Source organism: Deefgea sp. CFH1-16 (assembly GCF_016881365.1).
Classification (GTDB): Bacteria; Pseudomonadota; Gammaproteobacteria; order Burkholderiales; family Chitinibacteraceae; genus Deefgea.
Window position 1 is genome coordinate 287,758 of record NZ_WLYT01000001.1, and the last position, 115,343, is coordinate 403,100.

At 48.0% G+C, this 115,343-nt stretch carries 110 protein-coding genes, 1 tRNA gene and 16 pseudogenes (2 of these 127 only partly in view); 76 read left to right on the top strand and 51 right to left on the bottom strand.

The window, feature by feature from the left end:
• The 3 genes in view from GKO28_RS20875 to mutY are tightly spaced (each overlapping or abutting the next) and all read left to right on the top strand, a layout consistent with a single transcriptional unit that may run on beyond the window.
• Window positions 1-301, top strand: partial view of an AsmA family protein gene (locus tag GKO28_RS20875; RefSeq protein ID WP_182075126.1) — the 3' end only. 1,100 nt of this gene lie to the left of the window's left edge; 301 of the gene's 1,401 nt are visible here — the last part of the coding sequence; its start codon lies beyond the left edge, outside the window; its stop codon occupies window positions 299-301.
• Window positions 279-746: an AsmA-like C-terminal region-containing protein gene (locus tag GKO28_RS20880; RefSeq protein ID WP_182075127.1), complete on the top strand. Its 468-nt coding sequence runs from the start codon at window positions 279-281 to the stop codon at window positions 744-746. Before GKO28_RS20875 ends, GKO28_RS20880 begins: the two co-directional genes overlap by 23 nt.
• The gene (gene mutY, locus GKO28_RS01555) at window positions 746-1,804 is read left to right on the top strand and encodes an A/G-specific adenine glycosylase (protein ID WP_182075128.1); all 1,059 of its coding nucleotides are present in this window, start codon (window positions 746-748) and stop codon (window positions 1,802-1,804) included. The genes GKO28_RS20880 and mutY overlap by 1 nt, the downstream gene beginning before the upstream one ends.
• Before the next feature lie 50 nt (window positions 1,805-1,854).
• On the opposite strand, the gene GKO28_RS01560 is transcribed toward mutY, so the two are convergent.
• The gene (locus GKO28_RS01560; RefSeq protein WP_173533718.1) at window positions 1,855-2,181 is read right to left on the bottom strand and encodes a DUF2325 domain-containing protein; all 327 of its coding nucleotides are present in this window, start codon (window positions 2,179-2,181) and stop codon (window positions 1,855-1,857) included.
• Window positions 2,182-2,680: 499 nt separating this feature from the next.
• Here GKO28_RS01560 and GKO28_RS01565 point away from each other — a divergent pair, with 499 nt between their 5' ends.
• The 6 genes and pseudogenes from GKO28_RS01565 (at window position 2,681) to GKO28_RS01590 (ending at window position 7,882) form a co-directional block, all read left to right on the top strand.
• The gene (locus GKO28_RS01565) at window positions 2,681-3,907 is read left to right on the top strand and encodes a Re/Si-specific NAD(P)(+) transhydrogenase subunit alpha (RefSeq protein WP_182075129.1); all 1,227 of its coding nucleotides are present in this window, start codon (window positions 2,681-2,683) and stop codon (window positions 3,905-3,907) included.
• Window positions 3,908-3,991: 84 nt separating this feature from the next.
• Window positions 3,992-4,265, top strand: a pseudogene (locus tag GKO28_RS01570) (proton-translocating transhydrogenase family protein); the annotation flags it as partial.
• Window positions 4,266-4,280: 15 nt separating this feature from the next.
• A pseudogene (locus GKO28_RS01575) lies at window positions 4,281-5,649 on the top strand (NAD(P)(+) transhydrogenase (Re/Si-specific) subunit beta).
• Between the two features lie 243 nt (window positions 5,650-5,892).
• Window positions 5,893-6,102: a Lar family restriction alleviation protein gene (locus GKO28_RS01580; protein WP_173533715.1), complete on the top strand. Its 210-nt coding sequence runs from the start codon at window positions 5,893-5,895 to the stop codon at window positions 6,100-6,102.
• Window positions 6,103-6,407: 305 nt separating this feature from the next.
• Window positions 6,408-7,346, top strand: a complete 939-nt coding sequence (locus tag GKO28_RS01585) for a GNAT family N-acetyltransferase (protein WP_182075130.1) — start codon at window positions 6,408-6,410, stop codon at window positions 7,344-7,346.
• A 56-nt stretch (window positions 7,347-7,402) separates the two neighbouring features.
• Window positions 7,403-7,882 (top strand): pentapeptide repeat-containing protein, encoded by a 480-nt coding sequence (locus GKO28_RS01590; RefSeq protein WP_182075131.1) that lies wholly within the window; start codon window positions 7,403-7,405, stop codon window positions 7,880-7,882.
• A 342-nt stretch (window positions 7,883-8,224) separates the two neighbouring features.
• Here the strand turns inward: GKO28_RS01590 and GKO28_RS01595 are convergent, their stop codons facing one another.
• The 8 genes from GKO28_RS01595 to GKO28_RS01620 form a co-directional block, all read right to left on the bottom strand.
• Window positions 8,225-8,692, bottom strand: coding sequence for a DinB family protein (locus GKO28_RS01595; RefSeq protein WP_307839070.1), 468 nt, complete (start codon window positions 8,690-8,692; stop codon window positions 8,225-8,227).
• 47 nt (window positions 8,693-8,739) lie between these two features.
• Entirely contained in the window at window positions 8,740-9,708 is a 969-nt protein-coding gene (locus GKO28_RS01600) for an NAD(P)H-quinone oxidoreductase (RefSeq protein WP_182075133.1), read from the bottom strand.
• Window positions 9,709-9,960: 252 nt separating this feature from the next.
• Window positions 9,961-10,479 (bottom strand): GNAT family N-acetyltransferase, encoded by a 519-nt coding sequence (locus GKO28_RS01605; protein ID WP_182075134.1) that lies wholly within the window; start codon window positions 10,477-10,479, stop codon window positions 9,961-9,963.
• 28 nt (window positions 10,480-10,507) lie between these two features.
• Window positions 10,508-10,828 carry a DUF1330 domain-containing protein gene (locus GKO28_RS01610; RefSeq protein WP_182075135.1) on the bottom strand — a complete coding sequence of 107 codons (321 nt, stop codon included), beginning with the start codon at window positions 10,826-10,828 and terminating at the stop codon, window positions 10,508-10,510.
• Between the two features lie 55 nt (window positions 10,829-10,883).
• Window positions 10,884-11,720: a cell division protein ZapE gene (gene zapE, locus GKO28_RS01615; protein WP_247646262.1), complete on the bottom strand. Its 837-nt coding sequence runs from the start codon at window positions 11,718-11,720 to the stop codon at window positions 10,884-10,886.
• Entirely contained in the window at window positions 11,704-11,898 is a 195-nt protein-coding gene (gene zapE, locus GKO28_RS18975) for an AFG1/ZapE family ATPase (RefSeq protein WP_247646263.1), read from the bottom strand. Before zapE (GKO28_RS18975) ends, zapE (GKO28_RS01615) begins: the two co-directional genes overlap by 17 nt.
• Entirely contained in the window at window positions 11,888-12,043 is a 156-nt protein-coding gene (locus tag GKO28_RS18980; RefSeq protein WP_247646264.1) for a hypothetical protein, read from the bottom strand. Before GKO28_RS18980 ends, zapE (GKO28_RS18975) begins: the two co-directional genes overlap by 11 nt.
• A 96-nt stretch (window positions 12,044-12,139) precedes the next feature.
• A complete protein-coding gene (locus tag GKO28_RS01620) occupies window positions 12,140-12,745 on the bottom strand; it encodes a peroxiredoxin (protein WP_173533710.1) in 606 nt (201 codons plus the stop codon).
• Window positions 12,746-12,953: 208 nt separating this feature from the next.
• On the opposite strand from GKO28_RS01620, the gene GKO28_RS01625 reads away from it, so the two are divergent.
• The gene (locus tag GKO28_RS01625) at window positions 12,954-13,835 is read left to right on the top strand and encodes a hypothetical protein (RefSeq protein ID WP_182075136.1); all 882 of its coding nucleotides are present in this window, start codon (window positions 12,954-12,956) and stop codon (window positions 13,833-13,835) included.
• A gap of 181 nt (window positions 13,836-14,016) precedes the next feature.
• On the opposite strand, the gene GKO28_RS01630 is transcribed toward GKO28_RS01625, so the two are convergent.
• The 5 genes from GKO28_RS01630 to GKO28_RS01650 all read right to left on the bottom strand — a co-directional run bounded on the left by GKO28_RS01630 (window position 14,017) and on the right by GKO28_RS01650 (window position 16,665).
• A complete protein-coding gene (locus GKO28_RS01630) occupies window positions 14,017-15,165 on the bottom strand; it encodes a bifunctional diguanylate cyclase/phosphodiesterase (protein WP_182075137.1) in 1,149 nt (382 codons plus the stop codon).
• Window positions 15,152-15,496 carry a PAS domain S-box protein gene (locus GKO28_RS01635; protein WP_182075138.1) on the bottom strand — a complete coding sequence of 115 codons (345 nt, stop codon included), beginning with the start codon at window positions 15,494-15,496 and terminating at the stop codon, window positions 15,152-15,154. Before GKO28_RS01635 ends, GKO28_RS01630 begins: the two co-directional genes overlap by 14 nt.
• Window positions 15,453-15,740 carry a hypothetical protein gene (locus GKO28_RS01640; protein ID WP_182075139.1) on the bottom strand — a complete coding sequence of 96 codons (288 nt, stop codon included), beginning with the start codon at window positions 15,738-15,740 and terminating at the stop codon, window positions 15,453-15,455. Before GKO28_RS01640 ends, GKO28_RS01635 begins: the two co-directional genes overlap by 44 nt.
• Before the next feature lie 34 nt (window positions 15,741-15,774).
• Complete coding sequence (locus GKO28_RS01645) at window positions 15,775-16,437, bottom strand: hypothetical protein (protein ID WP_182075140.1); 663 nt, start codon at window positions 16,435-16,437, stop codon at window positions 15,775-15,777.
• Window positions 16,438-16,588: 151 nt separating this feature from the next.
• Window positions 16,589-16,665, bottom strand: a tRNA-Arg gene (locus GKO28_RS01650).
• Between the two features lie 132 nt (window positions 16,666-16,797).
• Between GKO28_RS01650 and GKO28_RS01655 the strand changes: the two genes are divergently transcribed.
• The 4 genes and pseudogenes from GKO28_RS01655 to GKO28_RS01670 all read left to right on the top strand — a co-directional run bounded on the left by GKO28_RS01655 (window position 16,798) and on the right by GKO28_RS01670 (window position 19,500).
• A complete protein-coding gene (locus GKO28_RS01655) occupies window positions 16,798-17,268 on the top strand; it encodes an SRPBCC family protein (protein WP_182075141.1) in 471 nt (156 codons plus the stop codon).
• Window positions 17,269-17,434: 166 nt separating this feature from the next.
• Window positions 17,435-18,211 carry an EamA family transporter RarD gene (gene rarD / locus GKO28_RS01660; RefSeq protein ID WP_307838930.1) on the top strand — a complete coding sequence of 259 codons (777 nt, stop codon included), beginning with the start codon at window positions 17,435-17,437 and terminating at the stop codon, window positions 18,209-18,211.
• A 172-nt stretch (window positions 18,212-18,383) separates the two neighbouring features.
• A pseudogene (locus GKO28_RS01665) lies at window positions 18,384-18,900 on the top strand (acetate uptake transporter).
• Window positions 18,901-19,101: 201 nt separating this feature from the next.
• Complete coding sequence (locus GKO28_RS01670; RefSeq protein WP_182075142.1) at window positions 19,102-19,500, top strand: carbohydrate-binding protein; 399 nt, start codon at window positions 19,102-19,104, stop codon at window positions 19,498-19,500.
• A gap of 86 nt (window positions 19,501-19,586) precedes the next feature.
• Here GKO28_RS01670 and GKO28_RS01675 read toward each other — a convergent pair whose 3' ends face one another.
• From GKO28_RS01675 to GKO28_RS01685, 3 genes are all read right to left on the bottom strand, one after another.
• The gene (locus GKO28_RS01675) at window positions 19,587-20,891 is read right to left on the bottom strand and encodes an NAD(P)/FAD-dependent oxidoreductase (RefSeq protein ID WP_182075143.1); all 1,305 of its coding nucleotides are present in this window, start codon (window positions 20,889-20,891) and stop codon (window positions 19,587-19,589) included.
• Window positions 20,892-21,103: 212 nt separating this feature from the next.
• Window positions 21,104-21,931, bottom strand: a complete 828-nt coding sequence (locus GKO28_RS01680) for a response regulator (protein WP_182075144.1) — start codon at window positions 21,929-21,931, stop codon at window positions 21,104-21,106.
• Window positions 21,932-22,005: 74 nt separating this feature from the next.
• Window positions 22,006-23,061: a hypothetical protein gene (locus GKO28_RS01685; protein WP_203563824.1), complete on the bottom strand. Its 1,056-nt coding sequence runs from the start codon at window positions 23,059-23,061 to the stop codon at window positions 22,006-22,008.
• A gap of 235 nt (window positions 23,062-23,296) precedes the next feature.
• Between GKO28_RS01685 and GKO28_RS01690 the strand changes: the two genes are divergently transcribed.
• Both GKO28_RS01690 and GKO28_RS20885 read left to right on the top strand, forming a co-directional pair.
• Window positions 23,297-23,710, top strand: a complete 414-nt coding sequence (locus GKO28_RS01690; protein WP_247646265.1) for an NAD(P)H-dependent oxidoreductase — start codon at window positions 23,297-23,299, stop codon at window positions 23,708-23,710.
• 10 nt (window positions 23,711-23,720) lie between these two features.
• Window positions 23,721-23,846 (top strand): hypothetical protein, encoded by a 126-nt coding sequence (locus tag GKO28_RS20885; protein WP_282099198.1) that lies wholly within the window; start codon window positions 23,721-23,723, stop codon window positions 23,844-23,846.
• 116 nt (window positions 23,847-23,962) lie between these two features.
• Here the strand turns inward: GKO28_RS20885 and pgk are convergent, their stop codons facing one another.
• On the bottom strand, window positions 23,963-25,195 hold the full coding sequence (pgk, locus tag GKO28_RS01695; protein WP_182075145.1) for a phosphoglycerate kinase: 1,233 nt from the start codon (window positions 25,193-25,195) through the stop codon (window positions 23,963-23,965).
• 263 nt (window positions 25,196-25,458) lie between these two features.
• Between pgk and GKO28_RS01700 the strand changes: the two genes are divergently transcribed.
• Together GKO28_RS01700 and GKO28_RS01705 are read left to right on the top strand one after the other, a co-directional pair.
• Entirely contained in the window at window positions 25,459-25,734 is a 276-nt protein-coding gene (locus GKO28_RS01700) for a hypothetical protein (RefSeq protein ID WP_173533696.1), read from the top strand.
• Window positions 25,734-26,237, top strand: a complete 504-nt coding sequence (locus GKO28_RS01705; RefSeq protein ID WP_247646267.1) for a 1-acyl-sn-glycerol-3-phosphate acyltransferase — start codon at window positions 25,734-25,736, stop codon at window positions 26,235-26,237. The genes GKO28_RS01700 and GKO28_RS01705 overlap by 1 nt, the downstream gene beginning before the upstream one ends.
• 133 nt (window positions 26,238-26,370) lie before the next feature.
• Here GKO28_RS01705 and GKO28_RS01710 read toward each other — a convergent pair whose 3' ends face one another.
• Window positions 26,371-26,574: a cold-shock protein gene (locus tag GKO28_RS01710; protein ID WP_173533694.1), complete on the bottom strand. Its 204-nt coding sequence runs from the start codon at window positions 26,572-26,574 to the stop codon at window positions 26,371-26,373.
• A gap of 216 nt (window positions 26,575-26,790) precedes the next feature.
• On the bottom strand, window positions 26,791-27,417 hold the full coding sequence (locus GKO28_RS01715) for a YceH family protein (RefSeq protein WP_182075146.1): 627 nt from the start codon (window positions 27,415-27,417) through the stop codon (window positions 26,791-26,793).
• Window positions 27,418-27,652: 235 nt separating this feature from the next.
• Between GKO28_RS01715 and GKO28_RS01720 the strand changes: the two genes are divergently transcribed.
• Both GKO28_RS01720 and GKO28_RS01725 read left to right on the top strand, forming a co-directional pair.
• Entirely contained in the window at window positions 27,653-27,916 is a 264-nt protein-coding gene (locus GKO28_RS01720) for an Hpt domain-containing protein (protein ID WP_203563825.1), read from the top strand.
• Window positions 27,882-28,754, top strand: a complete 873-nt coding sequence (locus GKO28_RS01725) for an HD-GYP domain-containing protein (RefSeq protein WP_203563826.1) — start codon at window positions 27,882-27,884, stop codon at window positions 28,752-28,754. The genes GKO28_RS01720 and GKO28_RS01725 overlap by 35 nt, the downstream gene beginning before the upstream one ends.
• A 65-nt stretch (window positions 28,755-28,819) precedes the next feature.
• Here GKO28_RS01725 and GKO28_RS01730 read toward each other — a convergent pair whose 3' ends face one another.
• From GKO28_RS01730 to GKO28_RS01740, 3 genes are all read right to left on the bottom strand, one after another.
• On the bottom strand, window positions 28,820-29,551 hold the full coding sequence (locus tag GKO28_RS01730; RefSeq protein ID WP_182075147.1) for a pseudouridine synthase: 732 nt from the start codon (window positions 29,549-29,551) through the stop codon (window positions 28,820-28,822).
• A gap of 126 nt (window positions 29,552-29,677) precedes the next feature.
• Window positions 29,678-31,117 (bottom strand): pyruvate kinase, encoded by a 1,440-nt coding sequence (pyk, locus tag GKO28_RS01735; RefSeq protein WP_182075148.1) that lies wholly within the window; start codon window positions 31,115-31,117, stop codon window positions 29,678-29,680.
• A gap of 233 nt (window positions 31,118-31,350) precedes the next feature.
• Window positions 31,351-32,790: a transglycosylase SLT domain-containing protein gene (locus tag GKO28_RS01740; RefSeq protein WP_182075149.1), complete on the bottom strand. Its 1,440-nt coding sequence runs from the start codon at window positions 32,788-32,790 to the stop codon at window positions 31,351-31,353.
• Window positions 32,791-32,895: 105 nt separating this feature from the next.
• Between GKO28_RS01740 and GKO28_RS01745 the strand changes: the two genes are divergently transcribed.
• The 13 genes and pseudogenes from GKO28_RS01745 to GKO28_RS01800 all read left to right on the top strand — a co-directional run bounded on the left by GKO28_RS01745 (window position 32,896) and on the right by GKO28_RS01800 (window position 49,890).
• Entirely contained in the window at window positions 32,896-34,785 is a 1,890-nt protein-coding gene (locus GKO28_RS01745; RefSeq protein ID WP_182075150.1) for an ATP-binding cassette domain-containing protein, read from the top strand.
• A gap of 4 nt (window positions 34,786-34,789) precedes the next feature.
• Complete coding sequence (locus GKO28_RS01750) at window positions 34,790-37,678, top strand: PAS domain S-box protein (RefSeq protein WP_182075151.1); 2,889 nt, start codon at window positions 34,790-34,792, stop codon at window positions 37,676-37,678.
• A 61-nt stretch (window positions 37,679-37,739) separates the two neighbouring features.
• Window positions 37,740-39,330: pseudogene (locus GKO28_RS01755) on the top strand (peptide chain release factor 3).
• Between the two features lie 674 nt (window positions 39,331-40,004).
• On the top strand, window positions 40,005-40,382 hold the full coding sequence (locus GKO28_RS01760) for a DUF4396 domain-containing protein (protein WP_247646269.1): 378 nt from the start codon (window positions 40,005-40,007) through the stop codon (window positions 40,380-40,382).
• Between the two features lie 155 nt (window positions 40,383-40,537).
• Complete coding sequence (locus tag GKO28_RS01765; protein ID WP_182075152.1) at window positions 40,538-40,831, top strand: hypothetical protein; 294 nt, start codon at window positions 40,538-40,540, stop codon at window positions 40,829-40,831.
• Window positions 40,818-42,803, top strand: coding sequence for a mechanosensitive ion channel domain-containing protein (locus GKO28_RS01770; protein WP_182075153.1), 1,986 nt, complete (start codon window positions 40,818-40,820; stop codon window positions 42,801-42,803). The genes GKO28_RS01765 and GKO28_RS01770 overlap by 14 nt, the downstream gene beginning before the upstream one ends.
• An 8-nt stretch (window positions 42,804-42,811) precedes the next feature.
• Window positions 42,812-43,105: a hypothetical protein gene (locus GKO28_RS01775; protein ID WP_182075154.1), complete on the top strand. Its 294-nt coding sequence runs from the start codon at window positions 42,812-42,814 to the stop codon at window positions 43,103-43,105.
• Between the two features lie 358 nt (window positions 43,106-43,463).
• The gene (trpS, locus tag GKO28_RS01780; protein WP_182075155.1) at window positions 43,464-44,495 is read left to right on the top strand and encodes a tryptophan--tRNA ligase; all 1,032 of its coding nucleotides are present in this window, start codon (window positions 43,464-43,466) and stop codon (window positions 44,493-44,495) included.
• 243 nt (window positions 44,496-44,738) lie between these two features.
• Entirely contained in the window at window positions 44,739-45,920 is a 1,182-nt protein-coding gene (locus GKO28_RS01785; RefSeq protein WP_182075156.1) for a response regulator transcription factor, read from the top strand.
• Window positions 45,921-46,131: 211 nt separating this feature from the next.
• Window positions 46,132-48,418 (top strand): annotated as a pseudogene (locus GKO28_RS01790) (NADP-dependent malic enzyme).
• The gene (locus GKO28_RS01795) at window positions 48,411-48,662 is read left to right on the top strand and encodes a PhaM family polyhydroxyalkanoate granule multifunctional regulatory protein (protein WP_182075157.1); all 252 of its coding nucleotides are present in this window, start codon (window positions 48,411-48,413) and stop codon (window positions 48,660-48,662) included. Before GKO28_RS01790 ends, GKO28_RS01795 begins: the two are co-directional and overlap by 8 nt.
• 12 nt (window positions 48,663-48,674) lie before the next feature.
• On the top strand, window positions 48,675-48,800 hold the full coding sequence (locus GKO28_RS20890) for a hypothetical protein (protein WP_282099199.1): 126 nt from the start codon (window positions 48,675-48,677) through the stop codon (window positions 48,798-48,800).
• Window positions 48,801-49,089: 289 nt separating this feature from the next.
• The gene (locus GKO28_RS01800; protein ID WP_374220753.1) at window positions 49,090-49,890 is read left to right on the top strand and encodes a murein transglycosylase A; all 801 of its coding nucleotides are present in this window, start codon (window positions 49,090-49,092) and stop codon (window positions 49,888-49,890) included.
• A 99-nt stretch (window positions 49,891-49,989) separates the two neighbouring features.
• On the opposite strand, the gene GKO28_RS01805 is transcribed toward GKO28_RS01800, so the two are convergent.
• From GKO28_RS01805 to GKO28_RS01840, 8 genes are all read right to left on the bottom strand, one after another.
• Window positions 49,990-51,261, bottom strand: a complete 1,272-nt coding sequence (locus GKO28_RS01805; protein WP_182075158.1) for a dihydroorotase — start codon at window positions 51,259-51,261, stop codon at window positions 49,990-49,992.
• Window positions 51,262-51,412: 151 nt separating this feature from the next.
• Entirely contained in the window at window positions 51,413-52,375 is a 963-nt protein-coding gene (locus tag GKO28_RS01810; RefSeq protein ID WP_173533677.1) for an aspartate carbamoyltransferase catalytic subunit, read from the bottom strand.
• Window positions 52,376-52,520: 145 nt separating this feature from the next.
• Window positions 52,521-52,937, bottom strand: coding sequence for a Holliday junction resolvase RuvX (gene ruvX, locus GKO28_RS01815; RefSeq protein ID WP_173533676.1), 417 nt, complete (start codon window positions 52,935-52,937; stop codon window positions 52,521-52,523).
• A complete protein-coding gene (locus GKO28_RS01820) occupies window positions 52,934-53,563 on the bottom strand; it encodes a YqgE/AlgH family protein (protein WP_374220705.1) in 630 nt (209 codons plus the stop codon). The genes ruvX and GKO28_RS01820 overlap by 4 nt, the downstream gene beginning before the upstream one ends.
• Window positions 53,564-53,647: 84 nt before the next feature.
• Complete coding sequence (locus GKO28_RS01825) at window positions 53,648-55,009, bottom strand: hypothetical protein (protein ID WP_182075159.1); 1,362 nt, start codon at window positions 55,007-55,009, stop codon at window positions 53,648-53,650.
• Window positions 55,006-55,371: a hypothetical protein gene (locus GKO28_RS01830; protein ID WP_203563828.1), complete on the bottom strand. Its 366-nt coding sequence runs from the start codon at window positions 55,369-55,371 to the stop codon at window positions 55,006-55,008. The genes GKO28_RS01825 and GKO28_RS01830 overlap by 4 nt, the downstream gene beginning before the upstream one ends.
• An 8-nt stretch (window positions 55,372-55,379) precedes the next feature.
• Window positions 55,380-55,904, bottom strand: coding sequence for an ATP-binding cassette domain-containing protein (locus GKO28_RS01835; RefSeq protein WP_182075161.1), 525 nt, complete (start codon window positions 55,902-55,904; stop codon window positions 55,380-55,382).
• The gene (locus GKO28_RS01840; RefSeq protein WP_173533672.1) at window positions 55,897-56,274 is read right to left on the bottom strand and encodes a GntR family transcriptional regulator; all 378 of its coding nucleotides are present in this window, start codon (window positions 56,272-56,274) and stop codon (window positions 55,897-55,899) included. The genes GKO28_RS01835 and GKO28_RS01840 overlap by 8 nt, the downstream gene beginning before the upstream one ends.
• 212 nt (window positions 56,275-56,486) lie before the next feature.
• Between GKO28_RS01840 and GKO28_RS01845 the strand changes: the two genes are divergently transcribed.
• The 9 genes from GKO28_RS01845 (at window position 56,487) to GKO28_RS01885 (ending at window position 64,910) form a co-directional block, all read left to right on the top strand.
• A complete protein-coding gene (locus tag GKO28_RS01845; protein ID WP_182075162.1) occupies window positions 56,487-57,905 on the top strand; it encodes a deoxyribodipyrimidine photo-lyase in 1,419 nt (472 codons plus the stop codon).
• Window positions 57,906-58,152: 247 nt separating this feature from the next.
• Window positions 58,153-58,764, top strand: a complete 612-nt coding sequence (locus GKO28_RS01850; RefSeq protein ID WP_203563829.1) for a protoglobin domain-containing protein — start codon at window positions 58,153-58,155, stop codon at window positions 58,762-58,764.
• The gene (locus GKO28_RS01855) at window positions 58,761-58,946 is read left to right on the top strand and encodes a hypothetical protein (protein ID WP_203563830.1); all 186 of its coding nucleotides are present in this window, start codon (window positions 58,761-58,763) and stop codon (window positions 58,944-58,946) included. Before GKO28_RS01850 ends, GKO28_RS01855 begins: the two co-directional genes overlap by 4 nt.
• Window positions 58,947-59,040: 94 nt before the next feature.
• Window positions 59,041-59,409 (top strand): hypothetical protein, encoded by a 369-nt coding sequence (locus GKO28_RS01860; protein ID WP_182075163.1) that lies wholly within the window; start codon window positions 59,041-59,043, stop codon window positions 59,407-59,409.
• Window positions 59,399-59,812 carry an anti-sigma regulatory factor gene (locus GKO28_RS01865; RefSeq protein WP_203563831.1) on the top strand — a complete coding sequence of 138 codons (414 nt, stop codon included), beginning with the start codon at window positions 59,399-59,401 and terminating at the stop codon, window positions 59,810-59,812. Before GKO28_RS01860 ends, GKO28_RS01865 begins: the two co-directional genes overlap by 11 nt.
• Window positions 59,813-59,941: 129 nt before the next feature.
• On the top strand, window positions 59,942-60,151 hold the full coding sequence (locus tag GKO28_RS01870; RefSeq protein ID WP_182075164.1) for a hypothetical protein: 210 nt from the start codon (window positions 59,942-59,944) through the stop codon (window positions 60,149-60,151).
• 16 nt (window positions 60,152-60,167) lie between these two features.
• Window positions 60,168-60,476 (top strand): hypothetical protein, encoded by a 309-nt coding sequence (locus GKO28_RS01875; protein WP_203563832.1) that lies wholly within the window; start codon window positions 60,168-60,170, stop codon window positions 60,474-60,476.
• A gap of 63 nt (window positions 60,477-60,539) precedes the next feature.
• Window positions 60,540-63,746, top strand: a complete 3,207-nt coding sequence (locus GKO28_RS01880) for a response regulator (RefSeq protein ID WP_182075166.1) — start codon at window positions 60,540-60,542, stop codon at window positions 63,744-63,746.
• 63 nt (window positions 63,747-63,809) lie between these two features.
• Window positions 63,810-64,910, top strand: a complete 1,101-nt coding sequence (locus tag GKO28_RS01885; protein WP_182075167.1) for a two-component system response regulator — start codon at window positions 63,810-63,812, stop codon at window positions 64,908-64,910.
• Window positions 64,911-65,061: 151 nt separating this feature from the next.
• Here the strand turns inward: GKO28_RS01885 and fba are convergent, their stop codons facing one another.
• On the bottom strand, window positions 65,062-66,096 hold the full coding sequence (gene fba / locus GKO28_RS01890; RefSeq protein WP_182075168.1) for a class II fructose-bisphosphate aldolase: 1,035 nt from the start codon (window positions 66,094-66,096) through the stop codon (window positions 65,062-65,064).
• Window positions 66,097-66,520: 424 nt separating this feature from the next.
• On the opposite strand from fba, the pseudogene GKO28_RS01895 reads away from it, so the two are divergent.
• From GKO28_RS01895 to GKO28_RS01915, 5 genes and pseudogenes are all read left to right on the top strand, one after another.
• Window positions 66,521-67,132, top strand: a pseudogene (locus tag GKO28_RS01895) (MFS transporter); the annotation flags it as partial.
• Window positions 67,080-67,736 carry an MFS transporter gene (locus tag GKO28_RS01900; RefSeq protein ID WP_247646272.1) on the top strand — a complete coding sequence of 219 codons (657 nt, stop codon included), beginning with the start codon at window positions 67,080-67,082 and terminating at the stop codon, window positions 67,734-67,736. The pseudogene GKO28_RS01895 and the gene GKO28_RS01900, both read left to right, overlap by 53 nt.
• Before the next feature lie 167 nt (window positions 67,737-67,903).
• Window positions 67,904-68,404 (top strand): hypothetical protein, encoded by a 501-nt coding sequence (locus GKO28_RS01905; protein ID WP_203563833.1) that lies wholly within the window; start codon window positions 67,904-67,906, stop codon window positions 68,402-68,404.
• A 114-nt stretch (window positions 68,405-68,518) separates the two neighbouring features.
• A complete protein-coding gene (locus tag GKO28_RS01910) occupies window positions 68,519-68,947 on the top strand; it encodes a YkgJ family cysteine cluster protein (protein WP_247646274.1) in 429 nt (142 codons plus the stop codon).
• A 174-nt stretch (window positions 68,948-69,121) separates the two neighbouring features.
• Complete coding sequence (locus GKO28_RS01915; protein WP_203563834.1) at window positions 69,122-69,610, top strand: hypothetical protein; 489 nt, start codon at window positions 69,122-69,124, stop codon at window positions 69,608-69,610.
• Between the two features lie 100 nt (window positions 69,611-69,710).
• On the opposite strand, the gene arfB is transcribed toward GKO28_RS01915, so the two are convergent.
• Together arfB and GKO28_RS01925 are read right to left on the bottom strand one after the other, a co-directional pair.
• Complete coding sequence (gene arfB / locus GKO28_RS01920; RefSeq protein WP_182075173.1) at window positions 69,711-70,112, bottom strand: alternative ribosome rescue aminoacyl-tRNA hydrolase ArfB; 402 nt, start codon at window positions 70,110-70,112, stop codon at window positions 69,711-69,713.
• A gap of 22 nt (window positions 70,113-70,134) precedes the next feature.
• Window positions 70,135-70,437, bottom strand: coding sequence for an energy transducer TonB (locus tag GKO28_RS01925; protein WP_182075174.1), 303 nt, complete (start codon window positions 70,435-70,437; stop codon window positions 70,135-70,137).
• A 170-nt stretch (window positions 70,438-70,607) separates the two neighbouring features.
• On the opposite strand from GKO28_RS01925, the gene GKO28_RS01930 reads away from it, so the two are divergent.
• The 5 genes from GKO28_RS01930 to GKO28_RS01950 all read left to right on the top strand — a co-directional run bounded on the left by GKO28_RS01930 (window position 70,608) and on the right by GKO28_RS01950 (window position 73,419).
• Window positions 70,608-70,811: a hypothetical protein gene (locus tag GKO28_RS01930; RefSeq protein WP_182075175.1), complete on the top strand. Its 204-nt coding sequence runs from the start codon at window positions 70,608-70,610 to the stop codon at window positions 70,809-70,811.
• A gap of 66 nt (window positions 70,812-70,877) precedes the next feature.
• A complete protein-coding gene (locus tag GKO28_RS01935) occupies window positions 70,878-71,240 on the top strand; it encodes a response regulator transcription factor (protein ID WP_182075176.1) in 363 nt (120 codons plus the stop codon).
• A gap of 2 nt (window positions 71,241-71,242) precedes the next feature.
• The gene (locus GKO28_RS01940; protein ID WP_182075177.1) at window positions 71,243-71,854 is read left to right on the top strand and encodes a chemotaxis protein CheX; all 612 of its coding nucleotides are present in this window, start codon (window positions 71,243-71,245) and stop codon (window positions 71,852-71,854) included.
• Window positions 71,855-71,859: 5 nt separating this feature from the next.
• Complete coding sequence (locus tag GKO28_RS01945; protein WP_203563835.1) at window positions 71,860-72,813, top strand: GGDEF domain-containing protein; 954 nt, start codon at window positions 71,860-71,862, stop codon at window positions 72,811-72,813.
• A 234-nt stretch (window positions 72,814-73,047) separates the two neighbouring features.
• Window positions 73,048-73,419 carry a copper chaperone PCu(A)C gene (locus tag GKO28_RS01950; protein ID WP_282099200.1) on the top strand — a complete coding sequence of 124 codons (372 nt, stop codon included), beginning with the start codon at window positions 73,048-73,050 and terminating at the stop codon, window positions 73,417-73,419.
• 177 nt (window positions 73,420-73,596) lie between these two features.
• Here GKO28_RS01950 and tkt read toward each other — a convergent pair.
• The 6 genes and pseudogenes from tkt to GKO28_RS01975 form a co-directional block, all read right to left on the bottom strand.
• Window positions 73,597-75,599: pseudogene (gene tkt, locus GKO28_RS01955) on the bottom strand (transketolase).
• Window positions 75,600-75,845: 246 nt separating this feature from the next.
• A complete protein-coding gene (locus GKO28_RS01960; protein ID WP_247646275.1) occupies window positions 75,846-77,015 on the bottom strand; it encodes an alpha/beta hydrolase in 1,170 nt (389 codons plus the stop codon).
• On the bottom strand, window positions 77,012-77,578 hold the full coding sequence (locus tag GKO28_RS18990) for a hypothetical protein (RefSeq protein WP_247646276.1): 567 nt from the start codon (window positions 77,576-77,578) through the stop codon (window positions 77,012-77,014). The genes GKO28_RS01960 and GKO28_RS18990 overlap by 4 nt, the downstream gene beginning before the upstream one ends.
• Before the next feature lie 196 nt (window positions 77,579-77,774).
• Window positions 77,775-78,468, bottom strand: a pseudogene (murU, locus tag GKO28_RS01965) (N-acetylmuramate alpha-1-phosphate uridylyltransferase MurU).
• 150 nt (window positions 78,469-78,618) lie between these two features.
• Complete coding sequence (locus tag GKO28_RS01970) at window positions 78,619-78,795, bottom strand: hypothetical protein (RefSeq protein WP_182075180.1); 177 nt, start codon at window positions 78,793-78,795, stop codon at window positions 78,619-78,621.
• 62 nt (window positions 78,796-78,857) lie between these two features.
• The gene (locus GKO28_RS01975; RefSeq protein ID WP_182075181.1) at window positions 78,858-79,613 is read right to left on the bottom strand and encodes an aminoglycoside phosphotransferase family protein; all 756 of its coding nucleotides are present in this window, start codon (window positions 79,611-79,613) and stop codon (window positions 78,858-78,860) included.
• 534 nt (window positions 79,614-80,147) lie between these two features.
• Between GKO28_RS01975 and GKO28_RS01980 the strand changes: the two are divergent.
• From GKO28_RS01980 to GKO28_RS02025, 10 genes and pseudogenes are all read left to right on the top strand, one after another.
• Window positions 80,148-81,113: pseudogene (locus tag GKO28_RS01980) on the top strand (LPS-assembly protein LptD); the annotation flags it as partial.
• A 23-nt stretch (window positions 81,114-81,136) separates the two neighbouring features.
• The gene (locus tag GKO28_RS20895) at window positions 81,137-81,889 is read left to right on the top strand and encodes an LPS assembly protein LptD (RefSeq protein WP_307838931.1); all 753 of its coding nucleotides are present in this window, start codon (window positions 81,137-81,139) and stop codon (window positions 81,887-81,889) included.
• A 15-nt stretch (window positions 81,890-81,904) separates the two neighbouring features.
• Window positions 81,905-83,194 (top strand): peptidylprolyl isomerase, encoded by a 1,290-nt coding sequence (locus GKO28_RS01990; protein WP_247646277.1) that lies wholly within the window; start codon window positions 81,905-81,907, stop codon window positions 83,192-83,194.
• Window positions 83,194-84,192: a 4-hydroxythreonine-4-phosphate dehydrogenase PdxA gene (gene pdxA, locus GKO28_RS01995; protein ID WP_182075184.1), complete on the top strand. Its 999-nt coding sequence runs from the start codon at window positions 83,194-83,196 to the stop codon at window positions 84,190-84,192. The genes GKO28_RS01990 and pdxA overlap by 1 nt, the downstream gene beginning before the upstream one ends.
• Before the next feature lie 149 nt (window positions 84,193-84,341).
• Window positions 84,342-85,129: pseudogene (gene rsmA / locus GKO28_RS02000) on the top strand (16S rRNA (adenine(1518)-N(6)/adenine(1519)-N(6))-dimethyltransferase RsmA).
• Between the two features lie 72 nt (window positions 85,130-85,201).
• Complete coding sequence (locus GKO28_RS02005) at window positions 85,202-85,942, top strand: amino acid ABC transporter ATP-binding protein (RefSeq protein ID WP_182077372.1); 741 nt, start codon at window positions 85,202-85,204, stop codon at window positions 85,940-85,942.
• Window positions 85,943-86,251: 309 nt separating this feature from the next.
• On the top strand, window positions 86,252-87,151 hold the full coding sequence (locus GKO28_RS02010) for a glutamate/aspartate ABC transporter substrate-binding protein (RefSeq protein WP_182075185.1): 900 nt from the start codon (window positions 86,252-86,254) through the stop codon (window positions 87,149-87,151).
• A 67-nt stretch (window positions 87,152-87,218) separates the two neighbouring features.
• The gene (locus tag GKO28_RS02015; protein ID WP_182075186.1) at window positions 87,219-87,965 is read left to right on the top strand and encodes an amino acid ABC transporter permease; all 747 of its coding nucleotides are present in this window, start codon (window positions 87,219-87,221) and stop codon (window positions 87,963-87,965) included.
• Window positions 87,966-88,631, top strand: a complete 666-nt coding sequence (locus GKO28_RS02020; protein WP_173533643.1) for an amino acid ABC transporter permease — start codon at window positions 87,966-87,968, stop codon at window positions 88,629-88,631.
• Window positions 88,628-89,357 (top strand): annotated as a pseudogene (locus GKO28_RS02025) (amino acid ABC transporter ATP-binding protein). Before GKO28_RS02020 ends, GKO28_RS02025 begins: the two are co-directional and overlap by 4 nt.
• An 82-nt stretch (window positions 89,358-89,439) precedes the next feature.
• Here GKO28_RS02025 and GKO28_RS02030 read toward each other — a convergent pair.
• From GKO28_RS02030 to GKO28_RS02055, 6 genes and pseudogenes are all read right to left on the bottom strand, one after another.
• The gene (locus GKO28_RS02030; protein ID WP_182075187.1) at window positions 89,440-91,134 is read right to left on the bottom strand and encodes a bifunctional diguanylate cyclase/phosphodiesterase; all 1,695 of its coding nucleotides are present in this window, start codon (window positions 91,132-91,134) and stop codon (window positions 89,440-89,442) included.
• Window positions 91,073-91,945: a GAF domain-containing protein gene (locus GKO28_RS02035; protein ID WP_203563836.1), complete on the bottom strand. Its 873-nt coding sequence runs from the start codon at window positions 91,943-91,945 to the stop codon at window positions 91,073-91,075. The genes GKO28_RS02030 and GKO28_RS02035 overlap by 62 nt, the downstream gene beginning before the upstream one ends.
• 189 nt (window positions 91,946-92,134) lie before the next feature.
• A pseudogene (gene topA / locus GKO28_RS02040) lies at window positions 92,135-94,429 on the bottom strand (type I DNA topoisomerase).
• 53 nt (window positions 94,430-94,482) lie between these two features.
• Window positions 94,483-94,941, bottom strand: coding sequence for a DUF494 domain-containing protein (locus GKO28_RS02045; RefSeq protein ID WP_182075189.1), 459 nt, complete (start codon window positions 94,939-94,941; stop codon window positions 94,483-94,485).
• Window positions 94,942-94,949: 8 nt separating this feature from the next.
• Entirely contained in the window at window positions 94,950-96,059 is a 1,110-nt protein-coding gene (gene dprA / locus GKO28_RS02050; protein WP_203563837.1) for a DNA-processing protein DprA, read from the bottom strand.
• Window positions 96,060-96,061: 2 nt separating this feature from the next.
• Window positions 96,062-97,129 (bottom strand): LysM peptidoglycan-binding domain-containing protein, encoded by a 1,068-nt coding sequence (locus tag GKO28_RS02055; protein ID WP_182075190.1) that lies wholly within the window; start codon window positions 97,127-97,129, stop codon window positions 96,062-96,064.
• 170 nt (window positions 97,130-97,299) lie between these two features.
• Here GKO28_RS02055 and def point away from each other — a divergent pair, with 170 nt between their 5' ends.
• From def to GKO28_RS02110, 13 genes and pseudogenes are all read left to right on the top strand, one after another.
• Window positions 97,300-97,845, top strand: a complete 546-nt coding sequence (def, locus tag GKO28_RS02060) for a peptide deformylase (RefSeq protein ID WP_182075191.1) — start codon at window positions 97,300-97,302, stop codon at window positions 97,843-97,845.
• Window positions 97,846-97,891: 46 nt separating this feature from the next.
• Window positions 97,892-98,761, top strand: a pseudogene (fmt, locus tag GKO28_RS02065) (methionyl-tRNA formyltransferase); the annotation flags it as partial.
• An 87-nt stretch (window positions 98,762-98,848) separates the two neighbouring features.
• A pseudogene (gene htpX, locus GKO28_RS02070) lies at window positions 98,849-99,700 on the top strand (zinc metalloprotease HtpX); the annotation flags it as partial.
• 90 nt (window positions 99,701-99,790) lie between these two features.
• Complete coding sequence (gene rsmB, locus GKO28_RS02075; RefSeq protein ID WP_173533634.1) at window positions 99,791-101,077, top strand: 16S rRNA (cytosine(967)-C(5))-methyltransferase RsmB; 1,287 nt, start codon at window positions 99,791-99,793, stop codon at window positions 101,075-101,077.
• Window positions 101,078-101,090: 13 nt separating this feature from the next.
• A complete protein-coding gene (locus GKO28_RS02080; protein ID WP_182075192.1) occupies window positions 101,091-101,651 on the top strand; it encodes a DUF4390 domain-containing protein in 561 nt (186 codons plus the stop codon).
• Window positions 101,652-101,777: 126 nt separating this feature from the next.
• Window positions 101,778-102,947: a HAMP domain-containing protein gene (locus tag GKO28_RS18995; protein WP_247646280.1), complete on the top strand. Its 1,170-nt coding sequence runs from the start codon at window positions 101,778-101,780 to the stop codon at window positions 102,945-102,947.
• A complete protein-coding gene (locus GKO28_RS19000; RefSeq protein ID WP_247646282.1) occupies window positions 102,931-103,776 on the top strand; it encodes an ATP-binding protein in 846 nt (281 codons plus the stop codon). Before GKO28_RS18995 ends, GKO28_RS19000 begins: the two co-directional genes overlap by 17 nt.
• Complete coding sequence (locus GKO28_RS20900) at window positions 103,769-105,070, top strand: sigma-54 dependent transcriptional regulator (protein WP_173533631.1); 1,302 nt, start codon at window positions 103,769-103,771, stop codon at window positions 105,068-105,070. The genes GKO28_RS19000 and GKO28_RS20900 overlap by 8 nt, the downstream gene beginning before the upstream one ends.
• Window positions 105,071-105,153: 83 nt before the next feature.
• On the top strand, window positions 105,154-105,804 hold the full coding sequence (locus GKO28_RS19020) for an NAD-binding protein (RefSeq protein WP_247646284.1): 651 nt from the start codon (window positions 105,154-105,156) through the stop codon (window positions 105,802-105,804).
• Between the two features lie 13 nt (window positions 105,805-105,817).
• Complete coding sequence (trkA, locus tag GKO28_RS19025) at window positions 105,818-106,531, top strand: Trk system potassium transporter TrkA (RefSeq protein WP_247646286.1); 714 nt, start codon at window positions 105,818-105,820, stop codon at window positions 106,529-106,531.
• A pseudogene (locus GKO28_RS02100) lies at window positions 106,532-108,002 on the top strand (TrkH family potassium uptake protein). It begins immediately after the preceding gene.
• Between the two features lie 60 nt (window positions 108,003-108,062).
• Window positions 108,063-108,305, top strand: coding sequence for a LysE family transporter (locus tag GKO28_RS20905; RefSeq protein WP_203563838.1), 243 nt, complete (start codon window positions 108,063-108,065; stop codon window positions 108,303-108,305).
• Window positions 108,306-108,322: 17 nt separating this feature from the next.
• Window positions 108,323-108,679, top strand: a complete 357-nt coding sequence (locus tag GKO28_RS02110; protein WP_203563839.1) for a LysE family transporter — start codon at window positions 108,323-108,325, stop codon at window positions 108,677-108,679.
• 178 nt (window positions 108,680-108,857) lie between these two features.
• Here GKO28_RS02110 and GKO28_RS02115 read toward each other — a convergent pair whose 3' ends face one another.
• Both GKO28_RS02115 and GKO28_RS02120 read right to left on the bottom strand, forming a co-directional pair.
• A complete protein-coding gene (locus GKO28_RS02115) occupies window positions 108,858-109,568 on the bottom strand; it encodes a GGDEF domain-containing protein (RefSeq protein WP_182075193.1) in 711 nt (236 codons plus the stop codon).
• Complete coding sequence (locus GKO28_RS02120) at window positions 109,549-109,830, bottom strand: hypothetical protein (protein ID WP_182075194.1); 282 nt, start codon at window positions 109,828-109,830, stop codon at window positions 109,549-109,551. The genes GKO28_RS02115 and GKO28_RS02120 overlap by 20 nt, the downstream gene beginning before the upstream one ends.
• A 140-nt stretch (window positions 109,831-109,970) precedes the next feature.
• On the opposite strand from GKO28_RS02120, the pseudogene mpl reads away from it, so the two are divergent.
• Window positions 109,971-111,348 (top strand): annotated as a pseudogene (gene mpl / locus GKO28_RS02125) (UDP-N-acetylmuramate:L-alanyl-gamma-D-glutamyl-meso-diaminopimelate ligase).
• Between the two features lie 96 nt (window positions 111,349-111,444).
• On the opposite strand, the gene murB reads toward mpl, so the two are convergent.
• From murB to ppc, 3 genes are all read right to left on the bottom strand, one after another.
• Complete coding sequence (murB, locus tag GKO28_RS02130; RefSeq protein ID WP_182077375.1) at window positions 111,445-112,461, bottom strand: UDP-N-acetylmuramate dehydrogenase; 1,017 nt, start codon at window positions 112,459-112,461, stop codon at window positions 111,445-111,447.
• A gap of 753 nt (window positions 112,462-113,214) precedes the next feature.
• A complete protein-coding gene (locus GKO28_RS02135) occupies window positions 113,215-113,691 on the bottom strand; it encodes a hypothetical protein (RefSeq protein WP_182075195.1) in 477 nt (158 codons plus the stop codon).
• Window positions 113,692-113,719: 28 nt separating this feature from the next.
• A protein-coding gene (ppc, locus tag GKO28_RS02140) for a phosphoenolpyruvate carboxylase (RefSeq protein WP_182075196.1) crosses the window boundary here: on the bottom strand, window positions 113,720-115,343 show its 3' portion. The gene runs 1,139 nt beyond the window's last position; the window shows 1,624 of its 2,763 coding nt (coding positions 1,140-2,763); its start codon lies off the right edge, out of view; its stop codon occupies window positions 113,720-113,722.

Genomic DNA, 115,343 nt, shown 5'->3' on the forward strand with positions numbered 1-115,343 from the left:
GTTTTTCCGCGTTGAGCAAACCTTATCCAATATGAATATCAACACCTTGCTCACCGATACCTTAGACACCAGTCGTTTTGAAGGTCGTAGCAATTTAACTATTGATGTAACCGCCAAAGGGCAAAACTTGGCGGACTTACGAAAATCAGCCAATGGCAAAATCAAAGCCAGTCTCAAAGAAGGCGCGATTCGCGGCATCGACATTAGCGGCTTACTGAGCTCGGCCAGCCAGCAAATTAAATTAATGAATGGCGAAGTCAGCAAGACCGACCATAGCAATGGCAAAAACCAATTTTTCTGAGCTCAATGCCACTTTGCATCTTAAAAATGGCATCGCCGAAAACCATGATCTGAGTGTGAGCGCCGATGTATTAAAACTCAGTGGCGGCGGGATGCTCAATTTGGCCGCTGGCACGCTTGACTATAAAATGCAGGCCAGCGCCAATCCTAAAGTGCCAGAATTAGCGGGATTAATTGGCTTAACCCTACCTATTACCTTAAGCGGCCCGATTCAAAATCCGGTGTATAAAGCCGACACGGCTAACTTAAAAGAACAAATCATTGCGCGGCAAAAAGCCGAGGCACAGGCAAAAATAGATCGCGCCGCGGCAGCACAAAAAGCCCGCGAAGAAAAAATTGCCGCACAAAAAGCCGCCGCCTTAGCGGAAAAGAAAAAAGCCGAGCTCGCCGCCAAAAAGAAAGCGCGTAGCGCGCCGCGCAAAACCACTAAAGTAAGCAAACCTTAATGTCTGATTTCTCTTTACGTTTGCGCCAATGGCAGCAGCATTCTGGCCGCCATCATTTGCCATGGCAAGTGAACGATGCTTACTGCGTTTGGCTGTCTGAAATCATGCTGCAACAAACGCAAGTGAGCACCGTTCTCGACTACTACCCGCGATTTTTACAGCGTTTCCCAACGCTGGCTGATTTAGCTGCTGCACCGCTCGATGATGTGTTGGCGCTGTGGAGTGGACTGGGTTACTACACCCGAGCCAGAAACTTGCATGCTTGCGCTCAAGCGGTGGTGCGTGATTTTGCCGGGCAATTTCCTAACGACCCCGCATTGATTACCACCTTGCCCGGTATCGGGCGCAGTACCGCAGCAGCCATTGCCGCTTTTTCCTACGGCTATCGCGCCGCGATTTTAGACGGCAATGTGAAACGCGTGTTAACGCGTTGGGCGGGGATTGAAGGCTATCCGGGGGTGAAAGCCATCGAAAACCAGCTGTGGCAATTGGCTGAATCCTTACTCCCCGCTCGTTGCTCCGATAGCCAGCAAGCGGCCAGCGAAATCAAAGCCCATACGCAAGGTCTGATGGATTTGGGTGCTACCATTTGCACACCAAAAAATCCAAGCTGCTTGCTGTGCCCCATCGCTAGTGATTGCCAAGCTCGGCAGAGCGATCGGCAAGCGGTCTTGCCAACGAGAAAGCCGAAAAAAACCATCCCAGAAAAAGCCACCGTAATGATCTTTTTGCGCAATGCGCAGGGTGATCTATTGCTCGAAAAACGCCCGCCAACCGGCATTTGGGGTGGTTTATGGAGCCTACCTGAAGTCGCGTTACATACCGATCCAGTCGCCCACATTGCCGATCATTTGGGTTTAAACATTGCGCTGAGCAAGACTCTGCCTGAGTTTGTTCATGTATTTACCCATTACCGTCTCACCATTACCCCGCAATTGGCGCAGCTGGTGGGCAGTGATTGCGCCAAAGAAAGCGCCAATACCGCGTGGTTTAGCCCAGCCGCTGCGCTGGCGGCTGGCATTCCAACGCCATTGCGCAAAATCATTCATTCGATCTAATCTGGCTGACTAACTCGAAATAAAACGTGCAGCGGGCATTGATGCCCGCTTTAACGTTGGCTTTTGCGATTCGGGCATTGACTGCAATCTTTCACTTCGCCAATTTTTTCTAAGGATTGGCTCAAAGCACACACCGAGCGGCGGCAAGCAACAAACCGCACTTGCTCATCATTGGCCAATTCTCGATACGCCTTCATCACGTTGTGACTTAAAAAATCAGTAAACAAAATCAATAAATCGGCCCCGTTTAAACTCGCCGGCTTGCGCTGATGCGATACATTGCGCCCGCTCACATGCTTTTGCACACTAATACCGTGCTCAGCCAATAGCTGCGGGATATTGCCCAAGGCATCGGCGCCAACCAGATAGGCCTTCATTGCTGTTCCTTCGTTCGAGTAGTCGGTGAAGCGATTATTGTACAAATGAGAATAATTATCAATAGCGATTAATCTGTTTTTTTCATTAGATGAAATTATCGCGTCAACAACACCTTGCCTAGGTGTCTGTTGACGTTTGGTTTGCCAACCGCGTTTGTGCGAATTTTGGCCTGAGGCAAGGCACGAAGCGCGTAGCGTAGTCATTCTACGCCAGCGCTTGGTAACGCAGCATCAGGCTGACTTTATTTAAAAAAGCTGCCGCCAAACCCTGCGGGCTGGGCGCTTTTCGCGGCGACCCTGCGTTGTAGCAAGCTCACATAGAATGACTATGCGTCGCTTACTACGCCTTGATTCGCCGCGAAAAACGCTCCAGCACGGCGGGAAACAAAACGCCAACAGACCCTAGGGTTTTTACCTAAGTTGCTTTGCATCAAACTGTAACAAGCGCAGATCAGGCTAAATACCTCATCATTCACCGCGCACAGGGAATAAAGCCAAGATGTTGATTGTGATCCCAAAAGAAAACCAACACGGCGAGACCCGTGTCGCCGCCTCGCCTGAAACGGTTAAAAAACTCGTCAAACAAGGGCATCAAGTACGCGTTCAAGCGAATGCCGGCCTAGCGGCAACATGGCAAGATAGCGATTACTTAGCGGCTGGCGCGAGCATTAACGAAGACATAACCAGCCTGTATAGCGGTGCAGCCCTTATTTTAAAAGTGCAAGCGCCCAATACCCAAGAAATTGCCCTTTATCCCGAGCACGCAGCGCTGGTGAGTCTGTTTGATATCCATCGCTATCCGCATCTTAGCTTACTCGCCGCCAAACAAATCGATGCTTACGCGCTGGAATTAATTCCACGGATTACCCGTGGCCAAAGCATGGACGTATTGTCGAGCCAAGCCAATATTGCTGGCTATCGTGCAGTGCTGTTGGCAACGCATTACTTCCCGCGCTTTATGCCGATGTTGATGACCGCCGCCGGCTCAGTGAAACCCGCGCGCGTGTTAATTTTGGGGGCTGGCGTGGCCGGCTTACAAGCGATTGCCACCGCCAAGCGTTTAGGCGCCGTCGTTGAAGTATTTGATGTACGCCCAGCCACGCGCGAACAAGTTGAATCACTTGGCGCAAAATTTGTCGAAGTTGAACTCTCCAGCGAAGAGCAAGCGGCATTGGCCCACACCGGCGGCTATGCCAAAGAAATGTCCGACGATTATCGGCAACGACAAAGCGAGCTGATCGCGCAACAAGCAGCGCAAGCTGACATCATTATTAGTACCGCGCTGATTCCGGGCAAAGCCGCGCCGGTTTTGCTGACGGCAGCCACCGTGGCGCGGATGAAAGCCGGTAGCGTGATCATTGATATGGCCGTCAGCCACGGCGGCAATTGTCCGCTGTCGCAAGCCGATCAAGTGGTGGTTAGCGACAACGGCGTCAGCATTGTGGGGCAAAGTAATTTAGCCGCCTTAATGCCAACCGATGCCTCGAGTATGTTTGCGCGCAATGTACTGACGTTTTTAGCACTGTTGAGCGATAAAGACGCCCATTACGCACCGCAGCAAGACGATGAAATCATCCAAGCCACTCGAGTTTGCCACGCCGGTAGCATTTATTTTGCCAGCGCCTCGGCCACCCCAGCGACTCAAGCCAGCGCCATACAGTTAAGCCAAGCGAGCGCGGTGCCGGCCACTGCTGACGCCATCACTGCAGACGTCATCACAGTTTAAGGAAAACCCATGTCTACTCTTGCCCTAGCCGCTTCTACAACGGCTGCCGCCCCCATCGCCCATGCCGCAACGAGCGATCCATTGATGGCCAGTTTAACGATTTTTGTGTTGGCGATTTTTTGTCGGCTACCACGTGGTGTGGAATGTCACACCTGCGCTACATACGCCGCTGATGGCGGTCACCAATGCCATTTCGGGGATTATCGTCGTTGGCGCCATGCTGCAAGTGGTGGATATCAACGCCCAGCAAATTACGCTCACGAGCGTTCTTGGCGCGGTAGCGATTTTCCTCGCCAGTATCAATATTTTTGGTGGCTTTTTGGTCACTCAGCGCATGCTCGATATGTTCAAATCGAAAAAAAGGAGCGAAATAATGGCGAACTTAACGGCCCTGCTCTATCTGGTTGCTGCGGTACTGTTTATTTTATCGCTACGCGGTCTTTCCTCACCACACACCGCTTTGCGCGGCAATTTATACGGCATGGTTGGCATGACTATCGCCGTAGCAACGACATTTTTTGTCGCTGTGAGCCCAGTGGTATGGCTGATTGTCGCCGCAATGGCCGCTGGTGCCTTGGTTGGCGCATATAAAGCACGCACCGTAGCCATGACAGCGATGCCGGAACTGGTGGCCGCGATGCATTCTTTGGTCGGTTTATCTGCGGTATTAATCGCCATCGCCGCCGTGTTCCATACCGGAATGAGCCACACTGGCGCGCAGCAAATTGAGCTCTTTTTAGGCGCATTCATCGGCGCGATTACCTTTACCGCCTCGGTCGTCGCCTACGGCAAATTGTCGGGCAAGTTTGGCGCGCGCGCGATCAACTTTAAAGGCCAGCATTTAGTCAATCTGCTACTGGCACTCAGCATGGTCGGCCTTGGGATCGCGTTTTACGCCACCGGCAGCCAAGCGGCATTTTTGGCGATGGTCGCGATTGCCTTGGCGCTTGGGGTGTTGCTGATTATCCCAATTGGTGGCGCGGATATGCCGGTGGTGGTATCGATGCTCAATTCGTATTCGGGCTGGGCGGCGGCCGGCATTGGCTTTACGCTGGATAATCCGGTACTGATTATCGCTGGCGCTTGCGTTGGCGCATCCGGTGCGATTTTGTCGTACATCATGTGTAAAGCGATGAACCGCTCGATTGTATCGGTGCTGCTCGGTGGTTTTGGTGCCGAAGTGGCTGCGGCGGGCCCCGCAGGCAGCGCGCAGAAAAACTATCGTTCGGGCTCGGCGGATGATGCGGCATTTTTTAATGGAAAACGCCGAACGCGTGATTATCATCCCCGGCTACGGCTTAGCCGTGTCGCGCGCGCAGCATGCGCTGCAAGAGCTGACGGATTTACTCACTGAGCGCGGCGTCGATGTGCGCTATGCCATTCACCCAGTGGCCGGACGTATGCCAGGCCACATGAATGTGCTATTGGCCGAGGCCGAAGTACCCTATGAGCGCGTGATCGAAATGGATGAAATCAATAGCGACTTTGCCAGCACCGACGTGGTACTGGTCATCGGCGCCAATGACGTGGTTAATCCTGCCGCCAAGAACGACCCGAGCAGCAGCATTTATGGCATGCCGATTTTAGACGCGTATAAGGCACGCACGGTGATGGTGGTCAAACGCTCGATGAGCGCCGGTTATGCCGGGCTAGACAATGAATTGTTTTATATGGACAAAACCATGATGGTATTTGGTGACGCGAAAAAAGTCGTTGAAGGCATGCTGCAAGCGGTGCATTAATCGCCCTGCTCGCCACGAATGTTTCCCCGTTCGTGGCGGCAGCACCGCGAAGCAAAAGCCTGCAGCCATTCCAAAAATATTGAACTGTGCGCCATTGATTGACGTTCACTAAGCGAGCGCAGCAAGGATTGACGACAGAAATCACCGCCGCTACTGCGGCCTTTGGTCATCGTCTTTTGCAATTTCTACGAGTCAAAAAACCAAGAACAAGGTAAGCTTACGTTTTACTGCAGAAAGACCGCCATGATCACCACCTCCAGCACCGACCAAACCGGTCGCCCAACGCCAAAACCCTGTCCAAAATGCGGCGCCATCGCCGAGCAACACAAAGCCGGATCAAATCGCTTTTGGGTGCAATGCAGCAAGCTAGGCAAAAACGGCAACTGCAGCGCCATCGGCCAGCAAGGCAGCAATAAAAAAGAAGCCATCGCCAACTGGAATTCGCTGCGCTAAAACGGCAAGGGTATTTACCTCTAGCGCTGTTGCAGCATCGCCAATGAAGCTATACCCTGTGTTAGGTTTCGGCAACAACTTCGATTGCACTAAGCGATGCTTTTGACGCGCCTGATTACATCGGCATATGCTGTTTGCTTATGCCATCCTTTACTTGATATTCCCGTGCCTAATTAATTAGCCCCCACCGCCGATCAACCACTTGCAAGCCAAGTTGGGGTTTTGATCGTCCGCTACTTTCTGACTATCCGCTAGCCGCCTTACGCAAGGCGCGGATGGTCACGGCTAATTTTAGGAATATCAGTATGCAAACCTCGCTCTCTACTGCGCGCCTCGTGCTGCGCACTTTCACCGGCAACGACTTTACCGCGCTACGCGCCCTCACCCAGCAAGCTGAAATTATCGACATCCTGCCCGACTGGGCGATGAGCGACGCACAATTGCGCGACTATCTAGCGGCATGGCAACAATTCTATTTGACCGAGCATGAACCGATCAGCGAATGGCTCTACGCCATTACGCTCGCCAAAAGCAATGAACTCATCGGCTGGGTTGGCATTTGGCCCAAAGATGGGCTGCAATCGAGCTTCCCCGAAGTGGCATATGCCATCGGCCGCGAGCACCGTCAATGCGGATTGACCACGGAAGCCGTAGCCGCAGCAACGCAGGCGTTTTTTGCCAGCAGCAACACCGCCGCCTTGGTGGCGATTGTTAAAGACTGGAATATCGGCTCGCGCCGCGTGGTCGAAAAAGTGGGGTTTTTGCCACGAGGCAAAACCACCGTGCCACGAGGTAACACAATCGTGCCGCACGACAAAACCACCGTACCGGACGAGGGCGAGTTTGATTTTTTCATCCTACCGCGCCCAAATCTAGCCAGCACTGCCGCTGTTCAACTACGCGCCGCGACCACAGACGATGCCGAGCAATTGGCCGCCATACAGCGGGCAGCGTATTTAGCCCATGCCCGCCGTTGTGGGCCGTGGAGCTCGGACAGTGATAGCGCAGGATCTGGCGGCTATGATTGCCCGCACAAAATGGCGTATGCGATTGCAACATCGCACTATTTTGCCATTGAAGTCGCTGGTGTGTGCGTTGGCGGCATTGCTTATTTGGGCCCCATCGCTGGGCAAGCGTATGTTGAATATCTGCACGTTGATCCTGCATTTGGCCGCCAAGGCATTGCCACTCAAGCTTTGGCGCAACTCGAAAAATTAGTCCCCAAGCCAATAGTTGGTCGCTAAGCACCAGCGCGCACAGCAAGGATAATGAGCGCTTTTATGTCCAATGCGGCTACCAAGTGGCTGATCGCGACGACAACTGCGTCACCTTTATTCGCCATTTACGCCACAACCCAAGCAAGCCGCAGCACCATATCGGCCTGAATTTAAACGCCAACGATTGGCATGACTGCGCCATCGCCGATGCCACATTTTTTAGTAGCAATTTAAATGGCAGTCGTTTTATTGATACCTGCATGCAAGACGCGCAACTGCACAATGTGAACCTGACGCGGCTTTCCATTGGCGACGCGAGATTAGGCGGCGTTAAAATCGCCCACGCCTCGTGGGGCGGCGCGCATTTACACGATTTAGCGCGCGGCTGGCATGGCGATAATGAGCCAGTAACAATAGAGCGCTGCGATTTAGCGGGCGCGCAAATTCGCGATTGTGACCTAAGCCAAGCGCAAATTAACAGCGAGCAACTCGAAGGCCTACAGATCAACGGCGTAGCCTACGCCGAGCTACTTGCGGCGTGGCAGATGAGTCAACAAACTTAAATAAACAGGTATTTGCCACCAAGCTTTGCAATGTATAGTTTGGTGATCAATACCCACTAATCATTGGCAATGTTCAGATTTTGTGTTGATGCCGTGCCGCGCTCGTCGGTCTGGGGCTTAAAATCCCGTCCAAGCGCACCGAGTGAGGAGAGAGACAAACAGCTTTATCGTTTGGCTCACGATCGATCGAGGGAACAGCGGAGCTGGGCGCGCTCGGGTCGCCTTTCTTTTCCCCCATTTTCTTTGGCGAGTCAAAGAAAAATGGGTCCCCGTCGCGGACTGCGACTGTAAACAGCCGTGCCGCAGTCACTTAAAACCATCAACACGCAATCTGAACATTGTCTAATCATTGAGCATCGGCAATAGCGGCAAATCGGTCACACCGACATCAATCCCCTGTTGCATCAGCAAGGTACTCACTTGGCCGCGATGATGCGTTTGGTGATTGAAAAAATGCTGTACCTGCACCCAGCGTGGAATGGTTTGGGTAAAACCATACACCTTGCTGGTCCACGTCACTGGCTCGTTCAGCCAAGCAGCATCTAAGCCATTGGCCCACGCCATGATCCGCGCATCCAGCGCCATCCGCGCGGCGTGTAACTCGGCAAAATCAGCATAAACATCCTCGCCCGGCGGCGAGCTAATCAGCGTTTCGCCAGTAAAGCGCGACAGCCACATCAAATCCCCCCAAACAATATGATTGAGCGTGCTATGAATCGACTTAAAATACGCCCCACGATCCGCCTTGCGCTCAGCGTCACTTAAGGTGGCAGCGGCAGCGTACATTTGCTGGTTTTGCCATTGGTTTATACGCTGCCATCAGTTGCGGCATATTGCCTTGAAACATAAACCCTCTCTTATGCAATTGATTCGGTAAGCAGCACCACTTTGCCGCAATTGCGACTGGCTGCGACATATTCATGCGCGGCTTGCGCGTCTTTGAGCGCAAACGTGCGATCGAGCGTAATGCGATATTCGCCACTGGCGAGGCGCGGCAACACTGTATCGCGTAGCGCCATCGCCAACCTGGCCTTGACGGCGAGCGCTTGACTACGCAGTGCTGAGCCTTGAATTTTTTGTCGCTTGACCAGCAGCAAGCCCAAATTAATCTCGCAGCTCAGGCCTTTGAGTAAGCCAATCACAATGATGCTGCCATCGCTATTGAGGCAAAGCTGATTGGCTGCGACATAATCGCCGCCCACCGTATCCAAAATTAAATCCACGCCGCCCGCGGCTTTAAGCGTAGTTGCAAAATCTTGGCTGCGATAATCAATGACTAAATCAGCGCCCATATCGCGGCAAAACGCCTGCTTTTCCGTCGAGCTGGTCGTCACCGCCACCCAAGCGCCGAGCGACTTGGCCAACTGAATCGCCGCCGCGCCAACACCGCTGGCACCGGCGTGAATCAACACCCGCTGCCCCGCTTTAAGCTGACCAACGTCAATTAAATTCAACCACGCCGTCATCCACACCTCGGGCAAACTTGCCGCCGCGGCAAAATCGAGGGTATCGGGCTTTAAGCAGCAAAGCGATTGATCGAGCAAGCAATACTCGGCATAAGCACCACCACCGACCAAACCCAACACCGCATCGCCGACCGCAAAATCGCTCACCCCCTCGCCCAACGCCACCACCACGCCCGCCACCTCTAAACCGATGGTCAGCGACTCACCAGCGGGCGGCGGATATTTGCCCTGCGCCTGCATCAAATCCGCCCGATTCACCCCCGCCGCCATCACCTTAATCAATAACTGCCCCGCAGCTGGCTCAGGGGTCGGATGATCAGTCAAAACCAATTGTTGATTCAGCGTCGTAATCGCCAACATAAGCCACCTCGATAAAAGGGAAAGAAACAGGTTAAGGCACCGGCAAACAGCGTTAATTTTGTTTTAATAGTAGGGTATCTTGCACTAGCCTTTTAAGAAAAAGACCTAGCAGCAGATACACCCAATAAATTTGTGCGTTGTGCATTCGACATTCGGCGCACTACGCTGCGCTTTGAGTGCGCCCTACACCGCTTAGAATTTGTAAGTTGGGCTATCGAGCCCAAGCCTACTGGACTGATATTACGAACATGCTTAATTACATCGTTTTTCCATTCCAACTACATGCAAGCCATTTACTTTTGGCTGTCCTACTCCTGCTGCGACAGGATAATCCTCAACGTGGCCAGATAATAAATACCCTCTTCGCTCATAAAAAGCTTGAAGTTCTGGCCTAGATGAAAGCACTGAAATTTTTAAAACATCAGACTTAAAATTAGCTACGGCATACTGCTCTGCACTCGTAAGCATCTGCTTACCTATGCCTTGTGCTTGGCACAAGGGATCAGTGGATAGCATGCCAATATAAGCCGCCTCATCACGTCGTTCTACGTGAACGCAAGCCACAATTTCAGTGTCCTCGCAAAGCAGTAAAATTGCGGATTGAGGCTGAAATAGCTTCTTAATTTGCTCGCAGTTGGTTCTATCTCCCGAAATCAACGCCGCTTCGTGAGTCCAGCCTTTTGCTATAGATCTAGGCCGGTAAGCTCTGTTCACTAATTGTGCGATTGCTTCAGCATCCAATTCAACGGCGATACGAAATAGTGTTTGCATGTTTAATAGCTACAATTCAAATGTTGGACTAGATAAAATCGACGGGTTTCGGTACAGCAATTTCACACCCTTCAACAATCACCAAGTCAATCTCACACGAGCCTTCGCGTAACGCTTTAGCGGCTTGATACGGGGCGCAGTGCCAACAGTCGAGTGCGGCCTGATAGCTAGGGAATTCAACGATGGTATTACGTGAACGGGTATTCCCCTCTGGAACAATAAATTTACCTGCTTGAGTCAGATACATCGCTCCATATTGCGCCAACGCGGCACCATTAGCTGCGATATAAGCTTGAAATGACTCGATATGCGTGATATCAAGGCGGACTATCCAATACCCCTTAGCCATGACTTTGCTCCGAATTCAAACGAAAGCAAAACAATAGCATGGAGTCAGAAAAAATTCAGGTCTCCACCACCCCCGCCGTCTGTTGTTCCAACGTTTGATGCGCGAGGGCGAGGTATTCTTTGGACTGCATTTCCGAGAGGCGGCTGGCGGTGCGGAAGAATTCGGATGCTTGCAAGCCAGCGACGTAGACCTCTTCTACCGGCACATCGGCGGCGCGATGATGAGTTTGACGCGGTTGTCGTAAAACACGTCGACCAGCCAAGTAAAGCGGCGCGCTAGATTGCTTTGCTCGGCACTCAGTTTTGGCAAGCCAGATAAAAAACACCGTGTGATATTCCTGCGCCAAGGCCAAGTAATCGGCTTGTCCACGGCCATCACCACACAGTACGGCAAAATCAAACCAGATTGCGCCACCGGCGCGGCGCCGTGCTTTTAGTTGGCGGCCTTCGATTTCAATCTGGGTGCTTTCATCGTGCGCGGTGGCCATTTTGATAAAAAGCTCGGTCAGTTCCTGCTCATTCTCGGCGTTATTGGGGTACAAATAAGTGCGCGCTGCAGTGAGCGTGCGCAGGCGGAAATCTTGGCCACCATCAACATTCAGTACATCGAGTTTGGCTTTGAGAAGTTCAATGGTCGGCAAAAAGCTCGCCCGATGCAGCCCATTGGGGTACAAGCCATCCGGTGGATAGTTCGAGGTCGTGACCAAGATCACGCCGCGACTAAATAATTGCTCCATTAAGCGCCCCAATATCATTGCGTCGGCAATGTCGGACACATGAAATTCGTCAAAAACACACAGCACGCGGCAAGATTTGGCCCATTGCTCGGCAACCTTACCCAGCGGATCATTTTGCCCTTGCTGGGCACGTAAATCTTTATGGATTTGCTGCATAAAATGATGAAAATGCAGCCGCTTTTTTGCGCTTAAATGGCAAGCCAGCGTAAAACGCATCCATCAAAAAGCTTTTACCACGCCCCACGCCGCCCCAAAAATACAGGCCACGCGGTAGCTCTGGCATCGGCAATAAACTTTTGCCAAACAGGCGATTGCGCTTTTGCTTAAACACCATCAAAGGCTTGCCAAAGCGTTTCGAGGCGATCAATCGCGGCGGCTTGCGATTGGTCGCTAATAAAGCCCTCTTGGCTCGCCAGTGATTGATACCAAGTGAGTGGACTAATGCCAACGGCGGGCGGCGCAATAACATGTTGTGACATACAAAAATCTCGTGGTGAAGCCAAGCAATTCAAAAACCAACAGCAAAAAAAACCCTGCAACAATGGCAGGGTTTTTATCGTTTAGCGAAAAATCAATTACAACGCTGCTGCGTTATTCGCAAGGTAATCGGCAACGCCATCGGCTGAAGCGGTCATGCCTTTTTTGCCTTTGTTCCAACCTGCTGGGCAAACTTCGCCGTGTTCTTCAGTAAATTGCAAGGCATCCACCACGCGCAACATTTCGTCGATGTCACGACCCAATGGCAGGTTATTGATCACTTGGTGCTGAACCACACCGGCTTTGTCGATCAAGAATGAACCGCGCAAGGCCACGCCCGCGTCAGCCAATTCAACGTCGTAGGCTTTGCAAATTTCGTGTTTTACGTCAGCCACCAAGGTGTAGCCAACTGGGCCAATACCGCCTTTATTGACTGGGGTATTGCGCCACGCAGAATGCGAGAATTGGCTGTCGATCGAAATACCAATCACTTCTACATTGCGTGCTTTAAATTCAGCCAAACGATGGTCAAAAGCGATTAATTCTGACGGGCATACGAAGGTGAAATCCAGTGGATAAAAGAAAATCACTGCATACTTGCCAGCAGTGGCTGCTTTCAAATTGTAGTTTTCAACGATTTCACCCGAGCCCAACACAGCGGCGGCGGTAAAATCAGGGGCTTGCTTCGCAACGAGTACAGACATGTAATGCTCCTAGCGGGATTAAATCGTAAGGGTTGAACAGCTAGCTTAAATATCGGGGCGTGCCGAGTCAATTCAAGGCTAGTCATGTGATTTTTACTGATTATTTCGTATTCCTGCCCAATACCAAGCAAGGCGCAGGCTTTGCTTGCCAATTTTCTTACAGCTTGCCATCATAGGCAAACTGACACATTCATCATAAAGGCTTGCAATGATCGGCTTAAAACTCACTCATATTGCGACTGGTTTTTTACTCTTTGCCGCAAGTTTATCAGGGTTTGCCAATGAGAAAACCATTACGATTCTGACACAACAAGATGTATTTAATGACTACCAGCAATTTATTGCCGGCCGTGACCCCATCACACTCACCCAGTATGGCGGCCCGGGCTCGCGCCGTGATGTCGTCGAGCTAGTCTTAGTGCAGCAGGCGCTGAAAGCCGGGGGCAATACTTATCCGGTTAAAATCGTAAAGGTCGACAATACCAGCGATTCATATAGCCGCTTTATTAAAGAAATCACCACGGGCACGGCCACCTTGGGTGGCAATAGCGCTTGGTTTATCGACTTAAAACAAATTAACGACAAAGTGTTTATTAGCGAGCCCAGCATTCGCCAAGGCGAATTTGAGGCCGGGCTTTATACCACTGCCGACAATGCCGATGCGCGTCTATCTAAAACACTACCGCAAATTCAAGCACTCACTGCGGTTGTCGCCGAAAGCTGGCTGCCCGATGTGGCAACGCTGGAGGGCATTAAATTTAAGCACGTGTTAAAGACCCAAAGCTGGGATTCAATGGTAGGGATGCTGGGGAAAAAACGCGCCGATGTGTTGCTTGCGCCGTTTCAACCGACGGCCGATTTATCGATGCAAGCCGGCGGGCGTAAACTCGTGCCGATTGCCAATGTGAAAGTAGGACTACAAGGCAGCCGGCATTTCTTTGTGAGCAAAGCTTCACCGATCGGCAGCGAGGTGGCTCAGTCGCTTAATTTAGGCTTAGCTAAACTCAGAGAGCAAGGCACGATCGAAAAAGTGTATCGAGACTCTGGCTTTTTCAACCAAGCCACTCGCAATTGGAATCGCCTCAATTAAAAACATACTCTGACGCCCACAGATCTCGCGCCATCATCGTTCGTGCCAAACACGAGCGATGATGTGCAAGTTTGGGCGCAATGATTGAGGCTTTGCTGCAATACATCATCAGCATATTTATATACAGGTATTGCCTTGCGCCCTTTTAAATAAATAGCGCAGTGAGCAATACCCATCTTCGTTAAACCAAGGGTGCAGGTTCACCAAAGTAATAGCCTTGGGCAAAGTCGACACCGATCGTTGCCAATTGCGCCAAAATTTCTTCGGTCTCGACAAATTCGGCAATGGTTTTACAACCCAAACTATGCGCAATGTCATTAACGGCGATCACCATTTGCCGGCACACCCGATCATTCACAATATCGGTCACTAAACTGCCATCGATTTTTAAATAATCAACCGGCAGGGTTTTGAGGTAATTAAACGATGAAAAACCACTACCAAAATCATCCAAGGCAAACATACAGCCACGTGCACGCAAGGTTTCAATAAACTGTGTTGATTCTTTTAAATTAGAAATCGCCGCCGTTTCGGTGATTTCAAAACACACAAACGTTGGCGATACGCCGGTTAAATCCAGCTGCTGCAAAATAAATGCCAAGGTTTTTTTATTTAATGATTTACCGGATAAATTAATCGCCAATTGTGGTAATGCACGCTGCTCCTGTTTGCATTGCGCTAGGTATTTCAAGCTGTGCTCTACCACCCAGCAATCAATTAAAGCCATCATATCGTAGCGCTCGGCAGCTGGAATAAAAGCCCCCGGTGGGATAATTCGGCCATTGGCATCGACTAAGCGCAATAAAATTTCATAATGCGGCAGTTGATGCAGCTCTCGATCAAATGGCTCAATTTTTTGGTAATACAATTGAAAACGATTTTGCTCAATGGCTTCTTTTAGGGTAGCGAGTAATTGCAATTCGTTATGCCGCTCTTGCAATTCAGTATCATCCTGACTGTACCAACTCAGGCGATTGCGACCAGCGTCTTTGGCGGCAAAACACGCGATATCCGCTTGGCTCATGGCTTCTTGCGCGCTAACGCAATGCGCGTCAATCATCACCAAACCAATACTCACCGTCACGCCGTGGGGCCGTCCTTGCCAAACAAAACGAAACTGCGCCAAAGCGTGCAAAATACGCTCAGCCAATATTTGCGCCTGCGGAATTTGATCGCCAGAAATCAAAATTCCAAATTCATCCCCACCTAAGCGCCCTAGCATGCTGTTTTCTGCACTCATTAAGCTTTGCAATAAATTAGTCACTAAGCGCAGCAATTCATCGCCAGCCAAATGCCCGCAGGTGTCGTTGACTAATTTAAATTGATCCAAAATCGAGCAACATTAAAATGTGTTGCTGATTCGACTCGGTGGCCAGCTGATGCGCTGCAATCAATGCACGCTCAAAACCACGCCGATTGGTAAGGCCCGTGAGGTAATCATGGTCAGCTTGGTAAGCGAGCTTGGCGGTGAGCGCTTGCGATTCAGTCACGTCGTGCAGCACCAGCACCATGCCTTCAACCTGACCATCGGGATCATTAATCGGCGCGACTGCATATTCAACAATAAATCGCTCGCCGCGACGATTGGCCAAGGCCACCGTTTGCCGTGCAATGGCTTTATTGCGCTCGCGGGCATGCAGCAAGACGGCAAAAAAAATCATCCGCGTTTAAATCCCCGCCCTGACAAACGATTTGGCTCACACACCGATCTCGCGCCTCGATTTGCGTCCAAGCGAGCAGGCGCTCTGCGGCAGGATTGAGTAATTTAACTTTAAAATCTGGCGTGGTGGTTAAAATGGCATCGGTAATAGAAATCAACGTCACATCGGCCAATTCTTTTTCTACATATAAAGCCCGCTGCGCCTCTTCTCTTTGCTTGACGCCATGCTGCAGATTGATCCGCATTTGATTAAACGCGTGCACTAATGATTGCAGCTCATCATTTTCTGCGCGCGCGCGCCAACTGGAGCGGCGCAGCCAATAAATTGTAATTTAACTGACCAGTATATTGCGCAATGTGGCTTAAGTGGCGGGCGATTAAGCGATGATACAACACCAAAAAGCATAGGCCAGCAGCGCCCATGCCAAAACCTTCGAGCAACAGTAAACGCAAAAATTGATCGAGCAACTGGGTTTTAAACCCTTTCAGCGAGACGGTTAGGCTCAATTGCCCCAGATTGACGTGCTGATTGGTCAGCGGATGCAAATAGGCAATGGGAAAGGTTTCGGTCAGCGTGTTTTCTGCGCCTTGAATATCAACGCCAGAAGCGTAAATTTGCCCGTCATTTTCAAGCAATTGCACATAGTCAATCACCCGCGTTTGCCGCAGTGAATTGAGCTGACTATGCACCGCTTCGGTATTGACCAGCCATAAATTGCTCGCCAATTGCGATACAGCACTATGCCCTAAAGTTCGCAAATCGGCCCGGGCTTTTAATAGCCCACGGTTGTATTCAACCTGCAGCAAAACCAAGGTGAGGGAAACGGTCACGACCAAACCGGCAGCAAAAACCGACCATGCCAAACGACATGCCAAACGATTGGCAGCATACCAAGTGGTTAAACGGGAAAACAAAAAGGGCTTCACACCGAGGATTTCCAAATTACAAGCGTTTGAGGATAAACGCCAAGTCGTTTAGAAACAACAAAAACCGTAAGGAATATTAGGAAAAGCTACGATTGATTAAAAAACAAGAAGCCACAAGGCTAAATGTAGAAATCATGTAATAAAAATGGGAGAAATGAAGTAGAAATGGTGCGCCCGGAGCGATTCGAACGCCCGACCCTCTGGTTCGTAGCCAGATACTCTATCCAACTGAGCTACGGGCGCACTGGCATGAATCAAAGGCTGACTCATACAAAGAGGCGTGATAATACAGGCCTTATTTACTATCGTCAAGCCCATTTCGCCAATTAATCGGCCTATAATGCGCCAATCCAATCCACTACAGAGACGGCCAGCATGCAATTTGAACATCTCATCCAAATTAATGACCTAACACAAATGCTCACGCCACTACTCACTCGGCAACAACTGTGGCAAGGCTTAGTCTATCGTGCTGAATCACCAATGGCGTTTATGGATCATGTTGATGAAGTCGCGCTGCTTGAGCGCGGTCCAGACTGGGTGCAACGCAAAATGGTGATGGGTAAACTGACTGTCATCGATAAAATCCAATACGAGCACCAAACTCGGGTGCATTATCACACCGAAGCCAGTAGTGAACATGGCGGCGGACAAATGATCATGAAAATTGAAGAACCTAGCCCAGAAGCGCTATTTGTTCGCTTTACCTATATCACGCCACACCCAGATTCTCCCGATCCGGAAACGGCGCATTATCTTGAGTTTCTTAAATCGGCATGGCGTGAAACCGATATTGATACCGTTCGCAAAATCCGTGAGCTCGCAGCATCAGGACAATTGGGCTAAATCACCTGACACCGAGCAGCCAAAAAGATTACACTCAAAGGCTTTCTTCGCTTTTTGGCTCTCGGCATGCAACTCGGCATTATTTACACCCTGCTGGCCTTTTTGATCTGGGGCTTATTTCCGCTTTATTTTTAAAGCGCTGCATGGCATCGCCCCTGAAGAGATTGTGCTGCACCGTTTTATTTGGTCGCTGGTCTTTTTAAGCGCAGTGCTACTCATTAAGCAACGCTGGGCATGGCTCAAACCGGCACTAAAACAACCCAAGCTGATTGGCGTTTTTATCTTGAGCGCCGTCTTACTCGCCAGCAACTGGTATACCTATATATGGGCCGTCAATGCTGGGCGCGTGGTTGATGCCAGCCTAGGGTATTTTATTAATCCTTTGATTAATGTATTGCTGGGCGTTATTTTTTTGCACGAGCGCCTTCGCCCAGCCCAATGGCTGGCCATTGCCATTGCCGCAACAGGCGTTGCTTGGCTTACCTGGCAAGCGGGCCATTTGCCTTGGATTGCGCTGATCTTAGCCTGTACTTTCGCGCTATATGGTTTACTGCGCAAAACAGCCCAACTTGGCGCGCTGGAAGGGCTGTCGCTAGAAACCTTGGTGTTATTTCCCATCGCTCTGGCCGCCATGGTGTATTTACTCGCCACAGGACAAAGTGATTTTGTACGCGCGCCAATTTCCACACAAGCACTGGTGTTGTTGGCGGGCCCGATTACCGCCATTCCACTGCTGCTATTTGCCGCTGGCGCTAGAAAAATCCCACTGTCTTTGGTTGGTATTTTGCAATACACCGGCCCAACGCTGCAGCTCTTGATCGGTGTATTTGTTTTTCATGAAGCGTTTGGTGCGGCTCAAATCATCGGCTTTGGCTTAATTTGGCTGGCCTTAGCGGTGTATGCCATCGATGGCTGGCGCAGTTATCGCGCAAATAGTAAATAATTATACCAATCAGCTATTTCTTGATACGTTACAAATCCTATATCATTGCGCCCCTGTATAAAGCAGCTCTAATTGACAATTTATAGGAATACGCAAGATGACGGCCCCAACTCTATTTGCCGAGAAAGACCTTACTGCCAACCCTGCGCCATTGGGCCTAATGGGTTTTGGCATGACGACTGTGCTATTGAACCTGCACAATCTGGGCTTGTTTGGTAATAGCGCCATGATCTTAGCCATGGGCATTTTTTTATGGCGGCCTAGCTCAAGTGATTGCCGGCGTCTTAGAATGGAAAAAAGGCAATACCTTCGGCACCACGGCATTTACTTCATACGGCTGTTTCTGGCTGTCTTTAGTTGGTTTGTTGGTACTGCCTAAAATGGGCCTAGCCGAAGCGGCGACCAGCTCAGCCATGGGTGCATATTTATTAATGTGGGGTATTTTCACTGCATTCTTGTTTATCGGTACGCTCAAAATGGACAAAGCGTCACAGTTCATTTTTGGCTCTTTGACTATTTTGTTTGTTTTGCTCGCAATCAGCGATTTCAGCGAATCAGCAACGATTAAACAAATCGCCGGTTTTGTTGGTTTACTGTGCGGCGCATCGGCCATTTACACCGCCATGGCGCAAGTCCTCAACGAAGTGTATGGCAAAACGATTTTCTGCCTCGGTGGAAAAAGCCATTAATCGGATTTCAATCAATCCCGAACAGACAAAAAGCCATTCAATCTATTTGAATGGCTTTTTTTACAGCAGCGCAGCAACAAGCGTATGCGCGCCAAGACGTAGATCAAGGCCGGCAACTTTGTACAAAAGTAATCTAGTACATTGTCGTTCAATGCAGAAGCATGAAACACTCACGCATACTGATCACTTGGAGTTGACGATATGTCTTTCAAAACCAAAGCCCTATTCCCCTTATTGTTGCTTGTAGCGACTTCAGCATGGGCATCCAGCCCATGGCGCGAAGGTCGCCATTACAGCCAAGGTGAGATTGTTCGTTACCAAGGCCAAACTTATGAAGCACGTCAAGGGCATAAAGCCGAGCGCGGCGCGAATTGGAACCCAGAAGCAGCGGCCTCACTTTGGGCACCGGTTGAACGGCGCAACAATGGTCGTTTTGGCTGGCAAGAAGGTAAGTACTACAGCAAAGGCCAGATCGTTAATTATCAAGGTCGCAGCTATCGCGTGCGCCAAGGACATCAATCTGAACGGGGTGCGAACTGGAATCCCACTGCGGCTCCATCGCTTTGGGAAGCACTCGATGGCAATCCTAACTGGCGCTAATTGAATTGGCACCAATTGACTTCCGCCCCGCAATAAAAAAAAGCGCATCAATCGATGCGCTTTTTTTTTATTGGACAATATGCAGCTTAATGCAGTTTTAACGACGGGCGCGCGACTCGGCGCAACTTATCCCCCACCCACAATAAGCCGGTCAACACCCAACCATGCACCGCCGCTTGATGCATCCGGTAGAGCGAAGCGTAAATCAATTTTGCGCCACGGCCTTCAACATAATAATTGCGCTTCGGTCCAACAATCGACGCTAAACTCCCCACTGCCGTATGCTTACCCAAAGACACCATCATGCCTTGCGGCTTAAATACAAACGGCAAAACTTCACGTCCCGTCAATTGCTGCCAAATCGCCTCAGCCAACCATTCTGCCTGTTGATGCGCCACCTGCGCCGTCGCCGGCAAAATCACACCATCATCATTGGGTGAGCATGACGCGCAATCCCCAATGGCATAGATGTGCTTGTCGGTTAAGGTTTGCAAGGTTGCGGTGACTTCAATCTGATTTAAACGATTGGTTTTTAATCCCAAAGTCGTCAACCAATCCGCGCCTTTCACGCCAGCAACCCAAACTCGTATATCGCTGTCAATTTTACGGCCATCGGCCAAGACAAAACCTTGCTCGGTCACTTCAACAACGCGGCTATTATTGGCCACTAAAATGCCACGCTCAGCCAAAGATTCGGTCGCGTATTCTGAAAGAGACTCCGGCGCGCCGGCCAAAATCCGATTCATGCCCTCGATAATAGTGATTTCTAGCTGTGCCGGGCTCAATTCAGCGCCGTAGATATGCATTTCACGGATGGTATGATCGATTTCAGCCGCCAACTCAACACCTGTAGGCCCGCCACCCACAATCCCGATATTGAGTTTACGTACCGAATTACCTGAAATGCCGACGGCAAAAGAGAGATCGAGAATTTTTTTACGCAGCTGCTCAGCTTCAACAGGGTTATTCAAAAACATGCAGTGTTCTTTCGCGCCCGGCGTGGCAAAATCATTGGCAATCGCCCCCAATGCAAGCACCAAGGTATCGTAGGCAATTTCACGCGGTGCAGCGATTTCATTCCCATCTTGATCCAAGACTGCGGCTACTTGAATCACTTTACGCTCACGATCCACACCGGCCATCCAGCCAAATTCAAATTGATAATGATTACGCCAAGCATGACCAAAATAGTTTACTTCGTCTTCACCGGTATTGAGCGCGCCGGTCGCCACTTCGTGCAATAACGGTTTCCAGATATGCGTCGCTGAGCCATCGACCAACACCACTTTAGCGCGTTTGGCCGAACCCAAAGTACGCCCTAATTTAGTGGCTAACTCTAAACCACCAGCTCCGCCGCCAACAACGACGATACGATGCAACTTTGTGCTCATAAAAGGCTCTCCAAATGACGTGCCGCAAGGCGAATTAATTTGTCTTGAGTATACCTTGAGCTTGAAATTGATTGTAATTTTAATACGTAATAATAGCCGATTTTAACAATATAAAATTACATCGTCATTTTGATGAAAAATACAAACAATTGGGTATAGTCCGTCAGCCCATCCTGACAAAAGCGCCGCAATCAATACTCATTAAAATGCCTCTAAAGCGAATCGACACGTGGGGCCAATACCCGCTCTAACAATGATTTTACCATCGCCGGCTCAAAAGGCTTATCACAAATCCCCGACACCCCCGCCTGCTCGATCGCCGCGAGCCGACCATAATCGGTCTCAGAAGAAACCATCAAAATCGGCAACTGACTTTGCCAGCTTTGAGTTCGCACATACTCAATTAATGCCTGACCATCCATCTCGGGCATATTGTAATCAGTGATTAATAGATCAAAAGCACTGTCTTCCAACAAGGCTTTGCCCTCCTTGCCGTTCTCTGCCTCGGTAATATTACGCATCCCTAGGTTTTCTAATACTTTTCGCATGTAGTTTCGCGCTGCGCGTGAATCATCCACCAATAACACGCGAATATATTCCAGCTCGATTTCATGCTCTTCGAGCGAATGATCAACCGTTAAGTAATCTAACGTCATCATTAATGCATTATTTAAATGTTCGTTATTAAATGGCTTAGGCAATATCGCACAGGCACCCAATTGCCGCACCGGCTCCAATATCTGCGGCCGCATTTCACTTGAAATTAAAATAAACGCAAGATCTTGCGTTTCAGCCTGCTCGCGCAAATGCGTCAGCAATTGAACACCGGTCATATCCGATAAATACAACGCACTTAAAATCAAATTAGGTGATTGTGCGGTCAACGGTTCGAGTAATTCGAGCGCAGCGCTGGCGGTTGCAACCCAACGCACATTAACGATACCCAACTCGAGTAAGCGCACCTCCATCAGCTTGCCTTGAACCGCCGACGGCTCAATGACTAAAGCACGCAAATCACTAGGTACATAAAAAGAACTCATTTGGGCCACCCAATTAAGATATTCTTTCTTTATAGCGAATTTTTGACAATCTCAGCAAGAAATACAACGGAAATTCAAAGTAGTTTATGTAAGCGCAACTCTATTTTGAGATAGGCATACAACACCGCAGCCATCACCAAGCCCGCCACACCAAACATCGCCTCCAACAGCAGCATCGCCAATAATAATTCCCATGCCTTGGCACGAATTTGAGTGCCAATAATTTGTGCATTTAAAAAGTATTCACTTTTATGAATCAAAACCAAAAAAACCAGCGATGCTATCGCGATCGACAACGATTGCGAAAAACTAACCGTTACAATAATGGCATTAGAGAATAAATTTCCCACAATAGGCAGCAAACCTAATACAAAGGTCAACACCAACATCGTTTTAACAAATGGCAAATGGGCACCAACGACAGGCAAAATCAGCAGCAAATACACACTCGCCAACGCTGTATTAATTAACGAAATTTTTAATTGCGCCAACATCACCGCACGAAATGCGGCGGTAAACCCTTGTACTCGAATTAGCAGTGCTTGGCTCAACACGCCTAATCGATCACGCCGATTGACCTCGCTCAACGCCACAATACCGCCAATCACCGCTCCCACGATAAGATGCGCCAACAACAAACCCAGCTCTTTGCCCGTTGCTTGCAGTTGCGCAATGTGATGCTGCAATAAACTCACTACAGCAGCCTGAATACCAGTTGGACTACTTGGCCAGTCATAGCTCAACCATAAAGGTAAAACACCTTTTGCCTCGCCAATGATTTGCGCCATTTTATCGAGTAAAGCAAGCAAGCCATGCTCAGACTTCATAATGGACAACATCGCCAATACTAAAATAAATAACGCCAAAATCACCAAACTCGACATCAACACCAAAGCCAGCCAACGACTCCATTCCTTTGATAGCACGCCAAAAGTCAGCCGACTTAAAGATTGGACGAGTAAAAAAACCAGCCAGCATGCCTGCCAACAATACTGGCACAAGGTGCAATAAAAAAAAACCAACAGCAGTAAACTTGCCACAATCCCCAGCGACGCCAAATTGACACCAGAACGAGGATGAGGCCGCTGGGTCGGTACTGTCGGAGACGGTTTTACGCGAAACAAAGACATCAGAAGCACCTTAAAATAAAGCGGGGTATTGCTATCCAAACGATATATTCATTGAGCCAAATAGCAATACCTAATTAAGCTAAGCAAAGTGCTCAGCCATTTCAGCCAACTTAATCCAGCCAAGCCATGTATGCCGTTCAATTTAACTGAATAACTTACTCAAGTCTTTTTGCTTTTCAATAAAACTTCACTCGGCTACGATGCGTCACGATGAACTCAGCAGGAATACCGCAAAATGCCAACAACCAAAGTACTCGCTCTCAGTGGTAGCTTACGCGCCAAATCGAGCAATAAAGGCTTACTCCGCTACGCACAAGCTAATGCGCCAGAAGGCATGCAAATTGAAATCGCCGATTTATCGGATGTGCCTTTTTATAATACCGATATCACCGAGCAACCTGCTGCGGTTAAAACACTACTCGCGCAATTTGCCACAGCAGATGCTTTTTTGTTTGCCGGTCCTGAATATAATTATTCAATTTCTCCGGCACTAAAAAACGCCATCGACTGGGCTTCACGCGCGCCAGACAACGCATTACTTGGCGGCAAAGCAGCCGCCGTCATGGGCTCTGGTGGCGGCATGGGCACTTCGCGCGCGCCAATATCATTTACGCCAAGTCTTTGTCTTTACCGACATCCATCCTATTAACAAACCCGAAGTGTTTGCCAACGCGTTTGCTGGGCAATTTGACGCCGATGGCAATCTAACCGACGAACGAATTCAAGACGGCGTCAAGCAATTATTAGCTGCACTCGCTACTTGGTCGCTGCAACTGCGCAAATAAAATTGCGCGCAAAACTGACCAAGACCTAAGCGATATTAGCAATAAAATAGTCGGCATAAAAAAAACACCCTCGATTTCTCGAGGGTGTTTGCTTTTATACGGACCACCAATCAATCTTATTTATCGGTTAAAGCATCAACGCCTGGTAGCGCCTTGCCTTCCAAGAATTCAAGTGATGCGCCACCGCCAGTTGAAACATGGCTAACTTGATCTTCCAGACCAGCTTTTTCAACCGCTGCCACTGAATCACCACCGCCGACAATGGTAATTGCGCCATTGGCTGTGGCTTCAACTAAAGCATGTGCAATCGCGAATGTACCGACAGCCGAAGCATCGATCTCAAACACCCCCATCGGGCCATTCCACAATACGGTTTTAGCTGATTTAATAATTTCAGCATATTGTGCGCAAGAAGCCGAACCGATATCCACGCCTTCTTGATCAGCAGGAATCGCAGTCGATGCCACTTCAACCAAACCATCTAAAGTACGTGCATCAAAATTTAACGCGCGTGTCACCATGGTGTCGCTTGGCAATACCAACTTATCACCCGCTTGGGCAATCAATTCACGCGCCAAATCCACTTTGTCGTTCTCACACAATGATTTACCAATCTCGTAGCCTTGCGCTTTCAAGAAGGTAAATGCCATACCGCCGCCAATGATCAATTTATCTACTTTTGGCAACAAGGCTTGAATCACGTCGATTTTGCCGGAGATTTTCGAACCACCAATAATCGCCACCAAAGGACGAACTGGCTTGTTTACCGCTTCACCCAAGAAATCGAGTTCTTTTTTCAGCAAGTAGCCTGCAGCACGAGGCAGATCGACACCCACCATTGAAGAGTGCGCGCGGTGAGCGGTACCAAATGCGTCATTCACAAACACATCGCCCAATTTAGTCAAGCGAGCGCGAAATGCCGCCACTTGCGCAGGATCAGCTTTAACTGAATTGCCATCAGCGTCTTTAGCCTTGCCTTCCTCTTCAATATGGAAACGTACATTTTCCAGCAAGATCACTTGGCCTGGCTGAACCGCAGCACAAGCTGCTTCCACTTCTGCGCCTACACAATCGTTCAAAAATTGTACTGGGCTACCGAGCAATTCAGTTAAACGCGCAGCAACGGGTGCCAAGCTGTATTTTTCTACTTTCTGTCCATTTGGGCGACCCAAATGCGACATCAAAATCACTGAAGCACCTTGCGCTAAGGCATAACGAATCGTTGGCAATGCGGCACGAATGCGTTTGTCACTTTCAACCACACCATTTTTAACTGGCACGTTAAAGTCAACACGGATCAGAACACGTTTACCTGCAAGATCGAGGTCTTCAATAAATAACTTAGCCATACACAGTTCTCCAATTAAGAGCGGGTGAATTATATCAAGTGCCGATTGTAGCAAGAACCAGCGCCAAAAACGTTGTCGATTCTCAGTTTATCTCGATACAACATGGGAAATACTACGTATTAATACTAGATTTTCTCTACCAGCAAAAGCAAACCGACCCCATTAACTTACTTTTTAGCGCCATCGAACTGCCATTCGAGCAAATTGTAAGCGACGAGCTGCGCCCAAAGCCTTAGAATAGCGTCGCTTACAAAGGAACTATCATGACAATGAAGAAATTTGAACTAGAAAAACGCAAAGCTGAAAAGCTACACAATGATCTCGGTGCAGCCAATGCACCGGCTCGTTTTGGCCAAGCTGCAGCAACAGTGCTCGACAAGAAAGAGCAGCGCAAACAAGATCAAGCTAAAGGTTTGGTACCGTTCGCCTGCAAACTCAATAAAGATCTCGTACAAGAGCTACACACCCGTTGCTCAGAACGTGAAATGACGCTTAATGATTTGGTGGCTGAGTTGATTCAAACCGGCCTCGCCAAATAATGCAACGCACCATTTTTGATACGCCCATCATTCGTGATGTTATGCCAAGGCTATCAAAATGGTTGCTCAATCGATTAGGGTGGCGCCTAAAAGGTGACTTTCCTGCGCTGGATAAATACGTACTGATCGCGGCACCTCACACCAGCAACTGGGATTTCCCCATCGGGCTGGCGCTATGCTTTATTGCAAGGCAAAAAGTCTACTGGATGGGCAAACACACTTTGTTTGTCGGTCCACTTGGGCCTTTAGCGCGTTGGTTAGGCGGTATTTCAGTAGATAGACGTAAATCCAATTCTTTAGTTGAACAAATTGCCGATGTATACCAACGCAGTGAACGACTTATTATTGCGATTCCGCCGGAAGGCACACGGCAAAAGGTAAATCGCTGGAAAACTGGATTTTACTATATCGCACTGAAAGCCAATGTGCCCATCGTGCTGGGATATATTGACTTCAAAGAAAAAAACCGGTGGATGTGGCATGGTTTTTTATCCAACCGGTGATATTGATGCCGATATGCAGGTAATTCAGCATTTTTATCAAGGCATCAGTGGAAAAAACCCGCAATACCAATAAGATGTAGACGTAAAAAAACCCAGCAAGCTGGGTTTTTTTCTACATCAACAAACCAAGTAATTAAACTGGTTGAATGTTAGATGCTTGCTTGCCTTTAGGACCAGTAGTAACGTCAAACGAAACTTTTTGGCCTTCAGCTAAAGTTTTGAAACCTTTAGAGTTGATTTGTGAGAAGTGAGCAAACAAATCTTCGCCGCCTTCATCAGGAGTGATGAAACCGAAGCCTTTAGAATCGTTGAACCACTTAACTGTACCTTGAGCCATTTTGTATTTCCCTAAAAATAAAATAAATATAAAGCACGAAAATCAAGGGAAATGAAGCACTGCGGTACGGCAAGGCCACTACATCACACACATCCACTACTTGAAGATCCTGCAGCTCGTATCTTCGCTGAGCGCGCCGCTGCTGGCAAGCATTATTTGAAGTTTTCCGATAAAAAGGGTGGTTTAAGTCAATATTTACTGAAAAAACTGATGCATTTAAGTACGAACAGCTAGCTTTTGCTGCATATCGACTAGCGCTACCTTTAATTTCTCAACCTCCAGCTCCAAATCAGTCACTCGCGCTAGAAGATCTAATTTGGACTCATCCGACAACACCAACGGTGACTCCCCCGCCAATAAATGACACCAACGGCACTCCCTCGCCCCGGCTTGTTTCGGCATTTGCAACACCAAAGCAGCAGATGGCCGCGAAGCCAACTCTTCCAAAAAGCCTTCAACCGCCGAAATATCAGCAAACCGATGCAAGCGCTCACAATTCAGACGCAATTCACCCGCTGTTTGCGGCCCGCGTAGCATGAGCACCGCCAACAGCGCGACCGATTGACTCGGAATACGCAACACCTTAGCCAAGGACTGCTCATAGCGCAGGACACGCCCCCCATTCACTTCTGCAACCCAACCTTGTTCGCGTAACTGATCAAGCGCTACAAGCAACTCAACCTCAGTCGCCTCAATCACCGGATCGCGACTCGACTTTTGATTGCACGCTGCAAGCAAGGCATTCAAAGTTAAAGGATATGAATCCGGTACTGTATGTTGTTTTTCAATTAAAGCGCCGAGTATCCGTATTTCCAACTGATTTAATTCATTGACTGCAGCCATCAAACGAGCCCCTTGCTAAATAAGCACATTATCTTCGTATCATGTTCAAATAAAAACTATAAATACAGCATGATTTATAAAATAAGCACAGAATCGGAACGCAATTCCCAATCTATTTACATACTTATCGTTCATAAACTAGAGATAGTGCGTGAATAAGTTATGTCAGCACCGCAATTTTTGAAAAACCACCTCAATTTCAATGGGCAGGCTTCAACAAAGGCTAGGTCACGCAATGGAAATCCAAGGGCTACAAAATCCACAAGTTATCGATTGGAATGCATTTATCGACTTTCGTGACGGGCTCATCGACTCCGCACCACAAATCGAAAGCTTACTCGCCGAGCTCAAGCAAACCCCGAACGATCTGAGTCGTATTACGCAGTTATTTCGTTTATTTCACAATATCAAAGGCGATGCGGGGCTCTGTCGCCTGCCGTTTGTTATTCCATTGATTCATGGTGTTGAAAACCATTTTGTCGCGAATGCGCAGCAATGAATTAGCTTTTAGCGACCTACTAGCCGAGGTCATCTTGCTTACTTTGGATCGGCTAGAACAAACTATTGAACTGCTTGGAGACAATGAATCCGCCACCGCATTAGCGCTACCGACACTAGCACTAGGTCTAGAGGGTTTATCTTTGCAAGGCGCAGACAGCATCGATGCCAGCGCTATACGTCTGATTGAAACCGTTACGGGCTTTCGACCGGGATTAAGCAAGCTACCACAAAGAGACGCCAGCAATGCGGCACGTAATAATGCAGAGCGCCATGAAGACCTGAACTTCTTTCACCAGCTCGCTTTGCAACTTGAAGCGCGCTCACCTTTGTTTGCAGGGCGTACGGCAAGAAATCTTGAATTGGCGCTTGAAACCAACCGTGCGGCAGGAGGCCGAGTTAATCCCATACAATTAGAAGCCGCCATTTATTTACACGACATTGGCATGATGTTTTTACCAGAAAACTACTGGTTAAAAATTGAATCGCTGGATGAGTCTGCACGCCAAAAAATCAATTTACATCCAGCCTGGGGGGCTGGGCTAACCGCCAGAATGGTCGGCTGGCAAGACGCTGCACAAATGATTATTCAACACCATGAAAAACCCAATGGCAGCGGCTACCCTAACCAATTGATGCATTCTGAAATATGTGACGGCGCTAAAATCTTAGCCATTGTTGATGCTTTTGACTCGATTTTATTACGCCACAGCCATCGTGGGCAGCAACGCTCTATATTGCGAGCGATTGCTGAAATTAACGCCTCTGATCGACAATTCTCTGCCGAATGGATTGCGCCCTTTAATCAGGTCATACGTCAAATGCTGGAAAATAAATAATATTTGGCGTCAGCGCAGCCTGCAAAAAAACTAGCGCATTTCATCCGCCAGACAAAATCGACAGCTTAAAATCGCTCATTACTTTGCAAAAAGCGCCACTGCCCTTCTGGCAAGCTGGCCAAACCAATGCGGCCAATCCGAATCCGCTTGTATGAGCGCACCTGAATGCCGACCGACTCACATAAGGCGGGTAAGAAATCCGGTATCGCGGCCCGTAAAACAATACGCAATTGCTGATCGCTTTGTCGCGTGATTTTATAAGGTTTCAAAACAGCGCCATCAAACTTAGTTCGACTATTCATTAGTTTTAATGATTCAGCGCTGAGTTCACCATCAAACCACAATAGATATTCTTGCTCTAACTCCGTCGCCAAAGAGCGGAGCAGCCGCGTATCTTGCGTCAGCACCAGCAATCCTTGCGCGGCAGAATCTAAGCCGCACGGCACTTGTAAATGAGGCAACGCCTTCTTTAACAACACAAACCCAGTTCGATCGCTCACATCACGACGTTCAGTGTGCAATAGTGTTTGCCACGCCTCACCTTCCGCTTCTGGCCAAGCGGCATAAGCCACCGGCTTATTTACCAACAGCGTCACGCGATCGGGTTGTTTATGCAACTGCATTTTAACCGCCTGCACGGCCACTTTTTGCGCCAGCGTCACACGACTACCCAGCTGATCAACAACCTGACCATCGACTGTCACGCGTCCCAGTTCAATCAACTCATCGGCTTCACGACGCGAGCACAAGCCAAGTTCGACCATGCGTTTGGAAAGACGAATCAGTTCTTGCGTCATGGAGGGTTCCTCATTCAAAAAATCATTATTGGGCACATTGCGCGGGACTTCATCATCGCAAACCATCTGCCGCTTAAACAAACAAAAAACCGGCCATAAGGCCGGTTTGTGTCAGCAAAGCACGAATTAACGCGCGCCGCTACCCACTTGTACGATACGCATGGTGTTCGCACCAGAACCAACGCCTGATTTATGCACACCCAAGGTAACAACTAATTTATCACCAGGAATCACCACACCCGCACGCAACAATTCAAGCTGAGCGTATGCCAATTGTTCTTCACGATCCGCACCCACTTTAGCATCCATCATGATAGGACGCACGTGGCGGAACAAGGCCAATTTGCGGTAGGTATTCAATTCTTGTGTAAACACATAAATAGGCACGCCGGTATTGTAACGTGATAACCACAATGCAGATGCACCTGAATGTGAAATACATACAATCGCTTTGATTGGCAATTTACTAGCGGCATACAAAGCCGACATCGCAACCGCTTCATCAATGCGAGAGAAGTCACTCACATTATCAAATTCAGCTTCAACCTTGCACTCGCCAGAACGTTCCGCTTCAAAGCAAGTACGCGCCATAGCTTGTACCGCTTCAAGTGGGTATTTACCGGCAGCGGATTCAGCCGACAACATCACCGCATCAGTACCATCCAAGACCGCATTGGCGCAATCGGAAACTTCAGCGCGTGTTGGCACTGGGCTTTCGATCATTGATTCCATCATTTGCGTCGCAGTAATGCTCAATTTGTGCATCTTACGCGCCATCTTGATCATGCGCTTTTGCAGTGCAGGCACAGTAGCATCACCCACTTCAACCGCCAAATCACCACGCGCTACCATAATACCGTCAGATGCCGCGAGGATTTCTTCCAGATTGGTAATCGCTTCGGTCCGTTCGATTTTTGCAATCAAACCACCGTGGCCACCCGCTGCACGCAATAAAGTGCGCGCCATATACATATCGGCGGCCGATTTCGGGAATGAAACCGCAATATAATCTGCCTGCAAAGCTGCGGCAGTTTTGATGTCTTCCATGTCTTTGGCAGTCAATGCTGGCGCAGTTAAACCACCGCCTTTGCGGTTAATTCCTTTATTGTTCGAGAGCAAACCACCCACTGTTACCGTGGTAAATACTTTAGCGCCAACCACAGAATCAACGATCAATTGAATTTTGCCATCATCAAGCAACAACTCAACGCCCGCTTCCACGTCATTTGGCAGTTCTTTGTAATCCAAACCTACGGTGTCTTGGTTACCCAATTCACATTCCGCATCCAAAATAAATTTGGCGCCTTTTTTTAGCTCAATTTTATTTTTTTCAAACTTACCAACACGGATTTTTGGGCCTTGCAAGTCAGCCAAAACAGCAACCGACTTACCCAATTTAGCCGCAATCGAGCGAACCATTGCCGCGCGATCAGTATGGTCTTGCGCTGTACCATGAGAGAAATTCAAACGTACGGTATTTACACCCGCAACGATGAGGCTTTCCAGCACTGCTGGATCATTCGACGCAGGGCCGAGGGTGGCAACAATCTTAGTACCGCATTGCATACTTTTAAATCTCCAATGAATAGCCGAAAAACACGTGCCAACAATACGCGACTTCAGCGCGTAAAAATATGATAAAAAACAGGAAAACTGTAGATGACGATTTTAAATAAAGCCGCTCAGACATTGATGCTCGAGCGAATATCCGTCAAAAGAAAACACATATCGAATGTATTAACACGGGCGCATTACAACATTTAGTCTGTAATGATATACCCCAATAGGGTTTCAAACCACTATTGGGTATTTTTGCCAACAACATGGCTGGCTTTTTTAGCCTTGGTCTTTTCTGCCGACTGATAAGCAAGATAATAGCGATTGACGGCAGATACATAATCCACCATCCCTTTACTGACTTGACTCATCGCCGTTTTTTCTACATTCCCCAACCAAACATTCGGATCTAATCCTTGCGCTTTCGTGCGGTTTCTAATTTGCGCCAAACGTCCCTCACCGGCGTTATAGGCTGCAATCATAAAATACAGCTGATTGTCTTCTGAGATACCTTGCTGACTAAACATTTTACGCAAGTAAGCTAAATATTTTGCTGCCGCGGTAATATTGCCCTCATTGCCATGCGGGTCACTCACGCCCATCGCTCTCGCGGTAGACGGGTTAACTTGCATCACCCCTGTCGGGCCGTTTTTACGCACCACTGGATTTAATTTACTTTCTTTTTGCCCAATTGCAGCCAGCAGCATCCAATCTAAATTATTCGCCGCCGCAATGGTCTGAAACATTGGCATAAAAAAGCCCAATTTATCCAGTGGTGAAATAGCCTCAGACCGCGCCGCTTTTGCATCCACAGGTAAAAAGCGCTGGGTAACGCGAATCGCAGCATCAATCGATACTTTTTTGCTCGCTATATAGCGATTCAACGACGCCAGTAATGCGCTATCCGCAGGCCGCGTCGCCCACGCCAAATCAACGGTTTCTGCCAAGCAACTTCCGACTTGAACGGCTTTAAAGCGCTCACCCCACAACTTTAAAATCGCCCGACTCATGACGGTATACGCTGCCTTACCGGCATTGATTTCCGCCAGCAATGACTCAACAGACTGCCCAATTGGCGGCTCGTCAAGCGTGACGCCACCCAATTCGGTTTGCCCGGCCAACAAACGGCGTCCCAAACTACTTGAGCTCAACACCAGTGGCGTATCACCCAAGGTCTCAAAACGAGGTACATCACTTGATTTGGGACCCAGCAAACACCATTCATCCTGAGCATAAGGCGTAGAAAATGCGACCAAGGAACGAGCGCCCTCAGTCATTGGAATCAACCCCGCCGCAATATCGCCCTTACCCGCTAACAAAGCCGGAATAAGCTCGCCACTGTCCATTGGGATAAATTGAATCCGTATCGGAGGCAGACCTTTGGCGCGATTGCGATTAAGTTCCGCCTCAAAGCCATTGAGCAAGGCATACTCTAAGCCATGAGGGCGACCATCTTTTAAAAAGTACGTCGAAGCCCCCAGCCCCACCAACACGCGGATCCGATCTGGTGGATTATTCACATCAAACTCGCCAGCTTTGGCCAAAGCGCTTTTCGCTTTGAGTGCTGGATGAGTGCTTTTTACACTAGCAACCTCTGATTTAGCCTTGCCTGCCTTAGGCTGAGTAGCCCAAGCAATACTCGCCAAACAGAGTAATACGAGACACAGAGCGAGTCGTTTCATCCCTCTACTCCACAATGAGATTGAGCACGATTCTAATCGTTAACGTGCCGAAGACCCAACACACCCGTATAATCGCGGCTTAAATTGCAAATTAAAGAGTCTGTTATGCCCTTGTTACTGGTTGAAAATGCCCACCTCGCCTTTGGTCACTGGCCACTATTGGATGGCGCAGGCCTTGTGTTAGAGCCTGGAGAGCGGGTTGGTTTAATTGGCCGCAATGGTGCAGGCAAGTCGTCATTATTAAAAGCCATCGCTGGCGTACAAAAACTCGACGAAGGCACGATTCGTTTAGTTGATAACGCCAAAATGGCCTTTGTTCCGCAAGAGCCCATGCTCAACCCTGAGCACACTGTATTTGAAGCGGTCGCCGAGGGCTTGGGTAATATTCGCCAAGTGTTGCTTGACTACCATGCGGCGCTCGATCACTTAGACGATAGCCAAGAAAGCCTAGATCGTCTGACCGAAATTCAACACGAGCTGGAAAGCCAAGATGGCTGGCGCTTAGATTCGCTCATTTCGACCACCATGTCACAACTGAGTCTACCGCCCGAAACCTTGATTTCAGAACTCTCAGGTGGTTGGAAAAAACGCGTCGCCATTGCCCGTGCTTTGGTCACCGAGCCACAAGTTTTACTACTTGACGAGCCAACCAACCATTTAGACGTTAGCGCGATTGAATGGTTAGAAACCATGCTCAAAGGCTTTGGTGGCAGCGTATTATTTATTACCCATGATCGCCGCTTTTTGGACAATGTCAGCAATCGTATTATTGAGCTCGATCGCGGCAACATTGTGAGCTTCCCAGGCAATTTTGCTGCCTACGAAGCCAAAAAAGAAGAACTCATCGCGCAAGAAGAAGTAAACAATAAAAAGTTTGATAAAGACCTGGCTGCTGAAGAAGTTTGGATTCGCCAAGGGGTCAAAGCACGTCGCACCCGCAACGAAGGCCGCGTTCGTCGCTTGGAACAATTACGTCGCGAACGCTCTGAGCGTCGTGAACGCTTAGGTAAAGTTGAATTTCAAGTTGAAGCTGGTGATCGCAGCGGCAAAATTGTCGCGGAACTGGAAAACGTCAGCAAAGCCTATGGCGATAAAGTACTCATCAAAGACTTTAGCACCCGCATCTTGCGCGGCGACAAAATCGGTCTAATCGGCCCGAACGGGGCAGGTAAAACCACCTTACTTAAAATGATTCTGGGCGAGCTCGAACCCGACACCGGTTCAGTAAAGGCCGGCACCAAGATCCAAGTCGCTTATTTCGATCAGTTCCGCGAACAACTTGACGAAGAAAAATCAGTCGCCGACTCCGTCAGCCAAGGTGATGATTTCGTAGAAATCGGCGGTCAGCGTAAACACATCATGGGTTATTTGGAACAATTCTTGTTCCCCGCCGAGCGCGCGCGCAGTCCGGTAAAATCACTCTCAGGTGGTGAGCGCAATCGCTTATTGTTAGCGCGTTTGTTTACCCGCCCAGCGAACGTTTTGGTGCTCGATGAACCGACCAATGATTTGGATATTGAAACGCTAGAGCTACTTGAGCAATTACTCGATGAATATCCAGGCACCGTGTTCTTAGTCAGCCATGATCGTGCCTTTCTCGATAATGTCGTAACTCAAACTATCGTCTTTGAACCTAACGGCCAAATTATTGAAAACGTCGGTGGTTATCAAGATTGGATTGATGCGAAAGCACGCATGCTCGCTAGTCGTGAATCAAATAGCAAAACCACAGCCAGCAAAGAAAGCAAGCCGGTTGAACGCACTAAAACAGCAAGAACCAAATTAAGCTTTAATGAAGCCCGCGAATTAGAAAACCTACCCAAGGAAATCGCATTACTCGAGCAAGAACAGACAGAATTACAACAATCTTTGCTTGATCCGGCAATTTATCGCGATTCTCCTGCAAAGGCCAAAGCAATGCAGGCTAGAATCGATGAGATTGATGCAATCACCATTGAAAAAATGGAACGCTGGGAAGCTTTAGAGGCCAAATAAAAGCATGATAGGGTCACGCCAAAACAATTTATCAACCGAGCCAAATACGCATAAAACACTTCGTGTACTGCGAATTGGCTTGTTGACTTTTTATGGCGTGACCGTCTTTGTGGTTTTACTCACTTTAACGTGGATTACGATCCGTGATTATCAGCAAACAATGCGAGAAGCGGAAAACTATAATTTATCACTAGCTCGGGCATTAGATGAAAACGCCACGCGGGCTTATGTTTCAGTTGAACAAGCCATGCAAAATGTGGCTGAAGATTTAGATCGACAAGGTGGTGTCGATAAAGCTGACGAATACGTCATGCATTTACTACTTAAAGATAAAGTCCGTTTAACGCCACAAATCCGCGGCATTATCACCATCGGTCCAACCGGCATATTGCATAGTCATGGTCTAGAATATCCAGCGCGAAAAATATCACTCGCCGACCGGGTTTATTTTAATTACCATCGTGACTTTGATTCAATTCGTCCCTATATCAGCGAGCCTATTTTATCTAGAACCGATGGCAAATGGTTACTCCCCTTAACTCGTCGCGTTAATTTACCCAATGGTGAATTTGGTGGAGTACTCCTATCGGGAATGGAGCCGGCTTACTTCCTTAAATTTTATGATTCTTTGCAACTCCCCAAAGGAATGCAAATCCAATTATTGCGTAGCGATGGCGTCGTTTTAATTAATTATCCATTTGATGAAAGCGCCTTAAATAAAAACATTCGCAACGACGATCCGCTACTTTTTGAGCAATTACGTCTTAAGCGCAGCAGTACTTATATCAAAGATGATAATGGTGAAAAACTGATCACCTTTATTGTCAATCAAAGCGACAATCCACTCATCATTCGCCTGTCTTTTAATGTTGATCTTATTTTAGCTCACTTTAAAACCCAAACCTATATCCGAACGGCGTTGGCCGCCTTATTAATGCTGGTCATTTCTATTTTAACTTACATTTTAATGCGACAAATCAAACGGGCAGAACAAATTGAAGCTCGCCTGTATTTAACGCAATTTACGGTTGATGAATCACCTGACATGACATTTTGGTGTAATGAGTCGGGTCGAATTTACTATGCCAATAAAAGCCTCACCAAACATTCTGCTTATCGCAGTGATGAACTTAGCGCACTTAATTTTAACGATTTGTTTACCGAAATTTCCGAAGCGGATTGGCGACAATTTTTATCGCAACTACACGACAACAACACCATTAACTTTGAAGGTCTGCTTAAAAATTCATTGGGTAAAATTACGCCAATGGAAATTACTTTATCGCTCATTCAATTTCAAAAACAATCTTATATCTGCTGCAATGCACGTGATATTTCTGCACGGCGCGAAGCCGAGCAAGAATTACGCCGCCACCGCGATCATTTGCAAGAAATGGTCATGGAACGCACGGCAGAAATCCGCACCGTACTTGATGCCAGCCCGCTCGCCATCATGCTATCCATGCGCGGCACCATTCGCTTGGTCAACCCCGCTTTTGAGCTACTTTTTGCTTATGCCGCCAGTGATATTATCGGCTCACCGACCCACAATATTTTTTCATCTACCGAACAATTTAGCGAAGCCAATCAACTGATCTGGAGCAAAATTGCCAGTGGTGGCGTATTTCGCGGGGAAACTGAGCTGTATCGCCGTGACCATACGCCATTTTGGGCGATGGTTTACGCCAAAGCCTTGGTCCCTGGCGATATGTCCAAAGGGTTGATCGCGGTGATTGAAGACATCACCTCGCAGCGGATTGCCGCCCAAGCGATGCGTCAATCAGAACGCCTTAATCGCACCATTATTGATCAAACCGCAGACGGCTTCTTACTCATTGATGCTGGCCATCGCATCTGCGACGTTAATCACTCATTCACCCGCTTACTCGGATTTAGCCGAAAAAACCTCATTGGTCGACACCCGAATGATTTATGGGGTGAAAATGCTAAAAAATTCTTCCCAGATCAGTTAGCCAGCTTAATTGATAAACATCATGCGCCAATTGATTTAGAACTATTCAATCAAGAAGGGATTGCACACCCCTTCCTGATTAATAGTGGCGTTGTGCTTGATGAGCAAAAATCGATTGAATATGCTTATGCATTCTTTACCGACATTACCGTTTTAAAGAAAATCGAAACGCATTTAGTTGAAGCAAAAGAAGCTGCCGAAAGCGCTAACTTTGCCAAGTCTTCTTTCCTTGCCAATATGTCACATGAATTACGCACGCCAATGCATGCGATTTTGTCTTTCTCTGAAATGGGCTTAGGCAAAACACAAAACCAAAATCACAGTGAAAATCTCAATTTAAATCGTTACTTTGAACGCATTAATGCCTCTGGAAAGCGATTATTAGTTCTGTTGAATGATTTGCTGGACATGTCGCGACTAGAAGCCAACAAAATGACCTATGACAAAGGCATTCACAGCCTACAAATGATTGTGCGAATGGCATGCGCTGAAATTAGTTCACTCATTAGCAGCAAACAGTTACAACTGCATATTCAAGATAGCGAAATCGAAGCCAGCGCCCATTTTGATAAAGCACGCCTGACTCAAGTACTGGTCAATTTATTGTCCAATGCCATCAAATTTAGTCCGCACGGAGGCGAAATCGAAATTCAATTTATTGCCAATGCGCAACTAGAACCGGATCAACCGGCCATCGGCGTCAGCGTTCGCGATCATGGTCCGGGCGTACCAGAGGATGAATTGGAATATATTTTTGATAAATTTATCCAAAGTAGCCGTGCTCGCAATGGCAGCGGCACTGGCCTGGGCCTAGCGATTAGTCGACAAATCATTAGCGACCATGAAGGACGCATTATCGCGAGCAATCACCCACAAGGCGGCGCGTTATTTACCGTCCTACTGCCGAGTCATCCGCGCTAAAGGTTTTGCTTATCGCCACATTCGCGTACAATTGCGGGTTTTTCCCCGCCGAATCAATATCATGCCGGATATCATCAGTGAAGTGGCGCGCCGCCGTACTTTCGCCATTGTCTCCCACCCCGATGCGGGTAAGACCACGCTCACCGAAAAACTGCTGTATTTCTCGGGCACGATTCAAAATGCGGGTACTGTAAAAGGTAAAAAAGGCGGTAAGTTTGCCACCTCCGACTGGATGGACATTGAAAAGCAACGGGGTATTTCGGTTGCGTCTTCAGTGATGCAGTTCGATTACCGCGATCACGTGGTCAATCTACTCGACACCCCAGGTCACCAAGACTTCTCGGAAGACACGTATCGGGTACTGACCGCAGTGGATTCGGCCTTGATGGTCATCGACGCGGCTAAAGGTGTTGAAGCGCAAACGATCAAACTATTGAACGTCTGCCGCATGCGCCACACCCCGATTATCACCTTCATGAATAAGTACGACCGTGAAGTACGCGATTCTTTAGAGCTGCTCGACGAAGTCGAAAGCGTGCTCGAAATCCGTTGCGCGCCCATTACTTGGCCGGTCGGCATGGGTAAAACCTTCCGTGGGGTGTATCACATCCTCAAAGACGAAGTGATTATCTTTACGCCGGGCAAAGGCCCACTTGATGAAGTTGAAGTCATCAAAGGCATCGACAATCCACGTTTGGACGAACTCTTCCCGCTCGAAATCGACCAAACCCGGATGGAATTGGAGCTCGTTCGCGGCGCTTCGCATCCATTCGTGCTCGAAGAATTCCTCGATGGCACGTTGACACCGGTCTTTTTTGGTTCGGCGATTAATAACTTCGGTATTCGTGAAATCTTGAATGCGCTGGTTGATTGGGCGCCACAACCGTCGGACAGCGCCGCGATTCAACGCGCCGTTTCGCCAACGGAAGAAAAATTCTCGGCTTTCGTATTTAAAATCCAAGCCAATATGGATCCGAAACACCGTGACCGCATTGCGTTCTTGCGCGTGTGTTCGGGCGAATTTACTCGCGGGATGAAATTTAAGCATCTGCGCCTCAACCGCGATATCGCCGCCAACTCGGTGGTGACGTTTATGGCACAAGGTCGTGAGCAAGTTGAAGAAGCTTATGCAGGCGACATTATTGGTTTGCCGAACCACGGCAATATTCAAATTGGCGACTCGTTTTCTGAAGGCGAATTACTGTCGTTTACCGGTATTCCTTACTTTGCGCCGGAAATGTTCCGCATCGTACGCATCAAAAACCCGCTCAAGATCAAGCAATTGCAAAAAGGCTTACAGCAGTTGGGTGAAGAAGGTGCAGTTCAAGTTTTCAAACCGCTCAATGGTGGCGATTTGATTCTCGGTGCGGTGGGGGTATTGCAGTTTGAAGTCGTTGCATCACGCTTGCTGAACGAATACGGTGTGGAAGCGATGTTTGAATCGACGACGATTTTACACTGCGCGCTGGGTGTCTTGCGATGATGCGAAAAAACTCGCCGAGTTCGAGCGCACGCTCACCAACAACCTCGGCCGCGATGCCGCCAACAGTTTGGCTTATTTGGCCACCAGCCGTGTCAATCTGGATTTGACGATGGAACGCTGGCCAGAATTGCGTTTCCATGCTACACGGGAACACGCCATTACGCTCTAAGGGTATTGCTCTGGATGCAATGGGTTTAATTCGTTGCATCCAGATACCCCATAGTAAATATCACCAAAATCAAGCATAGCATCTCAAAAGTGATGGGCTATAACTACATTATTTCTTTTATAGAAGTAGTGCCATCATGCCTCACGCCCCCCTACCCGATTGGCTAAGCACTCTGGCCATTTGCAGCATACTGGTCGGTATTGCTTGCTTGATTTACATTCTGCTCGATCAACGTCAACGCCCCAAACCCATGATGTCGATCATGCTCTGGGTGTGGCCGATTAATGCGCTTTGGGCTGGTCCGCTGGCGATTTGGGCTTATCGGCATATTGGTAATGGCAGTAAACCTCGCATTAGCCACGCAGCGCCAACCCAGCCCGCTCAATCGTCAAAACCACTAGGCGACGAAGCCAAGCCCGCAATGATGCACAATATGGCGATGCATGACATGCCCATGAAGGATATGCCCAATATGGGCATGTCCAATATGCAGATGCCTAGCCCTACTCCTAGCCCAGCTCCTTCTTCAACCTCAATGTCGTCCATGCCAGAAATGAAAATGGCTATGCCAATGCATATGAATATGCCGGCGCAGATGAGCGCAAAAAAAACCATTCTGGCAAAGCATTACCGCCGGAACACTACATTGTGGTGCCGGTTGCAGTCTCGCCGACTTGATTGGGCCATGGCTATTTGCCGCCGCACCCTTTTTATTGTGGGGCAGCCCGGTCTTTGGCGAATGGGCGCTCTCCTACCTGCTGGCACTCGCCATTGGTGTCACCTTTCAATACGGTGGTTTAATCGGCATGGTGCCTGAAACCGGTGCTGCGCTCTGGTGGCGGGCACTCAAAGTGGATTCGCTGTCTTTAACTTCATGGCAAATTGGCATGTATGGCTGGATGGCTATCGCTATTTTTGTGCTGATTGGGCCAATGTCACCCACCGAGCCAATATTTTGGTTCATGATGCAAATCGCCATGGCTTGCGGCTTTATCACCGCCTACCCAATGAACTGGTTTTTGGTCAAAGCAGGCATCAAAACCGCCATGTAACTGTGATTGATTCGTCAGCAATGCCATTGTCGCTCAGGCATCAGCATGCAAGATCGACGTGGCATGCTGACGCCCAAGCCTAAGCTTGCATATTTCTGAATCTCGCCCCAGTGTAACGCGTAAAATACCCCTCTCTGACTCTGGCATTGCCGACTATGTCTCGTTTTTTTACTGCATTTTTGCTACTCATTTTCTCTCAAGCGATTGCTGCGCCGAGTGACCTAGGTTTAACACCAACGCCGACCAGTGCCAGTAGCACGGCATTCGTCAGCACCAGCAGCGAATTTGAACGCTTAAATCAGCGGCTGGAATTAGCCCAAGCAGCGCTCGCCACTTTAGAAAAAAAACACCACTGCACCAGAGCGAGAATTAAATCGATTTTGGCTCACGCTCGAAATCTACGCCTACCGCCAACATCTGGCCGCACTCAACGGCTTGAGCGCGCTTGATCAAGAAAATCACGCCCCACCTGCAAGCTTGCAAGCGAGCCAAAGCAAGGTACAGCAGCAAGGCGAGCGGCAATTGCTAGAGCAAGAAGTCGATATTTTACGTAACAATCTCAGCGTGCAAGAAGCCTACCTCAATACCATCCATGATGAGTTAGGCCAAGCACAAGCCGAATTACGCCTCAATCAAGATTTGCTAGAGAAAGCGCCGGCACAAAGCAGCGCTCGCACTCAAATCGCCGCCAAAATTGCGACTTCACAACAAAAAGTCGACACTTGGCTCGCCACCTTGGCCAGTATTGATGCACGGCAGCAATTTAATCGCGCGCAATTGCAAGCGCGCCGCGAACAAGTATTAGCACTCGATGCCAAACTCGGCCCCAATCAAGATCAATTGCAAAGCGCGGTGATGAATGACGAGCTGCAACAAATCACTGCGCAACAACAGCATTACGCGCAACTACAAAACAATCAAATCACCAAAGAACAGCAACTTCGCCAACAATTAGCCCAACTAAAAACGCAGCGCGACACACTCAATAAGCAACTAGAAAACCCAAAAAACAACAATACCGTTGCATTGCAAACGCAGCTTTCAGCACTCGATCAACAACAGCAAGTACTCCAACAACAACTGGAAACGCTGGCCATTGAGTCTGGCGTTTTATCTGACTTAATGATGGCCAACACCATTGAGAGTAGCTTTTGGAAAAAACGACTGGCACTTAAAAACTCCGGCAAGCAAGCAGAAATTCAACAACTCAATGAAGAGGCGCAGACCTGGCAGCACACCTTGCAAGGCACACTCGTTGCGATGCAAAAATCGGCAGGTATTGCTCAGGACCAATTAGACCAACTAGGCCGCTCAAGCGATACCCCTGCGGCTTTACGGCAAACGTGGCAAGAACGCGAAACCATCTACCGTGAAGCGGCAATTGATTTACGTCGCTCGAATGAAAAATTTAATCGCTGGCTCAATAATGCCGCCCAACAAGATAAAACGCTGGCCATGCGTACCGATTATTGGCAAGAAAAAATGCACCGTCTGACGACGCAAATCTGGCGCTATGAATTATTTAGCGTCAATGACAGCGTTGAGGTCGATGGGCAAAACATCAGTATTTCGCGCGGCGTTACCATCGGCAAAATGTGCATCGCGGTGCTGTTAATTACCGTTGGCTTTGCGCTGTGTATTTTCTTTGGGCATTTAATCGAAAAAATCCTCATCAAACGCAGCCGATTTCCCGAGGTTTCAATTCGCATTGCCAAGCGCTGGATCTTATCGATCGCCTTTATTGGGCTGCTCATCAATTCATTGCTGATTGTGCAAATCCCACTCACGGCCTTTGCATTCTTGGGCGGTGCGATTGCGATTGGTCTGGGTTTTGGCATGCAAACACTGCTCAAAAATCTAATCAGCGGCCTGATGATGCTGCTCGAGCGCCCGTTTCGTCCTGGCGACACCATTGCGGTTGCCGGCATATTGGGCACCGTCGTCGACATGAATGTGCGCGCGGCCGTGGTGCGCGATGTGAATGGCATCGACACCTTGGTGCCCAATAGTACTTTTTTAGAGCAAAATGTCACTAACTGGAGCTACACCAACAGCGTCATTCGCCAAGGTTTTCAAGTCGGCGTCGCGTATGGCAGTGATTTACGACTGGTTGCCAAGCTACTCGAGGACGAAGTGCTGCGGCACGGCCAAATCTGCAAAAATAAACCACCGGAAATATTGCTCGAAGATTTCGCTGCCGATGCGCTCACCTTTGGCATTTATTATTGGGTGGATATCGGCGCCGGTATTATCGGCCGTCAAGTGGCCAGTGACTTACGCTTTATGATTGATGCCAGCTTTAGAAAACACGACATTTGCATTGCTTACCCACAGCAAGATGTGCATCTGGATATGAAAAACCCACTTCAAGTTCAGCTCCAAACGCCAACGCTGAACCCTAGCAAAACCGACTCACATTAAGGCTTTATATGTCAGAACAATCTCCCTTACTTCTTATCGACTGGACGCCCGACGAAGCCAAAATCTATCAACGCCTCAGCCGACAACGACAATGCACCAGTGTTGAGCTGATCAAGCACTGTGTCATCCAAAATCCGCACGGTTTAATTGCTAGCATGAATCAAAAGCTCGCAGACAGCGACTGGCAAATTTTCATTAGTGTGGCGCGGAGCAGTCGGCCACAAGCCACGCCCATTGCCTACTATCGTCTATGCCGCAAACCGCTAATGAGTTTTGATCCACCACCAACAGCGTCAAGGTAAAGTATTGCTATGTCTGCTGATTGTGGTTAAACCGTGCCATGCAGCACATACTTCAATCAATCTAGGTATATCACTAAATGCTTTTTAAAATAAAGCGTACAAGCCAATACCTAACGAAATTATTTGCTGTTGGCTTGCAATAACGGGCAAAACACTTGACGGGCTAAAGTTAAGCCTGTCACTATTGAGTCATGAACATGATCCAACACCCCCTTTCTGTTGCTTATTACTGGTGGCGCCTCTAGGCGGCACTGGGCTTGTTGGTATCGACAAAACCTGCCGCCGGATTACGGTGACAGGTTTTTTTTTGTTTTCTACCCCTCTCCCATCCGGCGGCTCCATTTTAAGGAGCAGCATCATGTCACAAACATCTACCGCGTCGAATCCATCGGCAGCCACCATCGTGGTCACCGGCGATCGCACCACTGGCCCCTTGCATTTAGGCCATTATGTTGGCTCACTACAAACTCGCCTTAGCCTACAAGAAACCCATCAGCCCTTTATTTTATTAGCCGACACGCAAGCCTTGGCAGACCATCAAGGCGATTATCGTGCAGTCCGTCAGTCGGTGATTGATGTGGCGCTGGACTACCTTGCTGTCGGCATCGATCCGCAAAAGTCGACCATCTTGATTCAATCGATGGTGCCAGAACTGGCTGAGCTGTCGTTTTACTTAATGAATCTGGTTTCCATCGCCCGTTTAGAGCGTAATCCCACCGTCAAATCCGAACTCAAGGCCAAAGGGCAAGATCGCGATGTGGCCGCTGGTTTTTTAACTTATCCCGTTAGCCAAGCCGCTGACATTACCGCTTTGCGCGGCAGCTTGATTCCGGTCGGCGCCGATCAATTGCCAATGATTGAGCAAACCAATGAAATTGTTCGCCGTTTTAACCGCATGGTGGGCGAAAACGTACTCAATGAATGCAGTGCCTTACTGTCTAATACCAGTCGCCTGCCGGGCATTGATGGCAAAACAAAAATGAGCCGTGCCGCAGGCAATCATATTAGCCTGGCTGCCAGCGCCGATGACATTGAGCAGGCGGTCAATAAAATGTATACCGACGCCAACCACCTCACCATTGGCAGCCCTGGCCAAATTGAAGGCAATGTGGTGTTTAGCTTTTTAGATGCATTTGATGCCGAACCAGCACACGTCAATGAATTAAAAGCTCAATACCAGCATGGCGGACTGGCAGATCGAGTGATCAAAGCGCGCCTCAATGAGCAATTACAAGCCTTGATCGGCCCGATTCGCGAACGCCGTGCGCAATTGGCCAAAGATCCGGATGCCATTTTGTCGCTATTGCTATGTGGCTCAGCCAAAGCGCGACAAACTGCCGCCCTGACTTTGCATAAAGTAAAAACCGCAATGGGGATGTACTACTTTTAAATCCAACACCAAGCTGTCACTAAGCTGCCATATATTAAAATATAAACTATAAAGAGCCTAAGCAGGCACGTCCTGCTCTTGGCCTAGCTCAAGCGATGGTCATTGCACTTAAGTCGTTAAGCAAAAGTCTTCTTGCATCGTTGCCGCGCCTTGGCGTACTCAAGGTACTACCGGCGGCTTCGACGCCTTGCCATACAATTTTGGTGCAAATACTTACCAGCAATTTCAATGGAAAGTTAGCCCATGCCACTCTCTCTACTGATCGTCGATCCAGACTGTTCTGCTTACGAAGCTTTGCAGTCCAATATCGAGGCGAATTTTGTAATACAAATGGCAGAAAACGGCGCTAATGCAATGGCGCTACTTGAGCAAACGCAGCCTGATATTCTTCTCATCGATGGTAATTTAGCCGATCAGATGGCCTATGCGATTTGCCAACGTTACAAAAATAACAACCCAAATGGCGAAATATTGTTTATTGCCAGCACTGAAAAAGGAGATTATGTTGCCGCTTATGGCGCGGGGGCCGACGACTTTATCAGCAAGCCATTTTGTAATGATGAATTACAACAAAAACTATTATTGTTTCAACGCAGCATCGAAGAAACTCAGCAGCTGCGCAGCTCAGTCCAAGCTGCGACCGATACGGCGATACAGGCCATATCCAATTCTGCTGAATTAGGCAAAGTAATTAGTTTTTTTAAGCGTGCTAGTTTAGCCCCGGATGAAGCTGGTTTACTCAAAGCATTGGTAAATACCACAGCCAAATTCAATGTACAAGTTGCCGCCCAAATTCATCAACAAGACACCTTGCTCACACTCAATAGCCAAGGACGCAGCAGCCCGCTCGAAGAGCATATGTTACAAACCTTGGCGCAAGACCCGCAGCGCATTTATGAGATGGGCAAACGATTGGTGATTAATTTCCCCAGAATTATCTTGCAAGTCAAAGACATGCCCGTTAACCAACCCGATTTGTGTGGCCGTTTACGCGACCATATCGCCATTTTGGTTGAGGCTGCAGAAACACGACTCGACGGCATTTTAAATGAAACGCAAATTCGCGCTCAGCAGCAGCTCACCTTAAATGCGATTACTTTAATTCAATCTTCCATTCAAAAACTAGAAAACGAATATCGCCAACAAGCTGGCTCATCGGTGCGACTGTTTAGCGAATTACAAGATCAGTTTGAACACAAGATGGTGTATTTAGGCCTTACCGATTCACAAGAAGGGGCACTACTAGATATGATTGCGCATAGCCTAGCTGCAGCCACCCAAATTTACGATCAAGGTTTATCGCTCGACGATGAGTTTTCTCATGTGATCGCCACCTTGATTTATCTAACCCAACGATCACCACAGGCCGTTATAGCTGCGGCACCGGAGCCCGAAGAACCAAGTGATGACATCATGTTGTTTTAATTACGCAGCATAAAATGAACATCATGAATACATGGGTATAGCCTCGTAAACTATTAACAACAATAACTAGATAGCAATACCTATAATATTTAGACTCACTTTTTAGTCATAGATGCTCTTTTTTATCGGTCTGTGGGAATATCCCTAATACTTTTCAGCGCCATATTCCCCCAGCATCAACTCACATCGATACACGCACCAGGGGCAGATCATGGACGAAGAACTCAGAAAGAAAGCACTTGAATATCACCGTTTCCCAAAACCCGGCAAGATTCAAGTGGTGCCCACCAAAGGGCTCGCTAGCCAGCGCGACTTAGCTCTTGCCTATTCACCCGGCGTGGCTGCTGCCTGCGATGCCATCGTTGCCGATCCATCCGAAGCGCGCAATTTAACCGCGCGCGGCAATTTAGTCGCCGTGGTTACCAATGGCACTGCCGTTTTAGGCTTGGGCAATATTGGCCCTCTGGCCGGCAAACCGGTGATGGAAGGCAAAGGCGTATTATTTAAAAAAATTCGCCGGCATTGACGTTTTTGATATTGAAATCGACGAAAACGACCCTGACAAACTGATTGAAATCATCGCCTCGCTAGAACCGACTTTTGGCGGTATCAACCTCGAAGACATTAAAGCGCCTGAGTGTTTTTATGTAGAAAAAAAACTTCGCGAGCGAATGAATATTCCGGTGTTTCATGATGACCAGCATGGCACGGCAATTATTGTCGGCGCTGCCGTCAAAAACGCCCTTGCCTTACTGAATAAAAACATCGCTGATGTTAAATTAGTCGCCTCCGGCGCCGGTGCCGCCGCAATTGCGTGTTTAGACTTACTGGTTTCTTTGGGCGTACAAAAAAGCAATATTTTTGTTTGCGACTCCAAAGGCGTGATTTATAACGGCCGTGGCCCGCTAGACGAAACCAAGCAGCGTTATGCGCGCGACACGGACATTCGCACCCCAGCCCAAGCGCTAGTCGGGGCCGATATTTTCTTAGGTCTTTCAGGCCCTGGCGCGATTGATGCCGAAATGCTCAAAACCATGGCGGTGTCGCCATTGATCTTGGCGCTAGCCAATCCAAACCCTGAAGTGACTCCGCCAGAAGCCCGCGCAGCGCGCCCAGATGCAATTATTTGTACGGGTCGCTCGGATTATCCAAATCAAGTGAACAACGTACTTTGCTTCCCATTTATCTTCCGTGGCGCACTCGATGTCGGTGCCACCACAATTAATGAAGCGATGAAACACGCGGCAGTGAACGCCATTGCCGAGCTGGCACACGCCGAATTGTCCGATGTGGTTGCCAATGCCTATAGCGGCAAATCATTGGCTTTTGGCGCAGAGTATTTAATCCCAACCCCGTTTGATCCGCGTCTCATCGTAAAAATTGCCCCGGCAGTGGCCAAAGCGGCGATGGACAGCGGCGTCGCCACGCGCCCGATTGAAGATTGGGCAACGTATATCGAAGAACTCACGCAATTTGTGTATAAATCGAGTCTCTTTATGCGGCCGGTATTTATGGCAGCCAAAAAAGCGCAAAAACGCGTGGTGTTTTGTGAAGGCGAAGATGAGCGTACCTTGCATGCCGTCCAAGAATTACTCGATATGCGCTTATGCCAACCGATTTTGATTGGCCGCCCACCGGTGATTCAAGCGCGAATTGAAAAGCTCGGTTTGCGCATTCGCCTTGGTATCGATTTTGAAGTTTGTAATCCAGAAAATGACCCGCGCTATCGCGAATACTGGCAACTGTATTACAGCCTCATGCAACGCAAAGGCGTTTCAGAAGACCTCGCCAAAGCTGAAGTACGCCGCAAAACGACACTCATCGGCGCTTTAATGGTCGAGCGGGGTGAAGCGGACGCCATGATTTGCGGTACTTACGGTTTGTATCACAATCATTTGGCGCACATTAAAAATGTGCTGGGCTTAAAACCGGGCGTCTCGACCACAGCGGCAATGAATATTTTGCTGTTGCATTCAGGCAATATTTTCATCACCGACACCTATGTCAATGCCGACCCTAACGCCGAACAACTGGCTGAAATCACCATGATGGCGGCAGAAGCGGTGCGTAAATTTGGTATTGCCCCAAAAGCGGCGCTATTGAGCCATTCAAGCTTTGGCAGTAACGACAGCCCGTCCGCGCGTAAAATGCAAGAAGCGCTACGGATTGTCACCGAGCAAGCCCCGGAATTAGAAATCGACGGGGAAATGCATGGTGATGCGGCGCTTTCGACCGCCATTCGAGCACAGGTTTTCCCAAATTCCCGCCTCAAAGGGGAAGCCAATATTCTGATTATGCCGAATTTGGATGCGGCGAATATTTCGTTTAACTTGCTCAAAGCCACCGCAGTCGATGGCGTCACCATTGGTCCGATTTTGATGGGCATGGCCAAACCGGTGCATATTTTGACCCCAACTGCATCCGTTCGCCGTATTATTAATATGGCGGCATTGGCAGCGGTTGAAGCCGCAATGGCTGAGGAGCAAAATAATGAGTGAATTTAATCCAAACGATCCCTTTGGCTTTTTTGCCAATATGCTCAAACAAGGTGCGAATAACCCATTTATTCCACCGCTGACCGAAGAAGAGATCGAGCGTAAAATTGTCGAATGTAAAACCGTCGAGCAATGGCTCAGTATGCAAATTGGCATGCTGCAAATGACGGTGAAAACACTCGAAATTCAAAAAGCCGGCTTAGCCGCTTTTAAACAAAATATCGACCCTAACCCTGAACACAGTTAAAAACGGATCACAATGATTGAACGTCGTCCCGCCAAACGCCCTACTTTGGCGTTAAAGCACACACTGGCCAGCTTGTTGCTGGCCAGTTTTTTTTACCGCCTGCGGCACTGCACCAGTCAAACCGCCAGCGCAACCTAGCCCAACACCAAGCACCTCCCCAGAAACCACCAGCCCCACCGCAGCCGCCGCACCGCGCTATGTCGCCAGCAGCTGGCAAGCGCTACCCGCTGGGTCACAAGATGAACTGATCAAAGGTTTTCAGGCATGGCGTAATGGCTGCGCTCGGCTACAAAAAAATCCAATTTGGTCGCCGATTTGCCAAGACGCCGCCAATGTAGCGCTAACGACACCCGCCATTCGCCAGTTTTTACAAGCTCGGCTTACGCCTTATCAGTTACAAAATCCAGACCAAAGCACCACCGGACTCATCACCGGGTATTACGAGCCCGTCTATGCCGGTAGCCTCACGCAGACCAATACCGCCAATCAAGCCGTTTACGGCCCGCCGCGTGACATGATTACCGTCGCCTTAGATAGCGTTTACCCGGAACTCAAAGGCAAACGTTTACGCGGCAAAGTGCTTGGCAATAAGCTAGTACCCTTTCCTGACCGCGCCGAGATTGTTAAAAATGGCGTCAACGCCCCCGTATTAGCGTGGTTGAACGATCCAATGGACGTGCAGTTTTTACAAATTCAAGGCTCAGGGCGCGTTCAACTCAGTAATGGTGAACAATTGCGCTTAGGCTACGCCGACCAAAATGGTCGCCCGTATAAGCCAGTCGGCCGCTGGTTGGTCGAACAAGGCTTGCTGCCAGCCAGCGAAGTCTCAATGCAAACCATTCGCGCTTGGGCCAAAGCCAACCCCAAACGGGTGGATGAATTACTCAATAGCAATCCAAGTTATGTGTTTTTCCGCACCTTACCCGCCAGTAATGAGGGCCCCATCGGCTCGCTCGGCGTGCCACTTACTGCGGCGTACAGTATCGCAATCGACCCCAATACGGTCCCACTGGGCAGCATGGTGTTTATCGCCACCACACGGCCCGATAACGCCGGCGGTATCCATCGTTTAGTTGCAGCGCAAGACACGGGCGGCGCAATTCGCGGCAGTGTTCGAGCGGATTTCTTTTGGGGAACGGGCGACGCTGCGGGTGAACTCGCTGGAGAAATGAAGCAAAGCGGTAGCCTGTGGCTGCTGTGGCCTAAAGGGCAAGCACTACCGAAATAATCAAGACAACAAAAAGGGCTGCTCAACGCAGCCCTTTATATATTAAGGTATCGCCCTAAAAACCAATCTATTTATGGCCTAACGTAATATACCCAGCCATTAAGCAAAAACCACTTTGCCTTTCACCAGCGTGTATTTCACTTTACCGAGCATTTCATGCCCAATAAATGGCGTGTTTTTACCTTGGCTTTTTAGGCGTTCAGGAATCACTTGCCAATGCGCTTTGGCATCAAACACCACCAAATCAGCGCGATTGCCAACGGCTAAACCCGCGTCAAACCCGAGCATTTTGGCTGGCATTGCAGAGATTTTTGCCAGTGCTTGCGGCAAGCTAATGTGCTGGCTGCTAGCCCATTTCAGCGTTAACGGCAGCAATAATTCCAAACCCGTCGCGCCGCGCTCTGCTTGCGCAAACGGTAGTAATTTACCGTCATCATCGACTGGCGAATGATCCGAGCATATGGCATCAATCGTACCGTCGTTCAGCGCTTTAACAATCGCATCGCGATCAGACACCGCCCGTAGTGGCGGATCGAAACGGTATTGGCTATCAAAGAAACCAATATCAATATCAGCCAAATGAATATGGTTGATGCTCACGTCGCACGTCAGTGGCAGGCCTTCTGCCTTGGCGGCGCGAACCAAATCAAGACCGGCAGCGCTCGACATCCGCGCTAAATGCACGCGGCAACCGGTGGCACGCATCAATTGCACGATTTGCGCCACGGCGATGGTTTCGGCAATCACCGGAATGCCGGTTAAGCCCAGACGAGATGCATACGGACCATCGTGCGCCACTCCATCGTTCACCAACGATGCTTCTTCAGGGCGCAAGCGCAGCTCATAACCAAAATTAGCCGCGTACTGCATTGCGCGGTACAGCACTTGCAAGTCGGCAATCGGCACATCACCTTGCGAAAAAGCCACGCAACCAGCCTCGTTCAACATCGCCATTTCGGTAATTTCTTTACCCTTTAGGCCCACTGTCAACGCACCAACCGGATATAAACGCGCTAAATCGAGATTTTTAGCCCGTTGGCGTAAATTCATCACCAAGCCTGACTCGTCGAGCACCGGATCAGTATCGGGCGGACACACCACGCTAGTTACGCCACCGGCAACGGCCGCCGCCATTTCAGATTTGAGCGTTGCTTTGTACTCAAAACCTGGTTCACGCAAACGCGCGGCTAAATCAACCAAACCCGGAGCCACGATTAAGCCCGTTGCATCAATGGTTTCATCAATCACAAACCCAGCAGGCGCAGCACCCACGGCGGCGATTTTGCCATTGGCTAAATACAAATCAGCCACTTGCTCCGTACCGGCAATCGGATCGACCAAGCAACCATTTTTAATCAGAATATTTTTCATTTTCACCCTCGAAGTGCGATAAAAACTCACCACAGAGGCGCAGAGACACAGAGATTTCATCCCATTCAATTGCATGACCTGCCACGCAATGATGAGCTTTAGATTTTCCTCTGCGCCTTTGTGCCGCTGTGGTTCATATTTTTTTACCCACTTAAATCAATTCACGTTGATTGGCCGCCACGATGCTGAGCACCGCCATGCGTACCGCGATACCGAATGTCACTTGCGGCAAGATCACCGCTTGATCACCATCGGCCACGGCCGAATCAATCTCAACGCCGCGATTCATTGGCCCTGGATGCAGCACAATCGCATCCGGTTTGGCAAAAGCCAATTTTTCTTGGGTCAGACCGTAGACCTTAAAAAATTCCTGCGTTGACGGCAGATACGCCCCAGCCATACGCTCATTTTGTAGGCGCAACATCGCCACCACATCCACGTCTTTCAGACCGGCTTCCATATCGTGATACACATGCACCCCAAGCTGCTCAATACCCGTTGGCAACAAGGTTTTTGGCGCGATGACGCGAATATCTGGGCAACCCAAAGTCGATAAAGCATGAATTTGCGAGCGCGCCACGCGGCTATGCAATACATCGCCCACAATCGCCACGCGCAAATTGGTAAAGTCACCTTTGTAATGGCGAATAGTGAACATATCGAGCATGGCTTGCGTTGGATGCGCGTGGCGACCATCGCCAGCATTCACCACCGCGACACCCGGCTTCACGTGTTTGGCAATCAAATGCGCTGCGCCCGAATCTGAATGGCGAACAACGAATAAATTCGCGCCCATCGCTTCAATATTGTGAATGGTATCGAGCAGCGTTTCGCCTTTGGCGGTACTGGAAGCTTGAATATTCAAGCTCGATACATCGGCCGACAGGCGCTTCGCGGCGATTTCAAACGTCGTACGGGTACGCGTTGAGTTTTCAAAAAATAAATTAAACACCGAAGTGCCAGCTAAATCGGCGAATTTTTGATTCACCAGCTCACCGCCCGAGACAAACTCGGCGGCTTTATCCAAAATCTGCGTCAAAACACGACGCGGTAGCCCTTCGGTGGTGAGTAAATGAATCAACTCACCTTGGGCATTCAGTTGCGGGTTATACATAGCTTCCTCGCGAATTTAAATTCGTTTTAAACCCACCACAGCGGCACAAAGGCACAGAGAACTGCGTAATTTCCACTACATAGTTCGTAGTTTTTGCTTGCTCTGTGTCTGCCTGCCTCTGTGGCAAATATTTTTTCTAGCGTCTTTAGACGGGCGGTGTATCAAAGTAAGTTTGCAGAATTTGCATCGCCGCCACTTGATCCAACGCCGTTTTTTGTTTCCGACCTTTTAAGCCCGTCTCATTTAAAGCCGAGCTGGCCGCCGCACTACTTAAGCGCTCATCGACCAAATGCACCGGCAAAGAAAATCGCCCATTCAGGCGATTAGCAAAGCGACGAGCCATGCGCGTCATATCATGCTCGGTACCATCGAGATAACACGGCAAACCCACCACCAACAGCGAAGGTTGCCATTCTTTAATCAGGGCCTCGATGCGGGCAAATTTTTTATCGTTTTCTTCAAAAGCAATGGTTTCAACGGGCGTCGCAATGCCGATTTCGGTCGACCCGGTGGCCACGCCGATTCGCACTTCACCAAAATCAAAAGCTAAAATCGTACTCATGCGTGACCAATCTCTTTTGACAACATCGCCACATCCACGCCCAATAAAGCCAGCGCAGCGGCATAGCGTTCTTCAGAAGGGATATCAAACAGTTGTTGCATCGTTTCAACCGGCACCGTCAGCCAAGAATTCTCAAAGATTTCTTTTTCTAGCTGGCCCGCTTCCCAACCGGCAAAGCCCAAAGAAACAAATAGTTTTTCTGGCCCCTTGCCTTCGCTCACCGCCAATAAAATGTCTTTTGACGTGGTTAAGCCGATTTCAGGAGAGATAATTAAAGAAGATTGCCAATCGCCCAATGGGGTATGCAACACAAAGCCACGATCGGTCTGCACTGGCCCGCCGAAATGAACCGGTAATTCCGCCACATCTGGACGATGCATTTCCAAATCGATTTGTTCAAATAAGGTCGTCAGCGTCATGCCGAGTGGACGGTTCATAATCACCCCCATCGCGCCTTTTTCATTGTGTTCACACACATAAGTGAGTGATTTAGCGAAAATAGGATCGACCAGATTCGGCATCGCGATCAGGAAGTGTCGAGAAAGATTCATTGTGTTGGCGTTTTCCATAACCCAATTATCGCATAGCTTTTGCAAAGTCGCTGCGACTAAGCGATGACTCAACATCGGCGCAAGCAAAAAAGATCAAGACCTATGGGTATGAGTCCAGAGGTCTTTATGCGCAAAGCATAGGGAACAATACGCCGTGAGTTAACTTCGTTTCGCGCGTCGAATCGCGCCCAGATCAATTTTCAGTGCTTTGCGATAAGAAATAAAAGCCAAAATCAACGAAGAGAGCGCAAACACCGCAATCATTAAATGGATTTGATTCTGAGCACCTGAATTCCAAATTATCGACACCACGATAAAGATAGGGAATATAGAGAGATACGTTGGTATAGCACCTGTTTGCAAAACCCGACCATCAGCACTTAATCCATAAAACCACATCCATTGCACACTAAAAAATAAATATCTCAGGCTAGTCATACCAAACACGAATAACAGTGCACCATTAAAAATATTTGCCAAACTATCAATTTGCAAAATGAGCATCAGCACTGAATGTAGGGATGCACTGAGCAACAATACCGCAATAAAAAGTTGTTCATCTTGCAGCCATAACCTCGAGCGATGATGGCTGCGAATGAGCCAAGACCCTGACCATTGCTGGCGACCCGAAGCAAACATGGCAAGAAAACCAGGTAGTAACATTAAAAATAATGCTCCAGCCCCCCACTGATCCAGCGCAGGCATTCGCAGTAGATGCTGAGAGGCTAATATAAAAGCATATGGAAACAAAAATGATGAGACAAAAATTTTACGCAAACCTTTTTGATCTAATGCTCCACCCATATTCATTTCTAGTTGCAACAACAGCGGGTGTTTTGACTGAGGTTTTAACTTTTCAACACGCTTTCCTACTAACTCAACATTTGCAAACTGTCTTGGACGCGCAAATTTCGTAAACTGCCAAATTACCGCTATCAGTAAGCAACTCGAGCTGAAAATAAATATTTGCCGTATCAACCATTCATATTGTGGATACACAATAAATCCAAGTGATAGAGCCAATGGAATTAAACCCCCTTGCACTTGAAACTTTTCTGCTTGCAAAGGATTAGGGTGCTTATTGGTAATCGCCTGTGGCAGCATTAAACTCAGCATGAGCATCAGCAACAACAGAAAGCTGAGTAAAAATAAAATGGTTGAATTTGCTGTTCGATACCAAATGATTACTCCTAGCCCACACCAGACTACCCCATATAACAACAAAGCTTGCGCAGCTACTATTTGTAATTGAGCGGCTCGTAAACGCCATTTTTTCAGTGAAACAAGGACCTCCGCAGTACTCAGTACATGCATATAACACAACATTCCTATTGAGTAGCCAAACCCCTTAACTAGCTCCGCTGGCATCAGCAGGCAGAGACAAACAAAAAACAAATAGGCAAAAAACCAGCCAATTCGCTTATTAACACTACGCCCCCAAAACTGCAAAAACAGCCACTTCCGCTGCGCTTTCACCGCCGGATCGCGCCAGCTTGCCAAGATTTGATAGCCCCAGCTCATTGCGAAATCTCCACAAAAGCGTCTTCCAGCCCCAACGCTTCCACTTGATACGGTGAGCTAATTTGGGCCGCGCATTCTGCAGCCAGCGCTTCATTCCAGCCGCGAATAATCCATGTTTCTCGCCCGGTATTCACCTCGGTGCGAATCACCTGCTTGGTGGTCAGCGCCAAGCTGCCATTCACTTGCAACGGCCTCGTTAAGTGCAAGCGAACGACGGACTCTTTCAGTTCATCCAAGCCGCCCTGATAGGTGATACGGCCTTTTTCTAGCAACCACACCTCGCTGGCAACGCGCTCGATGTCGCTGAAAATATGGCTGGATAACAAAATAGATCGCTCGCCATCGGCGACAATATCGATCAACTCGGCAATCAAAGCACGGCGCGCGCCAGTGGGTCAAGACTGGCGGCAGGCTCATCCAGCACCAGCAGCTTGGGTTCATGCGCCATGGCCGCGACCAGCGCCAACTTTTGCCGCTCGCCGACCGACATATCGCTAACTTTCTGCCACGTTGGTACCGACCAACGATCAAGCAGACGATCCACTAATTGATGATTCCAATGTGGATAGAAAAGTCGCGTCGCCGCCAGCATTTCGCTGCCGGTGAGCCACGGCAACAAATCATCTTGCTGCGCAACAAAGCCAATTTGGCTACAAACATCGGCAGGTAATTCAGTTGGATTGTGGCCAAATAGGCTCACCTCCCCTGCGTTCAAAAACGTATAGCCCAGCAAGCCATCGAGCAAGGTGGTTTTGCCCGCGCCATTTTTACCCAGCAAGCCCACCACTTGCCCCGGCATAATCGTCAGTGTTTGCCCCGCACAATTGACAACACCGAGAGCGACATCTTTGGCCGTGACTAAAGTTTCTAATACAACAGGGTTGCGATCATTCATGGTCTTGATCCTGATTCAGTTCAGCATGGAGGGCAGCGATTAGCTCGGCGTCGCTCAAGCCTAATTGGCGTGCGGCGGTAATGGTGTCGCGCAAAATCGTGTGTAATTGCAGACTCGCTAAAATGTGCGGCGGTGGGTGCTCAGCGACGGTCATTGGTTTACCGCGTTGCCGCGCCAACAAGCCTTCGGCTTCGAGCAGGCTGTAGGCTTTGGAAATCGTCATCGGATTAACGGCATGAATTTCGGCCAACTCACGCACCGACGGCAATGCAGTGCCCGGCAGCAATTGCCCACCCGCAATCAAGCGGCGCACTTGATCTTGGATTTGCCGATAAATCGGCGTAGGCAAAGCGGGGTTTAAGATGAACATGCGCAATCCGCTGGTTGGTGTTTGTGTGTATTATTGAACTAATACACATATACAGTCAAGCGAGGCGCAGAGTGTTAAGATGCGCATATTCAAAAATGCAACAGAATGCAGCCCACGCCATTCGCACTTCGCGCGCTGCATTCAATAGGTATATGAATCTAGTCGCTTTTTATCAAAGCCTAGCTTCAGATACCCACCAAAAGGAACTCAATATGACCACCACTGCCCTCGTCTGGCTGCGCCGCGATTTGCGCTTATTTGACCATCACGCGATGTATGAAGCGTTAAAAAATGCCGATCAAGTGATTTTGGCTTTTGTTTTTGACACGACAATCTTAAAAGATCTTCCTAAACAAGACCGCCGGGTGGAGTTTATTTGGGAAGCGCTCAAAGAAATCAAAACTGAATTGCGGCAATACAATACCGATCTCGTCATTCGTCATGGCGACCCTCGAACTGAAATCCCTGCTTTGGTTGAGCAATTTGGTATCACCGCCGTGTATTGCAATCGCGATTACGAGCCACAAGCGATTGAACGCGATGGGTATGTTGCTGCAAGCCTTAAAGAAAAAGGCGTAGCGTTCAATACCTATAAAGATCAAGTTATTTTTGAACAAGATCAAATCTTGTCGCAAAGCGGCGGCATGTATAGTGTGTTTTCGCCGTATAAACGCACTTGGCTGGCCACGCTGCGCGAGCAAGATGTTGCCCCCTACCCTGTTCAGCGCGTCATCAAGCAGCTAAAACCACTCAAACCACAATACTTCCCGAGTCTTAAAGAGCTGGGCTTTGCCAAAACCAATCTCACCCAGCTAAAAGTGCCACTCGGAATGAGTGGCGGGGAAAAGTTATTCGAAGACTTCAAACGTCGAATTAATGATTACAAAGACGCGCGGGATTTTCCGGCGATTAAAGGCGTTTCTTATCTATCGGCGCACATCCGCTTTGGTACGGTATCGATTCGTGAACTCGTGCGATTTGCGCATGAACATGGCGGCATCGGCGCAGAAACTTGGCTATCGGAACTCATCTGGCGTGAATTTTATTCGCAAATTTTATGGCATCGCCCAGATGTGGTTGAGCACACCTTTAAGCCCGAGCTCGACCAATTGCCCTTCCCGAATCATCCCGAATTATTTGCCGCATGGTGCGCGGGTGAAACCGGCTACCCGATTGTCGACGCCGCAATGCGCCAATTGACGCAAACCGGTTATATGCACAATCGATTGCGCATGATTACCGCCAGCTTTTTGGTCAAAGATTTACTGGTTGATTGGCGCTGGGGCGAGCAATTTTTTGCCGAGCATTTACTCGATTACGATCTAGCGAGTAATAACGGTGGCTGGCAATGGGCCGCGTCAACGGGATGCGATGCTCAGCCATATAACCGCATCTTTAACCCAGTACTGCAATCAGAAAAATTCGATGCTAATGGTCAATTTATTCGTCGATATGTGCCCGAATTAGCCGATCTGCCCGATGTGGCGATTCACTCGCCATGGGCTTTTTCTGCCAATGAGCGGCGCGGGGCATTGTTTGTGAGCTTCTTAGAGCAGACTGATTACTTCCCACCGATTGTTGACCATGCTGAGCAACGCGCTGCGGCGCTCGCCCTTTATAAAAACCACTAGCATCTCCAGTTAACCCCACCAAGACACGCCGCTAGCAGTCATTCATTGAACTGCAGCGGCGTACTCATTTGCGGCGCCATTTGCTCTAACTCGCCCTTCAGTTCATCAGCCCTATTCGCGGTAGTGCTCGCTTTCTTTGCCGACAAACGTCATCTATTTGTCAAGGGAACGGATTGCTTGCACTTAGTGCGTCTGCTATACCAAACCAATAGCAACCGTATTGTCAGCCAAAGAAGGAATTAAGCTCATGCAAACTGATCTTAGAGAAATGAAAACGTCAGGTTTAATGAAAATGCATGATCTTGACGAGAGTGATTTGGTCATGGTTCGTAAGTATGGCGCGATCATCACGCCAAAACTCGAAGAATACGCGGTGATCTTTTACGAGTGGATTGCTGAGTTGCCCGAATATCAGCTGTTATTTAGCAACCCCGAAGTCATGGGCCGCGCGCGTAGCGAGCAAATTAATTACTGGCGGAGTTTTTTTAATGCCCGTGTTGATGACACTTATGTGCAAGAGCGGCGAAAAATTGGTGAAGTCCACGCCCGCGTTGGCCTGTCTTTGCCCAGCTATTTTGCGGCAATGAATGTGTCATTTATTATTTTCACCAAAAAACTCTACGATGGCGGCCTGTATAGCGAAGAGTACAGCTCGGCCATTAGTGCGCTCACCAAACTAATGCACTTTGACATCACGATTGTCGTTGAAACCTATTCACGTCTGATCAATGAGCGCATCAGTAAGCAAAGTAAAGCGCTGATGGAAATGTCCACCCCCGTCACACAAATCTGGCAAGACATTTTAATGCTGCCGGTGGTCGGCATTATCGACTCTAAGCGCGCGCGCAAGACATCATGATGACCATTTTGTCGCGCATTGGTGAAACCCGCGCCAAAGTATTCATTATGGATATTTCTGGCGTGGCAGTGGTTGATTCGGCGGTAGCCAACCACTTATTTAAAATCACTAAATCAACGGGGCTGATGGCTGTACCAGCCTCATCTCTGGGATTTCGCCCGCTATCGCTCAAACTATTGTGAACCTTGGTATCAATGTCGATGAGGTGAATTCAACCGCCACGCTACGTGACGCGCTAGAGCAAGCGTTTAAAATCATTGGTCGTACGGTCACATAATGGACTTTGCCAATGAGGAACGGCGCATCCCCGTCTCGATGGTATCCGGTGCGGTGTATGCTTCAATACAACTTGATCCCGATACGATCTTGCTGCAATGGCTGCGTGAAGACCTACTGAATCTGACCATTAAATACAGTGCCAAAGGCGTATTACTGGATGTTTCAGGCATCACCATTTTAGATGGTGAAAGCTTTATTCAAATTGTAAACACTACGCATATGCTCAAACTGATTGGCGCTAAAACGGTTGTTGTTGGTTTACGCCCCGGCATTATTGCGGGCTTATGCGCGCTCAATGTCGCGCTCAATGCAATTCAAGGTGCCAATAGCGTGGCGCAGGCACTGGAGCTGTTAAATGGATGCTAAAAAGGAATTTCCTTGCGAGCGCTTTGACATCAATAACGAAGATGATGTCAGAGGGGCTGTCATGCTCAGCTACTCCGAAATTATGTCACGCTACAGCGATACCGGATTGGCAACTCAAATCGCCACATGCATTTCTGAATTAGCCATGAACATTATTAAATATGCAAAATATGGTGAGCTTTATATTCATTACCATAATAATCGCAGCATTGAAATTATTGCCGAAGATCATGGCCCTGGCATTGCCAATATTGAGCAAGCAATGCAAGACCACTTCAGCAGCAAAGGCACACTAGGGCTAGGCCTGCCTGGGGTCAAACGCATGGTCGATGAATTTGAAATTCAATCAACAATAAATCACGGCACCAAAATACGCGTAAAAAAATGGATTAATCATTATTAAATCATAGTAAAACGGACTAATTATACGCAGTCGCCACTTATCAATATAAAAGCCAATATCGCTGAATAACGCGTTTACAGATCATTTTAACGGATGTTTGCGCTGCAATTGCAGCATGTAGGTATCGCAATGGAAACAACTCAGCCAACCGCACGCCCATATACGCACGCCAATATTGGCAGACCTTGCTTTGGTGAAACCGTATCTGGCGATGGCTATGTGGTGATTGATCTAGAAGACAGCCTGCTTATTGGCATAATTGATGTACTTGGGCATGGCGAAGAAGCACACGAATTAGCGCGCTTTTGTGAATCTTGGCTAAAAAGCCCACGCCAGTAGTGATCTATTGGGTTTGATGCATGAATTACATATTCAACTCAAAGGTAGCCGAGGAACGGCAATGACGCTGGCCCATTTAAAGCCACCTTTAATTCGTAGCGTGGGTATTGGCAATACCATGCTGTACCGAATGAAAGATCAGCCCAAAGGGGTAGCGGCACAATCGGGGATTTTAGGGCAAATTATGCCAACCTTGCGAATTGTTGAAACGCCCTTAATGGCCGGCGATCTGATTTTTTTAGCAACCGATGGCATAAGTGAGCACATGGATAATTTTCGCTTAATGTCTTGGTTTTCACTGCCGCTGAATCGATTTTTGTGTTGAGATCTTACGAGAGTACGGCAAAGAGCATGATGATGCGACATGCCTAGCGGTGAGGTATCTACCATGAAAATGGCCACATTTGGACAGCTCGAGCTCAGTACTGAAGCCAGCCTACTCACTGCGCGAACTAAATTTAGGCGTATTTTACAAAGTATCGAACTCCCCTCGCATCTGATTGATTTTTATGCGATCGGTTTTTCTTTATTCATTCGCGCATTAATCGATGGTAAAAACAGCGTTTTAACATTGCATTATGACCAGCAAAATATTTATTTAACTGCCAGTGCATTGGTGGCAGCGCCCAAAGAAATTGAAACCTTTTTTAAAAAACAAGCGTCGACGAACAACACACAATGGACATATTCTTTTGGTTTAGCAGGACAAAGCGTATCGCCTTCATTGCTGCAAAGCATACAAGAAATCATCTCACAACCAAGTCGAGAAGAGCTTTTTACTGAGTTATCTAGCCGTAATACACAATTAGCAGAACAACAAAATGGCTTGGAGCAAGAAATAGCTCGCCGAACCATGGCCCTCACCGACAGCGAAGCGCGCTCTCGAGCGGTTCTTGAGGGCGCACCCGTGGCGGTCGCCCTACTGAACAACCAAGGCATCATTACCGACTGGAACCGTGCGGCAGAACTGACATTTGGTTTTGTGCGGGAATTTGCCATTGGCAAACAAATCATTGATTTAATTGCATTGCCCGAAAAATCACTACTCTATGAAATTTTAAGTTGTCACTTAAACGAAGAATCAAAAAATAAAGTAGGTAATTTATTTTGGGATTTAGAAGCAAAAAATAAAAGTGGCAGCAAACTATCTATCGAAGTGGGCATTACCATTTACCAACAAAATGAAGACTGGGTTGCAACATTATTTGCTAGAGATATCAGTCAACGCAAAAAAAATGAAGTAGAACTACAAATCGCCAAAGCCAAAGCCGAAGATGCCGCCAGCGTAAAATCTATGTTTTTAGCGAATATGAGCCACGAAATTCGCACACCAATGAATGCCATTATTGGTATGAGCCATTTAGCATTAAAAACCGATTTAAACCCAAAGCAGCATGATTATGTCGCCAAAATTCATAATGCAGGCACCTCATTACTCGGCATTATCAATGACATTCTTGACTTTTCAAAAATAGAAGCCGGCAAACTCCATATTGAGCAAATCAAATTTGAACTCGATCAAGTACTCGCAAATGTCAGCACGATTACTAGCCAAAAAGCCTACGAAAAAGGGCTGGAGTTTATTATTCATCCTTTAAATGGCATTCCGGCCCATTTAATTGGCGACCCATTGCGGCTTGGCCAAATTTTAACCAATCTCATTAACAATGCCATCAAATTTACCGATCAGGGTGAAGTCGATATTCGCATCAATTTAGTAGAGCAACTCGATAATCGCGTCAAACTAGAATTTAGAGTCAGCGACAGCGGCATTGGTATGACCCAAGAACAACAAGAGCATTTATTTTCACCCTTTACTCAGGCTGATAGCAGCACCACACGCAAATATGGCGGCACCGGGCTGGGTTTAACCATTAGTAAACGCTTGGTTGAAATTATGTCTGGGCAAATGGCATTTACTAGCCAGCCGGGCATGGGCAGTTGCTTTTATTTCACCGCGTGGTTTGGTCACGATGATATCGAAAATGTGCCGCGTGTATTCCCTACCAAGGTCAACAATTTACGCATTTTAGTTGTCGATGACACGGATAGCGCCCGCCAACTATTGCATGAAATTTTATCAACCATGCCAGTGCAAATCGAAATTTGTGACTCCGGTGCCGCCGCCGTTGAAATGGCCTTAGGTGCCTTGCAGCACAAAAACCCTTTCCATTTGATTTTAATGGATTGGCAAATGCCGGGAATGGATGGCATTACCGCCGCCAGAGAAATTCGCCAACATCTACCCGGACAAAACCAACCGCGCATTGTTTTAGTCACTGCGTTTGAGCGTGAAGAAGTTCACCAAACCGTTCGTGATGATTTGCTCGATGCCGTCATTGTTAAACCTGTGACTGCATCAAGTTTAGTCGATTGCATGGTCGAGCTGTTCGCTCCGGAGCAAAAATCCAATAGCAGCGATCAAATCAGCAATGATCAAGAAAACCATTCATTACTCAAAGGTATGCGGGTATTACTCACCGAGGATAATTTAATTAACCAACAAATTGCCTTTGAATTAATGAGCTCAGTCGGCATTGAAGTGACCATTGCTAATCATGGCCAAGAAGCCATTGCCATTTTAGAGCAACATCCAAACCATTATTTCTCAGTCATTCTAATGGACATGCAAATGCCCGTGATGGATGGGTATGAGGCCAGTCGACATATTCGAGCTGATTCACGCTACGATGCTGTGCCCTTACTCGCCATGACCGCGCATGCAATGGTTGAAGAGCGCGAACGCTGCTTATCACTCGGAATGAACGATCATATCTCCAAACCCATCGACCCCGCGGTTCTTTTTGAGCGCTTGCAGCACTGGAGAACACAAAAACCGTCGTCTACACCGCTGATTGAGCAACCATCATCAACACCTGATTTAGCAACAACGCAAACAATGGATACGAAGCGTGATTCGACGTCATCTTCAACAAAGGATAATCCAGCCCCAGAAATCAGTAATCTATTAAGCGCAATCGCTAAATTACCCGGCATTGATTTAATCGGTGGATTAAGCCGCTTAATGAATAACAAGCCTTTATATTTACAGTTACTGCGCCAATTTTGTCAAAGTGAGCTCGATTGTATTTCTCGAATCAATGCAGCAATCGAAAATAATGACCGAGCAACAGCCTCTCGTTATGCCCACACGATTAAAGGAGTTGCCGCTAACTTAGGCGCAACTCAATTAGCTGAAGACGCCGGCATTATTGAACAATTTTTACGCACAGAAAATGATCGTAGTGATTTAACCCCTTGGCTCATTAAGATTGAATCTGCACTCCAATCTATGTCTAATGTGATATCCAATTTTAACAATCAAACAAATGACACTAACGTAACGAAAAACAAAGCACGCTCAGCAAGTCCAGATGAGCGAATATTACTGAATGAATTGCTTTCTTTGCTAAAACAAATGGACTGTGAAGCACTTGAATTCTTTGAAAAAAATCGAAATATTTTTTCTACAATTTTTAACAATGATGAATTTACTGATCTCAACTCAACAATTGAATGTTGTGATTTTTCAGCGGCACATAAAAAATTATATAAACTAATGGCTATCGACGAATCATTAATGCCAGTTAACTAATAAACACTCAGGGGCTTTATTAATTTTTCAGCGTCGATTTTATATTTTTGGATATTAAATTCAATGACCACAAACTCGCTACCTACTTTGCTAATTGTTGAAGATAGCCCTGAAAACCGGATGCTATTGATTCATTTGCTAAAGGATAGCTATCGATTAAAAGTTGCAATTAATGGTGAGCAGGCGCTTGAAGTGGTACAGCTTGAGTTGCCCGACTTAATATTACTTGACATCATCATGCCTGGCATTGATGGCTATGAAGTATGCCGCCGGCTAAAAGCAGAACCCGCTACGAGTAAAATACCGGTTATTTTTCTCACTGCGATGACTGATGTCGCTGATGAGCAACTTGGTTTTGAGGTCGGTGCTGTAGACTTTATTTTAAAGCCAGTGAGCCCCCCTATTTTATTAGCTCGTGTTCGGAATCATTTATTGCTGTTTCAATTACTCAATAATCTTAAAAATCAAAATGAAATTTTAGATGCCAAAGTAAAAGAAAGAACCGAAGAATTAGAACATACCCAAGATGCGATTATTTTAGCCATGGCTTCATTAGCAGAAACACGCGATAACGATACTGGCAATCATATACGCCGCACGCAACATTATGTAGGAAGGCTGGCCACTCAATTAATGCACCACCCTGATTTCAGCCAGCAACTTAGCCTTGCCAATATTGCCTTACTTGAAAAATCGGCAGCCCTGCATGACATTGGCAAAGTAGGCATTCCCGATGCCATTTTGCTCAAACCCGGCAAACTCGACATCGCCGAATTTGAAGTGATGAAAGAGCATTGCCGCTTAGGTCGTGACGCCATTCTGGCCGCAGAAACGGTAATGGGTAAAGAGAGTGCTTTTTTATGCTACGCCAAAGAAATTGCTTACTCACACCAAGAAAAGTGGGACGGCAGTGGTTACCCCCTAAAATTAAAAGGCGATCAAATTCCGCTGTCTGCTCGTTTAATGGCACTGGCCGATGTGTATGATGCATTACGCGCAAAACGAGCCTACAAACCCCCAATGAGCCATGAAACTGCAGTAAAAATCATCATCGAAGGTAAAGGAACGCATTTTGACCCCCGCGTGATCGATGCATTTATTGTGATACAGCATGAGTTTGAAGAAATTGCAGAAACACTTAAAGATGCTTTACCCGATGAGTAAACTCAAAAGAAGACATCAACTTATGTCAAGAAGATTTGATCACGGTCGTTTCGCGCTTGCCGATGCCTGTGTCTAGAATCGATAAACAGCAAGGTATTTAATTACAGATCATATTTATGATTGCTCTCAATTAAATACCCCTTCTGTTTGATTATGCTTTAGCTAACATTTTTTCTAATGCTTTTGGCTTAATTTTATCCGCTTGCCCGGCGGCACCAAAATCAATATACCGCGCATGACACACCGCTGCCATGGCCGCAATGGCCGGTTTTAAATATTGGCGCGGATCAAAATCGGCGGGATTTTCTGTTAAATGTCGGCGGATTGCGCCGGTCATTGCCAAACGTAAATCAGTATCAATATTGATTTTGCGCACCCCCCAACGAATCGCCCGCTGGATTTCTTCAACCGGCACACCCCAAGTTGGTTTGAGCTCGCCACCAAAATCTCGAACTTGCTGCAATAAATCCTGCGGCACACTCGAGGATCCGTGCATTACCAAATGGGTATTGGGAATCACATCATGAATTTCTTTAATGCGATCAATATCCAACACCGATCCAGTCGGTGGCGATGAAAATTTATACGCACCGTGACTGGTACCAATGGCAATCGCCAGCGCATCGACCCCCGTCGCCAAGACAAATTCTTTAGCCTGCCAAGGGTCGGTTAACATTTCGGCGTGCGTTAAAGCACGATTAGCACCGACGCCATCCTCTTCTTCCCCCATACCCGTATCCAAACGCCCTAAGCAACCGAGCTCGCCCTCGACTGAAACGCCAAAGCTATGCGCCATTTTTACCACTTCGCGGGTCACTTCAAGATTGTATTCATAGCTGGCGGGGGTTTTACCATCGCTCATTAATGAACCATCCATCATCACACTTGAAAAGCCATTGCTAATCGCACTCATGCACACTGCAGGGCTAGTGCCATGATCTTGATGCATAACAATCGGCAAATGCGGATAACTGGCCACTGCGCCTTGAATCATTTGCCGCAAAAATAACTCACCCGCATATTTGCGAGCCCCAGCACTGGCTTGCAAAATAACCGGGCTGCGTGTGGCATCGGCCGCTTGCAAAATAGCTTGGACTTGCTCCAAATTATTCACATTAAAAGCTGGTACACCATAACCATGTTCAGCAGCATGATCCAAAATTTGATTCAGAGAAACGAGGGGCATAGTTTTTTCCTTGTTGCGTTGCACCAGCGCACTGTAGGTGGTAATAAACGTACTGCCAAATCAGGAAATTCAGCATTCGGGAAAGCACTAAAACCACTACAGCGGCACATCACCTGCCGTTTTAAACTCGAAAACATCGATCTGCCTTACATAACAAGTCCCTTTATCATAGGCTGACGCTCACAATGTGCATTTCACCGCTCTAGGCCTAAGCAAGCTAATACCACTTCAAGTTTTTATTGCCGATTTACCTTGCAATGACCCGAGTAAAATCAATATTCTTAATGGTGATAGCTGCATTCTTTCGTAAAAAGTTGCATACTCTGAACGCAACATTTCAATGACAATCTGCCACCACCCTCTTGCTCTGTCATGGCCCTAGGCCGAAAGCAATACAAATAAAAAAGCCGTATGTTTAAAATCTATGTCAATACAGCCCAACTTATTTAAAAATCGTAATTTTGGCCTTTTATGGCTCGCGTCCATCATTGGTAACTTTGCGCTCGCCATCGCCATGATGGCTGAAACCTGGTATGTCGTTAAAACCCTCGGAGCCAAAGAGCAATTAGGCTGGGTGATGATTGCTGGCTCTATCCCAAGGATCGCCTTGATGGCCATCGGCGGTGTATTGGCCGATCGCATGTCGCGCAGCCGAATTATTTTAGTTTCTTTAGCATTGCGAGTTGTCTTACTTTTTGCGTTGGTTGGGCTGCTGTATTTACAGCGTTTAGATATATGGGCGTTAACCGCTTTTGCTTTCTTTTATGGTGCCTTAGACGCTTTTTTCTGGCCCGCTCGCGATACGCTCACGCCGGCCATTGTTACCGATGGCGATCTCACACGCGCCAATTCGATTATGCTCACGACCAATCAAGTGGGCATGGTATTTGGGCCGGTACTGGGCGGCGCAATGCTGGCGCTGATGAGTTACGAAGCGATTTTTAGCCTCACCGGCGGCATGTTGTTTATTGCTACTTTATGCATTGCAGGGATTAAAGAGCCACGTAACCAAACCATGCGTCAAGCCAGCTCGATGTTCACCGAACTCAAAGAAGGCGTTATTTTATGCCATTCAAACGCCGGTTTTGCGGGCATTAATGCTGATTTACATCACCGCGAATCTGCTGTTTATGGGGCCGCTGGCATTAGGCATTCCAATTATCGTGGCGGATTATTTACATGGCGAAGCCAGCACCTTGTCATTTTTACAAAGTGCTTTTGCTGCAGGGATGGTCTTAGGCGGTATTTTATTAACGCTTTACCCGCCCAATAAAAAACGCCTACTGATGATTACCGTCATTATTGCCCTTGAAGGCGTCTTACTGTCCTTACTGCCACATACCCCTTGGATTTGGGCCGCAGTGGCCATTCAATTTTTTATTGGCATGGGTGTCGCTGGCAATAATGTGCCGATGATGTCATTGATTCAACAGTCTGCTGATCGCGATAAGCTCGGACGCGTTATGAGCTTGAATAATATGGTCTCAATGGGGCTATCCCCGGTTTCTTACGCAATGGTTACCGCCATGCTAGCGGCACAACTGAGCATCACTTGGATCATGCCTATTTTTGGCTTAACGATGGCATTGGTGATGTTGCTACTGAGCTGGCAACTCAAAGTGATTCGCACCACCGATTAAGCATTGAGAACCAAGTAGAATATAAACCCAAGCTGAACGCAATCTTTCAACCTATAAAGAATCATTGCTTTGTTTGGATGATTGAACCATGGTGGAATTACCTTTGGGTGGCTCGGCAGCGCACAACCCAGATCTAGATTGGGATCAAAGTTCGTGAAACCATTTTGATGATGGGCATCGCCGTGGCACAAGTTCGCCATGCAATGGAAGAAGGCAGCGCGTCCTTTACCACGTTAGCAAACTCTTTTGCCGTCACTTGCCAGCATATTGAATCACTGAGGAGCGATCTCACTCAAATTTTACCGTCACTGCCGGCAGAACTCGACCTAAGCAATAAAATTAGCGAGATTAACGAGCAAAACATGCAGTCGATCATCGCCTTCCAATTTTATGATCGTCTATCGCAACGCCTTGAACATGTTTGCAGTACGATTAGTGAACTTGCTGTACTAGTCGCCGATCATGCTTTGCCGCATCAAGCGCAAGCATGGCTTGATTTACAAAGAAAAATTCGCTCGCAATACACGATGGAACAAGAAAAAGTTTTATTTGATGCCATATTACACGGCGATCCGATTCATACCGCGCTCATTAAAGCGGGCAATATTAGTATTAACTTTGACCCCAAACCCAGACCAGAAGATGACGGCGGCATTGAATTGTTTTAATCGAAGCCAATTCATCACAATTTCGCACCCGCTGAGCAAGAAGCCAAGTATCAACACCCCTCAGGTAATATTTTTTCTACCAGAACAACTACTTAGCGAGCCACAGACTGTGGTATGCTGCGCACCTTTCTTGATTTTGAACGCATCATGACCCGCCAAATCCTCAACCGTACCGAACTCCACGATCCTGATACATGGGTGAAATTCACCAAAGGCAAATGCGACGATTGCTATTCGGGCTGTTGCACCATGCCGGTCGAAGTCAAAATCGGTGATTTAATCCGGATGGGTGTGGTCGATGAGTTCGACAAAGACGAACCGGCAAAAAACATCGCCAAACGCTTGATGAAAGCGCGAATTATCGAGCATTTTAATTTCAAACACGAAATTTACACGCTCGCTCGGCGCGGCACCCGTGATTGTATTTATTTGAACGAAGAAACTCGTTTATGCACCATTTACGACAAGCGGCCAAATACCTGTCGTAACCACCCCACGATTGGCCCAAAACCTGGCTTTTGTGCCTATATCCGCTGGTTTTAAGTGCGACTGGGCCGGTGGTGTATTTCATCCCAAGCTAGATAGATTAAGGCTTAGAGTCCAATACCCCTTGCCTACTTATATTCACTACTTCATTACTCAACTTTGAGGCAACACCTTCCCCACGTGTTGCCCGCAGCCACTTGAATGGCCGCAGCTTACTTATTTTGGAATTTTATGCCAACGCAAATTATTGAACTCTTTGAATTAATCGCCGATGGCGGTTTAGAGCATGAAGACCTTCTTGCCATGACGGCCGAAGTGACTGCTGCTCAGCAAGATCCAAGCGCCTATCGTGCTCGCCATGCCGCAGATTTTTATCCAAGTGAAACGGCAGTACCGCTGTGGGAAGTGGTACTACTTGAGCAACTCGCTGACGGCTTGATTTTCAACGCCCAATCGATGCCCGCTTTATACCAACAAATCAGCGAAGCTTTTGGTGAGGGCGAGCTTGAACTCCAAGCCAGCGCTTTGACTGAATTGAGCGAGACATCGGCGCTAAAGGCCATTCAAGATGAACTCAATCCAAATTTCACCTTAATCGACTTTAGTGATCGTGATCAAAAGCAAATGCTCCTGATCCGCACGCATCATCTAACGGCTTTTTTTCAAGCTTTGCCAAGCGCTCAATATTCAAGCCAGCCTCGCTTACGAAAACCGCTTTAAAACCAATTAAACGTTTTACAGCGCCCCAATCCAAACCGACTTTGCCAGTCGGTTTTTTTTCAAACATGATTCGACAGCCAATCACACTGAAAAAACCACCTTAATACGTTACTTTTCCCCGCAGTGCCTTCACTGATCCTCGCAACTGCTTGCCATCCAAACGACGTTGTTTAGCTCCATAACTGGGCTTGGTTGCTCGACGTGGCTTGGCCAATACCGCCACACTTTCGATCAGCGCCATTAAGCGCATCAGCGCCTCGGCCCGATTGGCCTCTTGACTACGCGAAGTTTGCGCCTTAATGACCACTACGCCTTCTTTATTAATTCTTTGATCATTTAAAGCCAATAGCCGGCTTTTAAATTCGGCGGGCAATGAAGAGTTTGGAATTGAAAAGCGTAAATGCACTGCACTTGAAACTTTATTAACATTTTGCCCTCCCGCGCCTTGCGCACGAATGGCACTAAACTCAATTTCATGACTGGGAATTTCTGGTATTTTCATCGCTTTAAAAGATCACTTTGCTTTATTTCAAATTAAATTCAATCGCAAAAACAACATTGGCCTCTATCGGCATACCGTTTTTTTGGGCTGGGATAAATCGCCACTGCGTTTTCACCGTATCCACCGCGGCATGATCTAAACGCGGGTAATGACTACTACTCAACACAGTCACTTTAATCGGCTCACCGGCTGCGCTAACCTTCACGTGTAGCTGAACCTTGCCACTTTCCATTTTCATGCGTGACAAACGCGGCATTTCCGGCTCGGGATTATTTAAATACGCCGCACGGTATTGCACGGCGGTCTCAACGACCGCAGCGCTCATGCTTGCGGATGTAACAGCGGAACCAACAATCTGTGTTTGCGGCGATTGAAGCCCCATACTGGCCGCTGAAGTTTGTGGTTTGGTAAGCGGTGCCGCTATGTGCTTTCGTGGTTTTGGCAAAGATGGCTTAAAGTTTTTTTCAGTCGTAGTTTGCCGTAAAGGAGGCCGATTTGATTGAACAACTGAAGGCTGTTTTGCAACCGCAGGGCTCAGTGCCGCAGGCGCTTGCAAGAGCACTAAAAGCGGGAGATCCGATGGCACAGCCTCAGCCTCAAATCGCCCTTGCCAAGCAAAAACTATCAGGGCATGCAGTAATAATGAGCTTAAAAAAGCGATTCGCCAGATCATCTTGTAATTCTACAACTCCAATTTAAAACAACATACATTGCAATTTCACAGTAAATACCTACACTGAACTGACTATCCGCTGGAACAAACACATGCCCTATACCATGCTCATTGTTGATGACAGCCGTGTCTCACGTATGATGATACGATCATTTGCCATCGCTCAACGCCCAGACTGGGTTTATCTCGAAGCCGGTTCTGGATTAGACGCCATCGAAATGGCGAAAACGCACAAAATAGATTTCGTTTCTATGGATCTTAACATGCCCGGCATCGATGGCATTGAAGCGGGCACCACTATCAAAGCGCTGCAGCCCGACTGTTTTATTGCGTTATTGACCGCCAATGTCCAGAACAGTACGCAAGAGCGCGCGCTCAGCGCGGGCTTACACTTCGTTCCCAAGCCCATCGTTGCCGACACACTGCTTAAAGTTTTCACGATTGCAGGAGCATAAGCATGTTAGAACTTGGCTCACTACAACGCGATGCACTCTGTGAAATTTTCAATATCAGTGTGGGCCAAGCTGCTGCCAGCATGAGCCAAATTATTAATGAGGAAATATTACTTTCAGTTCCGATGGTTGAATTTTATAGCGTAGAAGAAGCAGCACACTACTTAGAGCAGTCTAGCCAGCGGGTGTGTAGCGTGCGGCAAAGCTTTGATGGGAGCTTTCATGGCAATGCACTACTTATTTTTCCTGAAGCACGAAGCCTAGATTTAGTTCGCTTGATGATGGGAAATAACTTACCCATCGAGCAACTAACCGAATTGGAGCAAGACGCCTTATCCGAAATTGGCAATATTATTCTCAATTCTTGCTTAGGTTCTTTAGCTGACATTTTTAAGCAGCCTTTTCAATGTGGTTTACCGGCGCTACACATCGGTTCAGGTATATCGGTTCTCAATGAGTGTAATGCAAACCATGTTGTCATGGTGCTACAAATTCAATTTTCATTGGCTTCTCGTGAATTAAATGGTCACGTTATTTTTATTATGAATGCCAACTCTCTCGACTTGCTCAACGAGGCAATTAATAAATTTTTAGGTGCCATGATGGCGCAAAGCTAAGCTAAATGATGAACAACCATGCCCCTTTATTACTATTTAGTACTTTTGACGCACTCGAAGTTGGCGTCCTTATTTTAAATGGTAACGGAGAAATTGCCTTATGGAATCGCTGGTTAGTTAAAGCATCTGGTCGTAATTCCGATGGTTTAATTGGGTTACCTTTAAGTATTGCCTTCCCTGAATTAAAAAATACCCGCGTAGAGCAAGCCGTTCAATTGGCAATCGAAAAAGATCAATCTTCATTTTTATCGCAATGCTTAAATCGAGCGCCGTTTAACTTATTTCGTTTGCATAACAATGACGAAGTACCTCTGCGAATGCAGCAGCAAATTCAAGTCACGCCTTTACGACAATTTGATAATGAGCAGTTTTGCTTAATTCAAATCCAAGATGTCACAGCATCTGTGATCCGAGAGCAAATCTTGCAAGAACGCGCCGCTGAATTGCATCGCTTTGCCTATCAAGATGGCTTAACCGGCATCCCCAATCGCCGCTATTACGAAGAAAAATTAGCCGAAGAATGGCGTCGAGCCATTCGACAAAAGCATCCGCTGAGTGTCTTGATGATCGATATTGATTATTTTAAACGCTATAACGATCAACTTGGCCACCAACAAGGCGACACCTGCTTGCAAGAGATTGCCAAAGCGCTGCAAGCGGCATTACGTCGACCTACCGACATTATTGCTCGCTATGGCGGCGAAGAATTTATCGTCTTATTGCCGGCAACACCAATGGCAGGCTGCATCACGATCGCCGAACAACTACTCAATGCCGTTCGTGAACTCGAGCGGCCACACCCAGATTCACCACACCATATTGCCACCGTGAGTATTGGCTGCGCATCATCAACACCAAACCGTGATGCGGAAGCGAGCGTGCTGATTCAAGAAGCTGATCTTGCGCTGTATTTTGCCAAACAACATGGTAGGAACCAGCTTCGTGACAGCCAATCCTAATCCAGTTGTATTCAACAGACAAACAGCCAGCTTTTAAACTTATTCCTCATCCAGTTATACTGACAACTCACTTCGCCAGCCATCAGTCAATGCTTGTGCAATAACGGCTGGCTGTCTTTTTAAGTTGTCTTGTGTTTTGAAAAAGAATATGTTCAAAAAATTCGCCCTTTTCGCGGCGCTCGCATTCAGTGCAAACCTATCCTTGGCGCAAGATAGCGTGTCAGTGGATCAAGTTTGGACGCGAGCCACGCCACCACAAGCAGCCAATGCCGGTGTGTTTTTATGACCATCAATAGCAAAACGGCGGATCAACTGCTATCAGCAAGTTCAGACCTTGCAAGCAAAACTGAGATTCATGAAATGAAAATGAGCGATGGCGTAATGAAAATGCGTCCAATGGCGGCTGGACTCCCTGTTACTAGCAATCAAACGCTGACACTAGCACCTGGCGGCTATCACATTATGCTAATTGGACTAAAAAAAGGCCTTGTGGCCGGTGAAAAACAGGCGCTCACGCTCAACTTTGCCAAAGCTGGCGCGATCAACGTGACCATTGACGTTAAAAACATCGCTCACATGCCCGCTGCAGCGACACATTCACATTAAAACAAGATTGCCTCATTCAGACTCAATGGTGGATAGATCAACGATTTAGCCGGTTAAATAACAGGCTAAATCGACCACTAATTTAAGCCATTCATGCTGAGTCAACGACTTTCATCGGCGCGATAGCCAAATAAAAAAGCGCCCGAAGGCGCTTTGGTCATGCAGTAACTCACTCGCTTATTTCAGCAAAGCTTTCGCACGCGCCACTACGTTTTCAACTGAGAAGCCAAAGTGCTTGAACAGTAGATTTGCCGGTGCAGACTCACCAAACGTATCCATACCAATCACATCGCCTTCCAGACCGACATATTTACGCCAGAAGTCGCTGGTTGCCGCTTCGACGGCCAAGCGTGGTACGCCAGCTGGCAATACCGATGCTTTGTACGCTGCATCTTGCTTATCAAACACATTGGTTGATGGCATTGATACCACACGAACCGCAACGCCTTCAGCTTGCAATTGCGCCGCTGCTTTCACCGCCAAATCGACTTCCGAACCCGTCGCCAAAATCAGCAACTGTGGATTTGCAGCATCTACCAAGACATAGCCACCTTTAGCGACATCCGCCAATTGTTGCTCGGTACGTGCTTGGAATTGCAAGTTTTGACGCGTGAACACCAATGATGACGGCGTAGTACGCTCGCCAATTGCAGCAGCCCAAGCTACGACCGATTCAACGGTGTCGCATGGACGCCAAGTGTTCATGTTCGGGATGCAACGCAAGGTTTGCAATTGTTCAATCGGTTGATGCGTAGGACCATCTTCACCCAGACCAATTGAATCATGCGTGTAAACGAAGATGTTATTGGTTTTCATCAACGCGGCCATCCGCAATGCATTCAATGCGTATTCGCAGAACATCAAGAACGTGCCACCGAATGGACGGAAACCACCGTGCAACACGATACCGTTCATAATCGCGCTCATACCAAATTCGCGCACGCCATAGCTGATGTGATTGCCGGAAATTTTGACCGTTTTCAACTTTCAAGCTGGTCGAGCCCTTCCAGTTGGTCAAGTTTGAACCGGTCAAATCAGCAGAGCCGCCCAGCATTTCTGGCACAGATGGGCAAAGTGCTGACAATGCATTTTGGCTGGCTTTACGTGTCGCAATCGTTTCAGCTTTGCTGTTGGCGTCAAGCACGGCAGCAGCAACAATATCATTCCAATTGGCTGGCAAATCGCCTTTCATGCGGCGAGTAAACTCAGCGGCTTCAGTCGGAAATTGTGCAGCGTACTTAGCAAATAACGTGTTCCACTCGGCTTCAAACGCAGCACCAGCAGCTTTACGATCCCAACCTGCGTACACATCAGCAGGGATTTCAAATGGTGCATACGGCCAGCCAATCGCTTCGCGCGTTGCGGCGATTTCAGCATCACCCAATGGTGCGCCGTGGCAATCATGGCTCGCCGCTTTGTTGGGTGAGCCTTTACCGATGATGGTTTTGCAGCAGATCAGTGTTGGCTTGTTGGTTTCTGCTTTTGCGGCATCAATGGCGGCATTGAGCGCATCCACATCATGACCATCAACACCCGCAATCACATGCCAGCCATAAGACTCAAAGCGTTTTGGGGTATCGTCAGTGAACCAGCCTTCAACATGGCCGTCGATCGAAATACCGTTGTCGTCCCAGAATGCCACCAATTTGCCCAAGCCCAAAGTACCAGCAAGTGAGCAAGCTTCGTGCGAAATGCCTTCCATCAAGCAACCATCGCCCATGAAGACATACGTATGATGGTCAACGATGTCCAGACCTGGTTTATTAAATTGCGCAGCAAGCAGTTTTTCTGCCAAGGCAAAACCCACGGCATTGGTAATACCTTGGCCCAAAGGTCCCGTCGTCGTTTCTACACCTGGGGTGTAATGCACTTCTGGGTGGCCTGGGGTTTTTGAATGAAATTGACGGAAGTTTTTGATGTCGTCCATCGACACATCAAAGCCTGTGAGGTGCAATAAGGCATATTGCAACATTGAGCCGTGGCCGTTCGACAACACAAAGCGGTCGCGGTTAGCCCAAGCGGTGTTTTGTGGGTTAAAGCGCATTTTGCCGCCCCACAAAGCTAAACCAATCTCAGCCATACCCATCGGCGCACCAGGGTGACCCGAATTGGCTTTTTTGCACAGCATCCATCGCCAGTGCACGAATTGCATTTGCTAAATCAGTACGCGTTGCTGCCATCACAGTTTCCTCAGATTGAATATAAGCGCTCTTGCGCCAACTTGATTAAACACGCGCTGCTTGGCCGAACTACCGCCTAACAGCACGTAAAAATAGGGCTTATTCTCGCTTTAACTCCGCTTTACGACAGAATTAAAGTGCTTATGCTGACATTGTACTCATGCTACCTAAATAGAGATATTGCTTTGGCGCAAACTAAAATTGAATCCAAACAAAAAGCCAAAGCAAAGACCGCTGACTAACCTCTTACTCCAAAACATACGTCCCCGGGGCTGCACCCAGATTAGGGTGTTGTTGTCGACTGCTTAACTTGGGTTTGATTTGTGCGCCTGCAAAACCGCGCAACCAGTCAACCCAATTGGGCCACCAAGAGCCCGCTACCGGTGCTTGCTGACCAAGCGCCGCAGGAATGTTTTGGTTTTGATCAAAGGCAATTTGTCGAAAACTGCGCTTTGATTGAGGGCTAGGCGGATTAATAATGCCAACGATATGGCCTGATGTCGATAGGGTTAACCGCACAGGTGCGCTCACCCGATGGGCCAAAGTAAAGGTTTGCTGCCAGGGTGCGATATGGTCTTCTTCGGCGCTCACCATATAGATAGGCTGGGTAATTCGAGCTAAATCAATATCTTGCCCTGCCAAGTGCAAACCATCGGGCTCAATCATTCGATTATGCCAATACAGCTCACGCAAATAGGTGTGATGCATTTTTTTTGGCATTCGCGTGCTATCCATATTCCAATACAAGATATCAAACGCCGTCGATGGCTCGCCCAATAGGTAATTGCTTTGCCAATACTGCCAAATCAAGCTATTGCTGCGTAGCATCCGAAAGCTGGCTGCCATATCTTTGCCATCCAAAAAGCCCTGCCGCTCCATAATGGCATCGATGGCATCAAGACCATCTTCGTCGATAAATACTTCAATATCACCCGGGCAAGAAAAATCGGTCAATGTGGTCAGTAAAGTCACCGACGACACCGGCACCGCAGTCGGCGAAAGGCGATTAATCCAAGCCATATAAAGGCTCACCAAAGTACCACCAATGCAGTAGCCGACTAAATTCACCTGCTCACTGCCTGAGATTTCTTTGGCCACTTGAATCATCGGCACAATGCCCTGCGTTAAATATTCATCCAAGCCCGTTTCGGCCATGCTGGCGTCTGGATTTTTCCAGCTGGTGACAAACACCGAGAATCCTTGATCCACCAAATATTTCACCATGCTCTTAGCTGGGGTCAAATCCAAGATGTAGTACTTATTAATCCAAGGCGAAATTAACACAACGGGGGTTTGATGAACTGTAGGGGTATTGCTCTGATAGTGAATCACTTCAAGGAGTTCATTGCGATACACCACTACACCGGGGGTTGTAGCCAGATTCTCGCCTACGGTGAATGCCGACAAATCGGTCATGGCAATATCGCCAGCGCGAACATCTCGCGCGCAAAATGATCCCAGCCTTGCCACAGGCTCTCGCCCTGCGTTGCGATGGCTTTATTGAGCGCAGTAGGATTACCCAATAAGAAATTATTTGGCGCCAAGGCATTCAACCATTGTCGCAACCAAAATGCCGACTTACGCCGCTCACCCTCAGTGAGCCCTGGCGTGGCATACAGCGAGTTCTGCATCCAGCGCGTTTGAAATAAATAATACTCTTTGACGCTATCCCAAAATGGCGACTCAGACCAAATCGGATCGCTAAAACGCGGGTCGTCTGGCTGCGGTTCGACTAAGTCCACATCCGCTTCGCCAGCAAATCGGCGCAACAGCGCCGCGTGCAATTGAAAGCCATCCATTGCATAGCGATGTAAATTATCCGCCAGTTCAAATGGATGGTTGGCCCATGCTTGCTGGGCGGTTCGAGTCGTTGCCTGCAAGCCAAAAGGATCAAATATTTGTTGTAGCTGCCGCTGCAAAACTTGAGTCCGTTGCGCCTGTTCAGTCAAAAAAGCGGTAAACACGGATGATTCAGACATGGCAATTCCCCATCGTGATAACTCGACTTTAATTTACGTTGCAGCGCAACAAAAGACAAGCGCGATGCATTCGCACCGCTAGGAAGCGCACACGCTCAATTCATTACGCTTAAGCGCACTCGGCAGCAACGCCGCAAATCCCAAGTCATCACAACGCCGCAATCAAACTACGGCGTTCTGCCATGCTAAATTTAGGCTACAGCTTGGCGGCATATTGCGCCCGCGCCAATGCCAGTCGTTCCACCGTACCCACATCCAGCCACTGCCCATGATGACATTCACCACTCACACGCCCTGCCGCCATGGCGGTCAATAAACAAGGCAATAAAGGCATTGCCTGATCAGAAGGCACATCGGCAAAAAAATTGCGGGTGGTAAGCCGCAACGCCGCAAAAAGTCAGCGGTTGATCGTCGCTCTGGCACGGCACCACCAAGCCTGCACGCAAACTCAGATCGCGCCCCGTTGGATAGCCCGCCTTAGGCACCAACATCAAATGCGCCCAATGCGTTTGCGGATTTAATTGCGCCGCAGTTTGGCTTAAAGCCACAAAATCAACGTCGGTCAGCACATCGCCATTCACCACGAGAAATGGTGCGTTTCCCAACAATGGCAGCGCACGGGCAACCCCAGCCGCAGTTTCTAATGCCGTATTTTCGGCGGAATATTGAATCCGCACGCCCCACTGCGAGCCATCACCGAGCACGGCTTCTATTTGCTCACCGAGCCAAGCGTGATTAATCACCACGTCGTGAATTCCAGCCGCCGCTAAGCGCGCTAAATGCCAAGCAATCAACGGCTGACCACCCACTTCAAGTAAAGGCTTGGGCGTCACATCGGTTAAAGGCCGCATCCGCTCACCACGGCCAGCCGCTAAAATCATTGCTTTCATTGGAAACTCAATCAAAAAAAGTCGAAAAAAAAGCTCGACCAGCGCCATGCTGATCGAGACTGCAAATCAAACATCCAGCCAATGATGCCAAAGCGTAACGACTGCAAACCGCACAGCAAAGTCGCCCGCTATGCGGCAAAAAACGGCGGATTAAAAAGTAAAACCAGACTCGATTTTTTCGCCATTTAAGTTCACCAATAAACGCCCTAATGGCGTTAACTCGCTATAACGCAAGCAAACTTGGCGCACATAATGAAATACGCGGGGAATATCGGCTTGATATTGCGGTTTATTATCGCGGTATTTTAAACGAGCAAATAAACCCAAGATTTTTTAAATGGCGCTGCAAACCGGCCATTTCAAATGCCAAGTAAAAGTCACCAAAATCGTCATGCACCGCTAAGCCAGCAGCGCGGGCTTGTTCCCAAATAACGAATGGTTAAATCCAGCACAAAGGTTTCACCCCATTCGACATAAGCATCACGCAGTAATGACACCAAATCGTAAGCAATCGGCCCTTTGACCGCATCTTGAAAATCAATCAAACGCAAAGCATCGTTTTGCACCAAGATATTTCTGGAATGAAAATCGCGATGCATAAAGAGTGTTGGCTGTTGAATGATTTGCTGCACAATCAAAGCGCAAGCGCGCTCCCAAGTGGCCAATTCTTTACCCGCCAACGTAACGCCAAATTGCTGACCAAAATACCACTCGCGGCAAATATCCAGTTCACGCTGAACAAACGCGGCATCAAACAGCGGCAAATCATCATCAGAGGTATTGGCCTGCATCTCAACTAGCAACTTGATGGCACGCAGATACCACTCTTTTGCGCTAGTCTCGCTGAGTACACTGGCCAAAGTCACATCGCCTAAATCTTCCAAAACGACAAAACCCAATTGCAAGTCTTGTTCAAAAACTTGCGGTACGGCAATGCCGGCTCCGGCCAATTGTTGCTGGCGCGCCAAAAAAGGCGCGCAATCAAAAACGGCGGGATCAAAATCCATCACCACCACCGAGCCATCGGCGTAACTCACACGCCAATATTGCCGCACACTGGCGTCAGCAGCAGCTAAAACGATGCTTTGCGGCGTTGCAGCGCGCACTTGTTGCAACCAATTGGAGAGCTGTTCACTGCGATTCATGAGAAATATCGTTCCTGTTTACCACGTTTGTTAAGAAAGTTAAGCGCGTTTACTGCTAGAATCCACCAATTCTATCAAAGTAATGACGACAACCACATGCGGGTGCGTAATTCTCCTCCCTATACCATCAAGATCGTAGCGTTCTCATTGGCCATTTTACCGGTACTGAGCCATGCTGCGGCATCCAGCCCTGCGGCCGAGCCGCCCTTATTCATTGAAGCGGATCAAGCCAGCGTCCAAGAAGGACAATATTCAGAAGCGCGCGGCAATGTCATCGTCAATCGCGATGGCATGGTGGTCAACGCCGACTGGGTAAAGTACGAACTCGAGGCCGATCAAGTTCATGCTGGCGATAAAGTCAAAGTCACGCAAAAAGGCGATACGCTGGAGGGTGACTCGCTGAATATGACGGTACAGACTCGCTTGGGTGAAATGGACAATCCGATTTACCACATGGCCGAAGGCCAAGTGCGTGGTGACGGTGTCAAAGTTTTATTTGGCGGCAAAGACAAGTACACCATCCAAAAGGGTCGTATGACCACTTGCCGCGATGGGCAAGACGATTGGTATTTACACGCCAGAGAAATTGATCTCGATTACACCAGTAATTATGGCCAAGCTTGGCATGGTTGGGCCGAATTTAAAGGCGTGCCGTTTTTTTACTACCCTTTTGTTGATTTCCCACTCAATGGCGACCGCAAAAGTGGCCTGCTGCTACCGACCTTAGGCTACAGCAATACTAATGGCTTGCAATACAGCCAACCGTATTACTTTAATCTTGCCCCCAATTACGACGCGACGATTACGCCAAGCTATTTTGGTGAGCGTGGCGTCATGCTCGGTGGTGAATTTCGCTACCTGCAGCCGGAATACGCCGGCACCCTACGTGCGGCGGGAATTAACGACAGAACAACCGACACGCAGCGTTATGGTGTTTATTTCCAACACAATCAACTGCTCAGCGATCGCCTGTCACTCAGTATTAATTATCAAAAAGTATCTGATTCTGATTATTTTATTGATTTTTCCGACACGCTAGCAGGTGCCTCGCAAGTTAACTTGCCACAAGAAGCATTGCTCAATTACAACGGTGATTTTTGGTCCACGTATTTACGTGTTCAGCGCTATCAAACACTACAAACCGAAACCAACCCAGTTGAAGATCCATACTGGCGCATGCCGCAGTGGTATTTTACCGCGAGCCCACAAATTGGTTATGGTTTAGAAACCAAAATCAGCGGTGAAGTCACGCGCTTTGTGAATCAATCCTTGGTACAAGGCGATCGCGCTTGGATTAACCCTAGCATTAGCCTACCAATGAGTAATAGCTACGGCTTTATTACCCCACGTTTAAGCGTACACGCCAATACCTACCGCACCGAAAGCGCAACAGGCCAAGACATGGGCAACCAATCCTTTGTCGTACCGATTGCCAGTCTGGATACCGGACTATTTTTTGAGCGCGAAGGCAGTTTGTTTGGCTCAGACATTGTGCAAACCTTAGAGCCACGCGCTTTTTATGTGTGTATGCCCCGTATAAATCACAAAGCGATGTTCCCAATTACGATTCCGCCGTTGCGGCATTGTCGTGGTCACAGCTGTTTAGTGAAAATAAGTTCACCGGTAATGACCGAATTAATGACGCCAACAATCTGACTTTGGCGATCAGCAGTCGTATTTTTGATGATGCAACTGGGATTGAGCGCTTTTACGCCGGTGTCGGCCAACAGTTTTATTTCACCTCACCGCGCGTGACATTGTCCGGCCCAGATAATACCGATGAGCAAAAAAGCTCAAATCTGTTTTTGATGATGGGCAGCCAGTTACCCAACAATGTCAATGTGAACTACTTATTACAGCAAGACTTGCATACCAAAAGCACCATCAATTCGGAGCTAAACGTCAGCTGGACACCGAGCGAATATAAAACCCTTAACCTGCGCTACGTGCATAATAAATCGTCCAATATCGAACAAGCCGACATCTCGGGGCAATGGCCACTGGGCAATGGCTGGTATGCCGTAGGTCGTTACAACTATTCACTGAATGATCGCAAAGCACTAGAGACGATTGCTGGCGTTGAATATAATGCCGGCTGTTGGGCGCTGCGTTTTGCTGCGCAAAGCTATGTCACGACCAATAGCACGTACAAAACCAATTACTTTGCAATCTTAGAATTAGGCGGTTTGGCCGGATTGGGAATGAATCCGATTAGCTTATTAAAGCAATCCATTCCTGGTTACGCCGACACTTATCGCTCTCCAAAACTTCGTTAAAGGCTGTACAACCGTATGAAGACTATGACTTTGCTGCGTACCGCAACGCTAACTTTAGCGCTCTTTAGTAGTGCGGCAATGGCCGAAATTATTACTGCCGATCGCGTGATTGCAGTTGTGAATCGCAATGCGATTACGCAGGTGGAATTGAATCAAAAAATCAACGCGATTCGCAAAAACCTCGAACAGCAAAAAGTTCAATTACCACCGGAGCAAGTATTGCAAGAGCAAGTACTGGAACGGATGATTTTAGATCAGCTGCAAACCCAATACGCTCAGCAGCTCGGCATTCGCGTTGATGACAATCAGCTCGAAATGGCCATCAACCGGATTGCGGCACAAAATCAGATGAGCCTGCCGGTGTTTCGCCAAAAATTGGAAGAAACTGGCATGTCATGGCGTGGATTTCGCGACCAAATTCGCCAAGAAATGCTACTGGCTCGCTTAAAAGATCGCGAAATTGATAGCAAAGTAGTGGTCACTGATTCAGAAATTGATGACTACATCAAGCTAGCGACCAATAAAGTCCAAATGGAATATAACTTGGCCCAGATTTTTATTCCATTGCCGGAAAATGCCGCGCCCGACCAAATTCAAGCGCGCCGTTTACGCATTCAAGCGGCCAAAAAAGAGCTGGAAAGCGGCGCCGCATTTGCCAGCGTTGCTGCTAGCTACTCCGCCGATCAAAACGCCAATAAAGGGGGCTCATTAGGTTGGCGTCCTGCTGGCTCTTTGCCACCAGCATTCACTAGCTTGCTCGACCAACTCAAACCGGGTGGCATTACCGACGTGGTTCGTAGTCCAGCGGGGTTCCATTTATTCAAGCTGCTCGACAAACGTAGCCAGCAAGAACAAGTCGTGGTTGATCAAAGCCATGCGCGGCACATTTTGATCCGCAGCAACGAAATCACCTCGACCACCGATGCACAACAAAAATTACGCCAAATTCGCAGTCGCATTGAGCATGGCGAAAAATTTGAAGATCTCGCCAAAGCGTTTTCCGATGATGCCAGCGCCCCCAAAGGCGGTGATTTAGGCTGGCTCAATCCGGGTGAAACGGTACCTGAATTTGAAAACGTAATGAATTCACTCAAAGTGGGCGAAGTCAGTCAACCGGTACAAACGCCGTTTGGTTTCCACTTAATTCGCGTGGATGAGCGCCGTCAACAAGATGTGACTTTAGAGCGTGCGCGTTTCAAATTACGCAATGAATTAAAACAACGTAAAGCCGAAGAACAATACGAAGATTGGCTGCGCCAATTGCGTGATCGCGCCCACGTTGAATTGCGTCTAAAGGACGAGTAATGCAAAAACCATTGGCGATCACCACCGGAGAACCAGCAGGTATTGGCCCTGAGCTAGCGATACAATTAGCACAGAGCAATATACCCGTACCTATCGTTTTATTGGCTGATCGCCAATTGCTGCTTGAGCGTGCCACTTGCGTAGGGATTGATCCTGCCATTGTGGCGACTTGGCCTGAATATCGTGCCGAGGTCAGCGCCCCCGTTTCGATTTTGCACATCCCCTTAGTCGTCAACAGTATTGCTGGGCAACTTGATCCTCAAAATTCCAGCTATGTTTTGGCGCTACTTGATCGCGCCATCGCGGGTTGCATGCAAGGTGAGTTCGCCGCAATCGTTACTGCGCCCCTACACAAAGGGGTGATCAACGATGCCAAACTCGGCGGGTATTTCTCTGGACATACCGAATACCTTGCAGAAAAGACGCATACCCCACAGGTAGTCATGATGCTGGCTGGTGAATACGGCCCCGACGCCAAGATGATGCGAGTGGCGTTGGCCACCACGCATTTACCGCTTAAAGACGTCGCCAGCGCGATTACCAGTGATGCATTACGCAGTACTTTACGTATTTTGCAGCATGATTTACAGCAGCATTTTGGTCTACCTCAGCCCAAAATCATCGTCGCGGGGCTCAACCCACACGCCGGTGAAAGTGGTCATATGGGCCGTGAAGAAATTGACGTCATCATTCCGGTGCTCGAGCAATTACGCGCCGAAGGTATGCATTTAATCGGACCGCTACCCGCCGATACTTTATTTAATCCGCCCATTTTGGCGCAAGGCGATGCGGTGTTGGCGATGTATCACGACCAAGGACTGCCGGTGTTAAAATTTGCCACCTTTGGCGCCGGCATCAATATCACGCTGGGCTTACCGATTATTCGTACTTCAGTGGATCATGGCACCGCGCTCGATTTAGCCGGCAAAGGTCTCGCAGAGGTCGGCAGCCTGATTGCTGCGACTCAATTAGCCGCCACATTAACGGCCAACACTTAAGGACTTCAGCGCACCACGTGGACTCTTTTTTCGGCATAGGTCGATAAACTGAATCGATCAACGGAAAAACCACGCGATGCGACTGCTTTACAATAGCGAGACATCTCGCTTTTTATTTTTGTATGTCCCCGTTGGGGGCAAGGATTCAAATGGCACATATTCCCCGTAAACGCTTTGGACAAAACTTTTTGCAAGACCAAGGCGTCATTGCTGGCATCATCAACGCAGTTGACCCACAAGCTGACGACGTCGTCGTCGAAATCGGCCCCGGCCTTGCTGCACTAACCGCGCCGCTACTGGCCCGCGTTCCGCAACTGAATGTCGTCGAAATCGACCGTGATATTGTCAGCCATTTATCGAGCATTTATCCGCCTGAGCGTTTAGTCATTCACAATGCCGACGCACTCAATTTTGATTTTGGCGCGCTGGCGCGTGAAATCGCCCCAGGCAAACGGATTAAATTAGTCGGTAACCTACCGTATAATATTTCAACCCCATTGCTGTTTCATCTGGCGAGCTTTAGCGACATCATTTACGACATGCACTTTATGTTGCAAAAAGAAGTCGTTGAACGCATGGTCGCCGAACCGAGCACCACCGATTACGGCCGTCTTTCCATCATGCTGCAATATCGCTACCTGATGGATCATATTATTGACGTACCACCAGAATCGTTCGATCCACCGCCAAAAGTTGACTCTGCCGTGTGGTACGGATGGTGCCTTATGACGTGCTGCCTTATCCGGCTAAAAATGAAGATCACCTGCGTAAATTGGTGCTCGCATCATTTTCGCAACGCCGCAAAACACTGCGCAATAATTTAAAAGGCATTGCCAACGATCAAGTACTGGCTGATTTGGGCATTGACCCGAGCTGCCGCCCTGAGAATGTGAGCGTTGCCCAGTATGTGGCATTGAGCAATGCCTTGGCCAACTAGGGTTTTCCCCGCTAGGCTAACCCTGAATACCCTTACAAAATAACAGGCTCACCCATGAATGATAATGTGACCATGATTCGCTTTAATAATGTCAACAAATGGTATGGTCGCGACCACCATGTCTTAAAAAACCTCAACCTTGAAGTGAAACAAGGTGAGGTGGTTGTGGTCTGTGGCCCCTCTGGCTCGGGGAAATCCACCCTCATTCGGACGATTAATCAACTTGAAGCGATTAATGATGGTGAAATTTGGGTTGATGGCATTCAAGCCAATAGCACCAAAACCAATATCAATAAACTGCGTGAAGAAGTCGGCTTTGTGTTTCAGCACTTCAATCTTTATCCGCATTTATCGGTATTAGAAAACATCACCTTAGCGCCAATTAACGTCAAGAAAGTCCCTGCAGCACAAGCGAACCAGCAGGCTTTAGAATTACTGGAACGTGTTGGGCTATTAAACAAAAAAGACGCTTATCCAAGCAATCTATCGGGCGGTCAACAGCAGCGTGTGGCGATTGCCCGTGGTTTGGCGATGAATCCGCGCGTAATGCTATTTGATGAGCCCACCAGCGCACTCGACCCTGAAATGATTGGTGAAGTGCTGGGTGTGATGAAGCAGCTGGCAGAATCGGGCATGACCATGATGGTGGTTACCCACGAAATGGGCTTTGCCCGCGAAGTCGCAGATCGCGTCATTTTCCTCGATCATGGTGAAATTGTTGAAGACACCATGCCAGAAAACTTTTTCACCAACCCACAAACCGACCGCGCCAAGCAATTCTTACGCCAAATCCTGACCCCTATGGATCAATAATTACGCGAAAAATACACCACTAAAAAACGAAATGGCTGCCTTATGGCAGCCATTTTTATGGGGTATATCGTGGTAGCAATTAGCTAAAATACTGTTACAAACAATACCCGACCATCAGCATACAATCCACAGCATTACAGTCTATCAAGCTAAATTATGATTCAGCGTATATAACTTGTATGCATGCAAACAATTGACTTGACACTACCGTATTCCCGTAAGGAACATCCCTAGATGTTGCTTTATTCAGTTCTACATATACTGAAAAAAAACCTAAAAAATCAAAACCCTCACATCTTGGAGCACGACATGAAAGTATTACTTCCTCTCGCCATTGCAATGTCTCTACTCACCACCGCACACGTTGGCGCAGAAGAACTGAGCGGCACCTTAAAAAAAGTAAAAGAAAGCGGTGTGATTGTACTCGGTCATCGTGACTCCTCTATTCCTTTCTCCTATCTTGCCAATGATGCCAAACCAATTGGTTACTCTGTAGACATCTCCAACAAAATTGTTGAAGCGGTAAAAAAAGAACTCAAGATGCCGAACTTACAAGTTCGTTACAACTTGGTGACATCACAAACCCGCATTCCATTGGTGCAAAACGGCACTGTGGATCTTGAATGCGGCTCAACCACCAACAATCTTGAGCGCCAAAAACAAGCGGCATTCTCATTAGGTATTTTCGAGATCGGTACGCGTCTTTTGACCAAAAAAGGCGGCGCAATCAAAGATTTTCCTGATTTAGCGGGCAAAAATGTTGTGACCACTGCTGGCACAACGTCTGAACGCATTTTGAAAAAAATGAACGAAGACAAAAAAATGAATATGAATATCATCAGTGCCAAAGATCATGGCGAATCTTTCTTGATGCTTGAATCGAATCGCGCCGTTGCCTTTATGATGGATGATGCTTTATTGGCTGGCGAAATGGCAAAAGCCAAAAAACCAAGCGAATGGGACATCGTTGGCAAGCCACAATCATATGAAATTTATGGCTGCTTATTACGTAAAGATGATCCGCAATTTAAAAAGGTGGTTGATAGCGCCATTGCCAGCACTTATAAATCAGGTGAAATTAACACCATTTACAAACGCTGGTTTGAAAGCCCAGTTCCACCAAAAGGCTTAAACCTTAACTTCCCAATGTCAGATGATTTTAAAGAATTAATCGCTAAGCCAACGGACAAATCAGCTGAGCAAATGTAATTCACCGCATACTCAGCAAGCCGAGTAGCACCACTACTCGGCTTTTTTACTATTGGAGAAAATATCGATGAATTATCATTGGGACTGGGGTGTATTTTTTAAACCTACCGGTATTGGCAGTGAAATTTATTTAGACTGGTTCATTACCGGTTTAGGCTGGACTATTGCACTGGCCCTTACTAGCTGGATTATTGCTTTATTCATTGGCACAATCGTTGGTGTTGCCCGTACGCTACCGAATAAAATCATTGCTAATTTAGCCGCAGGCTATGTTGCTTTATTTAGAAATGTACCACTCTTAATTCAATTATTTATTTGGTACTTTATGGTGCCTGATTATCTACCTGAAAATTTAGAGATTTGGTTTAAACAAGACATTAATCCAGCGACCAGCGCATTTATTAGTACGGTTATTTGTCTAGGCTTATTTACAGCCGCTCGAGTTGCTGAACAAATTCGTACCGGTATTGAGGCACTTCCTCAAGGGCAAATGAATGCTGCTTTAGCGCTAGGTTTACGTTTGCCACAACTATATAAAGATGTGCTACTGCCGCAAGCTTTTCGCATCATCATTCCACCGATCACCAGTGAGTTTTTAAACGTATTTAAAAACTCATCTGTTGCATCATTGATCGGCTTGATGGAATTGTTGGCGCAAACCAAACAAACCGCTGAATTCACAGCTAATTTATTCGAAGCATTTACACTGGCCACTTTGATTTATTTCACACTCAATATGAGTCTGATGTTGCTAATGCGTAAATTAGAAAAACGGGTGCAAGTACCTGGCCTGATTGCTTTAGGAGGAAAATAAATGGATTTCTCCAATATCTTACCTGCACTACCGAGCATGATGGATGGGCTGTGGTTAACACTTAAACTCACAGTACTTTCTATTATTGGCGGGGTCATCATCGGGACTTTACTCGCCTTAGCACGCTTGTCTAAATATAAATTTTTAGCCATGGCCGCAGGGTTTTATGTTAATTATTTCCGCTCTATTCCATTGCTATTGGTCATCACTTGGTTTTACTTTATGGTGCCCTTTATTATTGGTTGGGTCACCGGAACGAATCGCCCGGTGGGTGCGCTCACTTCATGTTTAATTGCATTTATGTTATTTGAAGCGGCTTATTTTTGTGAAATTGTTCGAGCAGGGATTCAATCGATTTCGAAAGGCCAAATTAATGCTGCATATGCACTGGGTCTAAATTACCGCCAAGCAATGCAACTAATCGTTTTGCCGCAAGCGTTTAGAAAAATGATGCCGCTATTAATGCAGCAATCCATTATTTTATTCCAAGACACCTCATTGGTTTACGCCGTTGGCTTAATGGACTTTTTAAATACCGCTCGTTCTCGTGGCGATATTGTCGGCCAACCGCATGAATTTTTATTATTTGCTGGTTTAATTTATTTTATTATTAGCTTTGGTGCGTCAAGCTATGTGGCGTACCTCAAAAAGAGGACAACCGTATGATTTCGATTGAACACATTAATAAATGGTACGGTGATTTCCAAGTCCTGACCGATTGCACTGCAGATATCAGCAAAGGCGAAGTCGTTGTCGTATGCGGACCATCGGGCTCGGGTAAATCAACCTTAATTAAGTGCGTTAATGCACTTGAGCCTTTCCAAGAAGGCCGAATTATTGTTGATGGTATTTCAGTCGGTGACCCTCAAACCGATCTACCTTTATTGCGCTCGCGAATTGGGATGGTATTTCAAAACTTTGAGCTGTTTCCCACATCTATCGATCACTGAAAACTTAATGCTCGCTCAGCAACGCGTTTTAGGGCGTAGCGCTGATGAGGCGCGCGACACAGGGCTCAAGTTACTCGATCGCGTTGGTCTTAAGGCACAAGCGGCAAAATTCCCAGGACAGCTCTCTGGTGGCCAGCAACAACGTGTAGCAATCGCTCGCGCTTTGGCAATGAACCCGATTGCCATGCTGTTTGATGAGCCAACCAGTGCTTTAGACCCAGAAATGGTGAACGAAGTACTCGACGTAATGACCGAATTGGCACAAGAAGGGATGACAATGATGTGCGTGACCCATGAAATGGGTTTTGCGCGCCGCGTTGCCAATCGCGTGATTTTTATGGATAAAGGTCGTATTGAAGAAGACTGTAGTGCAGTTGAGTTTTTTGGCAGCCCACGCGGTGAGCGTGCACAGCACTTCCTGTCAAAAATTCTGCACAACTAAGTATGGATGTATTAGCTGCTAAGCCAGCATAAAAAAGGGCTGCAAGTGTATACCTTGCAGCCCTTTTTTGTTTGGCCGTTTTTTACATTTTGGCTTGCAAACCCAAGCGCATCCAAAGTTCGGCAACACCGGCCGGAACGGGCTCACTAAAGTAAAATCCTTGCATATAATTCACGCCCAATCCTTGCAAAAAGCGGGCGGTTTCTAAATTCTCAACGCCTTCAATGACCAAATCCAACTGCAAGCCTTGCGCCATTTGTGCAATCGCATGCATTACCCTTCGGCCATCTTCAGTATGTAAACGCTGCGCAAATGAAACATCCACTTTTAGCATTTGGGCCGGCATTTCATGCAATTGCGACAAAGAAGAATATCCCGTACCAAAATCATCAATCGCTAATTCAAAGCCAGCCAAACGTAATTGCCGCAAATGACGCATTTGTCGTGAGTAATCGGTCAGCGCAATACTTTCGGTGATTTCTAAAATAATATCCGAAGGCCGCAAACGAAAGCTCGATAAACGTTCCACCAATTGCGTCACAAAGCTGGGCAAAAATAATTGACTACGTGAAATATTAATCATCATTTTTTGTGCCAATCCAACATCGCGCCAATCGCGCAACTTGGCAAATGCAATTAGCATTATTTGTTCAGAGAGCTCTTGAATTAAACCGACTTTCTCTGCCATCGGAATAAATAACTCTGGGCTAATCCAACCACTTTTATCATCTTGCCAACGCGCTAAAGCCTCAACTGATACCACTTCGCCGGTTTTAGCATTCACTACCGGCTGATAAAACACTTGTAAACCACCATGCTGAATTGCACTCGATAACCGCGATTGAATCGCCACATGCTCACGGCCCAGAGCTTTTAAATGCAATATATCACCATAAAAACAAGCATTATTACGCCCTGCATGCTTGGCGTGATACATCGTATGATCAGCGGCAGATAATAATTCTTCACCGCTTTCTGCATTATCGGGATAAATAGCAAAACCAACTGAAATCGTCGGCTGCGTTTCCATGCCGTTGATACTCACGCTTTCTCTTGCTGCCAACCTTAATGATTCAGCAATTATTTTTAATTGTTTACTGTCTTTTAAATTTGGAATTAAAGCAATAAATTCATCGCCCCCCCAACGCGCCAAAATCGCATCGTCAGGCAATACCGCCTTTAAGCGCTTAGAAAGACTGATTAATAACTCATCGCCAGTTTGATGACCAAACGCATCATTAATTTGTTTAAAGTGATCTAAATCGATAAACCCTAAACCGACTTTACAATGATTAATTCGAGCCTGATCGATTGCGCGGTGTAATTCATCATCCAATAAAAGACGATTAGGTAAGCTGGTTAATCCATCATAAAGCGCTAATTGCGTAATATGCTGTTCATTTAAATGCGCAACCGTTACATCACGGAGTACACCGCGCAAACTGGTGATTTTTTGATCCGGACCGAAATGCGCGATCAAGCGCGCTTCAACCCACACAAACTCGCCATCTTCACGCATCAATCGGAAACGAACTTGATTAGGCACTGCGGATTTGGCCAATTGCGCTAAAACGTCAGCCACCAAGGTCACATCATCCGGATACACCCATGACAAAATAGAGCGAGATAAATCCTGATTTAAATGTCGCGGATCGACCCCGCGCAATTTAGTCCAAGCGGTGGTCGCCTCAGTCAGCACACCTTGCGGCGACAGATCAATAATGGCCTCTTCCAGCAGATTTAACGTATCGAGCGTGGTTTTTTTTGCGTGCGGCATCCTGCATTAATGTCGTCACGTCCTGCATCAACACCACAATGTGCTGCCGATGGCCTGCGGCAACGCGCTGTAAACGAACCAAAAGACACACTTGATCTGGCAATACGCAGTGAAACTGTATACTCGTAGGCCCCGCTAGCAATTTAGGCACGCGCTGCACCAATTCACTGGCTAATTCAAAGGGCAATGCAATCGTTAAGGCGCGCCCCAGCAATTCGCTGGGTGCAGGTAAGCTCGGATGGCCGGACCAAACTTGGCAAATCACGCCATTGGGCTCCAACTCAAACACCATATCTTGCGTTGCACCGACTAAGGCGCGTAGCCGTTGTTGATTCGCAATTGACTCGGCCTCTACTTTGGCTTTTAACAGCGCCTGCGCCACATGATTGCTTAACATCGACAATAAACGCAGCTCAGTTGAATCGCGCTGCCGACGCTCATCGTCATTTAAAAAAGTTAAAAATCCAAATAACTGCCCATTGTCTAACAATGGAATACACAATAATTGGCGCACTCCGACTTGGGCCAATAGCATTTGCTCAGCGAGCGGCAGCTCAAGCAATGATTTATTTAGCACCATACCAACAGCAAGGGTATCTGCCAGTAATGGATATTGGTCATACTCTAGCGTCACAAACGGCTGGGGGGTATTACGTGCAAGGTGGCAATCATCATCGCGCCAAGCTGAAGTCAATCGTGCAATTTTTCCATCGGCTTCATTCAAATACAGCCCTGTCATCCCGCTATGCGAAGCCTCAGCGAGCGTGCGCAATACTTCGACCATGGCATCAGGATCATCACCAACCGCCAATAAATTAACCACACTGTCAAAAGCGTTAAAATAGGTTTGGTAAAGGCCTAGGGCCTCATGAGGCGCAAGCGACGCTGCAATAGAGACTAGATTTTCAGACCGCACAAAAGCCTTGAGAAACAATTGAATGAGCTTTATCAAAAAAACACTAAAAACGGGAACCGAATCGATTCCCGTTGTGGTGTGATTTTACGCTTTTTCTGGCGGCGGGATCAGTACTTCACTGTATCCACACTCTTTTTGTGGACACACTTTTTCGGTACCACGGCGTTTAGTGACTTTGATGGTCATAATCGGCCATTTACACTGTGGGCAAGGCTCTGCCACTGGTGGATTCCATGTTGCATATTTGCAATCTGGATACGTATTGCACGAATAAAACAGCTTACCATAACGGCTTTTACGCTCAATCAAGCTACCTTTATGGCACTCAGGGCATTCAATACCGGTGTCTTTTGGCTTTTCAAGCGGCTCAATATGCTTACATTTCGGATAATTTGAGCAACCAATAAACTTACCATAACGGCCCAATTTGATCAGTAAGGGTGATTCACATTTCGGGCAAGTGCGATCAGGCACCACTTCGGGCTCAACTGGTGCCGCATTTGGGTCATCGCCAATATTGCGCGTGTAATCACACTCTGGGTACGAGCTGCAGCTAATAAAGCGACCACGACGACCGAGGCGAATCGATAGTTTATGCTTGCCGCATTTCGGGCAATCCTCATCCATCGCTTCATGCGTGACTTCAGCGCGTGTTAAAGCTTGTTTTTCTTCAACTTGCTTATGGAATTTGGTCCAAAACTCATCCAAAACCGGAATCCACTCACGGCTTCCGTTGGAGATTTCATCGAGTTTGTCTTCCAATTTGGCAGTAAAGTTGTAATCCACATACTGAGTGAAATGTTCCGATAAAAACTTATTCACCACTTCGCCGGTATCGGTCGCGTGAAGCGTTTTTTATCTAAAATCACATACTCACGATCTTTTAAGGTAAAAATAATCGATGCATACGTTGAAGGACGACCAATGCCAAATTCTTCCAGTGACTTCACCAAACTGGCTTCAGTAAAACGCGGCGGCGGCTGGGTAAAATGCTGCTCGCCTGAGAGTTTTTCTACTGGTAAAATATCCCCTTCGGCCATGACTGGCAAGCGGGCTTCATCTTCATCATCGTCGACATCATCAGCATCTTCTTGGTATACCGCGATAAAGCCGGGAAATACCAAAGTCTGTCCTGTGGCACGAAATAAATTTTCTGGGCTACCAACGGCAATATCAACAGCCACGGTATCAAACTTTGCCGATGTCATTTGACAGGCTAAGGTCCGTTTCCAAATCATTTGGTAAAGCTTAAATTGCTCAGGCGACAAGAAGGTTTTAACCGACTCAGGCGTGCGATGAATCGACGTTGGGCGTACCGCCTCATGCGCTTCTTGGGCATTTTTGGCTTTGTTTTTATACGCGATCGCGTCTTTCGGTAAATATTCTTTTTCGAAATGCTCGCCAATATAGCCACGAATTTCAGCCAAAGCATCGTTCGATAAAGCCACCGAGTCGGTACGCATATACGTGATTAAACCCACGGTTTCCCCGCCGAGATTAATCCCTTCATAGAGTTGCTGCGCAGTTCGCATGGCTCTATCAGTGGTAAAACCTAATTTACGTACCGCTTCTTGTTGCAAGGTTGACGTGGTAAATGGCGCTGCAGGGCTGCGCGATTTCTTTTTTCTTTTCAACCGAATTCACTTGAGCCGGTAAATCAGCTAAACCCGCCAAAATAGTGGCCTGAGCCGCTTCATTTGGAATATCAAACTGATCGAGTTTTTTGCCTTGCCACGTGGTGAGTTTTGCAGCAACTTTACTGCGACCCTTTTTAGTGTCAAGGTGGATTGACCAATATTCTTGTGCATTAAATGCACGAATTTCAGCCTCACGCTCACAAATCAAGCGCAATGCTGGACTTTGTACTCGACCTGCCGAGAGGCCAGTACGCACCTTGCGCCATAATAATGGCGACAAATTAAAGCCAACTAAATAATCTAAAGCGCTTCGTGCTTGCTGCGCATTGACCAAATTAAAATCAATATCCCGTGGATTAGCGACGGCCTGCAAAACTGCAGACTCAGTAATCTCATGAAAGACAACGCGTTTAAAGGTTTTTTCTGGGCTGATTAATTTCTTAGCTTTTAAAATTTCCATAATATGCCAAGAAATAGCCTCACCTTCTCGGTCCGGATCGGATGCGAGATAAATATGGTCAGCGGCTTCAACAGCATCACAAATGGCATCAACATGCTTTTTATTTTTTTCGATGATCTGATACTTCATTTTGAAGTCTTTTTCAGGATCAACCGAGCCCGACTTACGCACTAATCCGCGCACGTGGCCATAAGAAGCAAGAATTTGAAAATCTTTGCCCAAATATTTTTGTAGTGTTTTCGCTTTCGAAGGCGACTCAACGATTAAGAGATTGGCCGGCATGGTTCCCCAAGGCAGCAGAGATTCAAAAACTGGAGTGCGTGGCACCGCGTGGTCTAATGCAAAGCAAAACCTTCACGGCCAAACAACAACTCCTCGATTAGGAGATTGGTTAAAGCATCACGCTTTTGCCAAATCACCATTAAAACTATTAATTTAATTCTTTCTACAGTGACTTCACCTTCTGGTTCACGCCAAAGTCGATCAAGTACTAATTCGCGCTCGCCCGCGCTTAAGATTCGCGTCGCATCCAGAGAGTGCATAAATATTGCCGCGTCTTCACTCAGTCTTTCTAGCTCCATCGGATGCAAAGAGCGAAAGCCAAATTCACTGGAATCAAGTAATTTATAAGGAGCAACATCAATTTGTTTGAGCTCAGACAACCACGTCAATGCGTCATGTATATCTTCACCTTCAAAGCCAGCCAATGACAATTTCTTGGCTAATTGAGACATATCAGGCAAGCCGTCTGCGTTATAAAACTGCTCAAAAAGGTAAGCAAGCACTTCTAACATAATCTTTATTAAACCCCTCCGCCAATGCGTTGATAGCGTCCGCCAGGCAAAGAAGCCAGCTTCCCTTCCAATTCAAAACCCAACAGAATCTCGTACAGCGCGACATTCGTCAAGCCAGTTCGCAGAATTAAAGTCTCGATATCTACGGGATCCCAACCTAAAGCTTGCCAAAACTCATCCTCAGGCAGGGGCTGTTTAGCCTGTTTTTTAGGCTCAACAGCGACTGAAAATAAATCATTACCAAAACAAAGTTCGCTCAAAATATCATCCCCCGATTCCACTAGCTTAGCACCACTCTTAATCAAAGCATGGCACCCCTTCGCTTGCGGGGAGTGAATTGAGCCGGGTATCGCAAAGATTTCCCGGCCAAGATCAACCGCCTGCCTCGCCGTAATCAATGACCCACTTCCTAATGCCGCCTCAACCACCAAACACCCCAAACCCAAGGCTGCAATAATTCGATTTCGCTGCGGAAAGTGCATCGGCAATGGCGGCGAGCCCAAAGCAAACTCTGACAAAAGTAAACCTTCAGCAGCCAATTGATGTGCGAGTTCACGATTGCTGGCAGGATAGATTCGATCAAGCCCTGTTCCCACCACTGCAATGCTCAAACTACGGCCAGCTAAGCCACCACGATGGGCTGCAGCATCAATACCACTGGCCATGCCGCTCACAATACACAATCCCGCATTGGATAAATGCGTAGCAAATTGCTGAGCATGTTCAATCCCCTGCGGTGTAGCATTTCGACTCCCTACTATACTGAGTGCGGGCTTTTTAAGTAAATTCAAGTCTCCTTTGGCGTACAACACAATCGGAGGATCGGGTAGCGACAACAAAGAAGCCGGATACAATGCATCATTTAAAGTTAATAAATGATGCTGAGGTTCAAGCAGCCACGCTTGGGTTAACTCGAAGATATCAAGGTGGTTCGGTATAGCTGCGGTCAACACCGCGTCAATCAGTTGCGGAGATATTAGATCTTTTAATGCGCTGCGTGGCGCAGAAAAAATAAGCTCAGGCTCACCCAATGCACGCAATAAATGCAATTGGCTACGAACCCCTAGTCCAGGAACTAGAGAGAGTCGTAGCCAAGCTTGAAGTTCAGCGGTGAGCAATATTATTCTGCCGCAGCACTGGCCTTCGCAGTATCGCCAGCATTAATCGGCAATGTACTATCCATCACCAACGCATACGCGACTTTTGGGAAAACCCGATATACAAATAAATTACCGCTCTTAATCGGTGGTGTAAATCGTGTTGGTTCTACACTGGTTTCTTTGGCAATCAATCTTGGCGCCTTGTAGCTAAATAGCACCGTTCCCATATCCAAACCATCAAGTGCACCGCGATTTAAAACCACCGTGGTTAATGAACCCGCTTCGGTTGATCCACCATAAGTAGAAATCACTTTGCCTTCGATGGCATGGGCTGGCAAGTGCGGTACATAATTAATAAATTGTTTTTCCGGCGAGCGAATCAGCCGATCGCCGACTGAAATTTCTTCTCGGCTATTCACCACCGTCATTGTGGTCACATCACCTTCGCGCTTAACCCGAACATCGCCCAAGTAGGTGACTTCAATGCCAATCACTTCCTTTGGATTATCTGGATCAACCAATGGTTTACCTTTGCGAAACGCCTGCCAAGTTTCACCAGGCTGTGCATCGACCAAATCCACTGAGTAAATTTGATCGTTCGGACCAAACAATAAGCGGCTATCGGGTCCTGCAGCAATTCGTGGCGCTGCAGTAAAATCCTCAACGCTCATCACTAATGGTTTACTCAAAAAGGGCTCAATAGAGGCATAAGGAATGCTCGCAATCGCATTACCAGTGAGCGAGGTTTCGCGAATTCTCGGGCTTAATTTGCCATTTCCGCCGCGCCCGTCTACTTTTTGACTTTTCAATAATTTAAGCCGCGGTTGGCCGCTTGAAGTATCCAAGACAATGACATCACCAGGATAAATCCAGTGCGGATTTTTAATATCGGTTTTATTTAATTGCCAGATTTCCGGCCAACGCCAAGGCTGGCTTAAAAATTTGCCGGAGATCCCCCACAATGTATCGCCCTTGACCACCACATAACGATCCGGTGCATTTTTAGCTAACTTCAATTCATCTGCCACGGCAGGCGCGGATAAAAAACCAACCGCTAACAGCAGCGATACAATGGATTTACGCATCATTATTTAAGCCCAAAGCTTACCGGTCATCGACCTTGCAAGCAAAAATTCAAAGAAGTTCACCGATATGATCTTGATATCCAACCACCCCGACCCATATCGAATATAATACAACGCTATAGATTATCTCTATTTTTAATTCTGCATATCAACTTTTGGTCTAGCAAGCACACATGGCAATTCTAAACATTCTGCACTATCCCGACGAGCGCTTACACACAATCGCTCAGCCCGTGACTGTTTTTGATACAGTTCTGCAACGCCAGATCGATGACATGGCAGAAACCATGTACGCCGCTCCAGGCATTGGTCTTGCCGCTTCGCAAGTTGATTTTCATCAGCGCTTGATTGTGATCGATATTTCTGAAGATAAAAACGACTTGCTGGTGTTGATCAACCCAGAAATCATCGTTGCCGACGGTCACACCACGTATGAAGAAGGCTGCCTCTCGGTGCCGGGCATTTACGAAGAAGTTGAGCGCGCGCAAACGCTCACCGTTAAAGCGCTCGATCGACATGGCCAACCGTTTACACTCGAAGCTGATGGCTTGCTGGCCATTTGCATTCAACATGAAATGGACCATCTGGACGGTAAAATCTTTGTTGAAAAATTATCGCGCCTCAAACTCAATCGCATCCTACAAAAAATCAAAAAAAAACCAAAAACGCACGATGTAATTGTGCCTCAGTTTGCTCGACAACCTGAACTTCGCCGCTAACGAGGGCATTCACATCCAATTTACTTTGCACATAAACCCATGAAAAATTATATTTGCAGGCACGCCTGACTTTGCGGCTGAAGCACTCAAAGCATTGATTAGCGCAGGGCACGAGATTGTATTGGTCCTCACGCAACCCGATCGCCCCAGTGGCCGCGGCATGAAACTCACGCCATCAGCCGTTAAAGTGGTCGCCCAAGCGCACCAAATCCCGGTGTATCAACCCGAAAAACTACGTACGACTGAGCAACAAGCGACTTTAATGGGTATCGAGGCCGACGTTATGGTGGTTGCAGCTTACGGCCTTATACTGCCACAAGTCATTCTCGACCTACCCCGCCTTGGCTGCCTAAATATCCATGCCTCACTCCTGCCGCGCTGGCGTGGTGCTGCGCCGATTCAACGAGCAATCATGGCGGGCGACACCGAAACCGGCATCACCATTATGCAAATGGACGCCGGGCTCGATACGGGCGACATGCTCAGTGTCCACGTCACACCGATTGCGCACGATGACAACGCGCAAACCTTGCATGACAAGCTAGCGCAACAAGGCGCGAGCGCGATTGTGAGTGCTTTGGCGCAACTGCCAGATTTAACGCCAATTCCTCAGCCTGAGGCTGGCGTTTGCTACGCTGAAAAACTCAAAAAAGAAGAAGCCCAAATCGACTGGACGCAATCGGCCAGTCAGTTAGCGCTAAAAATTCGTGCTTTCAACCCCTTCCCTAGTGCGCAAACAACGTTAGATGGCGCCAGCCTCAAGCTCTGGCAAGCCAGTGCCATTGCAGGCCAAGGCGCTGCAGGCACATTGATTGCCACTGAGAAAGACGCGCTGATTATTGCTTGCGGTGAGGGCGCGCTGCGCGTCACTGAACTCCAAAAAGCCGGCGGCAAGCGCCTTAGCGCAGCGGCTTTTTTTAAGTGGCTCGCCACTCGTGATCGGTCAGCAATTGGGTGCTTAATTTCATTCACATCAACAGGAGCCAAAAACATGGATAACTGGTTTAAAACCACGATGCTAATGGCCGCGATTTTGGCCTTGTTTATGCTGATTGGTGGCTTAATCGGCGGCAAAAGCGGCATGTTAATGGCGCTGATTTTTGGTGGCGGCATGAATATTTTCGCCTACTGGAACTCCGACAAAATGGTGCTCAAAATGTATAACGCGCATCAAGTCGATGCGCGAAGTGCCCCTGAGCTTTACACCATGGTCGAAGAGCTCGCACGTAATGCGGGTCTGCCGATGCCAAAAGTCTTTGTGATTGATGAAGACCAGCCCAATGCATTTGCCACTGGGCGCAACCCTGAAAATGCCGCCGTGGCCGCCACGACCGGCATTATGCGGGCGCTCAGCTATCGCGAGTTACGCGGTGTGATGGCGCATGAATTAGCGCACGTACAGCATCGCGATATTTTAATTTCAACCATTTCTGCAACGATGGCTGGCGCCATTTCTGCACTGGCTAATTTTGCCATGCTATTTGGCGGCCGCGATAGCAACGGACACAGCATCAATCCCATCGCCCGCATAGCCGTTGCCATGCTGGCTCCATTGGCCGCCAGTGTGATTCAAATGGCGATCTCCCGAGCGCGTGAATTTGAAGCCGATGCCGGTGGCGCGCGCATTTCTGGCGACCCTGCGGCGCTGGCGGATGCCTTAACTAAAATTGAAGCTTTTGCGAGTGGCATTCCAATGCACGCCGCTGAAGCACACCCTGAAACCGCACAGATGATGATTGTGAATCCCCTGCACGGCGGTGGCTTACAAAATTTATTTCGTACCCACCCACTCACCAGTGAACGCGTAGCGCGCTTACGTAATATGGCACAACAAAATATCAGGTACACCGGATAGGTATATCTTTGTAGCCATTATTAAAAAAGATCTCTAACTCGATACCCCAAAGCCCGACACTTGGTCGGGCTCATTATTTGGAAGCTTATTATGTTTATTACCCAAAAATTAGCCGGACAAACTGTGGCCCATGTTTTGGCCGGTCAAAATCTAACCGAAGCCCTCAATGCGGTCTGGCGCAGCAACCCCAACCTTGAATCGGGTCAGCGCGGCGCGATTCAAGACATTTGTTATGGCACTTTGCGCCAACTTGGTCTAATTGAAGGCATTCTCAAACAACTCTTGCGTAGCCCTTTGCACGAGGCGGAACTCAAAGCACTTTTGCTTATTGCTGTATATCAATTGCAATTCACGCGTGCCGCATCGCACACCATTGTTGACCATGCCGTCAAAGTCGCCGCACAAACCGGCAGCGGTTTTGGCAAGGGCTTGGTCAATGGCGTTTTACGTAGCTTTTTACGCGGCAAAGACGAATTAGTCCGTCGTGCGCAAGCCAATGAAGTCGGTTTGTATTCACACCCAGCGTGGTGGATTAAAACCATGAAATCGGCCTACCCAACAGAATGGGAAGCCATTTTAAATGCCAATAACCAACATCCACCAATGACCCTGCGCGTCAATCCAGCGCACACCACGGTGAATGACTACTTGGCACTATTGACCGCCGCCAATATTGAAGCGATTGCCCTTGATGACTCGGCCATTAGTTTAAAGCGCCCGGTGAGTGTTGATTTTTTACCACACTTTTTTGCCGGCTGGGTTTCAGTGCAAGATTGGGGCGCGCAAGTTGCCGCTAAGTTACTTGATCTACACGACGGGCAGACCGTACTTGATGCTTGCGCCGCGCCTGGCGGCAAGACTTGCCATATTCTAGAGACCGCCAACGTCACCCTTACTGCGCTGGATAATGACGCAACTCGCCTGCAACGCGTTAAAGACAACTTAAATCGCATCAACAAAACCGCCACCTTACTGCAAGGCGATGCTTCAGCACCCGATACTTGGTACGACGGTCAGCAATTTGATAGAATATTAGCCGATGTGCCTTGCTCGGCAACAGGGGTTACGCGTCGTCATCCTGACATTAAATGGTTGCGCCGCAATGATGACTTGGCAAAATTCGCGCGCCAACAGGCAAAAATCCTGGATGCGCTATGGCCACTCGTAGCGCCAAACGGCAAACTCCTGTACGCTACGTGCTCAGTTTTTCCTATAGAAAATGCCGCTTCAGCTGAGGCTTTTGCGCTCCGTCATCCCGATGCAAAGCGCTTAGAATTACCCGCGAGCGCATTACCGAATGGCCAGTCCCTTGATGGCCAGTTATTACCCACCGCGGAACATGATGGTTTTTATTACGCGCTTTTCTCTAAATCGTAATTGGCGATACCTGTTGGGTATCTCGCTGCTGCTATGCGCTTACTTAGCGCATGCCGGCAGCATTAAAACCATCAAATCCGAAGTTGAATTCAGTGGCAATCATATCGAACTTGCAGGGCGTTATTTAGTCACCCTATCGCCAGAAATCGAGACCGCATTAAAAAACGGGTTGTCACTGCCATTTACCTACGAATTTAAACTTACAAAACCTAAATTTTATGCTTGGTATCGCAATTTAGCCGATAGTTTTAATTCCACTGCCAGTATTACTTATCGCCTAAGCTACCAACCGCTCACCCGACAATATCGCCTCAATACCAGTGGACTCACCCGCAGCTTTAATAGCGCCGAAGAGGCGCTGGTTGCGCTGAGCATTATTCGCGGCTGGACGGTACTTGAAGGCAGCAATATTGATAGCGACGATTTTGCTGGCAAAATTCGCTTTCGTTTAGATCATTCGCTATTACCCAAATCGTATCAACTCACCGCCTTAGGTGACGAAGACTGGGTGCTCGACTCTGGCTGGCATGAATTACAACGCCCCGTCAGCCCCTCCGCCGAGCCTGTGCCATGAAAAAACTATTAATTTTTCTCGGCGTTTTGGGTACGATTTTATTATTTCTCTTGGCATCGGCCTCGGGAAATACCTCCGAATCTTCGCAATACTACAAACTGATTTTTAGCGCTCAACGCCCTGCTGTTGATCGCACTGGCCGTTTTGGTGGGCTCTCGACTCACCCAATTACTCAAACGAGTAAGAAGCAAAGTTTTTGGTTCTCGGCTCACCATCCGTATGGTGTTGATGTTTTCCTTGGTCGCGGTGCTACCTGGGGCCTTGGTGTATACGCTATCGGTACAATTTTTAAATCGCTCCATCGAAACGTGGTTTGACGTTCGAGTGGATAACGCCCTCGATCGCGGGCTCAATTTGGGCCACAATGCGATTGATTACCAGCTCAATGACTTGCACCGCAAAGCCAGCGTGATCGCGTGGGACATTCACGATAATAGCCTTAGCGCTTTGTTAGAACGGCTGTCCAAATTACGCGATCAAACTGGCGTTCAAGAAATCACGCTGTTTGATAATAATGGCCAAGTGCACGCCCATATTGGTAATGAATACGCCAGCCTGGTGCCTAGCCTACCGGATAGAAAAATCATTACCGAGGCCGAACGAGGCAGTTATAAAGCCATTGAATCCGACCCAGTCAATGGCTTGATGATGCGCGTCATCGTGCAATTACCTGGTAGTGAGTTCTCCAATCGCGTCAAGCTATTGCAATTACTGCAACCGGTGCCCAAGCAATTGGCACAAGACGCCGAATTAGTTGAACAAGTTCGCAGTGAGTACAAGCAGCTCTCACAATCTAGAGAAGGCCTCAAGCTGATTTTTAGCCTCACACTCACCATGGCGCTAACGATGGCGCTACTGGGTGCTTTGGCCTTGGCGATTTACTTATCAGACAAACTTGCCGCACCGTTATCAGTTCTGGCGGCAGGCACCCGAGCGGTGGCCCAAGGCGATTTTACCCAGCAGCATCCCGTGATTAGCCGCGATGAACTCGGGATTTTGACCCACTCGTTTAACCGAATGACCCGCCAGCTCTCTGATGCTCGCGACACGCTAGAACATAATCAAGCCGAACAAGCCGAGGCCAAAGCCTATGTTGAGGCGATTTTGGCTTCCTTATCGGCAGGGGTATTATCGCTAGACGAAGACTGGCACCTCCAATCGGCCAATCACAGTGCTTTGCGAATTTTAGGTCTAGACCCCAGCCGAATCGGCGACTTGCCGCTCTCGAAATGGAATCAAGCCTACCCTAACCTTACCGCGTTTTTTGCCCATACCATTCATGGCTTTTTTATCTGACGATGAAGTTTGGCAGCGCCAAATCGAGCTCGATGCAGAAAAACGCGTGCTGTTGGTGCGTGGTACCCGCTTAACGCAAAAAATCGACGGCAGTGATGATTTGCACGGTTACGTGATGGTGTTTGATGACATTACTGAGCTGCTATCAGCGCAGCGCGATGCGGCATGGGGTGAAGTGGCACGCCGCCTAGCCCACGAGATCAAAAACCCGCTGACGCCGATTCAGCTGTCAGCTGAACGAATGGAAATGAAGCTGGTGGAGAAACTCGACCCAGCTGGCGCTGACTTTTTGCGCCGTAACACGCAAACCATCGTCAAACAAGTCGCCGCGCTCAAACAAATGGTGGATGCCTTCCGGGATTATGCCCGTAAGCCATCCGGCAAAAAACGCCCACTTGATTTGATGCAATTACTTAACGAAGTACTGGTATTGTACGAAGCGTCGCCCATCATGCTCGATTTTAAAGTACACGGGCCCCTGATGATTAATGGCGACCCAACGCATTTGCGGCAAGTCATTCATAACTTGCTACAAAACGCCCAGGATGCAATTACCGATGCTGCAGAGCAAAGGATTTGCCTTCTGGTGGAAAAAGACGAGAAATGGGCACGTCTTTATATTGAAGACAGCGGCAAAGGCTTTCCAGCTGAACTCTTGCCACGTGTTTTTGAGCCCTACGTTACATCAAAGGCCAAAGGTACAGGTCTAGGTTTAGCAATCGTGAAGAAAATTATCGAAGAACATCACGGGCGCGTTCAGGTGGGTAATTCCACCGGTGCATTTGTTAGGATCGAGCTGCCGCTCTGGGAGGAAACAACTAGTGGCTAATCAAGATATTTTAATCGTCGACGACGAAATCGGCATCCGCGAACTTCTATCTGAAATCTTGCTGGATGAAGGGTATAGCGTTGCACTCGCTGAAAATGCAGAGGCTGCACGCAAATACCGTAACCAAGGTGAACCTCGTTTGGTGCTTCTGGACATCTGGATGCCCGACACCGATGGCGTGACACTACTCAAAGAATGGGCGCGTAACGGCCAACTCACCATGCCCGTCGTGATGATGTCAGGCCATGCCACCGTGGATACTGCGGTGGAAGCGACTCGGATTGGGGCGCTTGATTTTCTTGAAAAACCGATCGGCCTGCAAAAGCTACTGGCTACCGTCAAACGCGCTTTTTCGCAACCTGTGAATCAGGTAAAGCCGAATCAGGGTTTGCAGAGCCTCGGTAATAGCCCAGCGATTACCGCGCTGCGCGAGGCGCTTGACCAGGTTGCAAGCCAAACCCTGCCCATCACATTAACCGGCGAACCAGGATCCGGTTTTGAAACGTGTGCACGGCATTTAACCCGCCCGAACACGCCGTTTATTTCGCCGAGCTCTAACGAAGAACTCGCCTTGCCACCGCAAGACTTGCTCAATCGCGCCACAGGCGGCACCATCTTTGTTCGTGACATCGCGTGGCTAGATCGTAAAGCGCAAACCGGCTTACTCAATTTGCTGCCGAAGCTGGATAAATACAAAATCCGCTTAGTCACCGCATCAAGTCGGCCACTCGATCAACTCATTGGTCAGTGCGAACCAGAATTGCTACGCCAACTCACCCAGATTATTCTGGCCGTACCGCCTCTACGCGCCCATGCTGAAGATGTTCCAGCCATGGCCGAAGTCTTATTGGCGCAAACGGTAACCAGCAATAAATTAGGACCACGGCGCTTTTCTAAGTCAGCTTTACAATTACTTAGCCAACAAGATTGGCCAGGTAATATTGATCAGCTGGCCAATGTGGTGAAAAGTCTCGCCCTCACGGGTCGCGATGGTGATATTGATATCTTGCCGGTCAGCCGCCTGCTCACTCAGTTGTCGCCCAACTCGCAAGAGGCCACTTTAGGCGTGACGCAGCAAGCCATGCCACTACCGCAAATTGATCTTGATTTACCATTGCGTGAAGCGCGAGATCAATTTGAGCGGTTTTATTTAGAACGCCAAATTGAATTATCCAACGGCAATATGAGTCGTGTTGCCGAGCGAATCGGCTTAGAGCGCACCCATCTTTACCGGAAACTAAAACAATTGGGTATTCAAATGCCGCGTAAGCAACGCATCGCTGAAGAGCAATAACTCACGATACTGACGCAAAAAATCGGCCATTTTGTGGCCGATTTTTGTTTTTAAGCCGCTAATTCTGACTATGAGGGTTTATTTTGCCCAATATTTTAATTTTAGGTGCCGGACGAGTCGGCTCTTCGGTTGCCGAACAACTGGTGCATGAACGCTACAACGTCACCATCGTGGATAACGATGCCAGCCTACTCAAACCACTGGCTGATCGTCTGGATTTACGCACCTTATTGGGCTCGGCCAATAGCCCCAAAACCCTCATCGCCGCCGGCATCGAAGATACCGATCTACTACTGGCAGTTACGCCTTATGATGAAGTCAATATCGTGGCGTGTAAAATCGCCCACGATTTATTCAATGTCCCGATTCGCTTAGCGCGAATCCGCGAGCAAGACCTACTGAGCTACCCAAGTTTGTTTAACGATAGTGGTTTTGCCGTCAATCACGTCATCACCCCTGCGCAGATTGTCACCGACTATTTAGTCAGCCTGATTGAAACCACTGAAGCCTTGCAAGTTTTAGAATTTGCCGATGGTTTAGCCAAAATGATCGCTGTGCGCGTTGAAGCCGGCTCGCAAATGGATGGGCAAGATTTAGCCTATCTCGCTCGAAAACTCAATCCAACCGAGTGCCGCGTGGTATCGATTTATCGCAGCAATCAACGCTTAAAGCCCAACGGACAAGTGAGCTTAAAATCTGGCGACGAGGTGTTTTTTTCTGGCCGCAAGTCGTGATGTCAGTCGCGTGATGAGTGAGTTTTGTACTCAAATCAAACCCATACGCCGCATTACCATTTGTGGCGGTGGCAATGTCGGCTATCGACTGGCCAAACAGATCGAAAAACGCTATGCCATCAAATTGATCGAAAGTAATCGCGATCGCGCGCAATGGCTGGCTGAACATCTCACTGATTGCTTAATTTTGCACGGCCAAGCCACCGATGAAGACTTACTCGAAAACGAGCAAGTGGATCGCTGCGATTTATTTTTGGCACTCACATCTGACGATGAAGACAATATCATGTCGTCGTTACTCGCCAAGCAAATGGGCGCGCGTCGCGTGGTGTCGATTATCAACCGCTCGCGCTACGTTGATTTATTGCAAGGCGGAAAAATTGATGTTGCGCTCTCGCCAGCGCAAATCACCATAGGCGCACTACTGGCCCATGTTCGACAAGGCGATATTGTCGCGGTGCACAGCCTACGTCGCGGCGAAGCCGAGGCCATTGAACTCATCGCCCATGGCACGCCAGATACATCTAAAGTCATTGGCCGTAAAATCGAAGACATCAAACTGCCGCAAGGCGCTGATTTGGCGGCAGTGATTCGCGATAACACCGTCTTAATGGCGCATCACGACACGGTAATTCTCAATAACGACCATGTGATTTTATTTATTGATAATAAAAGCCATATTCGTGACGTTGAGAAATTGTTTGCGGTTTCATTAGGGTTTTTCTAAATGCAATTGGCACAAAAATTATTACCCACCGTCAATATCGTCGCTCGCGTCTCGATCTTGTTTTCTCTGAGTCTATTGGTGCCGATTGCAATGGCATGGTGGCGGCAAGACGCGGCTTTACTGCCTTTCATCCAAGCGTTGATGGGTTTGCAGCTGTTTAGCATCAGCTTATTTTTACTCACTCGGCATTACCGGCGAGAGCTATTACCGCGCGATGGTTTTATTTTGGCCGTGGGCCTGTGGACGGCGCTACCTGCCGTCGCGGCAGTGCCATTGATGCTATACGACCCGCAAATGTCATTTACCAATGCGTACTTTGAAACAATGTCGGCGCTATCCACTACCGGTGCCACGGTCATGGTGGGGCTTGGACCATTTGCCTCAATCGATTAATTTATGGCGACACTTACTCAATTGGCTAGGGGGTATGGGTATCATTGTGTTGGCTGTTGCGATCTTCCCGCTATTAGGGGTGGGGGGTATGCAATTATTTAAAGCCGAAACTCCTGGCCCAATCAAAGACAGCAAGCTCACACCACGCATTCATGAAACCGCCCGCAATCTGTGGCTGATTTATACGGGTCTCACGGTATTGTGCGCGCTGCTATTGCATTGGGTGGGCGGCATGAGCTGGTTTGATGCGGTGTGTCACGCTTTTGCCGCGCTCAGTCTTGGTGGGTTTTCTACCTACGATGCCAGCGTTGGCTTTTTTAATTCGCCGCTGATTGAAGCGATTTTGATGCTGTTTATGCTGTTAGCAGCCACTAATTTTGCCACGCATTATTTTGCCTTATCCGGTCGCAAGCTCTCGGTGTATTGGCACGACTCTGAATTCAAAGCCATGCTGCTGCTGATTGCATCGAGCATTGCCGGTTTAAGTGGCTTTTTAGTCTGGCAGCAAACCTATCCGGATTTGCTCACGGCATTACGCCATGTTGCCTTTAATTTGATTTCAATTGCCACCGATTGCGGTTTTGCCAGCGTCGATTTTGGTCAATGGCCGATTTTTGCCCCCTTAGTGATGTTGCTACTGTCATCGATTACGGCGTGTGCTGGATCCACCGGCGGCGGCATTAAAATGATTCGTACCATTATCCAAACGCGTGAAGTTGGCCGGCAAATGTCATTGCTGTTGCACCCACAGGGGATTCATCCGTTACGCGTTAACGGCCAAATCATTCCCAATTCGATTTTGGCTTCGGTAATGGGCTTTATCTTTTTATACTTCACCAGCATTGTGGTACTCACTTTTGCCTTACTGGTATCAGGGCTGGATTTTATTTCCAGTTTTAGCGCCATTATTGCCTGTATCAATAATGCCGGCCCAGGACTTGGTGAAGTGGGTCCTGCTAGTAATTATTCAGGCTTAACTGATTTTCAAACTTGGGTGTGTAGCTTTGCAATGCTCTTGGGGCGGCTGGAAATTTTCTCAGTTTTAATCTTATTTACTCGGGCTTTTTGGCGGAGTTAATTCCGCAATCAACGCATTAATGTCTGCAATACGCTTTAACTCGCTACGAAAGAAAAAATAATGGAAACACTCTTTACCGGTATTTTGCTGTCTTTATCACTGTGCTTAGATATAGGCATGGTGAATGTCGCCATGATTGATGTCGCCATGAAGCATGGCCGCCGTGCTGGCTTTATTTTGGGACTGGGTTCTTGTTTTGCCGATTTGTTCTACGCCATTTTAGCGCTGCTTGGCATGCGCTATTTATTGCAGTTTCCTGCCGTGCAATGGGTCACTTGGCTCGGTGGCGGCAGTATATTTTGATTTATCTGGCGTGGAAAATGGCCAAGGAAGCATTACAAGACGCCCAGCGAGCCGAAACCGCCCATCCGCCCCTGCCCCTGCCCCCCAAGCATCATTTATTTGGTCGTGGACTGATGCTGGCTTTGGCCTCACCGACGTCAATTTTATGGTTTGCCGCCGTCGGCGGTGCGCTGATCGCGCAAGCCACCGATGGCTCTTGGTTCAGTAGCGCGGAATTTTTATTGGGCTTTTTTATTGGTGGCGTCGCGTGGAGCCTAGGGATTGTCATGGCCAGCCACCACGGTGGCCAAGTGATGGGTAATCGCTTTAAGCAAGCTTGCCATGCGATTTCAGCACTACTGTATGTGTATTTTTGCTGCGCTTGTACTGCGTAACGGTTATCTGGCCCTCTGGCTGAACTAGGGTCTGTTGACACTGGGTTTGCCAACCGCGTTGGTGCGGATTTGGGCCAGAGGCAAAGCACCAAGCGCACCGCGTAGATTGCCACGCCAGCGCTTTTTAGTAACGCAGCATCAACCCGAGAGCCGCCAAATCCGAAGGGCGAGATCACGCTTAATCGGCGATTTCGGTCTTGCCCCGACCCGATTGCTTGGCGCGGTATAAAGCCTCATCCGCACGCAGCAATAAAGCGCGGCCATTTTCGTCGTCTTTTAACTGCGCAATACCCGCAGAAAAACGCACTTCAATTCTTTGATTGTGGTGAATATACGGTGTTCGGCCAGCCACCAATTTCAGTCGATCAATCACATAACTCGCACCGCGCACATCGGTATCGACCAACAACAGTAAAAACTCTTCGCCACCATAACGCACTAACACATCGGATTCACGCAGCACCGCTTTAGTCAGGTTAGTCACGTGAATTAATACCTGATCACCGACTAAATGCGTAAATCGATCATTAATTAATTTAAAGTCATCCAAGTCAATAATCGCCGCGGTTAAACGGCCATCGATGCGCTGCGCCCGTTTGACTTCACGCAGCAATAAATGATCCAGCCCTTGCCGATTTAAAGCGCCGGTTAAGGCGTCTTGCTCAAGCACTTTGCGATTAAAAGCTAAATCTTCTTCAATATGCCGAATCGAATCGCGAATCGTCTGTAAGTCGCCATGCGATGTTCTCACGGTAGAGTGCACATTATGCGTGGTGCTAATCACCACATTGAGCATGTCTTCTAAGGACGCTTGCGTTTCTTCAATACTGACTTGCTGCGCCACATGCGCTTGGCGAACTTGCTTTAAATCACCGAGTTTTTTGTTCAAAAACCTGGCTAGAATCGGCCAGATTTTCCAATAAACATTCAGTCAGTAAACTCGCCCCGTCCACAGCATCATCGAGCTTATATAACACCTGCCAAGCCACTTGCATCTCACTGGCGGTTTTGCTTTCTGGTGCCTTAATCGTCAAAATGGCGTTATAAAATTGGGTGTAATTTTCAGGCGTTGGCGGCAAAGCGCGCTCAGAAAGCCGCTTAAGTGCAATGCGGGCAATTTCCACCGGATTAACAGGGGTGGACAGAGTCATGGAATTAAAGCCTAATTGTTGGTTTATACTATTGCCCTCGATTGTAAGGACAAGCGCATACTTCGCCAAGTTCATTATTCAAAAACAATCGTTTTCATTTCATTTGATTTAATTTCGCCACGGGCACTACGGTTATTTCCATTATGCATATTCATATTCTTGGTATTTGCGGCACTTTTATGGGTGGCATTGCCGCACTCGCGCGCGCCGCAGGGCATACCGTTACCGGCTGCGATAGCAATGTTTACCCTCCAATGTCGACTCAGCTTGAAGCGCTCGGCATTGAGCTCATCGAAGGCTTTGGCGTAGAGCAACTGGCACTGCAGCCCGATTTATACGTTGTGGGTAATGTGGTTAAACGGGGTATGCCGCTGATGGAGGCTATTTTAGACGCAGGACTCCCTTATACCTCGGGCCCTCAATGGCTAGGCGAGCAAATTTTACAAGGCAAATGGGTATTGGCCATTGCTGGTACGCACGGCAAAACCACCACCACTGGCATGCTGGCGTGGATTTTAGAATACGCTGGCCTGGCCCCCGGATTTTTGATCGGCGGCATCCCAGAGAACTTCGGCATTTCGGCGCGCTTGCCGCAAACGCCACGCCAAGATCCGCACAGCACTTCGCCATTTTTTGTGATTGAGGCCGATGAATACGATACGGCATTTTTTTTTTGATAAACGCAGTAAATTCGTGCATTACCGCCCGCGTACTGCCGTTTTAAATAATTTAGAGTTTGATCACGCTGATATTTTTGCGGATTTAACGGCGATTGAAACCCAATTTCATCACCTCGTTCGCACCGTTCCCGGCCAAGGCCGCGTGATTATGAATGGCAAAGAGGCCAGCTTACAACGCGTACTCGATCGCGGCTGCTGGAGTGAGACCGAGTTTTTTGCTGGCAGCGATCACGGCTGGCAAGTGGGCATGGTCTACCCAGATGGCTTTGACGTCTTACTCGATGGCCAAGCACAAGGTCGCTTGACGTGGGCGCTGATGGGCGAGCACAACGCGCACAACGCCTTAGCGGCGATTGCGGCGGCGCGCCATGTTGGCGTTGCGCCAAGTGTCGCCATTGAAGCGTTGGGGCAATTTGCCAATGTCAAACGGCGTATGGAAGTCAAAGGCTGCGTCAATCAAATCACCGTGTACGATGATTTTGCCCATCACCCAACGGCCATTGCCACCACCATTGCTGGGCTACGCGCTAAAGTCGGCCAAGCACGGATTTTAGCGGTGCTTGAACCACGCTCAAATACGATGAAGCTCGGCACAATGAAAGCGGCCTTACCCGCCAGTTTAGCGGCCGCCGATCAAGTCTTTTGTTATGGCGCCAATTTAGGCTGGGAGCCCAGCGAAGCACTGGCTCAATTGGGCGATAAAGCGCAAAGCTTTAATGACATACCGGCATTAATCCAAGCGATCACGGCATCCGCGCAAGCGGGCGACCATATTTTAGTGATGAGTAATGGCGGCTTTGCGGGCATTCATGACGCTTTACTCAAGGCCTTGGCTTAACAGTAAAGTAGTGACAAGTCCCTCTCGAAATAAAAAGAGCGCGACACCGAGGTATCGCGCTCTAATCAATATTTCATAAAGTCCAGCGGAATATACCTACCATTTAACTGGTTCAGATTCTAAAGCCAATTCAAATAAAGCAGCAATATCAGCCTGTACCGCTTGCTCCAAAGCCAGCACATCAGCGGCGGTTGCACCACCGTGGTTAACCAAAACTAAAGCTTGTTTTTCATACATCCCAACCGGCCCTAAGCGCCGCCCTTTCCAACCAGCTTGTTCAATCAACCAACCTGCGGCCAACTTATACTGACCATCGGCCAAGGCATAAGCCACCAATTGCGGATAGCGCGCCTGCAATTTTTGATAATGCGCGGCACTCACGATGGGATTTTTAAAATAACTGCCAGCATTGCCAATCACAGCAGGATCGGGCAGTTTCGCTTGTCGAACTTGGCAAATAGCTTGTGAAACGGCGCTTGGCGTTGCCGACAATTGCATCACCTGTAAAGCATTCGCAATATCACCATAATTGGTTTTGGTTTGATGATTTTTTGGTAAGCGAAAAACCACTTCACAAATCAGCCAAGGCGTTGTTGATTGCTTAAAAAAGCTATCGCGGTAAGCAAACTGACACTGGGCAGCGCTAAATTGTTGCATCTGGCCACTGCTTAAATCAATAGCGGTCAAATGATCCAAGGTATCTTTCAGCTCAACGCCGTAAGCGCCAATATTTTGTACCGGTGCTGCGCCGACGGTCCCCGGAATTAAAGACAGGTTTTCCAGCCCACCCCAGCCCTGCGCCAAGGTCCATTGCACAAAAGGATGCCACAGCTCACCCGCTGCCGCTGCGACGTACCACGCCTCATTATCCTCGCGTAAGAGTCGCTTGCCTTTAAGCTCGACATGAACGACCACGCTATCGAGCGACTCGGACAACACCAAGTTACTGCCGCCGCCTAGAATCAACCATGGCAGCGCATTTAGCTCAGGATCAAGTCGCCACTTTTCGAGTTGCTCGATCGACTGTAGGTGTAAAATTCGGGATGCATAGGCGGTCAAACCCAAGGTATTCATTGCGCTTAAATTCGCGCGCGGGCTTAATGAAGCAGACATAATCATCACAACAAAGCAAAAGGCGATTATCCACCACTTTGCGTGCGGGATAAATAAAAAACCCCTCCACACGTGGAAGGGTTGATTGGCAATCAAGCACTAAGTCAGCAACACAAACCCCGATTGAGTTCAGTCCCCCCTTTGCCATGACTTCATCTCTATAGCTTAAGTCATCAATGCCGCTCAAGCTTTTTATTCCTAACAATATTAGTCTCCATCCTCATTATTTTTGGCATTACCCGCGCAATCGAACTGGTCTTGCCTCAACCTTAAAAATGAAAGATTAATGTAATATTAATTCATTTTTAATGATTGTATCGCGTCGAAATTATATTTTTGATCACGATAAAGTCTATTTAGTAGCAAAGCATTTTTTCTGTCAAGCGCCTCAACCATGAAATAAACCAATTTGAAAACATGCTCAACAATCAAGCAGCGGCACTACTACCGAATAGCGCCAAAACATCACTATTGCGTCGCAACATAAAACAAATAAACTGTGCTTATCCCTAGGTATTTAGCTTTAAATTAAATATTGCACCGCAACATAAACAAATCATGATGTAGTCAAAACTGCAATTAATCAATTTATAAGTATCAAAAAGAGATGGCGTATTTCCGACACTTTTAGAAATAGCCAGAACCGCCATTTATACCGGCCGCTGTAATATTAATATTTTATTACAAAAAAATAACAAACGCGTAATACAACAAACCTAGATTGAACTTTTAAATGACTAAAAAGTGGTATTGCTACGGTCGGTTACCCAAATTCCAGCGCGCACAATACCATTTGGTTTGCTCTGCCGAGGTTGGCACCAAGACACTACCAAATTGCGATAAAAATCGCGGATATGGCCCCGCCAACTCGACAAAACGCACTCCGAGTCGCTCTTCGATATTTTTTCTGACCGTGGCCACCGGTGAATTAATCAATACGCCAACCATCAATGCGCCAGATTCTGGGGTATTCACAAAGATTTCTTGGGCGGTGTTACCCGCTAATTGCGCATTTTTACCGGCATACCACTGCGCCTCACCCCACACTCGAATCGGAGCGTCTAAATGCAATTGAAAGTAGCTATGCCACCACTGCGTTGACCATTCACTGCGACAGGCCAAAGCGGCTTCAACCTTATCGCTAAAGTGACTGGGTAAGGCCCACGTTGGCGCAGAATGCAAAAACGCCACCATACAGCCACAAGCAAACAATCGTTTTACTGGGCGCATGATGGCGTTTCCTTGTTATTGCGAGTAATTAGCCGCTATTACGTAAACCGGCTGAAACCCCATTGATGGTCAAATGCACCGCATGGCGTAACTCTTCCGAATCATCGCCGCTACGGATTCGCTTGAGTAATTCAACTTGCAAGTGATTGAGTGGGTCCAAATACGGCAAACGATTGTCCAGACTACGCGCCAACATTGGATTGTCTCCCAATAATTGATCATGCTCGGTAATCACCAACACGGCATCCACTGAGCGTTGCCATTCGGCTTTAATCCGACCAAAAATACGTTTGGCAATCGCTTGATCCTGCACTAATTCAGAATAGCGTTCGGCAATGGCAATATCCGACTTAGCCAATACCATTTCCATATTTGAAATCGTCACTTGCAAGAATGGCCAAGTTTTATACAGCTCACGCAATAAGGCTAAACCTTCTTCCCCAGTCTCATCGAGATACTCAGCCACGGCAGTACCAAAGCCATACCAACCTGGCAGCATTAAGCGGCATTGTGACCAAGAGAACACCCAAGGAATTGCACGTAAATCACCAATACTAGTGGTATTGCGACGCGCTGCTGGACGTGAACCAATATTCAAATTCGGAATTTCGGTAATCGGCGTAGCTTCTAAGAAATAAGTAATAAAGTCAGGCGTTGCGTAGACTAAATCACGATAGAACTGATACGCACGGCTCGACAAACGCTCCATCAACACACGACGTGCCAAGACATCATCGGTTTGCTCGATCAAAGGCTGAAAGCTGGCGTCCAAAGTAGCGGCAACCAAGATCTCCAAATTACGTCGACCCACTTCACGGTCGGCATATTTGGCGGTAATCACTTCACCTTGCTCAGTAATGCGGATTTGTCCATTCACTGAACCGGCCGGCTGCGCCAAAATCGCATCGTAAGCAGGTCCACCACCACGGCCAACCGTACCACCACGACCATGGAATAAACGCAGCGTAACACCAGCAGCAGAAAACACTTCGACCAAGTTAAGCTCGGCTTTATAGAGTTCCCAATTAGACGTGAGGTAGCCGCCTTCTTTATTCGAGTCAGAATAACCCAGCATCACTTCTTGCACTTGATTACGGCAATTGAGCAGCAAACGCCATTGTGGCAAGGCAAATAACTCACCCATGATTTTGCCGCTATCGCGCAAATCTGGGGTGGTTTCAAACAATGGAATGATATTGACTTTACTGCGAACTTGCGGCGCCAATGACACCAAGCCGACGTCATTGAGTAATACCGCCACTTCCAACATATCCGAAACGGATTCACAGTTAGAAATAATATAATTCGGTAATACCGCCTCACCATAGCGCGCTTGTAATTCAGCGGCAGCGAGCAAGATATCTAATTCTTGCTGCACTTCAGGGCTATAGGTCACATCGTATGGACAAATTAAAGGCCGTGGGCTTGAAAGCTCACGCAGCAGTACCGTACGGCGAGATTGCTCATTGAGCTTGCTGTATTCTTCTAAGCCGGCTTGCTGAAACAGCTCACCAATCATTTTTTCATGAATGGCCGAATTCTGACGCATATCGACTGGCGCTAAGAAAAAGCCAAATACCGATACGGCTCGCTGCAAACGGCGCAAACGGCCATTGGCTAATTTCACCGCACCATGGGCTTTTAATGAGCGC

What these genes read in the sequence shown, in the direction of transcription:
- GKO28_RS02110 (WP_203563839.1), top strand. Translation starts at nt 108,323, where the DNA reads ATGGCCAAGGAAGCATTACAAGACGCCCAGCGAGCCGAAACCGCCCAT.
- fba (WP_182075168.1), bottom strand. Translation starts at nt 66,096, where the DNA reads ATGCCCCTCGTTTCTCTGAATCAAATTTTGGATCATGCTGCTGAACAT.
- GKO28_RS20890 (WP_282099199.1), top strand. Translation starts at nt 48,675, where the DNA reads ATGATTGAACGTCGTCCCGCCAAACGCCCTACTTTGGCGTTAAAGCAC.
- GKO28_RS01795 (WP_182075157.1), top strand. Translation starts at nt 48,411, where the DNA reads ATGAGTGAATTTAATCCAAACGATCCCTTTGGCTTTTTTGCCAATATG.
- GKO28_RS01685 (WP_203563824.1), bottom strand. Translation starts at nt 23,061, where the DNA reads ATGTCTTTGTTTCGCGTAAAACCGTCTCCGACAGTACCGACCCAGCGG.
- GKO28_RS01730 (WP_182075147.1), bottom strand. Translation starts at nt 29,551, where the DNA reads ATGACGCAAGAACTGATTCGTCTTTCCAAACGCATGGTCGAACTTGGC.
- GKO28_RS01710 (WP_173533694.1), bottom strand. Translation starts at nt 26,574, where the DNA reads ATGGCTCAAGGTACAGTTAAGTGGTTCAACGATTCTAAAGGCTTCGGT.
- rsmB (WP_173533634.1), top strand. Translation starts at nt 99,791, where the DNA reads ATGTTTATTACCCAAAAATTAGCCGGACAAACTGTGGCCCATGTTTTG.
- GKO28_RS01690 (WP_247646265.1), top strand. Translation starts at nt 23,297, where the DNA reads ATGCCAACAACCAAAGTACTCGCTCTCAGTGGTAGCTTACGCGCCAAA.
- pyk (WP_182075148.1), bottom strand. Translation starts at nt 31,117, where the DNA reads ATGCAATGCGGTACTAAGATTGTTGCCACCCTCGGCCCTGCGTCGAAT.
- GKO28_RS01975 (WP_182075181.1), bottom strand. Translation starts at nt 79,613, where the DNA reads ATGAATCGCAGTGAACAGCTCTCCAATTGGTTGCAACAAGTGCGCGCT.
- GKO28_RS01580 (WP_173533715.1), top strand. Translation starts at nt 5,893, where the DNA reads ATGATCACCACCTCCAGCACCGACCAAACCGGTCGCCCAACGCCAAAA.
- GKO28_RS01600 (WP_182075133.1), bottom strand. Translation starts at nt 9,708, where the DNA reads ATGTTGGCGATTACGACGCTGAATCAACAATTGGTTTTGACTGATCAT.
- mutY (WP_182075128.1), top strand. Translation starts at nt 746, where the DNA reads ATGTCTGATTTCTCTTTACGTTTGCGCCAATGGCAGCAGCATTCTGGC.
- GKO28_RS01565 (WP_182075129.1), top strand. Translation starts at nt 2,681, where the DNA reads ATGTTGATTGTGATCCCAAAAGAAAACCAACACGGCGAGACCCGTGTC.
- GKO28_RS01625 (WP_182075136.1), top strand. Translation starts at nt 12,954, where the DNA reads ATGATCGGCTTAAAACTCACTCATATTGCGACTGGTTTTTTACTCTTT.
- GKO28_RS02045 (WP_182075189.1), bottom strand. Translation starts at nt 94,941, where the DNA reads ATGTTAGAAGTGCTTGCTTACCTTTTTGAGCAGTTTTATAACGCAGAC.
- murB (WP_182077375.1), bottom strand. Translation starts at nt 112,461, where the DNA reads ATGTCTGCTTCATTAAGCCCGCGCGCGAATTTAAGCGCAATGAATACC.
- GKO28_RS01905 (WP_203563833.1), top strand. Translation starts at nt 67,904, where the DNA reads ATGATGGGCATCGCCGTGGCACAAGTTCGCCATGCAATGGAAGAAGGC.
- GKO28_RS01960 (WP_247646275.1), bottom strand. Translation starts at nt 77,015, where the DNA reads ATGACCGATTTGTCGGCATTCACCGTAGGCGAGAATCTGGCTACAACC.
- GKO28_RS01560 (WP_173533718.1), bottom strand. Translation starts at nt 2,181, where the DNA reads ATGAAGGCCTATCTGGTTGGCGCCGATGCCTTGGGCAATATCCCGCAG.
- GKO28_RS20905 (WP_203563838.1), top strand. Translation starts at nt 108,063, where the DNA reads ATGGAAACACTCTTTACCGGTATTTTGCTGTCTTTATCACTGTGCTTA.
- GKO28_RS01775 (WP_182075154.1), top strand. Translation starts at nt 42,812, where the DNA reads ATGTCAGAACAATCTCCCTTACTTCTTATCGACTGGACGCCCGACGAA.
- GKO28_RS02005 (WP_182077372.1), top strand. Translation starts at nt 85,202, where the DNA reads ATGATTCGCTTTAATAATGTCAACAAATGGTATGGTCGCGACCACCAT.
- GKO28_RS01805 (WP_182075158.1), bottom strand. Translation starts at nt 51,261, where the DNA reads ATGAAAAATATTCTGATTAAAAATGGTTGCTTGGTCGATCCGATTGCC.
- trpS (WP_182075155.1), top strand. Translation starts at nt 43,464, where the DNA reads ATGTCACAAACATCTACCGCGTCGAATCCATCGGCAGCCACCATCGTG.
- GKO28_RS01750 (WP_182075151.1), top strand. Translation starts at nt 34,790, where the DNA reads ATGATAGGGTCACGCCAAAACAATTTATCAACCGAGCCAAATACGCAT.
- GKO28_RS01940 (WP_182075177.1), top strand. Translation starts at nt 71,243, where the DNA reads ATGTTAGAACTTGGCTCACTACAACGCGATGCACTCTGTGAAATTTTC.
- GKO28_RS01740 (WP_182075149.1), bottom strand. Translation starts at nt 32,790, where the DNA reads ATGAAACGACTCGCTCTGTGTCTCGTATTACTCTGTTTGGCGAGTATT.
- zapE (WP_247646262.1), bottom strand. Translation starts at nt 11,720, where the DNA reads ATGCAGCAAATCCATAAAGATTTACGTGCCCAGCAAGGGCAAAATGAT.
- GKO28_RS02010 (WP_182075185.1), top strand. Translation starts at nt 86,252, where the DNA reads ATGAAAGTATTACTTCCTCTCGCCATTGCAATGTCTCTACTCACCACC.
- GKO28_RS01620 (WP_173533710.1), bottom strand. Translation starts at nt 12,745, where the DNA reads ATGTCTGTACTCGTTGCGAAGCAAGCCCCTGATTTTACCGCCGCCGCT.
- GKO28_RS01720 (WP_203563825.1), top strand. Translation starts at nt 27,653, where the DNA reads ATGGAAATCCAAGGGCTACAAAATCCACAAGTTATCGATTGGAATGCA.
- GKO28_RS01880 (WP_182075166.1), top strand. Translation starts at nt 60,540, where the DNA reads ATGAAAATGGCCACATTTGGACAGCTCGAGCTCAGTACTGAAGCCAGC.
- GKO28_RS02120 (WP_182075194.1), bottom strand. Translation starts at nt 109,830, where the DNA reads ATGACTCTGTCCACCCCTGTTAATCCGGTGGAAATTGCCCGCATTGCA.
- GKO28_RS19000 (WP_247646282.1), top strand. Translation starts at nt 102,931, where the DNA reads ATGGCTTTTTTATCTGACGATGAAGTTTGGCAGCGCCAAATCGAGCTC.
- GKO28_RS01585 (WP_182075130.1), top strand. Translation starts at nt 6,408, where the DNA reads ATGCAAACCTCGCTCTCTACTGCGCGCCTCGTGCTGCGCACTTTCACC.
- GKO28_RS01870 (WP_182075164.1), top strand. Translation starts at nt 59,942, where the DNA reads ATGGAAACAACTCAGCCAACCGCACGCCCATATACGCACGCCAATATT.
- GKO28_RS01745 (WP_182075150.1), top strand. Translation starts at nt 32,896, where the DNA reads ATGCCCTTGTTACTGGTTGAAAATGCCCACCTCGCCTTTGGTCACTGG.
- GKO28_RS01875 (WP_203563832.1), top strand. Translation starts at nt 60,168, where the DNA reads ATGCATGAATTACATATTCAACTCAAAGGTAGCCGAGGAACGGCAATG.
- GKO28_RS01825 (WP_182075159.1), bottom strand. Translation starts at nt 55,009, where the DNA reads ATGAGCTGGGGCTATCAAATCTTGGCAAGCTGGCGCGATCCGGCGGTG.
- zapE (WP_247646263.1), bottom strand. Translation starts at nt 11,898, where the DNA reads ATGGTGTTTAAGCAAAAGCGCAATCGCCTGTTTGGCAAAAGTTTATTG.
- GKO28_RS01635 (WP_182075138.1), bottom strand. Translation starts at nt 15,496, where the DNA reads ATGATTTTTTTTGCCGTCTTGCTGCATGCCCGCGAGCGCAATAAAGCC.
- GKO28_RS01715 (WP_182075146.1), bottom strand. Translation starts at nt 27,417, where the DNA reads ATGGCTGCAGTCAATGAATTAAATCAGTTGGAAATACGGATACTCGGC.
- GKO28_RS01860 (WP_182075163.1), top strand. Translation starts at nt 59,041, where the DNA reads ATGGACTTTGCCAATGAGGAACGGCGCATCCCCGTCTCGATGGTATCC.
- GKO28_RS01765 (WP_182075152.1), top strand. Translation starts at nt 40,538, where the DNA reads ATGTCTCGTTTTTTTACTGCATTTTTGCTACTCATTTTCTCTCAAGCG.
- GKO28_RS20880 (WP_182075127.1), top strand. Translation starts at nt 279, where the DNA reads ATGGCAAAAACCAATTTTTCTGAGCTCAATGCCACTTTGCATCTTAAA.
- GKO28_RS01820 (WP_374220705.1), bottom strand. Translation starts at nt 53,563, where the DNA reads ATGTTGAGTCATCGCTTAGTCGCAGCGACTTTGCAAAAGCTATGCGAT.
- GKO28_RS01885 (WP_182075167.1), top strand. Translation starts at nt 63,810, where the DNA reads ATGACCACAAACTCGCTACCTACTTTGCTAATTGTTGAAGATAGCCCT.
- GKO28_RS01640 (WP_182075139.1), bottom strand. Translation starts at nt 15,740, where the DNA reads ATGCGGATCAATCTGCAGCATGGCGTCAAGCAAAGAGAAGAGGCGCAG.
- GKO28_RS01680 (WP_182075144.1), bottom strand. Translation starts at nt 21,931, where the DNA reads ATGAGTTCTTTTTATGTACCTAGTGATTTGCGTGCTTTAGTCATTGAG.
- GKO28_RS02020 (WP_173533643.1), top strand. Translation starts at nt 87,966, where the DNA reads ATGGATTTCTCCAATATCTTACCTGCACTACCGAGCATGATGGATGGG.
- GKO28_RS18990 (WP_247646276.1), bottom strand. Translation starts at nt 77,578, where the DNA reads ATGTCTGAATCATCCGTGTTTACCGCTTTTTTGACTGAACAGGCGCAA.
- GKO28_RS01700 (WP_173533696.1), top strand. Translation starts at nt 25,459, where the DNA reads ATGACAATGAAGAAATTTGAACTAGAAAAACGCAAAGCTGAAAAGCTA.
- GKO28_RS02055 (WP_182075190.1), bottom strand. Translation starts at nt 97,129, where the DNA reads ATGATGCGTAAATCCATTGTATCGCTGCTGTTAGCGGTTGGTTTTTTA.
- GKO28_RS01610 (WP_182075135.1), bottom strand. Translation starts at nt 10,828, where the DNA reads ATGGCTAAGGGGTATTGGATAGTCCGCCTTGATATCACGCATATCGAG.
- pgk (WP_182075145.1), bottom strand. Translation starts at nt 25,195, where the DNA reads ATGGCTAAGTTATTTATTGAAGACCTCGATCTTGCAGGTAAACGTGTT.
- GKO28_RS01840 (WP_173533672.1), bottom strand. Translation starts at nt 56,274, where the DNA reads ATGTTCATCTTAAACCCCGCTTTGCCTACGCCGATTTATCGGCAAATC.
- GKO28_RS01675 (WP_182075143.1), bottom strand. Translation starts at nt 20,891, where the DNA reads ATGAGCACAAAGTTGCATCGTATCGTCGTTGTTGGCGGCGGAGCTGGT.
- GKO28_RS01785 (WP_182075156.1), top strand. Translation starts at nt 44,739, where the DNA reads ATGCCACTCTCTCTACTGATCGTCGATCCAGACTGTTCTGCTTACGAA.
- GKO28_RS01855 (WP_203563830.1), top strand. Translation starts at nt 58,761, where the DNA reads ATGATGACCATTTTGTCGCGCATTGGTGAAACCCGCGCCAAAGTATTC.
- GKO28_RS01705 (WP_247646267.1), top strand. Translation starts at nt 25,734, where the DNA reads ATGCAACGCACCATTTTTGATACGCCCATCATTCGTGATGTTATGCCA.
- GKO28_RS01910 (WP_247646274.1), top strand. Translation starts at nt 68,519, where the DNA reads ATGCTGCGCACCTTTCTTGATTTTGAACGCATCATGACCCGCCAAATC.
- GKO28_RS01810 (WP_173533677.1), bottom strand. Translation starts at nt 52,375, where the DNA reads ATGTATAACCCGCAACTGAATGCCCAAGGTGAGTTGATTCATTTACTC.
- GKO28_RS01670 (WP_182075142.1), top strand. Translation starts at nt 19,102, where the DNA reads ATGTCTTTCAAAACCAAAGCCCTATTCCCCTTATTGTTGCTTGTAGCG.
- GKO28_RS01655 (WP_182075141.1), top strand. Translation starts at nt 16,798, where the DNA reads ATGCAATTTGAACATCTCATCCAAATTAATGACCTAACACAAATGCTC.
- def (WP_182075191.1), top strand. Translation starts at nt 97,300, where the DNA reads ATGGCAATTCTAAACATTCTGCACTATCCCGACGAGCGCTTACACACA.
- GKO28_RS01845 (WP_182075162.1), top strand. Translation starts at nt 56,487, where the DNA reads ATGACCACCACTGCCCTCGTCTGGCTGCGCCGCGATTTGCGCTTATTT.
- GKO28_RS02030 (WP_182075187.1), bottom strand. Translation starts at nt 91,134, where the DNA reads ATGCCGCACGCAAAAAAAACCACGCTCGATACGTTAAATCTGCTGGAA.
- trkA (WP_247646286.1), top strand. Translation starts at nt 105,818, where the DNA reads ATGAGTGAGTTTTGTACTCAAATCAAACCCATACGCCGCATTACCATT.
- GKO28_RS02015 (WP_182075186.1), top strand. Translation starts at nt 87,219, where the DNA reads ATGAATTATCATTGGGACTGGGGTGTATTTTTTAAACCTACCGGTATT.
- GKO28_RS01990 (WP_247646277.1), top strand. Translation starts at nt 81,905, where the DNA reads ATGAAGACTATGACTTTGCTGCGTACCGCAACGCTAACTTTAGCGCTC.
- ruvX (WP_173533676.1), bottom strand. Translation starts at nt 52,937, where the DNA reads ATGAGTACGATTTTAGCTTTTGATTTTGGTGAAGTGCGAATCGGCGTG.
- arfB (WP_182075173.1), bottom strand. Translation starts at nt 70,112, where the DNA reads ATGAAAATACCAGAAATTCCCAGTCATGAAATTGAGTTTAGTGCCATT.
- GKO28_RS01925 (WP_182075174.1), bottom strand. Translation starts at nt 70,437, where the DNA reads ATGAGCGCTGCGGTCGTTGAGACCGCCGTGCAATACCGTGCGGCGTAT.
- pdxA (WP_182075184.1), top strand. Translation starts at nt 83,194, where the DNA reads ATGCAAAAACCATTGGCGATCACCACCGGAGAACCAGCAGGTATTGGC.
- GKO28_RS01935 (WP_182075176.1), top strand. Translation starts at nt 70,878, where the DNA reads ATGCCCTATACCATGCTCATTGTTGATGACAGCCGTGTCTCACGTATG.
- GKO28_RS02135 (WP_182075195.1), bottom strand. Translation starts at nt 113,691, where the DNA reads ATGCGCCCAGTAAAACGATTGTTTGCTTGTGGCTGTATGGTGGCGTTT.
- GKO28_RS01865 (WP_203563831.1), top strand. Translation starts at nt 59,399, where the DNA reads ATGGATGCTAAAAAGGAATTTCCTTGCGAGCGCTTTGACATCAATAAC.
- GKO28_RS18980 (WP_247646264.1), bottom strand. Translation starts at nt 12,043, where the DNA reads ATGTCACAACATGTTATTGCGCCGCCCGCCGTTGGCATTAGTCCACTC.
- GKO28_RS01605 (WP_182075134.1), bottom strand. Translation starts at nt 10,479, where the DNA reads ATGCAAACACTATTTCGTATCGCCGTTGAATTGGATGCTGAAGCAATC.
- GKO28_RS01915 (WP_203563834.1), top strand. Translation starts at nt 69,122, where the DNA reads ATGCCAACGCAAATTATTGAACTCTTTGAATTAATCGCCGATGGCGGT.
- GKO28_RS01835 (WP_182075161.1), bottom strand. Translation starts at nt 55,904, where the DNA reads ATGAATGATCGCAACCCTGTTGTATTAGAAACTTTAGTCACGGCCAAA.
- GKO28_RS01850 (WP_203563829.1), top strand. Translation starts at nt 58,153, where the DNA reads ATGCAAACTGATCTTAGAGAAATGAAAACGTCAGGTTTAATGAAAATG.
- GKO28_RS01945 (WP_203563835.1), top strand. Translation starts at nt 71,860, where the DNA reads ATGATGAACAACCATGCCCCTTTATTACTATTTAGTACTTTTGACGCA.